Source organism: Streptomyces sp. MUSC 14 (assembly GCF_001866675.1).
Classification (GTDB): domain Bacteria; phylum Actinomycetota; class Actinomycetes; order Streptomycetales; family Streptomycetaceae; genus Streptomyces.
On sequence record NZ_MLYN01000046.1, the window covers coordinates 1 to 111051 of the forward strand.

110 protein-coding genes, 1 tRNA gene, 9 pseudogenes and 1 riboswitch (1 of these 121 only partly in view) are annotated in these 111051 nt (G+C 71.0%); of the genes and pseudogenes, 41 read left to right on the forward strand and 79 right to left on the reverse strand.

The features are described 5' to 3' along the window. The 19 genes and pseudogenes from BIV25_RS50470 to BIV25_RS27815 all read right to left on the reverse strand — a co-directional run. Positions 1–195, reverse strand: a pseudogene (locus tag BIV25_RS50470) (hypothetical protein); the annotation flags it as partial. Between the two features lie 186 nt (positions 196–381). Further along, a complete protein-coding gene (locus BIV25_RS27735) occupies positions 382–1314 on the reverse strand; it encodes an alpha/beta hydrolase (protein ID WP_071375177.1) in 933 nt (310 codons plus the stop codon). 144 nt (positions 1315–1458) lie between these two features. Then, positions 1459–2670: a kynureninase gene (kynU, locus tag BIV25_RS27740; protein WP_071375178.1), complete on the reverse strand. Its 1212-nt coding sequence runs from the start codon at positions 2668–2670 to the stop codon at positions 1459–1461. 7 nt (positions 2671–2677) lie between these two features. Then, a complete protein-coding gene (locus BIV25_RS27745; RefSeq protein ID WP_071375179.1) occupies positions 2678–3523 on the reverse strand; it encodes a tryptophan 2,3-dioxygenase family protein in 846 nt (281 codons plus the stop codon). A gap of 151 nt (positions 3524–3674) precedes the next feature. Then, positions 3675–4088 (reverse strand): DUF3151 domain-containing protein, encoded by a 414-nt coding sequence (locus BIV25_RS27750; RefSeq protein WP_071375180.1) that lies wholly within the window; start codon positions 4086–4088, stop codon positions 3675–3677. A 135-nt stretch (positions 4089–4223) separates the two neighbouring features. After that, the gene (locus tag BIV25_RS27755; protein ID WP_071375181.1) at positions 4224–5672 is read right to left on the reverse strand and encodes an MFS transporter; all 1449 of its coding nucleotides are present in this window, start codon (positions 5670–5672) and stop codon (positions 4224–4226) included. 63 nt (positions 5673–5735) lie between these two features. Then, entirely contained in the window at positions 5736–6758 is a 1023-nt protein-coding gene (gene fbaA, locus BIV25_RS27760; RefSeq protein WP_071375182.1) for a class II fructose-bisphosphate aldolase, read from the reverse strand. Between the two features lie 144 nt (positions 6759–6902). After that, positions 6903–7451, reverse strand: coding sequence for an orotate phosphoribosyltransferase (gene pyrE / locus BIV25_RS27765; RefSeq protein WP_053666167.1), 549 nt, complete (start codon positions 7449–7451; stop codon positions 6903–6905). A gap of 73 nt (positions 7452–7524) precedes the next feature. Continuing rightward, positions 7525–8331, reverse strand: coding sequence for an aldose epimerase (locus BIV25_RS27770; protein WP_071375183.1), 807 nt, complete (start codon positions 8329–8331; stop codon positions 7525–7527). 40 nt (positions 8332–8371) lie between these two features. Then, the gene (locus BIV25_RS27775; RefSeq protein ID WP_071375184.1) at positions 8372–9181 is read right to left on the reverse strand and encodes an SRPBCC domain-containing protein; all 810 of its coding nucleotides are present in this window, start codon (positions 9179–9181) and stop codon (positions 8372–8374) included. A gap of 67 nt (positions 9182–9248) precedes the next feature. Beyond that, entirely contained in the window at positions 9249–10892 is a 1644-nt protein-coding gene (locus BIV25_RS27780; protein ID WP_071375185.1) for a polyamine aminopropyltransferase, read from the reverse strand. An 88-nt stretch (positions 10893–10980) separates the two neighbouring features. Next, positions 10981–11502 carry a DUF2617 family protein gene (locus BIV25_RS27785; protein WP_071375186.1) on the reverse strand — a complete coding sequence of 174 codons (522 nt, stop codon included), beginning with the start codon at positions 11500–11502 and terminating at the stop codon, positions 10981–10983. Positions 11503–11892: 390 nt separating this feature from the next. Further along, positions 11893–12207, reverse strand: coding sequence for a hypothetical protein (locus BIV25_RS27790; RefSeq protein WP_071375187.1), 315 nt, complete (start codon positions 12205–12207; stop codon positions 11893–11895). A gap of 185 nt (positions 12208–12392) precedes the next feature. Beyond that, a complete protein-coding gene (locus BIV25_RS27795; protein WP_071375188.1) occupies positions 12393–13655 on the reverse strand; it encodes a site-specific integrase in 1263 nt (420 codons plus the stop codon). Between the two features lie 798 nt (positions 13656–14453). Continuing rightward, the gene (locus tag BIV25_RS27800; protein ID WP_071375189.1) at positions 14454–14699 is read right to left on the reverse strand and encodes an AlpA family transcriptional regulator; all 246 of its coding nucleotides are present in this window, start codon (positions 14697–14699) and stop codon (positions 14454–14456) included. Continuing rightward, on the reverse strand, positions 14696–16267 hold the full coding sequence (locus BIV25_RS27805; protein WP_071375190.1) for an AAA family ATPase: 1572 nt from the start codon (positions 16265–16267) through the stop codon (positions 14696–14698). Before BIV25_RS27805 ends, BIV25_RS27800 begins: the two co-directional genes overlap by 4 nt. Next, positions 16264–16785 (reverse strand): HNH endonuclease, encoded by a 522-nt coding sequence (locus tag BIV25_RS27810; protein WP_071375191.1) that lies wholly within the window; start codon positions 16783–16785, stop codon positions 16264–16266. The genes BIV25_RS27805 and BIV25_RS27810 overlap by 4 nt, the downstream gene beginning before the upstream one ends. Continuing rightward, positions 16782–16928 (reverse strand): hypothetical protein, encoded by a 147-nt coding sequence (locus BIV25_RS51325; RefSeq protein WP_177235434.1) that lies wholly within the window; start codon positions 16926–16928, stop codon positions 16782–16784. Before BIV25_RS51325 ends, BIV25_RS27810 begins: the two co-directional genes overlap by 4 nt. Further along, on the reverse strand, positions 16925–17782 hold the full coding sequence (locus BIV25_RS27815; RefSeq protein WP_071375192.1) for a sigma-70 family RNA polymerase sigma factor: 858 nt from the start codon (positions 17780–17782) through the stop codon (positions 16925–16927). The genes BIV25_RS51325 and BIV25_RS27815 overlap by 4 nt, the downstream gene beginning before the upstream one ends. 353 nt (positions 17783–18135) lie before the next feature. On the opposite strand from BIV25_RS27815, the gene BIV25_RS27820 reads away from it, so the two are divergent. Next, positions 18136–19272: a helix-turn-helix transcriptional regulator gene (locus BIV25_RS27820; protein ID WP_071375193.1), complete on the forward strand. Its 1137-nt coding sequence runs from the start codon at positions 18136–18138 to the stop codon at positions 19270–19272. Here the strand turns inward: BIV25_RS27820 and BIV25_RS27825 are convergent. Next, complete coding sequence (locus BIV25_RS27825) at positions 19256–20065, reverse strand: NUDIX domain-containing protein (RefSeq protein ID WP_079176927.1); 810 nt, start codon at positions 20063–20065, stop codon at positions 19256–19258. The two genes, BIV25_RS27820 and BIV25_RS27825, sit on opposite strands and share 17 nt — an antisense overlap. Positions 20066–21329: 1264 nt before the next feature. On the opposite strand from BIV25_RS27825, the gene BIV25_RS27830 reads away from it, so the two are divergent. Both BIV25_RS27830 and BIV25_RS27835 read left to right on the forward strand, forming a co-directional pair. Then, entirely contained in the window at positions 21330–22514 is a 1185-nt protein-coding gene (locus BIV25_RS27830; RefSeq protein ID WP_071375194.1) for a pyridoxal phosphate-dependent aminotransferase, read from the forward strand. 139 nt (positions 22515–22653) lie between these two features. Then, complete coding sequence (locus tag BIV25_RS27835) at positions 22654–23784, forward strand: hypothetical protein (RefSeq protein ID WP_071375313.1); 1131 nt, start codon at positions 22654–22656, stop codon at positions 23782–23784. 13 nt (positions 23785–23797) lie between these two features. Here the strand turns inward: BIV25_RS27835 and BIV25_RS27840 are convergent, their stop codons facing one another. Next, entirely contained in the window at positions 23798–24337 is a 540-nt protein-coding gene (locus BIV25_RS27840) for a YbjN domain-containing protein (RefSeq protein WP_071375195.1), read from the reverse strand. Between the two features lie 103 nt (positions 24338–24440). Beyond that, a complete protein-coding gene (gene clpB / locus BIV25_RS27845; protein ID WP_071375196.1) occupies positions 24441–27050 on the reverse strand; it encodes an ATP-dependent chaperone ClpB in 2610 nt (869 codons plus the stop codon). A 118-nt stretch (positions 27051–27168) separates the two neighbouring features. Here clpB and BIV25_RS27850 point away from each other — a divergent pair, with 118 nt between their 5' ends. Then, positions 27169–27561, forward strand: a complete 393-nt coding sequence (locus tag BIV25_RS27850; protein WP_071375197.1) for a pyridoxamine 5'-phosphate oxidase family protein — start codon at positions 27169–27171, stop codon at positions 27559–27561. 147 nt (positions 27562–27708) lie between these two features. On the opposite strand, the gene BIV25_RS27855 is transcribed toward BIV25_RS27850, so the two are convergent. After that, positions 27709–28044: a hypothetical protein gene (locus tag BIV25_RS27855; protein ID WP_079172852.1), complete on the reverse strand. Its 336-nt coding sequence runs from the start codon at positions 28042–28044 to the stop codon at positions 27709–27711. 71 nt (positions 28045–28115) lie between these two features. Here BIV25_RS27855 and BIV25_RS51330 point away from each other — a divergent pair, with 71 nt between their 5' ends. Then, a complete protein-coding gene (locus BIV25_RS51330; RefSeq protein WP_177235435.1) occupies positions 28116–28325 on the forward strand; it encodes a hypothetical protein in 210 nt (69 codons plus the stop codon). Between the two features lie 82 nt (positions 28326–28407). Continuing rightward, entirely contained in the window at positions 28408–29418 is a 1011-nt protein-coding gene (locus BIV25_RS27865) for a helix-turn-helix transcriptional regulator (protein ID WP_177235436.1), read from the forward strand. A gap of 28 nt (positions 29419–29446) precedes the next feature. On the opposite strand, the gene BIV25_RS27870 is transcribed toward BIV25_RS27865, so the two are convergent. The 7 genes from BIV25_RS27870 to BIV25_RS27900 form a co-directional block, all read right to left on the reverse strand. Then, complete coding sequence (locus BIV25_RS27870; protein WP_071375201.1) at positions 29447–30496, reverse strand: LuxR C-terminal-related transcriptional regulator; 1050 nt, start codon at positions 30494–30496, stop codon at positions 29447–29449. Between the two features lie 191 nt (positions 30497–30687). Beyond that, positions 30688–31794 carry a sugar ABC transporter substrate-binding protein gene (locus BIV25_RS27875; RefSeq protein WP_071375202.1) on the reverse strand — a complete coding sequence of 369 codons (1107 nt, stop codon included), beginning with the start codon at positions 31792–31794 and terminating at the stop codon, positions 30688–30690. A gap of 260 nt (positions 31795–32054) precedes the next feature. Continuing rightward, positions 32055–32504, reverse strand: coding sequence for a heat shock protein transcriptional repressor HspR (locus BIV25_RS27880; protein WP_071375203.1), 450 nt, complete (start codon positions 32502–32504; stop codon positions 32055–32057). Positions 32505–32509: 5 nt separating this feature from the next. Further along, positions 32510–33685, reverse strand: coding sequence for a molecular chaperone DnaJ (gene dnaJ, locus BIV25_RS27885; RefSeq protein WP_071375204.1), 1176 nt, complete (start codon positions 33683–33685; stop codon positions 32510–32512). Between the two features lie 36 nt (positions 33686–33721). Beyond that, on the reverse strand, positions 33722–34393 hold the full coding sequence (gene grpE, locus BIV25_RS27890) for a nucleotide exchange factor GrpE (RefSeq protein ID WP_071375205.1): 672 nt from the start codon (positions 34391–34393) through the stop codon (positions 33722–33724). Next, positions 34390–36231 carry a molecular chaperone DnaK gene (gene dnaK / locus BIV25_RS27895; RefSeq protein WP_071375206.1) on the reverse strand — a complete coding sequence of 614 codons (1842 nt, stop codon included), beginning with the start codon at positions 36229–36231 and terminating at the stop codon, positions 34390–34392. Before dnaK ends, grpE begins: the two co-directional genes overlap by 4 nt. A 94-nt stretch (positions 36232–36325) precedes the next feature. After that, complete coding sequence (locus tag BIV25_RS27900; protein ID WP_071375207.1) at positions 36326–37345, reverse strand: undecaprenyl-phosphate alpha-N-acetylglucosaminyl 1-phosphate transferase; 1020 nt, start codon at positions 37343–37345, stop codon at positions 36326–36328. A 185-nt stretch (positions 37346–37530) separates the two neighbouring features. Here BIV25_RS27900 and BIV25_RS27905 point away from each other — a divergent pair, with 185 nt between their 5' ends. Then, the gene (locus tag BIV25_RS27905) at positions 37531–39813 is read left to right on the forward strand and encodes a (Fe-S)-binding protein (RefSeq protein ID WP_071375208.1); all 2283 of its coding nucleotides are present in this window, start codon (positions 37531–37533) and stop codon (positions 39811–39813) included. Between the two features lie 56 nt (positions 39814–39869). Here BIV25_RS27905 and BIV25_RS27910 read toward each other — a convergent pair whose 3' ends face one another. Together BIV25_RS27910 and BIV25_RS27915 are read right to left on the reverse strand one after the other, a co-directional pair. Continuing rightward, positions 39870–40526: a response regulator transcription factor gene (locus BIV25_RS27910; RefSeq protein ID WP_071375209.1), complete on the reverse strand. Its 657-nt coding sequence runs from the start codon at positions 40524–40526 to the stop codon at positions 39870–39872. After that, complete coding sequence (locus tag BIV25_RS27915) at positions 40490–41806, reverse strand: sensor histidine kinase (protein ID WP_071375210.1); 1317 nt, start codon at positions 41804–41806, stop codon at positions 40490–40492. The genes BIV25_RS27910 and BIV25_RS27915 overlap by 37 nt, the downstream gene beginning before the upstream one ends. 172 nt (positions 41807–41978) lie before the next feature. Here BIV25_RS27915 and BIV25_RS27920 point away from each other — a divergent pair, with 172 nt between their 5' ends. Beyond that, positions 41979–42683, forward strand: coding sequence for a VC0807 family protein (locus BIV25_RS27920; RefSeq protein ID WP_071375211.1), 705 nt, complete (start codon positions 41979–41981; stop codon positions 42681–42683). A gap of 47 nt (positions 42684–42730) precedes the next feature. Continuing rightward, positions 42731–43474, forward strand: a complete 744-nt coding sequence (locus BIV25_RS27925; protein ID WP_107486358.1) for an SDR family NAD(P)-dependent oxidoreductase — start codon at positions 42731–42733, stop codon at positions 43472–43474. 29 nt (positions 43475–43503) lie between these two features. On the opposite strand, the gene BIV25_RS27930 is transcribed toward BIV25_RS27925, so the two are convergent. Beyond that, positions 43504–43827, reverse strand: coding sequence for an antibiotic biosynthesis monooxygenase (locus BIV25_RS27930; protein ID WP_071375212.1), 324 nt, complete (start codon positions 43825–43827; stop codon positions 43504–43506). Between the two features lie 171 nt (positions 43828–43998). Between BIV25_RS27930 and BIV25_RS27935 the strand changes: the two genes are divergently transcribed. Beyond that, the gene (locus BIV25_RS27935) at positions 43999–45039 is read left to right on the forward strand and encodes a Yip1 family protein (protein WP_107486359.1); all 1041 of its coding nucleotides are present in this window, start codon (positions 43999–44001) and stop codon (positions 45037–45039) included. An 84-nt stretch (positions 45040–45123) separates the two neighbouring features. Here BIV25_RS27935 and BIV25_RS27940 read toward each other — a convergent pair whose 3' ends face one another. The 3 genes from BIV25_RS27940 to BIV25_RS51335 form a co-directional block, all read right to left on the reverse strand. Continuing rightward, entirely contained in the window at positions 45124–45630 is a 507-nt protein-coding gene (locus BIV25_RS27940) for a phosphoribosyltransferase (protein ID WP_071375214.1), read from the reverse strand. Positions 45631–45643: 13 nt separating this feature from the next. Beyond that, positions 45644–46219, reverse strand: a complete 576-nt coding sequence (gene dcd / locus BIV25_RS27945) for a dCTP deaminase (RefSeq protein ID WP_071375215.1) — start codon at positions 46217–46219, stop codon at positions 45644–45646. Positions 46220–46336: 117 nt separating this feature from the next. Beyond that, positions 46337–46498, reverse strand: a complete 162-nt coding sequence (locus BIV25_RS51335; RefSeq protein WP_177235437.1) for a hypothetical protein — start codon at positions 46496–46498, stop codon at positions 46337–46339. A 282-nt stretch (positions 46499–46780) separates the two neighbouring features. Here BIV25_RS51335 and BIV25_RS27950 point away from each other — a divergent pair. After that, positions 46781–46854 (forward strand) — tRNA-Gly (locus BIV25_RS27950). A 79-nt stretch (positions 46855–46933) separates the two neighbouring features. On the opposite strand, the gene BIV25_RS27955 is transcribed toward BIV25_RS27950, so the two are convergent. The 10 genes from BIV25_RS27955 to BIV25_RS28000 all read right to left on the reverse strand — a co-directional run bounded on the left by BIV25_RS27955 (position 46934) and on the right by BIV25_RS28000 (position 53777). Continuing rightward, positions 46934–48100 carry a tyrosine-type recombinase/integrase gene (locus tag BIV25_RS27955; RefSeq protein WP_071375216.1) on the reverse strand — a complete coding sequence of 389 codons (1167 nt, stop codon included), beginning with the start codon at positions 48098–48100 and terminating at the stop codon, positions 46934–46936. Next, positions 48100–48315, reverse strand: coding sequence for an excisionase family DNA-binding protein (locus BIV25_RS27960; RefSeq protein WP_071375217.1), 216 nt, complete (start codon positions 48313–48315; stop codon positions 48100–48102). Before BIV25_RS27960 ends, BIV25_RS27955 begins: the two co-directional genes overlap by 1 nt. Beyond that, positions 48312–49610 (reverse strand): replication initiator, encoded by a 1299-nt coding sequence (locus BIV25_RS27965; RefSeq protein ID WP_079176930.1) that lies wholly within the window; start codon positions 49608–49610, stop codon positions 48312–48314. The genes BIV25_RS27960 and BIV25_RS27965 overlap by 4 nt, the downstream gene beginning before the upstream one ends. A 146-nt stretch (positions 49611–49756) precedes the next feature. Further along, positions 49757–50002 carry a SpdD protein gene (locus BIV25_RS27970; protein WP_071375219.1) on the reverse strand — a complete coding sequence of 82 codons (246 nt, stop codon included), beginning with the start codon at positions 50000–50002 and terminating at the stop codon, positions 49757–49759. A gap of 21 nt (positions 50003–50023) precedes the next feature. Further along, a complete protein-coding gene (locus BIV25_RS27975) occupies positions 50024–50218 on the reverse strand; it encodes a hypothetical protein (protein WP_071375220.1) in 195 nt (64 codons plus the stop codon). A 16-nt stretch (positions 50219–50234) separates the two neighbouring features. Beyond that, positions 50235–50426: a mobile element transfer protein gene (locus tag BIV25_RS27980; RefSeq protein WP_071375221.1), complete on the reverse strand. Its 192-nt coding sequence runs from the start codon at positions 50424–50426 to the stop codon at positions 50235–50237. A gap of 13 nt (positions 50427–50439) precedes the next feature. Next, complete coding sequence (locus BIV25_RS27985) at positions 50440–51051, reverse strand: DUF2637 domain-containing protein (protein ID WP_071375222.1); 612 nt, start codon at positions 51049–51051, stop codon at positions 50440–50442. Between the two features lie 34 nt (positions 51052–51085). Continuing rightward, on the reverse strand, positions 51086–52462 hold the full coding sequence (locus tag BIV25_RS27990; protein WP_071375223.1) for an FtsK/SpoIIIE domain-containing protein: 1377 nt from the start codon (positions 52460–52462) through the stop codon (positions 51086–51088). After that, positions 52462–52818 carry a hypothetical protein gene (locus BIV25_RS27995; protein WP_071375224.1) on the reverse strand — a complete coding sequence of 119 codons (357 nt, stop codon included), beginning with the start codon at positions 52816–52818 and terminating at the stop codon, positions 52462–52464. The genes BIV25_RS27990 and BIV25_RS27995 overlap by 1 nt, the downstream gene beginning before the upstream one ends. Before the next feature lie 170 nt (positions 52819–52988). Continuing rightward, positions 52989–53777, reverse strand: coding sequence for a GntR family transcriptional regulator (locus tag BIV25_RS28000; protein ID WP_071375225.1), 789 nt, complete (start codon positions 53775–53777; stop codon positions 52989–52991). Between the two features lie 111 nt (positions 53778–53888). Here BIV25_RS28000 and BIV25_RS28005 point away from each other — a divergent pair, with 111 nt between their 5' ends. The 3 genes from BIV25_RS28005 to BIV25_RS28020 all read left to right on the forward strand — a co-directional run bounded on the left by BIV25_RS28005 (position 53889) and on the right by BIV25_RS28020 (position 55486). Then, positions 53889–54296 carry an NUDIX hydrolase gene (locus BIV25_RS28005; RefSeq protein WP_071375315.1) on the forward strand — a complete coding sequence of 136 codons (408 nt, stop codon included), beginning with the start codon at positions 53889–53891 and terminating at the stop codon, positions 54294–54296. A gap of 46 nt (positions 54297–54342) precedes the next feature. Beyond that, positions 54343–54771, forward strand: coding sequence for an ATP-binding protein (locus tag BIV25_RS28010; RefSeq protein ID WP_071375226.1), 429 nt, complete (start codon positions 54343–54345; stop codon positions 54769–54771). Positions 54772–55108: 337 nt separating this feature from the next. Next, a complete protein-coding gene (locus tag BIV25_RS28020) occupies positions 55109–55486 on the forward strand; it encodes a hypothetical protein (RefSeq protein WP_107486361.1) in 378 nt (125 codons plus the stop codon). Positions 55487–57655: 2169 nt separating this feature from the next. Here BIV25_RS28020 and BIV25_RS28035 read toward each other — a convergent pair. The 5 genes from BIV25_RS28035 to BIV25_RS28055 form a co-directional block, all read right to left on the reverse strand. Then, positions 57656–58588 (reverse strand): L-tyrosine/L-tryptophan isonitrile synthase family protein, encoded by a 933-nt coding sequence (locus tag BIV25_RS28035; RefSeq protein ID WP_071375229.1) that lies wholly within the window; start codon positions 58586–58588, stop codon positions 57656–57658. A 149-nt stretch (positions 58589–58737) separates the two neighbouring features. Further along, complete coding sequence (locus tag BIV25_RS28040) at positions 58738–59988, reverse strand: cytochrome P450 (RefSeq protein ID WP_071375230.1); 1251 nt, start codon at positions 59986–59988, stop codon at positions 58738–58740. Positions 59989–60000: 12 nt separating this feature from the next. Next, on the reverse strand, positions 60001–61827 hold the full coding sequence (gene asnB, locus BIV25_RS28045; protein WP_071375231.1) for an asparagine synthase (glutamine-hydrolyzing): 1827 nt from the start codon (positions 61825–61827) through the stop codon (positions 60001–60003). A gap of 16 nt (positions 61828–61843) precedes the next feature. After that, positions 61844–63295 carry an MFS transporter gene (locus tag BIV25_RS28050; protein WP_071375232.1) on the reverse strand — a complete coding sequence of 484 codons (1452 nt, stop codon included), beginning with the start codon at positions 63293–63295 and terminating at the stop codon, positions 61844–61846. A gap of 132 nt (positions 63296–63427) precedes the next feature. Then, positions 63428–63721, reverse strand: coding sequence for a hypothetical protein (locus BIV25_RS28055; protein WP_071375233.1), 294 nt, complete (start codon positions 63719–63721; stop codon positions 63428–63430). A gap of 135 nt (positions 63722–63856) precedes the next feature. Between BIV25_RS28055 and BIV25_RS28060 the strand changes: the two genes are divergently transcribed. Beyond that, on the forward strand, positions 63857–64024 hold the full coding sequence (locus BIV25_RS28060) for a heavy-metal-associated domain-containing protein (RefSeq protein WP_071375234.1): 168 nt from the start codon (positions 63857–63859) through the stop codon (positions 64022–64024). Positions 64025–64078: 54 nt separating this feature from the next. Here BIV25_RS28060 and BIV25_RS28065 read toward each other — a convergent pair whose 3' ends face one another. The 10 genes from BIV25_RS28065 to BIV25_RS28110 form a co-directional block, all read right to left on the reverse strand. Next, positions 64079–64909, reverse strand: coding sequence for an ABC transporter ATP-binding protein (locus BIV25_RS28065; protein ID WP_071375235.1), 831 nt, complete (start codon positions 64907–64909; stop codon positions 64079–64081). After that, entirely contained in the window at positions 64906–65979 is a 1074-nt protein-coding gene (locus tag BIV25_RS28070; RefSeq protein ID WP_107486363.1) for an iron ABC transporter permease, read from the reverse strand. The genes BIV25_RS28065 and BIV25_RS28070 overlap by 4 nt, the downstream gene beginning before the upstream one ends. Before the next feature lie 2 nt (positions 65980–65981). Then, positions 65982–67067: an ABC transporter substrate-binding protein gene (locus tag BIV25_RS28075; protein WP_071375236.1), complete on the reverse strand. Its 1086-nt coding sequence runs from the start codon at positions 67065–67067 to the stop codon at positions 65982–65984. 184 nt (positions 67068–67251) lie between these two features. Then, positions 67252–67866, reverse strand: coding sequence for a sigma-70 family RNA polymerase sigma factor (locus BIV25_RS28080; protein WP_071375237.1), 615 nt, complete (start codon positions 67864–67866; stop codon positions 67252–67254). Positions 67867–68045: 179 nt separating this feature from the next. Then, complete coding sequence (locus BIV25_RS28085) at positions 68046–68687, reverse strand: hypothetical protein (RefSeq protein ID WP_079176931.1); 642 nt, start codon at positions 68685–68687, stop codon at positions 68046–68048. A 170-nt stretch (positions 68688–68857) separates the two neighbouring features. After that, complete coding sequence (locus BIV25_RS28090) at positions 68858–69379, reverse strand: copper chaperone PCu(A)C (protein WP_071375239.1); 522 nt, start codon at positions 69377–69379, stop codon at positions 68858–68860. Next, positions 69376–71649, reverse strand: a complete 2274-nt coding sequence (locus BIV25_RS28095) for a cation-translocating P-type ATPase (RefSeq protein WP_071375240.1) — start codon at positions 71647–71649, stop codon at positions 69376–69378. The genes BIV25_RS28090 and BIV25_RS28095 overlap by 4 nt, the downstream gene beginning before the upstream one ends. Further along, complete coding sequence (locus tag BIV25_RS28100; RefSeq protein WP_071375241.1) at positions 71649–71894, reverse strand: hypothetical protein; 246 nt, start codon at positions 71892–71894, stop codon at positions 71649–71651. The genes BIV25_RS28095 and BIV25_RS28100 overlap by 1 nt, the downstream gene beginning before the upstream one ends. 190 nt (positions 71895–72084) lie before the next feature. Further along, positions 72085–72825 carry a YcnI family protein gene (locus BIV25_RS28105; RefSeq protein WP_071375242.1) on the reverse strand — a complete coding sequence of 247 codons (741 nt, stop codon included), beginning with the start codon at positions 72823–72825 and terminating at the stop codon, positions 72085–72087. 40 nt (positions 72826–72865) lie between these two features. Then, complete coding sequence (locus BIV25_RS28110; RefSeq protein WP_256256128.1) at positions 72866–73453, reverse strand: hypothetical protein; 588 nt, start codon at positions 73451–73453, stop codon at positions 72866–72868. A gap of 346 nt (positions 73454–73799) precedes the next feature. On the opposite strand from BIV25_RS28110, the gene BIV25_RS28115 reads away from it, so the two are divergent. Together BIV25_RS28115 and BIV25_RS28120 are read left to right on the forward strand one after the other, a co-directional pair. Continuing rightward, positions 73800–74009 (forward strand): hypothetical protein, encoded by a 210-nt coding sequence (locus BIV25_RS28115; RefSeq protein WP_071375243.1) that lies wholly within the window; start codon positions 73800–73802, stop codon positions 74007–74009. 187 nt (positions 74010–74196) lie between these two features. Continuing rightward, complete coding sequence (locus tag BIV25_RS28120; RefSeq protein ID WP_079176932.1) at positions 74197–75639, forward strand: PepSY domain-containing protein; 1443 nt, start codon at positions 74197–74199, stop codon at positions 75637–75639. 70 nt (positions 75640–75709) lie between these two features. On the opposite strand, the gene BIV25_RS28125 is transcribed toward BIV25_RS28120, so the two are convergent. Further along, positions 75710–76069 carry a helix-turn-helix transcriptional regulator gene (locus BIV25_RS28125; RefSeq protein ID WP_071375244.1) on the reverse strand — a complete coding sequence of 120 codons (360 nt, stop codon included), beginning with the start codon at positions 76067–76069 and terminating at the stop codon, positions 75710–75712. 80 nt (positions 76070–76149) lie between these two features. Beyond that, a riboswitch (cobalamin riboswitch) is annotated at positions 76150–76339 on the forward strand. Positions 76340–76365: 26 nt separating this feature from the next. On the opposite strand from BIV25_RS28125, the gene BIV25_RS28130 reads away from it, so the two are divergent. Next, positions 76366–77475 carry a HoxN/HupN/NixA family nickel/cobalt transporter gene (locus BIV25_RS28130; protein ID WP_071375320.1) on the forward strand — a complete coding sequence of 370 codons (1110 nt, stop codon included), beginning with the start codon at positions 76366–76368 and terminating at the stop codon, positions 77473–77475. Positions 77476–78019: 544 nt separating this feature from the next. Here BIV25_RS28130 and BIV25_RS28135 read toward each other — a convergent pair. Together BIV25_RS28135 and BIV25_RS51340 are read right to left on the reverse strand one after the other, a co-directional pair. Further along, a pseudogene (locus tag BIV25_RS28135) lies at positions 78020–78293 on the reverse strand (VapC toxin family PIN domain ribonuclease); the annotation flags it as partial. 259 nt (positions 78294–78552) lie between these two features. Beyond that, positions 78553–78696, reverse strand: a complete 144-nt coding sequence (locus BIV25_RS51340; protein WP_177235438.1) for a hypothetical protein — start codon at positions 78694–78696, stop codon at positions 78553–78555. A gap of 219 nt (positions 78697–78915) precedes the next feature. Between BIV25_RS51340 and BIV25_RS28140 the strand changes: the two genes are divergently transcribed. The 5 genes from BIV25_RS28140 (at position 78916) to BIV25_RS28160 (ending at position 82225) form a co-directional block, all read left to right on the forward strand. Beyond that, positions 78916–79254 carry a MerR family transcriptional regulator gene (locus BIV25_RS28140; protein ID WP_071375245.1) on the forward strand — a complete coding sequence of 113 codons (339 nt, stop codon included), beginning with the start codon at positions 78916–78918 and terminating at the stop codon, positions 79252–79254. Between the two features lie 232 nt (positions 79255–79486). Continuing rightward, entirely contained in the window at positions 79487–79693 is a 207-nt protein-coding gene (locus BIV25_RS28145; RefSeq protein ID WP_020943091.1) for a cold-shock protein, read from the forward strand. Positions 79694–79910: 217 nt separating this feature from the next. After that, the gene (locus BIV25_RS28150) at positions 79911–81416 is read left to right on the forward strand and encodes a DEAD/DEAH box helicase (protein ID WP_079176942.1); all 1506 of its coding nucleotides are present in this window, start codon (positions 79911–79913) and stop codon (positions 81414–81416) included. A 151-nt stretch (positions 81417–81567) separates the two neighbouring features. Then, entirely contained in the window at positions 81568–81903 is a 336-nt protein-coding gene (locus BIV25_RS28155) for a CBS domain-containing protein (protein WP_107486368.1), read from the forward strand. 34 nt (positions 81904–81937) lie between these two features. Continuing rightward, complete coding sequence (locus BIV25_RS28160; protein ID WP_071375248.1) at positions 81938–82225, forward strand: SCO5918 family protein; 288 nt, start codon at positions 81938–81940, stop codon at positions 82223–82225. A 306-nt stretch (positions 82226–82531) separates the two neighbouring features. Here BIV25_RS28160 and BIV25_RS28165 read toward each other — a convergent pair. Continuing rightward, positions 82532–82723 (reverse strand): annotated as a pseudogene (locus BIV25_RS28165) (DNA-binding protein); the annotation flags it as partial. A gap of 327 nt (positions 82724–83050) precedes the next feature. On the opposite strand from BIV25_RS28165, the gene BIV25_RS54545 reads away from it, so the two are divergent. Beyond that, complete coding sequence (locus BIV25_RS54545; protein ID WP_371273069.1) at positions 83051–83272, forward strand: hypothetical protein; 222 nt, start codon at positions 83051–83053, stop codon at positions 83270–83272. Here the strand turns inward: BIV25_RS54545 and BIV25_RS28170 are convergent. Continuing rightward, the gene (locus BIV25_RS28170; protein WP_071375249.1) at positions 83232–84020 is read right to left on the reverse strand and encodes a DeoR/GlpR family DNA-binding transcription regulator; all 789 of its coding nucleotides are present in this window, start codon (positions 84018–84020) and stop codon (positions 83232–83234) included. The two genes, BIV25_RS54545 and BIV25_RS28170, sit on opposite strands and share 41 nt — an antisense overlap. Positions 84021–84109: 89 nt before the next feature. Here BIV25_RS28170 and BIV25_RS28175 point away from each other — a divergent pair, with 89 nt between their 5' ends. From BIV25_RS28175 to BIV25_RS28185, 3 genes and pseudogenes are all read left to right on the forward strand, one after another. After that, positions 84110–85309, forward strand: coding sequence for an MFS transporter (locus BIV25_RS28175; RefSeq protein ID WP_256256129.1), 1200 nt, complete (start codon positions 84110–84112; stop codon positions 85307–85309). A gap of 31 nt (positions 85310–85340) precedes the next feature. Then, positions 85341–85955 carry an HAD-IA family hydrolase gene (locus BIV25_RS28180; RefSeq protein ID WP_071375250.1) on the forward strand — a complete coding sequence of 205 codons (615 nt, stop codon included), beginning with the start codon at positions 85341–85343 and terminating at the stop codon, positions 85953–85955. Positions 85956–85981: 26 nt separating this feature from the next. Next, positions 85982–86477, forward strand: a pseudogene (locus tag BIV25_RS28185) (class I SAM-dependent methyltransferase). Positions 86478–86536: 59 nt separating this feature from the next. Here the strand turns inward: BIV25_RS28185 and BIV25_RS28190 are convergent. The 6 genes and pseudogenes from BIV25_RS28190 to BIV25_RS54555 all read right to left on the reverse strand — a co-directional run. Next, entirely contained in the window at positions 86537–87169 is a 633-nt protein-coding gene (locus BIV25_RS28190) for a M15 family metallopeptidase (protein ID WP_071375252.1), read from the reverse strand. A gap of 11 nt (positions 87170–87180) precedes the next feature. Beyond that, on the reverse strand, positions 87181–87840 hold the full coding sequence (locus BIV25_RS28195; protein ID WP_256256130.1) for a GNAT family N-acetyltransferase: 660 nt from the start codon (positions 87838–87840) through the stop codon (positions 87181–87183). Further along, positions 87837–88775 (reverse strand): MerR family transcriptional regulator, encoded by a 939-nt coding sequence (locus tag BIV25_RS28200; protein ID WP_071371982.1) that lies wholly within the window; start codon positions 88773–88775, stop codon positions 87837–87839. The genes BIV25_RS28195 and BIV25_RS28200 overlap by 4 nt, the downstream gene beginning before the upstream one ends. Positions 88776–88862: 87 nt before the next feature. Further along, positions 88863–89117, reverse strand: a complete 255-nt coding sequence (locus tag BIV25_RS28205; RefSeq protein WP_071375253.1) for an ABC transporter permease — start codon at positions 89115–89117, stop codon at positions 88863–88865. 164 nt (positions 89118–89281) lie between these two features. Beyond that, positions 89282–89866 carry an ATP-binding cassette domain-containing protein gene (locus BIV25_RS54550; protein ID WP_371273071.1) on the reverse strand — a complete coding sequence of 195 codons (585 nt, stop codon included), beginning with the start codon at positions 89864–89866 and terminating at the stop codon, positions 89282–89284. Positions 89867–89909: 43 nt separating this feature from the next. Beyond that, positions 89910–90338: pseudogene (locus BIV25_RS54555) on the reverse strand (ATP-binding cassette domain-containing protein); the annotation flags it as partial. A gap of 388 nt (positions 90339–90726) precedes the next feature. Here BIV25_RS54555 and BIV25_RS28215 point away from each other — a divergent pair. From BIV25_RS28215 to BIV25_RS54095, 3 genes and pseudogenes are all read left to right on the forward strand, one after another. Next, positions 90727–91647, forward strand: coding sequence for an undecaprenyl-diphosphate phosphatase (locus BIV25_RS28215; RefSeq protein ID WP_071375255.1), 921 nt, complete (start codon positions 90727–90729; stop codon positions 91645–91647). Positions 91648–91740: 93 nt separating this feature from the next. Next, positions 91741–92303 (forward strand): annotated as a pseudogene (locus BIV25_RS28220) (Chromate resistance protein ChrB). 38 nt (positions 92304–92341) lie between these two features. Beyond that, positions 92342–92630, forward strand: a pseudogene (locus BIV25_RS54095) (MFS transporter); the annotation flags it as partial. Between the two features lie 174 nt (positions 92631–92804). On the opposite strand, the gene BIV25_RS28225 reads toward BIV25_RS54095, so the two are convergent. From BIV25_RS28225 to BIV25_RS28235, 3 genes are all read right to left on the reverse strand, one after another. Beyond that, on the reverse strand, positions 92805–93197 hold the full coding sequence (locus BIV25_RS28225; protein WP_071375256.1) for a BlaI/MecI/CopY family transcriptional regulator: 393 nt from the start codon (positions 93195–93197) through the stop codon (positions 92805–92807). 127 nt (positions 93198–93324) lie between these two features. Then, a complete protein-coding gene (locus BIV25_RS28230) occupies positions 93325–93726 on the reverse strand; it encodes a (2Fe-2S) ferredoxin domain-containing protein (protein ID WP_071375257.1) in 402 nt (133 codons plus the stop codon). After that, positions 93723–95711: a heavy metal translocating P-type ATPase gene (locus BIV25_RS28235; RefSeq protein WP_071375258.1), complete on the reverse strand. Its 1989-nt coding sequence runs from the start codon at positions 95709–95711 to the stop codon at positions 93723–93725. Before BIV25_RS28235 ends, BIV25_RS28230 begins: the two co-directional genes overlap by 4 nt. A gap of 137 nt (positions 95712–95848) precedes the next feature. On the opposite strand from BIV25_RS28235, the gene BIV25_RS28240 reads away from it, so the two are divergent. The 3 genes from BIV25_RS28240 to BIV25_RS28255 all read left to right on the forward strand — a co-directional run bounded on the left by BIV25_RS28240 (position 95849) and on the right by BIV25_RS28255 (position 98297). Continuing rightward, entirely contained in the window at positions 95849–96235 is a 387-nt protein-coding gene (locus tag BIV25_RS28240; protein WP_071375259.1) for a helix-turn-helix transcriptional regulator, read from the forward strand. Positions 96236–96832: 597 nt separating this feature from the next. Further along, the gene (locus tag BIV25_RS28250; protein ID WP_256256133.1) at positions 96833–97282 is read left to right on the forward strand and encodes a hypothetical protein; all 450 of its coding nucleotides are present in this window, start codon (positions 96833–96835) and stop codon (positions 97280–97282) included. Positions 97283–97376: 94 nt separating this feature from the next. Further along, positions 97377–98297 (forward strand): hypothetical protein, encoded by a 921-nt coding sequence (locus BIV25_RS28255; RefSeq protein WP_071375262.1) that lies wholly within the window; start codon positions 97377–97379, stop codon positions 98295–98297. A 776-nt stretch (positions 98298–99073) separates the two neighbouring features. On the opposite strand, the gene BIV25_RS28265 is transcribed toward BIV25_RS28255, so the two are convergent. After that, positions 99074–99580, reverse strand: a complete 507-nt coding sequence (locus BIV25_RS28265; protein ID WP_079176945.1) for a F0F1 ATP synthase subunit B — start codon at positions 99578–99580, stop codon at positions 99074–99076. A gap of 739 nt (positions 99581–100319) precedes the next feature. On the opposite strand from BIV25_RS28265, the gene BIV25_RS28270 reads away from it, so the two are divergent. The 3 genes and pseudogenes from BIV25_RS28270 to BIV25_RS53205 all read left to right on the forward strand — a co-directional run. Then, positions 100320–100559: a hypothetical protein gene (locus tag BIV25_RS28270; RefSeq protein ID WP_071375265.1), complete on the forward strand. Its 240-nt coding sequence runs from the start codon at positions 100320–100322 to the stop codon at positions 100557–100559. Between the two features lie 69 nt (positions 100560–100628). After that, positions 100629–100931: pseudogene (locus BIV25_RS53200) on the forward strand (hypothetical protein); the annotation flags it as partial. 338 nt (positions 100932–101269) lie between these two features. Further along, positions 101270–101581 (forward strand): annotated as a pseudogene (locus BIV25_RS53205) (ATP-binding protein); the annotation flags it as partial. Here BIV25_RS53205 and BIV25_RS28280 read toward each other — a convergent pair. Further along, positions 101542–102099 (reverse strand): DUF4232 domain-containing protein, encoded by a 558-nt coding sequence (locus BIV25_RS28280; protein WP_071375267.1) that lies wholly within the window; start codon positions 102097–102099, stop codon positions 101542–101544. The pseudogene BIV25_RS53205 and the gene BIV25_RS28280 overlap by 40 nt on opposite strands. Positions 102100–102416: 317 nt before the next feature. Between BIV25_RS28280 and BIV25_RS28285 the strand changes: the two genes are divergently transcribed. From BIV25_RS28285 to BIV25_RS28300, 3 genes are all read left to right on the forward strand, one after another. After that, positions 102417–104546 (forward strand): serine/threonine-protein kinase, encoded by a 2130-nt coding sequence (locus BIV25_RS28285; RefSeq protein WP_071375268.1) that lies wholly within the window; start codon positions 102417–102419, stop codon positions 104544–104546. Positions 104547–105643: 1097 nt separating this feature from the next. After that, positions 105644–105925, forward strand: a complete 282-nt coding sequence (locus BIV25_RS51355; RefSeq protein WP_071375270.1) for a hypothetical protein — start codon at positions 105644–105646, stop codon at positions 105923–105925. A gap of 213 nt (positions 105926–106138) precedes the next feature. Beyond that, on the forward strand, positions 106139–107956 hold the full coding sequence (locus BIV25_RS28300) for a glycoside hydrolase family 15 protein (RefSeq protein ID WP_071375322.1): 1818 nt from the start codon (positions 106139–106141) through the stop codon (positions 107954–107956). Between the two features lie 210 nt (positions 107957–108166). Here the strand turns inward: BIV25_RS28300 and BIV25_RS51360 are convergent, their stop codons facing one another. Further along, positions 108167–108406 (reverse strand): hypothetical protein, encoded by a 240-nt coding sequence (locus BIV25_RS51360; protein ID WP_071375271.1) that lies wholly within the window; start codon positions 108404–108406, stop codon positions 108167–108169. Here BIV25_RS51360 and BIV25_RS28310 point away from each other — a divergent pair. Together BIV25_RS28310 and BIV25_RS28315 are read left to right on the forward strand one after the other, a co-directional pair. After that, a complete protein-coding gene (locus tag BIV25_RS28310; protein WP_071375272.1) occupies positions 108399–109340 on the forward strand; it encodes a M56 family metallopeptidase in 942 nt (313 codons plus the stop codon). The genes BIV25_RS51360 and BIV25_RS28310 overlap by 8 nt on opposite strands. A 69-nt stretch (positions 109341–109409) precedes the next feature. Next, a complete protein-coding gene (locus BIV25_RS28315; protein ID WP_071375273.1) occupies positions 109410–110351 on the forward strand; it encodes an amidohydrolase family protein in 942 nt (313 codons plus the stop codon). A 74-nt stretch (positions 110352–110425) separates the two neighbouring features. On the opposite strand, the gene BIV25_RS28320 is transcribed toward BIV25_RS28315, so the two are convergent. Continuing rightward, positions 110426–111051 carry the 3' portion of a TrmB family transcriptional regulator gene (locus BIV25_RS28320; protein ID WP_071375274.1) on the reverse strand. It continues 184 nt past the right edge of the window, so only the last 626 of its 810 coding nucleotides appear in the window; the start codon falls outside the window, past its right edge; it ends in the stop codon at positions 110426–110428.

Consider the following 111051-nt stretch of genomic DNA (forward strand, 5'->3'; position numbering starts at 1 on the left):
GGCCGGGATCCCGGGGTGGGTGGTCGCGGCGGAGAGGGGGGCGGCGATGGCCGTGGTGAGGAGGGCGGCGAGGAACGCGCGCCGCCAGTGCCTGCGGTGTCTCGGCGGGAACAGCCTCCGCCTCGGCTTCGCCGTCGGCGGCTGCGGGCCGGAGGAGAGGCGGGAGGCGGGGGTGTGCGGGAGGTGGTGCCCCATGGTCGGCTTCCTTTCAGAAAGCCCGGCCATCGGGCCTTTCTGACAAGGAAGTTATGGATCGGGGCGTGTCGTTGGCGTCCCGCCTGAGAGCGGTCCTTCGGGGTAGCTCTCAGGTATTACGGGTATGACCGGGGGCGACCCCCAAGGGGCGGGCGCCGGAGGTCGTCCAGGGCGCAACCACCGGCGTCACCAGGCCAGTTGGGCGATCTCCTCCGCCACCACCGCGCACGCGTCCGCCGCCGGGTCGATCAGCGGGAAGTGCCCCACGTCCTCCAGCAGGGTCAGGCCCACCACCTCGCCCGCCTTCGCCGCGGCGTCCGCGTACGACTCGGCCACCGCCTGCGGCACCACCAGGTCCGTACGGCCCTGGACGAGCGTCGTCGCGATGCCCGTCGGGAGGAGGAGCACGGGGTCGGCGTACGGACGGCGCCCGGCGAACGCGTCGTGGCCGCCGAGGAGTTGCAGGCTCGCGTTGCCGCAGACGTCCAGCTCCTCCGCCACCTCGAAGTCCGCGATCGGGGCGAGGGCGACGACGCCGCGGAGGAGGGCCGGACCCGCGGTGCGCCACGGGGCGTCCGCGGGCAGGACGTGCCGGGCCGCCGCCCACAGCGCCAGGTGGCCGCCCGCCGAGTGGCCCGTCAGCACCATCCGGCGCGGGTCGGCCTGCGGCAGCGCGGTGCGGACGAGGTCCGGCAGGGCGTCGAGGGCCGCCGCCACGTCGTCGAAGGTCTCCGGCCAGCGACCCGCCGAGGGGATGGCGCCGTCCCCGGTACCACCGTCCCCGGTGCCCGCGTCCGCCCCCGTGCTCTGCTCCGGGATCAGAGGAGGCTCCCCGCCCCGGCGGTACTCGACGTTCGCCACCGCGAAACCCCTACGGGCCAGGTGGTCCGCGAAGGGGGTGATGTGCGTGCGGTCGTAGCGGGCCCGCCAGGCGCCGCCGTGCAGGACCACCACCAGCGGGGCCGGGATGTCCGGGGCGGTGGACCGGGGGACGTAGAAGTCGATGACCTGGTCGGGGTGGTCGCCGTACGCGGAGCTGATGTCGGGGTCGACCGGGGGGTGCGAGAAGGCCGACTCCTCTTCGGCGGCGGCGCGGGCTGCTGCTGCGTCGTCCGGCATGCTCCAACCTCTCAGCGACGGAAGGTGTTTGGCGGGGACGGTATCAGGCCGGTGACGTGCGCGGACATGGGGTTGTCACGCAGGGTGAGGGGGAATGGTCCGGGTGGCCCGGAGGCGGCCCAGGGGCGGCCTCCGGGCCGTCGCCTACGCCAGCTCCTCCGCCAGGATCCGCGCCGCCCGCTCCGCGTCGGCGAAGCCGACGTACAGCGGGGTGAACCCGAAGCGGAGGATGTCAGGGTGCCGGAAGTCGCCCACGACACCCCTGTCGATCAGGCGTTTCATCACCTCACCGGCATCCGGGCAGCGCAGTGCGACCTGGCTGCCGCGCTCCTCGTGGCGCTCGGGCGTCACGGACTCGACGCGGCCCGGTTCCGTGTACGCCCGCACGCAGCGCAGGAAGAAGTCCGTCAGGGCGAGGGACTTCGCGCGGACCGCGGGGACGGGGACGCCGTCCCAGACCTCCAGGGCCGCCTCCAGCGCGAGCATGGAGAGGATGTCCGGGGTGCCCACCCGGCCGCGCAGCGCACCCGGCGCCGCTGTGTAGGACGGGCTCATGCCGAAGGGTTCGGCGTGGGAGTTCCAGCCGGGCAGCGGGGAGTCGAAGCGGGGCTGGTGCTCCCGGCGGACGTAGAGGTACGCCGGTGAACCCGGGCCGCCGTTCAGGTACTTGTACGTGCAGCCGACCGCCAGGTCGACGCCGTGCTCGTCCAGCCCCACCGGCAGCGCGCCCGCACTGTGGCACAGGTCCCAGACCGCGAGGGCGCCCACGGCGTGGCTCGCGGCCGTCAGACCGGGCAGGTCGTGCAGGCGGCCCGTGCGGTAGTCGACGTGGTTCAGCAGGACCGCCGCCGTACGGGTGCTCAACGCCCCCGGCACCTGGGCCGGGGTCACCGGGCGCAGGGTGCGGCCGGTCAGGCGGGCCGCCGACTCGGCGATGTAGCCGTCCGTGGGGAACGTCGTCGCATCGACGAGGATCTCGCTCCGGCCCGCGTCGGCCATCCGTACAGCGGCCACAAGCGCCTTGAAAACGTTGACGCTTGTGGAGTCGCCCACGACGATCTGACCGGGGGCCGCCCCGACCAGCGGGGCGATCCGGTCGCCGATCCGTTCGGGCGCGGTCCACCAGCCGCTCTCGTCCCAGGAGCGGATGCGCAGCTCGCCCCACTGCCGGCGCACGACGTCCGCCACCCGGTCGGGGACATGGGCGGGCAGCGCGCCGAGCGAGTTCCCGTCCAGGTACACCCCCGCGGCGTCAGCCGCATGACCAGACGCAGTGTCGAGGGCGAAGCGGTCCCGCAGCGGCGCCAGCTCGTCCGCCGCGTCCAGCTTCTCCGCTTCCAGAGTCAGGTCGGACATCACGGACTCAGACATGGGACCTCGCCGTCCACAGCTCCGGGAACACGTTCTTGCGGGCGCGCTTCTCCAGCCAGGCCACGCCGGCCGAGCCGCCCGTGCCGGGCTTGGCGCCCATCGCGCGGCGGGTGGCGACCAGGTGGTCGTTGCGCCAGCGCCACACCAGCTCGGCCACGTCGGTCAACGCCTCGCCCAGGCGCGCGAGTTCGGCGCCCGGATCGCCGGAGTAGACCGCTGCCCAAGCCTGTTCCACCTGGTCGGAGGGCTCGTAGCGCTGGGAGACGTCCCGGTGCAGGACAGTGGCGGGGACGGTGTGGCCGTGCCGGGCCAGCAGCCGCAGCACCTCGTCGTACAGGCTCGGCTCGTGCAGCGCCTTCTCCAGTTCCGCGTGGGCACGCGGGGCGCCGCGGTGCGGTACGAGCATGGACGCGGACTTCTCGCCGAGCAGGAACTCCATGCGCCGGTACATCGCAGACTGGAAGCCGGAGCCCTCGCCGAGGGCGGAGCGGTAGGAGTTGAACTGGGCGGGGGTGAGCTGGGCGAGCGGGGTCCAGGAGGCGTTCAGGGCCTCCAGTTCCCGCACGGAACGCTTCAGCGCGGCGATCGCGGTCGGGACGTCGTCCGCGCGCAGGGCGTCGGCGGCGGTCTCCCACTCGTGCACGATCACCGTGAACCACAACTCCATGACCTGGGTCGTGACCAGGAAGACCATCTCTCCGGGATCGTCGGAGAGGGTGTGCTGGAGGTGCGTCAGGACGTCCGCGCGGACGTAGTCCTCGTACGGCGTGGTGCCCTGGAAATCGAGATGCGGGGTCTCGGGCTCAGCGGCCTCGTGGGGGCGAGCCTGTTGGGACATCGCTGTCTCCTGTTGTACTCCGGGTAGCGGTCCGCCCCTGCCGATCCCGGCACGGGGGCCCCGGTCCCCACCGGCATCCTCTGTAATCGGCTCCTCTACGGCAAGGCCCGTCTGCTGCCAGACGGGCCACACCGGGAACTCCCCGTAGGGGTCAGCCCAGGGTCTGGGCGGCCGTCGGCGAGGAGTCCTTCAGGAACTGCGCGCAGCGCTCGTACTCCGCCTGCTCGCCGATGGCCTGCGCGGCGCGGGCGAGGGCGTGCAGGGCGCGCAGGAAGCCGCGGTTGGGCTCGTGCTCCCAGGGCACCGGGCCGTGCCCCTTCCAGCCGCTGCGGCGCAGGGCGTCCAGACCCCGGTGGTAGCCCGTACGGGCATAGGCGTACGACTCCACGACCGCGCCGCGCTCGAACGCCTCGTCGGCCAGCTGGGCCCAGGCGAGGGAGGAGGTGGGGTACTTGGCGGCGACGTCCGCGGGGGCAGCGCCGTTCGCGAGGAGTTCGCGCGGCTCCGGGTCGTCGGGGAGGTGGGTCGGGGGCGGGCCGCCGAGGAGGTTCTCGTGAATCGTCATGGAGTCCAGTCTGGCTCACTGATCGGTTCCCTGCGTCACAGCGGCTGGAAGGGGCGCGGGCCTGCGTCGATACGCGGCTCCGCCGCGCGGGCGCGAGCACCCCGGCCTCGACCCGCACCCGGAAGACCGGGCTGGTCACCGCTGCCCCTCCAGCGGCGGCACCGTCACACTCCCATAGGTCCGGCATTCCGGTCGCAAACACCCCGGACCGGGCCGGCGGACCAGCGCGAAGGCCAGCGCCGAACCCACCACCAGCACGCCCGCGCAGATCGGCATGGCGCGCCGGAACGCCGCGTCGAACGCCGACGGCAGCCGGTACGCCTCCGGGCCCATCCCCGCCAGCAGCGGCAGCGCCGCCACCGCGATCAGGCCGGCGGCCCGCGCCGCCGCGTTGTTGATGCCGCTGGCCAGGCCCGCGCGGGCGGTGTCCACCGAGGCGAGGACCGTCGCCGTCAGGGGGGCCACCAGGGTGACCATGCCGGCGCCCATCACCAGCAGGGCGGGCAGGACGTCCGTCAGGTAGTCGGCGTGCGGACCCACCCGCAGCATCAGCAGCATCGCCGCCGCGCACAGGAGCGGGCCGACCGTCAGGGGCAGCCGCGGGCCCGTGTGGTCCGCGAGGGCGCCCGAGCGGGCGGAGAAGAGCAGCATCAGGGCGGTCGTCGGGAGCATCGCCGTACCGGCCGCGAGCGGGGAGTAGCCCGCCACCACCTGGAGCTGGAGCGCCGTCAGGAAGAAGAACCCGCCGAACGCGGCGTACACGCACAGGGTGACCAGGTTGACGGCCGTGAACTGGCGCGAGGCGAAGATGTCCGGCGGCAGCATCGGGTCCGGGCGGTGCCGTTCGACGTACCCGAAGGCCACCGCCGCGGCCAGCCCGGCCGCCGCGCTCACCGCCACCACCGCCGAGCCGGCCCGCGCCTCGATCAGCGCGTACGTCAGCAGGGCCAGGGCCAGGGCGCCCAGCACCGCGCCGAGGACGTCGAAGCGGCCGTGCTCGGTGCTGTCCCGGGACTCCGGGACGTGCCGGAGGGCGACCGGTACGCACAGCAGGGCCAGCGGGACGTTGAGCAGGAACACCCAGCGCCAGCCGGGGCCGGTGACCAGCCAGCCGCCCAGGAACGGGCCGACCGCCGCGCCGATGCCGCCGAAGCCCGACCACAGCCCGACCGCCCGGCTGCGGTCGTCGGGGTGGAAGGAGGCCTGGATCAGCGCCAGGGAGCCGGGCGTGAGGAGCGCCCCGCCGATGCCCTGCAGGGCCCGGGAGGCGATCAGCACCGCGGAGTTCGGCGCCAGGCCGCACAGCAGGGACGCGGCGGCGAACCAGACCACGCCCAGCACGAAGATCTTCCGGCGCCCGTAGTGGTCGCCGAGCGAGCCGCCCAGCAGGATCAGGCCGGCCAGCGTGACCATGTACGCGTTGACCGTCCACTGGAGTGCGGCGAGGCTCGCGCCCAGGTCGCGGCCGATGCGCGGCAGCGCGACGTTGACGACGGTCGAGTCCAGCAGGGCCATGCTGGAGCCGAGGACCGTGGTGAGCAGGATCCACTTGCCGCGGGGCGAGGCCAGCCGGACATCGGGCATGTCCCCAGGTATACAGCGGGCCCGGCGCCATAGACAGCCGCCGGGCCCACCGGGAGGTGCCGCTTACTTGATCTTGTTGCCTGCCGAGCGCAGGTTCTTCGTCGCCTCGACGACACGCGCGGCCATCGACGCCTCGGCCAGCTTGCCCCAGGTGCGCGGGTCGTAGGCCTTCTTGTTGCCGACCTCGCCGTCGACCTTCAGGACGCCGTCGTAGTTGGCGAACATGTGACCCGCGACCGGACGGGTGAAGGCGTACTGGGTGTCCGTGTCGAGGTTCATCTTCACGACGCCGTTCTCCAGGGCGGTGGCGATCTCCTGCTCGGTGGAGCCGGAGCCGCCGTGGAAGACGAAGTCGAACGGGGACTGCTTGCCGAACTTGGCGGCGACGCCGTCGTTCAGCTCCTTCAGCAGCTCGGGGCGGAGCACGACGTTGCCCGGCTTGTAGACGCCGTGCACGTTGCCGAAGGACGCGGCCAGCAGGTAGCGGCCCTTCTCGCCGAGGCCGAGGGCCTCCACCGTGCGGATCGCGTCGTCGACCGTGGTGTAGAGCTCGTCGTTGATCTCGTGCGAGACGCCGTCCTCCTCACCGCCGGTCGGGGTGATCTCCACCTCCAGGATGATCTTGGCGGCCTGGGTGCGCGCCAGCAGTTCCTGGGCGATGGCGAGGTTGTCGGCGAGGGTCTCGGCCGAGCCGTCCCACATGTGCGACTGGAAGAGCGGGTTGCGGCCGGCCTTCACGCGCTCCTCGGAGACCGCGATCAGCGGACGTACGTACCCGTCGAGCTTGTCCTTCGGGCAGTGGTCCGTGTGCAGCGCGATGTTGACCGGGTACTTCTCGGCGAGGATGTGCGCGTACTCGGCGAGCGCGACGGCGCCGGTCACCATGTCCTTGCTGTACTGACCGCCGAGGAACTCGGCACCGCCGGTCGAGATCTGGACGATGCCGTCGCTCTCCGCCTCCGCGAAGCCGCGCAGCGCCGCGTTCAGGGTCTGGCTCGAGGTGACGTTGATGGCCGGGTAGGCGAACTTGCCTGCCTTCGCCCGGTCGAGCATCTCGTTGTAGACCTCGGGGGTTGCGATGGGCATCTGTCCGCTCCTTGTGTTGCGGGTTGGCGTTGTGCGTTAAGGCCCTGACCTAGACCTGGGGGGTTCGACGCCGTCGTCGGCCCCATCTTTCCAGACCTGGCGCCGTCGTCGGCGCACCGGCCAAGTCCAGGCCGAAGCGCCCGTTCAGTCCAGACCCAGTTCATCCTTCGAGAAGGCGAACCGGTACGGAACGCCCGCGCCGGCCTCGATCTTCTCGGCCGCGCCCGTCGCCCGGTCCACGATCGTGGCGACGGCGACGACCTCCGCGCCCGCCTCGCGCACGGCCTCGACGGCGGTGAGCGGGGAGCCACCGGTGGTGGAGGTGTCCTCGACCACGAGCACGCGGCGGCCCGCGATGTCCGGGCCCTCGACCCGGCGCTGCATGCCGTGCGCCTTGGCCGCCTTGCGGACGACGAAGGCGTCGAGCCGCTTCCCGCGCGCGGCGGCCGCGTGCAGCATGGCCGCCGCGACCGGGTCGGCGCCCATGGTCAGGCCGCCGACCGCGTCGAACTCCAGGTCGGCCGTCAGATCCAGCAGCACCTGCCCGACCAGCGGCGCGGCCTCGCCGTCGAGGGTGACGCGGCGCAGGTCGACGTAGTAGTCGGCCTCCAGCCCCGAGGAGAGCGTCACCTTGCCGTGCACCACGGCCTTGTCCTTGATCTGCTGCAGCAGCGCGCCGCGTACGTCCGTCATGCCGACCAGCCTAGGGCCTGTCCGGCGGGCCGCTCCGCGGTCGAGGGGTCCGGCATGATCCAAACGACACCCCCTAGAGGCGCCGCCAGCTCCAGGTCGTCGACGCCTCCAGCGGGTCCACGGGGGTGACCAGGCGTGCGGCGGTGTTCAGGCCGTTGGGCGGGCCGGTCTGCGGCTCCACGCACACGGCCTCGGCCTGCTCGTCGTAGACGACGACCCACTCCTCGCGGCTGGTCACCCTCAGCTCCAGCAGGCCGGGCCAGGTGAGGGTCACGTCGACGCCGCCGGGCATGCCGAAGCAGTCGTCCCAGGGGCCGGGCGTGCGGTCGACGCGCCTGCCGGTGGGCAGGTGGTCCGCGCCGCGTTCCTCCTGCCAGGCGGGCTCGAAGGCGAGGACCGCGTCCACGTCGGCCGCACCGTCCCCGCCCGCGAGGGTCCGGTTGAACCAGGGGTGCCAGCCGATCTGTGCCGGGAAGGAGTCCGCCGTCGCCTCGACGCCCGTCGTCAGGGTCAGGCTGTCCCCGGTGAGCTCCACGAGCTGGGTGACCCGGCCGGGGTAGGGCCAGGGGTCGACCAGGTCGTACGTGATCGCCGCCGTGTTCTCCGTGACCTTGGCGACACTCCAGGCACCGTCGCGGGCGGTGCCGTGGATGGCGTGCGGCGGGGAGTTGAGCGGCATCTGGTGGACGGTCCCGCCGTCCAGGAAGCGGCCCTCCCTGATCCGGCCGCACCAGGGGATCATCGGGAAGCAGCCGAAGCGGTCCCCCTGGCGGAGCAGTTCCGTGGAGCCGACCTTGAGGCCGCTGATACGGCCGCCGTTGGCAGGGCTGATGCGTACCTGTGCGTCGCCCGCTGTCAGCGTGATGTCTTCGTTACTCACGGGATGACAGTACTGGGCGCCGCCCCGGGGTCCGCCGGGCTCACCGGCGTCTGCGCAGCGCCCTGGTCACGACGATCGCCGACGCCACGGCCAGCGCCGCCGCCGGGGCCGCCCAGCGCAGGGCCTGGTTGCCCGCGACCGTCTGCGGGGCCGGGACCGGGGCGTAGCGGCCGCGCGGCGGTGCGTGGTCGACCTCCTCGGCGCTGCGGCCGATCATCGTGCGGCGGGCGTGCGCGGCCTCGGCGGGCGGTTCGCCGGTGTCGGCGAAGTCATCCGCCAGGCGGTCCGCGTCCTGCGCCAGTCCGTCCGCCTCGGGGTCCAGGGACGGCGGCGGCACCTCCGTGTCGAAGACCGAGGTGTGCGCCTCGGCCACCGGCTCCCCTGATTCCACCGGCTCCTGCTCCGGCTCCCCCGCGGAGACCTCTTCCGCCCGCTCCGCCCCCAGGTTCTCCACGAAGCGGCCGAGCAGGCGCGTGGCCGCCGAACTCACCGCGTCCGCGGGCAGTTCCGCGATCCGGCCGGCCGCGGCCGCCGTGCCCTCGGCCGTGACCGTCGTACCGCCCTCGGTGTCCGCGAGGCGCAGGGTGAGGGCGAGTTTCACGGTGCCGGTGCCGCGGGCCTCGGTGGCGTCGCCCGCCATGTCGTACCCGCCGTCCTCGCGGGGCGTGATCCGGACCGCCCCCCGGTAGGTGACGGAGTGTCCGCCGACGCGCAGTTTCAGACGGCCGGCGACGGGTTCGGCACCGGCGTCCTGCTGAAGGCCGGGGATCGCGCGGGCGACACGCGCGGGGTCGGCCAGCGCGGCCCGCAGTCGCTCGGCGGGGACCGGAACGAAGACCTGGTGCTCCATGTCGGCTGAGCCTACCCACGCATGGCCGGAACGTACCCTCGCAGCGCGATCCCGGCCCGCGCGGCCGTCAGTAGCGCGGATGCACCAGCGTCGACGCCGGCAGCCCGGGGATCCGGGTGCGCCGGGCCGCCGCCCCGTCCGCCGTGAGGCCCGCCTGGGTCAGGGTGCGCGGCGCGGCGCGGTCCAGACGCAGCGGCGGCGGGGCGGCGGGGGCCGGGGCGGCCAGCAGGAAGCCCCAGTCGTGCGGGGCGCGGGTGGCGCCGGCGGCCGAGCGGTCGGGGCCGGCCGCGAAGCCGGAGTCGTGGCCGAGGACCCGGTATGCGGAGGTGGCGAAGCCGGCCGCGCGGAGCGTCGCGGCGACCGTCCAGAAGACGCGGGGGCGGCTGGTGACCGCTCCGGCGTGGACGACGAGCCGGCCGCCGGGGGCGAGGACGCGGCGGGCGAGGCCGTAGAACTCCTGGGAGTACAGCTTGGTGCTGGCGGTGATGCCGGGGTCGGGCAGGTCGGCGATCACGACGTCGTACGCCGCCGTGGGCGCCCCGCGCAGCCAGTCGAAGACGTCGGCCGTGACGGCGTGGACACGCGGGTCGTCGTAGGCGTGACCGTTGGCCGCGGTGAGGCCGGGGTCGTGGCGGGCCAGCCGGATGAGGCCGGGGTCGATCTCGACGACGTCGACCCGGCGCACCCCGCGCTCGTCCAGCGCCTCGCGGGCGGCCATGCCGTCGCCGCCGCCGAGGATGAGCACGCGCGCGTGGGCGCCGCCGGACAGGGCGGGGTGGACGAGGGCCTCGTGGTAGCGGCGGGCGTCGCGGCCGCCGACGCGGAGCCGGCCGTCGAGGAAGAGGTCGAGGGGCCGGCCGTCGGTACCGCCGGCCAGGACGACCTCCTCGACACCGGTGCGCACGGCGACCCGGACGTCCTCGCCGTAGACCGCGTGCCGGGCGGCGCGGTCGAAGTCGCCGGTGAGGGCGGCGGCGGAGGCGAGGACGCCGAGGACGGTGAGGCCGACGAGGAGCAGGGTCCAGCGGGCCCGGCGGGACAGGTCGCGCCGGAAGAGGCCGAGGACCAGGGCGCCGCCCGCGACCACGTTGACCGTGCCGGTGACGAGCGCGCCGGTCAACTGGCCGAGGAACGGCAGGAGAAGGAAGGGGAAGGCCAGACCGCCGACCAGCGCGCCGACGTAGTCCGCGGCGAACAGGTCGGCGACCGCGCCGCCCGCGTCCTGGCGGCGGATGCGCTGGATCAGCTCCATCAGCAGCGGGACCTCGGCACCGATGAGCAGGCCGATGGCGAGCGAGAAGGCGACCAGGAGGAAGCGGGGGCCGTCGGCCCACATCCCGCCCCAGCCGCCGGTCCAGGCGAAGACGGCGTACAGCGTCATCGCGCTGCACCCGCCGACGAGCGCGAGGGCGATCTCGATCGCGCCGAAGCCGACGGCCGCGTGCCAGCGCAGCCGCTTGGCGGCGAGCGAGCCGATGCCCATCGCGAACACCATGACGGACAGCACGACGGAGGACTGGGTGACCGAGTCGCCGATCAAGTACGAGGCGAACGCGACGAGTTCGAGTTCGTACACGAGTCCGCAGGCCGCGCAGACGAAGACGCACACGAGAACCAGGAACCGCCCGGTCCCGGGCCGCACGGGCAGCCGGACGGGGCCTGTCCAGTGGGGCGGGGCGCCCGGGGGCGCGGGGGCGTGCGGTTCGATCACGGTGCGACGTTACGTCACGCGCTCGGCACGCTTGGTCACCCACACGTGTGGATCTGGGGCGAGTTGGGGCCGATCATGTTTATCTGCCTTACGCGGTCGGCGTCGTCACCCGCCCGCCCACGCGCGTGCGGGTGGCCACCAACTGGCCGTCCTGCGGGTAGGCGTGCCAGGTCCGCCAGTGCACCTGGCCCTCGTGCCGCTGCGCGAGCAGCGCGGTGAACGCGTTCGGGCTGCCCGGGAAGACGCCCGCGAGGCCGTGCGGATGGTCCGAGACGAGGGCGAGCAACTCCTGTGCGCGGCCCGCGAACGAGCCCGGCGTGAGCAGTTCGACGCGGGCGGCGAACTCATACTCCCAGTCGCCGACGCGTTTGGCGACACCGAGCGGCAGCGGGGTGCTGGAACCGGGGATGCACGCGACCGTCTCCGAGCAACTGCCGCGCTCCTCCTCCAGCAGCACTTGGTGGGACGCGCCGAGCAGTCTCAACTGGAGCTTCGCACCGGCCAGTTCGAGGTCGAGCGTGGCCAGGGCGGGCAGCGGCTCGCGCCCCAGGGCCCAGGCGAGATCGGCGGCGCGCGTATCGGTGTAGGAGGTGTTCAGGGTCGTGAGCATGGATCGGCTCCGCTAACACACGATGAGGGGGAGATCAGCCATGTCAGCCAGGTCGGCGTCCCGACCGGAGGAGGGGTTCTGCGGGACGTCCGAGGGGCTGCGTTGGCGATTTAGAGGGAATCATGAACAGAGCAGCCACCACAGCGTTTTTACCCAACTTCGTGGGGTTTCCATCCCTCAGAGGGCTCCACAGTTCAACTGTTCAACCATGGCGTACGCCTGGCGCGCGCGGACAACGGCCGGGCGCCCGCCGGCTGCCTTCGCCGACGGGCGCCCGTGGTGCGCCCCGGAGGGGATTCCCCCGTATCCCCTCCGGAATCCCCCGTATTCCCCCGTGATCCCCCCGGAACTACGTTCCCCCCGTCACCCGGGAAGCCCAGCTGCCCCGTGTCAGCTGCCTCCCCCGCATCCGCCCCCGCCGCAGGAGTGCCCGCCCCCGCAGGAGTGGTGGCCGCCGCCGCACGAGTGGTGGCCGCCGTGGTGTCCGCCGTGGTGTCCCGAGGACGACGAGCCCGAGTCACCGGCCCACCAGCTCGCGCCGCCGCCCGCGTAACCGGCCGAGGACGACGACGAGCCGATCGACCGGGACCGGCCGCCGCGCTTGCCGAACGACACCTGTGCCCGCCGGCTCCTGCCCCGGCTCCGCAGCGCCCCGACGGTCATGAACCCGACGACTGCCAGCACGACCACGATGACGATGCCCATGGGCGTCACCTGCTTTCCGTTCCCCCGAGTTTTCCGTTGCCCCGCACCGGCCCCCGTGGGCCGCGGTGAACGGGGGATGCCCGGCCGCCCGGGGGCTCAAAGCAGAGTTGAGGAACTTCAGAGGCTTCTCTCAGGGCAACGGCCCCTGACCTGCACAGAAGGGCAGTTCAGGGGCCGTCCGGGCGTCACTGGGCCGTCTGTGGGCCGTGATCTTCCTGGGAGAGACGCTGAAACACGGTGTCGATGGCACGCCGAGCACGGTCGCGGCTGTCGGGCATCAGGTGGGCGTACACCCGCAGCGTCAGCCCCGGGTCAGCATGTCCCATGTACTCGCTGACGGCCTTGATGTTCTCACCCGCGTCCAGCAAGGCGGAAGCGTAGAAGTGCCGCAGGGCGTGCATGCCATGCATGCGCGCCGACTCGTACTTGCCGTTCTCATCTGCTTCCGGGATGAGCCCAGCGACCGCGAGAGCGGGCTTCCACTCCAGGCCGTTGAAGTTGCTCCGCCACACCATGCCCCCTTGCTCAGCCGTGAAGATCAGCCGGGCGGATACCTTCGGCCCCTCCGGCACGTCCCACGGCAACGTGATCTCCACAGGCTTGAAGGCATCCATATGCACCCGGAGCGCTTCCGACACAGACCCTGGAAGCGGCACGTGCCGCTTCTTGCCACCCTTGGGGAGAGCGAACACCGGGTGTCCTTCCACGTGCTTGATCTGCCGGACCACGTGAAGCGTGCCTCCGTCGGCGTCGATGGCGTCCTCAGCGAGCCCGAACACCTCGCCCTGACGCAGACCGCATCCGGCGCCGACATCGACCATCGCTCGGTACCGATCCAGAAGGGCCGCGCGAACGGCGAACACCTGGTCGGGCACCCACGGGACGACGGGATGCGGGTCAGGCTTGGGACGCCGAACGGTCCGCGCACCGCACGGGTTGCGCGACAACAACGCGTCGTCGACAGCGGCAGACAGCACCGACTGAACGTCCGCGAAGATGTTCCGGGCGTAGGACGGACCGACGCCGGGCTTCGCTTCCAGGGCAGCAACGAACTCCCTGATGTGCTCCGGCCGGAACGTCCCGATCGGCCGCGAGCCGAGCACCGGGTAGGCGTGCAGGCGCAGGCGCCGGCCGAGTTCCTTCCGGGTCATGGCGCTGGGCGTCTTGGTGTCCAACCACTTGTCGGCGTACTGCCGGAACGTGATCTGCATGGACTTGGGGTCGGTGTACTGACCGCGCGTCATGTCCGTCTCGATGGCGCTGAGCCACTTCTCAGCGAGCCGCTTCTGTCGGTCGGGGAAGCTCTTGGACCTCTCGGTGCCGTCGGGGCCGACGTACCGGGCCCGGTAGCGCATGCCCGTGCCGTGCCGGTCCGTCTTGACGCGGACGGTCTTGCCATCGGCGCCGGTCTCGGTCTTGTACCAGCGGTCCTGGATGTGGCCAGCCATGTGAGGCTGACTCCCTTCTCGGTAGCAGGGCGCGGCGGGGCCGGTTGGCTCCCGTCGGGCCGGTTTCGGGGTGTGCTGGACCGGGCCCGCTACTTGCTATGGGCCTGATCACTGGGGGTTTGGGCTGCTAGCGGGGCTGCTACCGGTAGCGGGTGGCGGTGCTACCGGTAGCAGGGGCTCCGGCGGGTCTCAGGGAGGCAGAGGCAGGGGGTTTCGAGTGCCTTCAGGAGGGGGTTTTCGGGGGTGCCTGAGGTGTGCCTCCCTGCCTCCCTGAGAGGCCATTTGCGCTGATCAGGTGGAGGGAGGCGGGTCAGGGAGGCGGTGAGGGAGTTCTCCCTTCCTCCCTTGGCCGGCGGGCGGTGCCTCCCTGTCGCTCGCGGTGTCTGTCGGGGCCCGACGGGGAGGCGGAGACAGGGACCCTGAGGGGCGTTCAGAGGGCGTTTCCGGGAGAGGACCGGCGGCGCCTCCCCGCCTCCCCGAACGGCTGTTTTCGCTGATCAATGCGGGGGATGCGGGGTGGGGAGGCGGTTGGGGAGTTCTCCCCGCCTCCCCGGCGGGGAGGGTGTTGCCTCCCCATGGGCGGCGCCCTCCTTTACCCCCTCTACCGGGCAGGTCAGCGGCCTTTACCGGCCCCTCTACCGGGGTAGAGGGCTCCCCTTACCCGATGGCTGTGGATAGAGGCGGCCGGGCGGTCCGATAGAGGGGGCGGCCGGTGCCCGAGGTAGAGCCGGGGGGCTTTACCTCGGGGCCGTGACGGAACTCGCGCCAGCTGTGCCGGGTTTCGTCACGACCTCTCCGTCAGGCCGCGTCTTCGAGGGCGGTCCGTTCGGCCTCCCACGCTCGTACGGCGGCGGGGTTGAAGCGGAGGTATCGGCCGACACGGAACCCGGGCGGGCCGATGCGCTTGCGGCGCCACTGGTAGACGGTCTCGACGCTCGGGAGGCTGAACATGGTGACCAGGTCTTCGGGGGTCAGGTAGCGGTCCGGCAGACCGCCGCGCAGGGTCGCGCGGGGGTCGGTGGGCTCGGGTTTGGCGGTGCTCATGACGCTTCCCCTCGGGTGGACTGCGGGCGGGAAGGCAACAAGGCAACAACGGGCGCCGGAGGTGTTGCCTCGCGTTCGCGCTGGTCAGGGTCCTGGGGGCAACGAGGCAACAGAGGCAACACACCCTTGGGGGTCTGCTCGGGGTGGTGGTGTGCTGTTGCCTGTGTTGCCTTGTTGCCTGTCGGGGCGGTCTGGCTCGGGAGGGCGTAGGGTCCGCGTGCTCCGAGCTGGGTGAGGCGGCCCCGATCCCGCAGGCGCCCCATGAGGGTGCGTACGGTCTTCGGGTCCTGCCCTGTGGCGTCGGCGACCTGTTTGGGTGTGCTGGGTCCTTGCTCATGCAGATGAGCGAGGATCTTCGCGTTCGGCTCGGTGGCGGTCGCGATGTCGGCCGGGCCGTCGACCAGGTACCAGGTCATGGAGCCGTCGTTGCGCCGTAGCGCGTACTCGTTCTCTTCCACGTCGCGGCCGGTGAGGTTGAGCAGTCCCTCGGCTTCCCCGCGCGCCCTGGAGAAGAACAGGGTGGCGTCGGCGGCGCCGTTGATGCCGTTCGTGCCGCTGGTGGCGTCCATCCAGTCCGACGACTGCGCCTTGCGGATGTGGTGCACGACCACGAACGCCACCTGGTAGGCGTCCGCCAGGTGCTTCAGGGCGGTGATGGCGGCGTAGTCGGCCGCGTACGCACTCGTCTCGCGGCCGGACTCCGGGCGCACCTTCTGCAACACGTCGACCATGACCAGGCGGGCCCCGGGGTGCTGGTCAAGCCAGCGTCGGATGCCCCCGAGCCCAGCGGGCAGGTCCACATGGATGTGCAGGCCGGGCGGCGGCTCCCCGTCCCCGAGCATGCGATGCAAGCGGGACTGCATGCGCCGGGGCGTGTCCTCCAACGCCAGGTAGAGCGCTTCGCCCTGTTCCACGGGGATGGAGTCGAGGGCCTTGCCGCCGGTGGCGACCGCGAGACCGAGCCCCAGGCAGATCCAGGACTTGCCCACCTTGGGAGCTCCCGTGAGCACGGTGAGCCCTTCCGGGATCAGGTCCGGTACGGCCCAGCGGGCTTCGGGGAACTCCGCCCGATAGAGGGCGTCGGCGGTCCACGCGGCTTGCCGGTTGGCGGTCCCGGCGTCGTCGCTGCCCTCCAGGGTGGGCAGCACCTCGGAGACCAGGGCAGCCAGCTGCGGCGGCTCCGTGCCGGGGCCGTCGGTGGCCTGCAACAGCCGCAGCGCCAGCGTTCGGGCGGCCCGCAGCCGCGCGGTCTTCTTCACCTCCTGCGCGTGCCACGTGGCGTCAGGCACCTGACAGAGGGCGAGTTGGGAGACGTAGGCGCCCCCGCCGGCCGTCTGGAGTTGGCCCGCGCTCGCGAGCGCGGCCGTCAGCGCGGCCGGGTCGACCGGCTCACCGCGTCCGATCCGATCGGCGAGCGTCTGCCACACCGTGGCGTGCGCGGGCCGGTAGAAGTCGGCCGGGGCGAGGATCGCGGACAGGTCGGGGAAGCGGTCGGGTCGACTGATGGCGCAGCCGATGACCGCGCGCTCCAACTCGTCGTCGTGCGGCATCGTCAGCTCCGGGCTCACGCGAGCACCGCCTTTCCGGTGGGGCCTGCGCACGCCCGCACGGGGCGGGGCGTGCGCAGGCAGTCGGGCCGCACGATCGAGCGCGGCACCGGGGTGTGACGCCGGGTGTGACGCGGCTCGTCACGCAGGTCAGGGGTCGACTCTTCGCCGATCGGGTCGGCCGACCACACGGCCTCGTACGTCGGCCGGTGGGCGTGCGCGAGTCGGGCCAGCAGCGGCCACACGGTCGGGTCGACGGTCGGCCGACCCGACTCGGCCCACGACAGCAGCACCAGCGCCATGGACAGCGGGAAGCGGTCGGCCTTGCGGTCGTTGCACGATCGGCAGGCCAGCACCATGTGCCGGGCCGACCACGTGCGGAACAGGGAGATCGGTACGACGTGATCGAGGGTCGCTTCCCGCACGGAGGCGAACGGGATACGGCAGTAGGCGCACTGCTGCCCGTCGCGCTCGGCGAGCCGCGCCTTGCGGTTGCGGCGCACCTTGGAGTTGAGCTGGGGCTTGTCGTGCAGGCTCATGACTCGTCGCCCTCTTCCGAAGCCCGGAGGTGGGCCTCCATCAGCTCTGCCTCGACGTCGGTCACCTGGCCGTCAGCGATGCGCTGGTAGACGGCCTGTCCCTCCAGGAACAGGCGGTCTTGGAAGTTGATGCTGTCGCTCATGCCGCACGCTCCAGCTCACCCACGGTGGCCGGGATGTCCCACGTGATCGCGGCGTTGGTCCGCATGGTCGACAGGGCCTTGCGCAGGGTGGTGTAGGACTGGCTGCACGTCAGCCCCATGCGCTTCTGGATCGCGGTCATGGTCAGGCCGTCGAAGAACCGCAGCGCGATCAGCTCACGCTCGGTGGCGGTCAGTCCGGCCACCAGGTCCAGCACGCTCAGACCGCTGATCACGGTCTCCTCGGGGCGCGACAGCTCGTCGTCGGCCACGAAGTCCGGCAGTACGCCCTCTTCGTCCGCGCCCAACAGCCGCTCGTGCTTGGAGTAGTTCAGGCGCTGAGAGCGGTAGTAGTCCGACAGCACCCAACGCGCCTGCACGGCCAGCCACCGATGGGCGTTGTCCAGCTCGATGCCGCCCTCCGGCTCGCGGGCCAGCGCCTCACCGACTTTGATGAATGTCTCGCTCGTCAGGTCCTCGGCCAGGTGGAAGTCACGCCCCACACGCCGGTAGAGGTAGCCCCACACGAAGCCGCGGTACTTGGCGAACAGGTCGGCCAACTGCTCGTTGTCCATCGAGAACGTCTTGGGCTCCGGGAGCTCCAGCGCGGCGGCCGTCGTCTCGTACAGGGCCGTCAGCAGCTTCACGTAGACCGCGCGAGGGGTGCGCCGACCCAGCTCCCACGAGATCACCAGCGACTTGACCGAGCTCGGGTGCGTCCCGATCCGAACGTCCTGCCGTTCAGCCTCGGCCCACAGCTGCGTGACCAGCTGCCCGATGCTCCAGCCCCGCTCCAGCCTCGCCGCACGCAGCGCCGTGACCTGCTCGTTCGTCCGTTCCTTGACGGTTCCAGGCATGATGGATGTACCCCTTCGAGGGTCTGGGAGCGGCTGACTACTTGGCGGTGGGAAGCCGCTCCTTGCCGTGTCGGGCCATGGCGACGTATGTGCGTCATGGCCCGCTTTCGCGTTCCAATCTGGTGCGCACCAGTAGCTTGCATCTGGTGCGCACCAGATGCAAGAGGGTGCGCACCGAATCCGGAAGATTCGCGGTTACTGCATGCTTCGAGGAAACGCCTGTGAAGGGGGCGCCGGTAGCCAACAGGCCTTAATGCCGGGCCTGTTAAGGCAGGTGTTAACCCCTCACGACCTGCGGGATTGGTGCATGCTGGTGTGAGGTCCGAACGGTCTACCGACTGGGGGCGGTATGCATGAGTGAACGGCTGAGGGACGCTCGAACTGCTCGCGGCTGGTCTCAAGAGCGTCTTGTGCGGGAGATCGAGCGATACGCCCGGCAGCACGCGCTTGACGTCCCGACAACCGCCAGCCTCCGCGTCTACGTCTCCGAATGGGAGAACGGCAAGCGCAAGATCTCAGCGCGGTTCGCGGCGATCCTTAGGCCTCTCCTCGGCCTCACCGATGGGGAGTTGCTCGGAGAGGCGCAGACGGCCGGGCCGCCGCAGGTGGGGGGCTACGACGAACTGATCAGCCGAATTGATTCGGCTCGTAGTGTCGGCCTCAGCATGGTGAAGACCTTCACTGATCAGACCGAGCTGTTCCGCACGATGGACAGGCAAGCGGGTGCCGCCGCTCTTGTCGACCAGATGACGGGCCACCTGGCCAGACTGGAGGATGCGCTCACGTTCGCGGTCCTGCCCGACACCCGCCGGCCGGTCGCTCAGGCGCTGGCTGCCGCCGCGACGCTTGCGGCCTGGCAAGCCCTAGATGCAGGGGCTGTTGAACGAGCCTGGCGTAACTACGAGTTGGGCAAGAGGGCAGCTCAGGAAGCCGGGGAACCCATGTACCTCGCGCACGCCATGGCAGAACAGGCGTACGTGCTGAGTGAGGCGGGGCGGCCGGAACTGGCCGTGGCGCTCGTGCGCGACGCCCGACGGGCCGGAGGGGGGAGCATGTCACCCCGCCTTCAGGCGTGGCTGTACGCGGCCGAAGCGGAGCTGTGCGCCAAGGTCGGGCCCGAGCTGGCTAACGACTGCCGTCAGGCGCTGGACATGGCCGCGTCCGTACTGCCGCCCGGCGACGACGCCAGGGACCCCGACATGCTGAGCATCTTCCTGAACGGCTCACACCTGACTCGATGGCGCGGCAACGCCCTTGCGATGCTGGGGGACGACGACGCGGTGAGCAGTCTCTACCAGGCGCTTGACTCGCTCGACTCCACTTTCGTCCGCGCTGAATCCGGGCTCCGATGCGACCTGGCCCAAGCTCATTTGGCGCGCGGCGAGTACGACCAGGCGCAAGAGCACCTGCGGACCGCGCGCCTGTTGGCCAGCCGCACCGGATCGGCACGGCATCGCCGCCGCATAGATCAGCTCACACAGAGGCTGTAGACGCGTCCTTCCGCCGGTTCGCAAGGATGTGCAGGAGGCCAACGAGGGTGCCGCAACCCATGAGCTGACCACGCGCCATCAGGTCAGGGATGTCCGCGAGCGGCACCCACTCCACGCGGCCCGCTTCCTCGACGTCCGTCGGCTCGCCCACGTGCTCCGCGCCGTGGGCTACGAAGATCTCATGTGGCGAGTCCACCATGCCGACCACGGGTTGGAACGTGACCACGTGCTCAACGTTGGTGGGGCGCCAACCCGTCTCTTCCTCGACTTCCCGCGCAGCGCACGTACGGGCGTCCTCGCCGTCGTCCACGATGCCGCCTGGGAGCTCCCAGCCCCACTGGTCCGGCACGAAGCGGTAACGCCAAAGCATGAGGACGCGGTCTTGGTCGTCCAGCACGGCAGTGACCGCGACGTGCTGTAGCCGCACCACATGGTGTTCAAAGCGCTTCACACCCGGCGGCTCGACGTCGACCAACTCAAGCCGGACCCATCGGTTGTTGTACACCGGCCGCACACCGTAGATCTGCCACGGTTCCAGCTCTCCCGAGCTAGCGGCCCCCACTCGCCGTTGAGCCGGGGAGGCCGCCGGCACTCGATACGAGCTCCGGTCGTGCACCTCCAACACGCCCTCGGCTACGAGCCGGGCGAGCACCTGCCGCAGGGCTGTGCGGCCGATGTCGAGTTCCGTCGTCAGCGTGCGCTCAGACGGCATCTTGTCGCCAGGAGAGAGCTTCCCTCCTCCGACCCACTCGCGGATCGTGCGCTCCACCCGAGCCGTCTTGGTCTCTGCCATTCCCGCAGCACGCTCCCCATTCGTTGGCTGGTGCACACCAGCGTAGCCAGTCGGAATCATCCCCGGCAGGTGACGTTCTATGCGCTTCTCCGATCACAACGAGTAACCGGAGGTGGGTAACGCCTAGCGACAGCCAATCCTTCCCTGCCCTTGGAACGAAGGCGGATACGGGCCCCTCTCCGGACAGCCTGCTAGGTGCTAAGAACGTGATCAGAGCCCGCACAGATCGCTAGGCGCGCTGCTAGGTCTAGCGGGGCGGGTTGCTAGACCTAGCAGCAGTTCGGCCGCCCCCAGCAGCTACGGAGGGTGACAGAAGGTCATGCGCACCCTCAGGGGGTGTTGCCTCTGTTGCCTTGTTGCCTCCAGGGCTCTGACCAGCACGAACGCGAGGCAACACCTCCGGCGCCCGTTGTTGCCTTGTTGCCTTCCCGCACGCAGCCACCATCCAAAGGAGCGGCCCTACGGCCGCGTGTCCCTCGGCAGCTCGCTGCGCTCACGCGCGACGGCCCACAGGGCGAATGGCGGCTGTCGCGCCCTCCCGGCAGTACAGCGGACAAGCGGCTGAAACACACGGGTGGATCCCCCTGTGTGTTTCAGCCCTCCCGTGTCGGGTGCCAGCGGCAGGTGAAGAGGCCACCCTCCCCCGGGCGGGGTGGTCTCTTCGGCTCTTCAGAGGGGGCGTGATCGAGGTATGCCCTTCCGCCTCCCTAAAGAGCCGCGGAAGCGACCCGGAGCGAGGGGCCCGGCGGCATGCGCCCATGCCTCCCGTGCTCCTCTTGGAAGGCCCGCAGAACGCCTTCCAAGAGGAGCACGGCGCCCCACCCCGACGGCGCCCCCGCGCGAGCGCAGCGAGCCGCCAAGGGACGCGCGGCCGTAGGCCGCTCCTTACTTGTTCTTCCCTGCACGCCGGGCCGACGGCCCGGCACGGACGCCCGTCCCGATAGCGGCCCGTAGGCCCCTCTCGGAGGCGCCCTATGGGCGGATTCGCGGGCCTGCCCAGATAGCCCGCTATTCGCTAACGTGCTGGTCAGCAACGGTTTTGGCCGCTATGACTGCCGCTATCGTTAGCACCCCCTGCCGCTATCGGTAGCGGCAGATCGGGGCCCACGGCCGGGCCGTCTGTGGGCCGTCCGACAGCGACCAACGCCGACAGATGACGACAGTTGTCGACCGCTCTCCCCCTGCTCAGGGGCGGTGCGTTGGGTTCAGCCGCAGGCGCCCACCCCCGAACGTGAGTTGAGGAACTCCAGAGCTTGGGCGCAGGATGACCGGCATGACCTCCACCGCGCGCCCCCGCCTCAATCGCCGCCTCGCCGAGTTCGGGACGACGATCTTCGCCGAGATGTCCGCGCTCGCCACCGCGACCGGTGCGATCAACCTCGGCCAGGGCTTCCCCGACACGGACGGCCCCGAGGAGGTCCGCGAGGCCGCCGTACGGGCGCTGCGCGAGGGCCGGGGCAACCAGTACCCGCCGGGTCCGGGCATCCCCGAGCTGCGCGCCGCGATCTGCGCACACCAGCAGCGCCGCTACGGGCTGTCCTGCGACCCCGGCACCGAGGTGCTGGTCACGGCCGGCGCCACGGAGGCCATCGCGGCCTCGATGCTGGCCCTGCTGGAGCCGGGCGACGAGGTCGTGGCCCTGGAGCCGTACTACGACTCCTACGCGGCGTCCATCGCCATGGCGGGCGGCCGCCGCGTCCCGGTGACCCTGCGCCCGGACGACACCGGCTTCCGCCTGGACCTGGACGAGCTGCGCGCGGCGGTCACCGGCCGCACCCGCCTCCTGCTGATCAACACCCCGCACAACCCCACCGGCACGGTCCTCACGCGCGCGGAGCTGACCGCGATCGCCGAGCTGGCGGTCGAGCGGGATCTGCTGGTGGTGACCGACGAGGTCTACGAGCACCTGGTCTTCGACGACGCCGAGCACCTGCCGCTCGCCACGTTCCCGGGGATGCGCGAGCGCACGGTCACCATCGGCTCGGCCGGCAAGACGTTCTCCTTCACCGGCTGGAAGGTCGGCTGGGTGACGGGCTCGCCCGAACTGGTCGGCGCGGTGCGCTCGGTGAAGCAGTTCCTGACGTACGTCTCCTCGGGCCCCTTCCAGTACGCGGTCGCCGAGGCCCTCGCCCTCCCGGACTCTTACTTCGAGGACTTCCGGCGCTCCATGCAGACCCGCCGCGACCTGCTCGCCGAGGGCCTCACGGCGGCCGGCTTCCGGGTCTTCGCCCCGGCCGGGACGTACTTCATCACCACCGACATCCGCCCCCTCGGCGAGAAGGACGGCTTCGCCTTCTGCCGCACCCTGCCCGAACGGGCCGGCGTGGTGGCCATCCCGAACGCGGTCTTCTACGACGACCGGGAGGCCGGGGCACCGTTCGTACGGTTCGCGTTCTGCAAGAGGGAGGACGTCCTGCGGGAGGCGGCACAGCGCCTGCGCGCGATGTAGGAAGCCTGGGCGGGCCCGCAGACGGGCGACGGCGCACGACCCCTCGGCGCGTCACCGCACGGCCGAACGGCACTGTCGCGCAGGGTGCTCAGATGTGACCACCGCCAGTCCCGTCCGCACCGTCAGCACCGTTCTCGCCATGCCCAGGCAGGCGCAGCGTCTCGTCGCCGTAGGTCTCTTCCTCGGTGCCCGGCTGGTCGGCGCGGCCGTGCTCACGCTGGTCGCGCAGCACGCCGGCCGGCACCCGCTCGCGCTGCTCGGGCGGTCCTGGGACTCGGTCTGGTACCTGGGCATCGCCGGGCACGGCTACGGCCACGACCTGCCCTCCCCGGCGCCGGGCGTGCACAGCGACCGCGCGTTCTTCCCGCTGTACCCGGCGCTGGTGCGGGCGCTGACCGCGGTGCTGCCGCTGGGCGGGGGCGCCGCCGGGCTGGTGATCTCGTGGGCCGCGGCCATGGTGGCCGCCGCCGGGATCCACGCGGTCGGCGCACGGCTGTACGGCCGGGCGACCGGGATCACGCTGGTGCTGCTGTGGGGCCTGCTGCCGCACGCGGTGGTGCTGTCGATGGCGTACACCGAGCCGGTGCTGACCGCGCTCGCGGCCTGGGCGCTGTACGCGGTGCTGGCCGGGAACTGGCTGTGGGCGGGCGCCCTGGCGGCGCTCGCGGGGCTGGCCCGGCCGAACGGGTTCGCGGTCGCCGCCGCCGTACTGATCACGGCCGGCTGCCGGGTGTGGCGGCGGCGCGGCGACCTCTCCCGGGTTTCCCACAGGCTGTGGACGGGCGCGGCGCTCGCCCCGCTGGGCTGGACGGCTTACGTGCTGTGGGTCGGCCGGTGCGAGGGCGACCTGCCGGGCGGCTACTTCGCGGTGCAGCGGGCGTGGGGCTCGACGTTCGACTTCGGGCGGGGCTCGCTGCACTCCGTGCATGTGATGTTCGCGCACGGCGGCCGGTTCGAGTTCACGGTGGCGCTGCTGACCGTGGCGGCCGGGACGGTGCTGTACGCGCTGCTCCTGCTGGACCGTGCCCCGCTGCCGCTGCTCGTGCTCAGCGGGGCGCTGCTGCTGGTCGCGCTCGGCGGGTCCGGCTTCTTCGAGTCCAAGCCGCGGTTCCTGCTGCCGGCGTTCCCGCTGCTGCTGCCGCTCGCCCGGGGCCTGGCCCAGATGGCGAAAACCCGGCCCTGGCACGCGACCGTGCTGGTCGCGACCCTGGCCGGGTTCAGCTGTCTCTACGGCGCGTACCTGCTGGTGTACGCGGACGCGCCGCTGTAGGACCGCCGGCGGACTACTCCGCGTCGCCCTCGGGCGCCTCGCCCTGCTCGCCCTCGTCGGCGTCCGGCTCCAGGCCGAGCTGCTCGACGAGCCACTTGTCGAACTCGATCGCGGCCCGCACCCAGCTGACCGTCGAGGAGACGAAGTGGTTGATGTCGACGCCCGTGCCGATCAGCATCTGCGCCTCGCCGATGAGGCGGACGGTGCCGTCGTCGTGGGTGTGGGTGTAGACCTTGGGCCACAGGGTGCGGCGGTTCCAGTCGTCGACGGACTCCAGCAGCTGGGCCTTCTCGTCGATCTTGTGGGGGCGGTCGTAGAAGGTCCGCACCGAGAAGACGGCCTGGTCGGCCTCCCCGCGGAACATGAAGTACGTGCGGAACTGCTCCCACGGAGCCGCGAGGTCGCCCTCCTCGTCGACGACGTACTTCAGCTCCATCTGGTCGAGGAGCTGCTTCACGAGGTCCTGATCCGGGAGGACGGGGCCCGCCGGTCCCTGGGGCTGCGGTTCGGGCTGGCCCCCGAAGTTCGGAATCGAGGACGGGTCGATGCTCACCGTGAATTTCCCTTCATTGGATTCCGCCATCCTCCCCCATCCGGGGAGGGGGGAGGCAAGCCCCGGCGGCCCCGTGTCAGCCCAGGGCTGACAATCCTCCTCGCTAGAGCGTCTTGCCGGTCGCCGGGCCCACCAGCAGGCCCTCGCCGAAGCGGTCCACCCGTACCGTGTCGCCGTCCTTGACCTCGCCGGACAGGATCTCGCGGGCGAGCCGGTCGCCGATGGCGCTCTGCACCAGACGGCGCAGCGGCCGGGCGCCGTACGCCGGGTCGTTGCCCTCCTCCGCGAGCCAGGCCAGTGCCTCGGGCGTGACGTCCAGGGTGAGCCGGCGCTCGGCCAGCCGCCGGCCGAGGCGGTCGATCTGGAGCTGTGCGATCCGCTCCAGCTCGGAGGTGTCGAGCGCGGAGAAGACCACCAGGTCGTCCAGCCGGTTGAGGAACTCCGGCTTGAAGGAGGCCCGGACGGTCTCCAGGACCTGCTCCCTCTTCACCTGCTCGCTCGTCGTCGGCTCGACCAGGTACTGGCTGCCCAGGTTGGAGGTGAGCACCAGGATGGTGTTGCGGAAGTCGACCGTGCGGCCCTGCCCGTCGGTGAGCCGGCCGTCGTCCAGGACCTGCAGCAGGATGTCGAAGACCTCGGGGTGGGCCTTCTCCACCTCGTCCAGCAGCACGACGGTGTACGGGCGGCGGCGCACGGCCTCGGTGAGCTGGCCGCCCTCCTCGTAGCCGACGTAGCCGGGGGGCGCGCCGACCAGGCGGGCCACGCTGTGCTTCTCGCCGTACTCCGACATGTCGATGCGGACCATGGCCCGCTCGTCGTCGAAGAGGAAGTCGGCGAGTGCCTTGGCGAGTTCCGTCTTGCCCACGCCCGTCGGGCCGAGGAAGAGGAAGGAGCCGGTGGGCCGGTCCGGATCGGCGATGCCCGCGCGGGAGCGCCGTACGGCGTCGGAGACCGCGCGGACGGCCTCGCTCTGGCCGATGAGGCGCTTGCCGAGCTCGTCCTCCATGCGCAGCAGCTTCTGCGTCTCGCCCTCCATCAGGCGGCCGGCCGGGATGCCGGTCCAGGCGGCGACGACGTCCGCGATGTCGTCGGAGCCGACCTCCTCCTTGACCATCGTGTCCTTGGCGGCCTCCTCCTCGGCCTCGGAGGCCTCCTCCAGCTCCTTCTCCAGCGTCGGGATCTCGCCGTAGAGCAGCTTGGCCGCGCGGTCGAAGTCGCCGTCGCGCTGGGCGCGTTCGGCCTGGCCGCGCAGGTCGTCCAGCTTCTCCTTCAGCTCGCCGACCCGGTTGAGGGACTGCTTCTCCTTCTCCCAGCGGGCGGTCAGGCCGCGCAGTTCCTCCTCCTTGTCGGCGAGGTCGCGGCGCAGCTTGTCCAGGCGGGCGACGGAGGCCGGGTCGGTCTCCTTGGCGATCGCCAGCTCCTCCATCCTCAACCGGTCGACGGCGCGCTGGAGTTCGTCGATCTCGACGGGGGACGAGTCGATCTCCATGCGCAGGCGCGAGGCGGCCTCGTCGACGAGGTCGATGGCCTTGTCGGGCAGGAAGCGGGAGGTGATGTAGCGGTCGGAGAGGCCGGCCGCGGCCACCAGCGCGCTGTCCGCGATCTGCACCTTGTGGTGGGCCTCGTAACGGCCCTTCAGGCCACGGAGGATGGCGATGGTGTCCTCGACGGTCGGCTCCGCCACCAGCACCTGCTGGAAGCGGCGCTCCAGCGCCGGGTCCTTCTCGATCCGCTCGCGGTACTCGTCCAGCGTGGTGGCGCCGACCATGCGCAGCTCGCCCCGGGCGAGCATGGGCTTGAGCATGTTGCCCGCGTCCATGGCCGAATCGCCGCCGGCGCCCGCGCCCACCACCGTGTGCAGCTCGTCGATGAAGGTGATGATCTGGCCGTCGGAGTCCTTGATCTCGGCGAGCACGGACTTCAGCCGCTCCTCGAACTCGCCCCGGTACTTGGCGCCGGCCACCATCGCGCCGAGGTCGAGCGAGACCAGCCGCTTGTCCTTGAGGGACTCGGGCACGTCGCCCTTCACGATGCGCTGGGCGAGCCCCTCGACCACGGCGGTCTTGCCGACACCGGGCTCGCCGATGAGGACGGGGTTGTTCTTCGTACGGCGGCTGAGCACCTGAACGACCCGCCGGATCTCCTGGTCCCGGCCGATCACCGGGTCCAGCCGCCCCTCGCGGGCGGCGGCGGTGAAGTCGGTACCGAACTTCTCCAGGGCCTTGTACTGGCCCTCGGGATCGGCGGTGGTCACGCGGCGTCCTCCCCTGGCCTTCCTGAAGGCCTCCAGCAGCTTCTTCGCCTCGGCGCCCTGCGCCCGGAGCACCTCGGCGACCCGGCCGCCCCTGGCGGCGATGCCGATCAGCAGGTGCTCGGTGGACAGGTACTCGTCGCCGAGCTCCTTCGCCCGCTCGCCGGCGTCGGCGAGCACCGCCAGCAGTTCACGGTCCGGCTGCGGCGGCGCAACGGTGGATCCGGCCACGCTCGGCAGCGAGGCCAGGATCTTCTCGGTCCCGGAGCGCACGGCGGCCTGGTCGGCCTCGACGGCCGCGAGCAGGTCGGTGATGTTCGCATTGTCCTGCCGCTGGCCTTGGCCCTGGAGCAGCGCCAGCAGCAGGTGAGCGGCGGTGAGGTCCGGGTGTCCCTCGGTCACGGCCCGCTTGCTCGCCGCGTTGATCGCGTCCCGGCTCCGGTTGGTCAGCTCGGCGTCCACGTGTCCGTTCTCCTCCTGCGCGACTCTCTCTCCAGTGCTGACTTAATCAGCGTACACAAAGTTGAGTCTATTCCGCTCAAGGTAGGCGGGGGGCCTTACGGGGACTAGGTTGCGGGGCATGGCGAAGCACCCTGAGGAGTACCTGACGTTCTGGCGGGAACGCCACCTGTGCACCCTGACCACGCTCCGGCCCGACGGCAGCCCGCACGTGGTGCCGGTCGGCGTGACGTACGACGCGGAGGCCGGACTGGCCCGGATCATCACCAACGGGACCAGCAGGAAGGTGCGGCATGTGCGCGCGGCCGGCGCGGCGGGCGCCCGGGTGGCGGTGTGCCAGGTGGACGGCCCGCGCTGGGCCACCCTGGAGGGGCGGGCCCGGGTCCGGACGGAACCGGAGCGGGTCGCGGAGGCGGTGCGGCGCTACGCCGAGCGCTACGAGCGGACCCCGGGGCCGAATCCGGCGCGTGTGGTGATCGAGATCGAGATCGAGCGAGCGCTGGGGCGCGGGTGAGATGACCGAGCATTTTCAGCCACCGTGGAAGCGCGCCCATACCCCGAAATATCCCCACAAACTACAGCGGCGTCACCGTGTTCAGGTCACGGTGACGCCGCTGCGGGGGGAAGCACCTGAGCGATCTTTTACGACGGGGGAATCGCATCAGGCACTGCGGGGGGTGGCCGAGATGGTTCGCAGGTCGGGTTCCGCCGGCTCGGCAAGCCGGTGGTCCCGCTGGTCCAGATTCACAAAGATCATTCCGTACCGGATGGCACAGCGCACCGGCTGGGGCGCGCCACGCGGCTTGCGCAGGCATCGGTACGCCCGCAGATCCCCGTCCTCGTCCCGCGTCACGACCACCGGCTCTCCGAACACCGTCACCATCAACGAGTCGCCGCTGTGGGGGATGGCGGTGACCAGGTCGATGAAGTGCCAGCCGGAGCGGTAGGCCGTGGCCATCTCGCGGCGAAAGGATCGGTCGTCGGGTGGAGTGGTCACGTCAGCTCCCGGCTCCGTCGGCCGCGGAACCGGTACTGCCGGTCGCGGAGTTCGCGACCACCGCAGGCCACGTGCTGTTCGCCGGGCTCGCGGCCGCCACGGGCCACGTGCTGTTCGCGGGGCTCGCGACCACCGCGGGCCAGGTGCTGTTCGCTCGAACCTCGCTCTTTCCGGCGGCGGCGAAGCCACTCAGCACGCCGAGGGCTGCAACGGCGGAGAAGGCGGCGACAAGCACCGAGCGAAGCAGTCTGTTACGCATAATCGGCTTCGTCCTCACTTGAAGGTCCCCTTTTCCCCCGTCACGTACGACGATGGCTCATTCGGGCACGTCATGGCCACACAATCGGTGCATCATGTTCCTGCATGTTCAGGACCCTGGGGGGTGGAGATTTGACAACGAATCACTCAAAAGCGACACATCCCCACCCCGTGAACGAGCTGTGCGAAGAAGGCAGCCGCCTGTATGCGGCCGCACTGCGAGCGGGGCGGATCACACGCGCGGAAGCGGAACCCGCGCCCTGCCTGATGGACTTCGGCCTGCTGCACCCCGATCCGGACGATCCGGACCGGCTGCGCCCGGTGCCGCCGGCCCTCGCCCTCGCCCAGCGCCTCAACCCCCTCGAACGCGAGATCACCGAGCGCCGCCAGCTGGCCACCGACATCGCCACCGCCTTCGAGCCGTTCATGTCCATCAACGGCCAGTCGGCGCAGAGCGGCGGCTCGATCACGGTGCTGGAGGGCGGCGACCGCATCAACACCGCGCTCAACCTGGCCACGGCCCAGTGCCACGCGGAGATGCTGACCGTCCAGCCGAGCGACCGCGTCTCCGAACGCAGCGTGCTGCGCGGGCTGGAGCGCGACAGGCCGCTCATAGAGCGGGGCGTGCGGATCCGGACGCTGTACCAGCACACGGCCCGCTACAGCCCGGAGAAGCTGGCCTACGCGGCGGAGCTCTCCGACGGCAAGGTGGAGTACCGCTCCATCGACGAGCTGGTGGAACGCCTGATCATCTGCGACGAGACGGTCGCCTTCATCCCGACCCGGGACGACCAGCAGGTCGCCCTGGAACTGCGCCACCCGGGCCTGGTCCGCTACCTCATCAAGGTGTTCGAGTTCATGTGGGACCGGGCGGTCCCGCTGAGCGCGGGCGGTCGCTACGAGACGGCACCCGACGGCATCACCGAGATCCAGCACTCCATCGCCAAGCTCCTCGTGGAGGGCCACGTGGACGAGGCCATCGCCCGCCGCCTGGGCATGAACGTCCGCACCTGCCGCGCCCACATCGCCAAGCTGGCGCAGGCCCTCGGCAGCGGCAGCCGTGCCCAGCTCGGCTATCTCATCGCCCAGTCCGGCATCCTCGACCGGGAGCGGTGACGGCCGGAAAGACCGCGGCCCGGCCGCCTCAGCGCACCGTCGGGGATTCCTGGCCGTCAGTGGTGAAGGCCGCCGGAGCCGACGGCGGGCCGGGCCGGTGGACCTCCAGGCCCACCTGGGCGATACGGACGCCCAGTTGGGTACGGCTGGCCGCGCCCAGCGTCTCCGAGAGGCGGGCGATATGGGCGCGGCAGGTGCGGACGCTGATGCCGAGGCGTTCGGCGATCACCGCGTCCTGGTGCCCCTCCGCCAGCAGGGCCGCGATGGACTGCTCGCGGTGGGAGATGCCCTCGATGCCGGTGTCGGGGAGCGGGGCCGTCAGGGGGATCGCGAGGCGCCAGAGCCGTTCGAAGACCGTGACCAGGTATTCCACCAGCGCGGGATGGCGCAGCTCCAGGGCCATCGTGCGATCGGTGTTGGCGGGGATGAAGGCCACCGTGCGGTCGAAGAGGATCAGCCGGTCGATCACCTCGTCCAGGGTGCGGGCCTCCACCGTGTCGCCCATCAGCTCCAGGTAGTTGAGCAGGCCCTGGCCGTGGCGGGCCACGTGGGTGTAGAGGTCGCGCATGCGCACGCCCCGGCCGCGCAGGGCCAGGGCTCGGTGCAGGCCCTCCGTCAGTTCCGCCTCACGGCGGATGCCGCCGGGCTGCACGGTGAGCACCTCGGCCGTGCACGCCTCGGTCGCCTCGTCCATCGCGGCCTGGATCCGGGAGAGTCCGTCCAGGACGCGGATCGCGCTGCCCTCGGCGGGGCCCGTCAGGGCGTGCAGCTGGCGGCCCAGCCCGGCGTACCACTCGAACGCGGCCACCGCCGAGCCCATCCGGCGCTGGCTCGCGCTGACCTCGTCGTAGACCCCGCGCAGCAGCCGGGTCATGACCTCCTGCGGGGAGGTCGGCACCAGCCAGTCCATGTCGTCGGGGTCCGGGTGCAGCAGGGCCAGCTCCAGCAGGCAGGGCACCGTCTCGACGTCACCACGGGGCACCCGCCCGCGGCGTACAGCCCGGGAATACAACCGGTCGCCGGCCGCGCACAGTCGGTCGGCGCCGTGTGGATGCTCCTCCGCCCCGCGCCCGGCCATCGCCCATTTCACCCCCGGTGTGCTGCCACTTCCGCAGCGCAACTATGCGCGGCGCCGACCGGGTCCGCAACACGGCTCACCCCGACGGGGTTGCCACGAACGGCTGTTATGCCCGGATATCGACCGGGCTCCGGCTCTCGCCTGTGCAGGAAGATGAACGTCCGGAGGACGAACGGACGGGGCGGTGCCCGCTACTTCAGACCGATCGCCGTGCACGCCGCCTTGAACTTCACCGTGCAGATGTCGTCCACCGTGTAGATACCGTCCGCGACGACCGTGGACTTGATGTTGCTCTTGGTCAGCGCGATCGGCTGGATCAGCCTGGCCGGGATGTTCTTGGTGGTGGGGCTGTCGGCCTTGTCCTGGGTGAGGGCGTCGAACTGGATGTCCTTGCCCTGGACCTTGGCGACGGCCATCTGGGCCGCGGCCTGGGCCTCGTCCGGGTAGGACTTGTAGACGCTCATGTACTGCTCGCCCGCCACGACCCGCTGCACGCCCTCCAGCGAGGCGTCCTGGCCGGTGATCGGCGGCAGCTGGGTGACGCCGGCCGCCTCCAGGGCCTTGATGACGCCGCCGGCCATGTCGTCGTTGGCGGAGTAGACCCCGGCGATGTTGCTCTTGCCGATCTGGCCGATCGCCTTGGTCATGTTGGCCTCGGCGTTCTCCGGCTTCCAGTCGGTGGTGTCGTACGACGCCGCGATCGTCACCTTGCCGGTCAGCTCGGAGAGCGCGCCCTGCTTGAACTGCTTGGCGTTCGGGTCGGTGGGCGAGCCGTTCATCATGACGATCTTCTCGGAGGTGTCGGCGTGCGAGCCCAGCGCCTCCAGCAGGCTGCGGCCCTGCACCTCGCCGACCAGTTCGTTGTCGAAGGAGACGTACGCGTCGATCGGGCCCTCGGCGAGCCGGTCGTACGCGATGACGGGGATGCCCGCGTCCTTGGCCTTCTTCACCTCGGGAGCGATCGCGTGCGCGTCGACGGCGTCGAGCAGGATGACGTCGACCTTGTCGTCGATCATCGTCTGCAGCTGCTGGCCCTGCCGGGACGCGTCCGCGCCGGCGTTGGCGTACTCGACCTTGCCCTGCTTGTCGGTCAGCTCGGCGACCTGGGACTTGATGATGGGGTAGTCGAACTTGTCGTAGCGGGTGTTCGTCGTCTCCGGCAGCAGCAGGCCCACCGTCAGGTCGTTGCCCTTGCTCGGGCTCGCGCTCGCCCCGCTCCCCGTCGCGTTCAGCATGCCGCAGCCGGCAAGCGAGAGGGTCATCGTGGATGCGGCCACGGTTATGGCGATACGGCGCATGCGAGGGCTCACTTCGGGTGCGTTGCAGGTGTCTGAAAAGACAACGCGGAGGGCACACCCGGCGTCAAGAAGAACTACTTAACGAGTGCGCAACACCACGCTCCGCTGCACCTGTGAAGGAGGAGCGCAACCCTCTTCAAACACCCTTTACGGACTCTGCACCCAAGGGGAGTTCACGAGGAGGCAAAGAACGCGAAAGGGGCCGGGAGACGTCACCCGTCTCCCGGCCCCTGCGAACGCTCCGCTCAGTTTCGGCCAGTTCAGTCGTGCTGCTGGCGCTTCGGCCGCCACACCACCAGCGCGCTGGTCTGCTGCACCTCCTGGTACGGCACCAGGTCGCGGCGGTAGGAGGCGTGGACGGCGGCCTCGCGCTGTTGCATCGCGGCCGCCGCGCCGTCCAGGGCCGCCTCCAGCTCCGCGACGCGGGACTGGAGCGCGGCGACCTGGTTCTCCAGTTCGATGATGCGCTTGATTCCGGCCAGGTTGATGCCCTCGTCCTGCGACAACTGCTGGACGGTGCGCAGCAGTTCGATGTCGCGGGCCGAGTAGCGCCGGCCCCGGCCCGCGGTGCGGTCCGGGGAGACCAGGCCCAGGCGGTCGTACTGGCGCAGCGTCTGCGGGTGGAGTCCGGAGAGCTGGGCCGCCACCGAGATGACGTAGACCGGGGTCTCCTCGGTCAGTTCATACGGGTTACGTCGACGGCCGTCCATCTCTCTCAGTCTCCCTTCGCCGCCTCGAACAGCTCTGCCCGCGGATCCTCGCCCGCGGTCGCCTCGCGGTACGCCTCCAGCGCATCACGAGCCTTCCCCGACACGTCCTTCGGGACACGCACCTCGACGGTGACCAGCAGATCGCCGCGGGTGCCGTCCTTGCGGACCGCGCCCTTGCCGCGGGCACGCATCGTCCGGCCGTTGGGCGTGCCGGGCGGCAGCTTCAGGGTGACGGCCGGGCCGCCGAGGGTCGGCACCCGGACCTCGCCGCCGAGAGCGGCCTCGGCGAACGTGACCGGCACGGTGACCGTGAGGTTGTCGTCCTTACGGCCGAACACCGGGTGCTCGCCGACGTGCACGACCACGTACAGGTCGCCCGCCGGTCCGCCCCGCTCGCCGGGCGCGCCCTTGCCGCGCAGCCGGATCCGCTGCCCGTCGGTGACCCCCGCCGGGATGCGGACCTGCATCGTGCGCGAGGACTTCGCCCGCCCGCTGCCCTTGCACTCCGCACAGGGGTGCTCGGCGATCAGGCCGCGGCCCTTGCAGTCGGGGCAGGGGTCGGTGAGCGAGAAGCCGCCGCCCGAGCCCCGCGCGACCTGGCCGGTGCCGACGCAGGTCGGGCACACGCGCGGTGTGCCGTTCTTGTCGCCGGTGCCCGAACAGGCCTTGCAGGGCGCCTGGGAGGACATCCGCAGCGGCACCGTGGCGCCCTCGATGGCCTCCGTGAAGCTGAGCGTGACCTCGGTGTCGATGTCCTGGCCGCGGCGCGGCTGGGTGCGGGTCGCACCGGTGCCGCCGCGGTTGAACAGGCCCCCGAAGACGTCACCGAGCCCGCCGCCGAAGCCTCCGCCCTGGGTGGTGGTGTTGCCCGCGCCCCCGAAGAGGTCGCCCAGGTCGAAGTTGAAGGAGCCGCCGGCGCCCGGCCCGGGGCGGAAGCCGCCGTTGCCGAACAGGGCGCGCGCGTCGTCGTACTCCTTGCGCTTCTTGGGGTCGCCGAGCACGTCGTTCGCCTCGGAGATCTCCTTGAAGCGCTCCTCGGCCTTGGCGTTGCCCTTGTTGGCGTCCGGGTGGAACTCGCGGGCGAGCTTCCGGTACGCCTTCTTGATCTCGGCCTCGGTGGCGTCCTTGGGGACGCCGAGGACCTTGTAGAAGTCCTTCTCGATGAAGTCCTTGGTGCTCATCCCCGACGTCCCTCCTTCCTGTCTGCGGTGATTACGTCAGCCCTCCTCCGGGCCACCGTTCTCCTTGTCGTCGCCGGCACCGGCCTGCTTCGCCTCGGACGTGTCCTCGGCTCCGTCGGCCTTGACGGTCTGCGCACCGGGCTGCGGCTCGGCGACGGCCACCCGCGCGGGGCGGATGGTGCGCTCGCCGATGCGATACCCGGGCTGGAGAATCGCCACGCAGGTCGTCTCGGTGACGTCCGGCGCGTAGGAGTGCATCAGGGCCTCGTGGATCGTCGGGTCGAAGGGCTCGCCCTCCTTGCCGAACTGCTGGAGGCCCAGCTTGGCCGCCACGGTCTCCAGCGACTCGCCGACCGACTTGAAGCCGCCGACCAGTTCGCCGTGTTCCCGCGCGCGGCCGATGTCGTCGAGTACGGGCAGGAGCTCGGTCAGGAGGTTCGCGACGGCGATCTCCTTCACCGTGATCCGGTCCCGCTCGACCCGGCGGCGGTAGTTCTGGTACTCGGCCTGGAGGCGCTGGAGGTCCGCCGTGCGCTCGCCGAGCGCCGTGCGTACCTGGTCCAGCTGGGCCACCAGGCCCACGTCTGCGGTTCCGTCCCCGGCCGGGGCCGCCCCCTTCTCGGGGGCGGCCTTCGGCTCGGCGTCGTCGGGGGTCGCGCCGGAGGGGACGTCGGGCTTCTCCTCGAAGCCCGGGGTCTCCTCCGTCACGCGGCACCGTCCTTGCGCTCGTCGTCCACGATCTCGGCGTCGACGACATCGTCCTCGGCCTTGGCCTGCTGGGCACCCTCGGCACCCGCAGCACCCTGCGCGGCCTGGGCGTCGGCGTACATGGCCTGGCCCAGCTTCTGCGAGACGGCCGCGACCTTCTCGGTGGCCGTGCGGATCTCGGCGGTGTCCTCGCCCTTGAGCTTCTCCTTCAGCTCGGCGACGGCGGCCTCGACCTCGGTCTTGATCTCGCCCGGGACCTTGTCCTCGTTGTCCTTGAGGAACTTCTCCGTCTGGTAGACGAGCTGCTCGCCCTGGTTGCGGGACTCGGCGGCCTCGCGGCGGCGGTGGTCCTCCTCCGCGTACTGCTCGGCCTCCTGGCGCATCCGGTCGACCTCGTCCTTCGGCAGCGAGGAGCCGCCGGTGACGGTCATCTTCTGCTCCTTGCCCGTGCCCAGGTCCTTGGCGGTCACGTGCATGATGCCGTTGGCGTCGATGTCGAAGGAGACCTCGATCTGCGGGACGCCGCGCGGCGCCGGCGGCAGACCGGTCAGCTCGAACATGCCGAGCTTCTTGTTGTACGCCGCGATCTCGCGCTCGCCCTGGTAGACCTGGATCTGCACCGACGGCTGGTTGTCCTCGGCCGTCGTGAAGATCTCCGAACGCTTCGTCGGGATCGTGGTGTTGCGCTCGATCAGCTTGGTCATGATGCCGCCCTTGGTCTCGATGCCGAGGGACAGCGGGGTCACGTCGAGGAGCAGGACGTCCTTGACCTCACCCTTGAGGACACCGGCCTGGAGCGAGGCGCCGATGGCGACGACCTCGTCCGGGTTCACACCCTTGTTGGCCTCCTTGCCGCCGGTCAGCTCCTTGACGAGCTCGGCGACGGCGGGCATGCGGGTGGAGCCACCGACGAGGACGACGTGGTCGATCTCGTTGATGGAGATGCCGGCGTCCTTGATGACGTTGTGGAACGGCGTCTTGCAGCGCTCCAGCAGGTCGGCCGTCAGCTGCTGGAACTGGGCGCGGGTGAGCTTCTCGTCCAGGTGCAGCGGGCCCTCGGCGGACGCCGTGATGTAGGGCAGGTTGATCGAGGTCTCGGTGGACGAGGACAGCTCGATCTTGGCCTTCTCGGCGGCCTCGCGCAGCCGCTGGAGGGCCATCTTGTCCTTGGACAGGTCCACGCCGTGACCGGACTGGAACTGCTTGACCAGGTAGTCGACGACGCGCTGGTCCCAGTCGTCGCCACCGAGGTGGTTGTCGCCGTTGGTGGCCTTCACCTCGACGACGCCGTCGCCGATCTCCAGCAGGGACACGTCGAAGGTGCCGCCGCCGAGGTCGAAGACGAGGATCGTCTGGTCGTCCTTGTCGAGGCCGTACGCCAGCGCGGCGGCGGTCGGCTCGTTGACGATGCGCAGGACGTTCAGGCCCGCGATCTCGCCGGCCTCCTTGGTCGCCTGACGCTCCGAGTCGTTGAAGTACGCCGGGACGGTGATGACCGCGTCGGTCACCTTCTCGCCCAGGTAGGCCTCGGCGTCGCGCTTCAGCTTCTGCAGGATGAACGCGGAGATCTGCTGCGGGTTGAAGTCCTTCCCGTCCAGCCCGATCTTCCAGTCGGTGCCCATGTGGCGCTTCACCGAGCGGATGGTCCGGTCCACGTTCGTGACCGCCTGGCGCTTGGCGACCTCGCCGACGAGCACCTCACCGTTCTTGGCGAAGGCGACGACGGACGGCGTGGTCCTGGCGCCCTCGGCGTTGGTGATGACGGTGGGCTCGCCGCCCTCCAGAACGCTGACGACGGAGTTAGTCGTGCCCAGGTCGATGCCGACCGCACGTGCCATGGTTGATTCCTCCAGCTGACTTGAGTGGAACGGACTCAAGTGTGCACGACTCCCCGCGCCGGGTCAACAGACCTGAGTCGGCAGGGCTCAAGTCTTATCCGTTCCTTACACGCAACTGGCCGCTGACCTGCACAGTTTCCGTCCCTCGGGACCGCTGGACAGGGATACGAAGGAGTACACCGACGACGAGCAGCGCCCCTCCGGCCACCCACAGCGCGGCCTCCTTCCCCGTCCATCCGGTGTGCACGAGCACCCCCACGAGCACCGTGGAGAAGGAGCCGGCGCCCAGCAGCACGACGGAGCCCGCCGTGGTGAGCCCGAGCCGGCGCAGCCGGTGCGCGAGATGGTCGGGGCCGCGCCGCAGCAGCGGCCGCCGGGCCAGCAGCCGGGCGAACAGGACGAGCAGTGCGTCGGCTGCGGCGACGGCACCGAAGCACGCCGCCACGGCCGAGCTGGCCGAGAGGCCGTAGCCCGCGCGCGTGAGGACGAGCGACGACGCCAGCAGGAAGCCGGTGAACAGCGCGCCGCAGGAGCCGAGCCCGATCCGCGCGGGCGGCCAGTTGTGCATCAGGAAGCCGGTCAGGGCGGCGGCGAACACGCTCAGCAGCGCGGCGAGCCCGTCCAGCACCTCGGCGGCGGCGCAGGCCCCGGCGCCGAACGCGGTGATGACCCCGACGGTCCCCGCCAGCCCGTCCACGTGGTCGAGGCCCTTGAAGGCGAGGGAGGCGACGACGATCCAGGCGATGCCGAGGAGCCCGCCCGCCACGCCCGTCTCCTCGTACGGCACGACACAGGCCGCCGCCACGGCCGTACCGGCGACGAGCACGCGCGCGCGCAGCCGCCACACGTCGGCGACCAGGCCGAGCGCGGCGAGCGCGGCGGCGGCGACCAGCAGCCGGCCGACCCCGTTCCCGAGCGGAGCGATCCGGGTCGACTCCCCGACCCAGGCGACGAGACACGTGACGGTCACCACGGCGAGGCCGCCGAGCAGCGGCATACGGCGCTGCATGCGACGGTCGACAATGCCCGCCCGCAGTGCAACCCCCCGCAGCAGCGCCGTGAGCACGGCGGTGAGCAGGAGGGCGGCGGTGGCGGCGGCGATCCCGTAGAGCACTGCACCACGGTAGGGGCGAAAGTATCAAATCGGTATGAATAACACGATCCGATTGCGGCTCGGCGACCCAGATCACCCCGTGCTCTACTGCATCCCGGCGGAAGATGGAGGTAGTCTCGGACGGACTCCATAAGTTACCGCTTAGTAATGTTGCCCAGCTGACTCAGGCCGCCTCAGGAGCCCCAATGCAACTCGCCGCGATCATCGTGTCGCTGGTCCTGATCGTGGTCGGCGTGGCACTGTTCGGCCGCGCCCTCCTCCAGATCTACAACTTCATGCGGCTCGGCCAGTCGGTACCGGCCGGGACGCGGACCGACGACCCCGCCCAGCGCACCCTCACCGTGGCCAGGGAGTTCGTCGGCCACACCCGGATGAACCGCTGGGGCGTCATCGGTGTGGCGCACTGGTTCGTGGCGGTCGGCTTCTACACGCTGCTGCTGACGATCGTCAACGCCATCGGCCAGCTCTTCAAGGCCGACTGGATCCTGCCGGTCATCGGCGACTGGGCGCCGTACAACGTCTTCGTCGAGTTCGTCGGCACGACGACGATCCTCGGCATCGCGATCCTGGTCGTGGTCCGCCAGCTGAGCAAGGCGAACAAGCCGGGCCGCAAGTCCCGCTTCGCCGGCTCCAACGCCGGCCAGGCCTACTTCGTCGAGACCGTCATCCTCATCGTCGGCGTCTGCATCTTCATGCTGCACGCCCTCGAAGGCGCCCAGCACCACGTCGACGGCTACGAGGCCTCCTTCTTCATCTCGTACCCGGTCGTGGCGTGGCTGAAGGGCATGGACGTCTCCACGCTCCAGAACCTCACCTACTTCTTCGCCGGCCTGAAGATCGCGACCTCCTTCATCTGGATGATCGTGGTCGCGCTGAAGACCGACATGGGTGTGGCCTGGCACCGCTTCCTGGCCTTCCCGAACATCTGGTTCAAGCGCAACGCGACCGGTGAGACCTCGCTCGGCGCCCTGCTCCCGATGACCTCCGGCGGCAAGCCGATCGACTTCGAGGACCCGGGCGAGGACGACGTCTTCGGCGTCTCCCAGGTCGAGCAGTTCTCCTGGAAGGGCCTGCTCGACTTCTCCACCTGCACCGAGTGCGGCCGCTGCCAGTCGCAGTGCCCCGCCTGGAACACCGGCAAGCCGCTCTCCCCGAAGCTGCTGATCATGTCCCTGCGGGACCACGCCCACGCCAAGGCGCCGTACCTGCTGGCCGGCGGCGGCAAGAGCGCGGAGGGCGAGGAGAAGGCGTCCGAGGAGCAGCTGAAGGACGTTCCCGCCGCCGCGCTGGCCGAGGCCGAGCGCCCGCTGATCGGCACCGCCGAGGAGAACGGCGTCATCGACCCGGACGTCCTGTGGTCCTGCACCACCTGCGGCGCCTGCGTCGAGCAGTGCCCCGTCGACATCGAGCACATCGACCACATCGTCGACATGCGCCGCTACCAGGTCATGATCGAGTCCGCGTTCCCGTCCGAGGCGGGCACGATGCTCAAGAACCTGGAGAAGAAGGGCAACCCCTGGGGCCTGGCGAAGAAGCAGCGCCTGGAGTGGACCAAGGAGGTCGACTTCGAGATCCCGGTCGTCGGCAAGGACATCGAGGACCTCACCGAGGTCGAGTACCTGTACTGGGTCGGCTGCGCCGGCGCCCTGGAGGACCGCGCGAAGAAGACCACCAAGGCCTTCGCCGAGCTGCTGCACATCGCGGGCGTGAAGTTCGCGATCATGGGCGGCGACGAGAAGTGCACCGGTGACTCCGCCCGCCGCCTCGGCAACGAGCCCCTCTTCCAGGAGCTCGGCATGGAGAACGTGATGGCCCTCAACACCGCGTTCGGCGAGGAGCTGGACGACGACGGCAAGGTCACCGCCGAGTCCCGCAAGCCGAAGTCGGCCAAGAAGATCGTCGCCACCTGCCCGCACTGCCTGAACACCATCGGCAACGAGTACCCGCAGCTCGGCGGCGACTACGAGGTCATCCACCACACCCAGCTGCTCCAGCACCTGGTCGACGAGGGCAAGCTCGTCCCCGTCACCCCGGTCGAGGGCATCATCACCTACCACGACCCCTGCTACCTGGGCCGCCACAACAAGATCTACACGCCCCCGCGCGAGATCATCGGCAAGGTCCCGGGCCTGCGCAACGAGGAGATGCACCGCCACAAGGAGCGCGGCTTCTGCTGCGGCGCCGGTGGCGCCCGGATGTGGATGGAGGAGCGCATCGGCAAGCGCATCAACAACGAGCGCGTCGACGAGGCCCTCTCCCTCAACCCGGACATCGTCTCCACCGCCTGCCCGTTCTGCCTCGTCATGCTGACCGACTCGGTCAACGGCAAGAAGAACGAGGGCAAGGCCAAGGAGTCCATCCAGGTCGTGGACGTCGCCCAGCTCCTCCTCGACTCCGTCAGGACGCCGGTCGACCCGGCGGGCGAGACGGCCAGCGAGAACGAGCCGGAGCCCGAGCCGGTCAAGTGACAGCGGCTCGCTGACGTACGGCGCCCCCTGCCCGCACCGGCAGGGGGCGCTCTGTCTCACGCGCGCGGTGTGCCGTTCAGATACGCCAGGACGGCCAGCACCCGGCGGTTGGTCACGTCCGAGGCGGTGATGCCGAGCTTGGCGAAGATGCTCGCCGAGTGCTTGCCGACGGCGCTCTCGCTGACGAACAGCCGGGCGGCGACGGCCGCGTTGGAGTACCCCTCGGCCATCAGCGCCAGCACCTCCCGCTCGCGCGGGGTGAGCGTGGCGAGCGGATCGTCACGGCGCCGGCCGCCCAGCAGCTTGGACACGACCTCCGGGTCCATCGCCGTACCGCCGTCCGCCACGCGTCGTACGGCGTCCACGAACTCGGCGGCGCCGAGCACCCGGTCCTTGAGCAGATAGCCGACCCCGCCGGTGCCGTCCGCCAGCAACTCGCGCGCGTACAACTGCTCCACGTGCTGCGACAGCACGAGGACGGGCAGCCCCGGGCGGCTGCGCCGGGCCTCCAGCGCGGCCTGCAGCCCCTCGTCGGTGAAGGTGGGCGGCAGGCGTACGTCCACCACCGCGACGTCCAGCTCCTCCTCGGCCAGCGCCCGCCGCAGCTCCGGGCCGCTGGCCACGGCGGCGGCGACGGTGAACCCATGGGCCGTCAGAAGGGTGCAGAGCCCTTCCCTCAGGAGGAAGAGGTCTTCCGCGAGGACAACACGCACGGCAGCTCCATCGTCACCAGAGTGGGCCCTCCGTCCGGGCTGTCGATGCCGAGCGTACCGTCGAAGGCCGACAACCGGCGGCGGATGCCCCGCAGTCCGCTGCCGCCCGCCCCGAGCACCGGCCCGTCCTCCTCGCGCGCGCCCCCGCTCCCGTCGTCCCACACCGTGCAGCGCAACACCTCGCCGGTGTGGGCGAGTTCCACGCGCGCGTGCGTCGCGTCGCCGTGCCGGGCGGCATTGGTGAGCAGTTCGGCGACGGCGAAGTACAGCGCCGCCTCGATCGGCCCCTCCGGGCGGCCCGGCAGCCCGTCGGCGTCCACCTCGGCCGCCAGCGGGGCGTCCAGGGCGAGCGCCCGCAGCGCGTCGACCAGCCCGCGCTCGGCCAGCACCGGCGGGTGGATGCCCCGTACCAGCGCGCGGAGTTCTGTGAGGGCGCGCGCCGAACTCTCGCGCGTCTGCCGCACCAGCTCGCGCGCCCGCTCCGGATCGGTCTCCATCAGCGTCTCCAGCGCGCCGAGGGCAAGGCCCATGGCGACCAGCCGGGCCTGCGCGCCGTCGTGCAGGTCCCGCTCGATACGGCGCAGTTCGGCCTCCCGGCTGTCCACGGCGGCGAGCCGGGTCTCCGTCAGCTCCGCGACCCGCTCCGCCAGCCGGCGCCGTTCCGCCTCGGCGGCGACCTCGGCGGCGACGGAGGGGGCCGGGCCGAGCAGCACGGGCAGCCAGCGGTCCGCGTGCAGCCGGGAGGCCGGACCGGACAGCCGCAGTGCCGCGTAGTACAGCAGCAGGCCACCGGGGATCCCCACGGCCGGCCGGCTGGGCACGGGCCCGTCGAACAGGCCGCGATGGCTGTCGAAGAGCGCGGCGATGCCCGGGGCGAGCAGGCCGAACAGCCCGTACCAGGCCATCGCGGAGGGCACGAGCAGCAGCACCAGCGCGACCCAGGGCTCCAGCGCGACGAAGAGCAGGTCGCGGCGGTTCGCCGGGTCCTCGTGCGGCGGACGGTCGGGGAGATAGGGGCTCGGTATCGCCGTGCCGTCCCGACGTCCGGGCAGCCAGCGGTGGTTGACCCGGCGGTAGTTGGCGGCGAGCTTGCGCACGGCGCGCAGCGGCCCGCGCTCCGGGTCACCGCCGCCGAGGAACCGCACCGGCAGGGCGACGCAGGACACCGCGAGGGCCGCCAGGCCGCACCAGCCGATCGTCCAGCAGTACCCGAGCTCCCGGTGACGTCCGCCGAGGCGGCGCAGAGCGACGGCACCGACGCGTCCGGCGGGGGTGGTCATGGGCCCAGTGTGGCGCACCCGGCGGCCGGACGGGGTGTGGGCGGAGACAGCGGGGGGTGGGTCTGGCCCCACCCCCGTCCGGCAGCCGGGCACAAGGTCCGCGCGCCCCCTGCTCCGTAGCGTCGAAGACACCGGAAACGCGAACGAGGAACGTGCAGGAGAGGGGAAGGGCATGAGCGCGACGGACACGAACGCGGCGGCGACGGCGGTGAACGAGCACGCGGGTTCCACGGGGGCGGGGTCACCGAACAGGCTGCTGGTGCAGGGCCTGCTGCTGAACGTCGCCGCGCCGCTCGCCCTGTTCTACGGCCTGCGCGCGGCCGGCGTCGGCCTGTGGTGGGCGGTGGTGGCGAGCGCCGTACCGCCCACGGCGGAGGCGCTGCTGACGGTGGTGCGCGAGCGGCGCGTGGGGATGCTGGGCATCCTGGTGCTCAGCATGGTGGGCCTGGGCGCGGCGCTGTCGGCGGTGACGGGAAGCCCGCGGTTCATGTTCGCGAAGGACGGCTGGATGACGGGCGTCGTCGGGCTGGTGTTCCTGGGCACGCTGCTGCGCGGGCAGCCGGTCATCTTCCGGCTCCTGTCGTCGGTCGCCCGCGGCGACCGGCGCGCCGGGCTGGAGCGCAACTGGCGGACGTCACCGACCTTCCGCCGTCTGATGCGGCTGCTGACGGCGGTCTGGGGCGTGGGCCTGCTGATGGACTCCGTCGTCCGGGTGGCGCTCGCCTACACCCTGCCGATCGACTCGGTGATGCTGGTCACCACGCTCCAGTACGTGGCGCTGTTCGTGGGCCTGGAGGTCTTCAGCAGGCGCTACGGCCGCGCACCGGCCCGCATCGCCGCCATCCGCGACGAGGCCGCCGCGACGGCAGCGGCGTGAGCGACATGACAGACGTGAGCGACAACCGACGGGAGAGGTCCGCGGACATGGCACAGGTGGTGGTGGTCACCGGGGCGGCGAGCGGGATCGGCGCGGCGGTCGCCCGGCACTTCGGCGGGCTGGGCGCGCACGTGGTCGTCGCGGACGTCGACGAGGCGGGCGGCACGGCCGTGGCGCGGGAGGTGGACGGCCTGTTCGTCCGCACCGACGTCACGCGGGAGGCCGACAACCTCGCACTGATCACCACCGCCGTGGCGGCCTACGGCGGGCTGGACGTGGTGCACCTGAACGCCGGGATCGGCGACGGCGGCGGATTCGGCGAGGACGACTACGACAGTGCGCGCCAGCACCGCGTCCTGGCGGTCAACCTGCACGGGGTGATGTACGGCCTGCACGCCGCGCTGCCCGCGCTGGCCGCGCACGGCGGGGGCTCGCTGCTGGTGACCTCCAGCATGGCCGGCGTCGGCGCGGCCCCCTTCGACCCGGTCTACGCGGCGGCCAAGTACGGCGTGCTCGGACTGGTGCGCTCGCTCGCCCCGGCCTGGCAGGACAAGGGCGTGCGGATCAACGCGATCTGCCCGGGCATCGTCCGCACACCGATCCTGCGTCCCGAGGCCGTCGAGTACATCACCGCCCAGGGTCTCGCCCTGGCCGAGCCCGCCGAGATCGCGGCGTCGGTCGCCGGGATCACGGCGGGCGAGGAGACGGGACGGGCCTACGTCCTGCAAGCGGGCCGCTCCCCCGAGCCGGTGCCCTTCCCGGAACTGGAGCTGGCCCGGGCCGACGCCTGACCCGGGCGCTTACGGCTGGTCGCCTCCGGCTAGGCCTGCTTGGGCCCCGCCTGCTGCACCACCTCGAAGGACCACAGGGTGGAACCGGAAGCAGCCGGCCGGGGCCGCTCGGCGCCCTCGCCGCCCTGGTGCGCGGCCTTCATCGGCCCCTCCATCCAGGCCTGGAACGACTCCTCGTCCCGCCAGCGCGTGTACACGAGGTAAGTGTCGGTGCCCTCGACGGGCCGCAGCAGCTCGAACCACTCGAAGCCGTCGGAGTTCTCCACCGCGTGGGCACGCGAGGCGAACCGCTTCTCCAGCACCTCCCGCTGCTCGGCGGGCACGGTCAGGACGTTGATCTTCACTACGCTCATGGCACCATCCTGGCCCAGTCCGCCCCGCCCGGCCCGGCCGGGGCTCCCTTCCCGGCCTCCGCGGCGCCCGCTCCGCCCCCGCCGGCACACCTCTCGCGGTCCCGGGGCCGGGCAAAACCGGGGGAACCCCTGAGGGACCCCGGGGCCGCGCCGCTGACGGCCCCTTAGGGGATGTCACAGGTCGGCCGCAAAGGCGGGCCCGGACACCCGGGCCGGGCACGTCACTCTCCGGGACCAGGTACGTTCGATGACGTGGCTGGATTCAGGATCGGACGCGGGGGCCGGGACAACCGCACCCCCCAAGGACAGCAGGTACCGCAGGCACCGCAGGGGGCGCCGCACGGCCGCCCGGGACCGCGGTACGGGCAGCCGTCGGGGCCGTCGTACGGCTACCCGTCGGCGCCGCAGCCGCCGTACCCGCAGGCGCAGCAGCAGTACGGCCGCCCGGGCCCGTCCTACGGTTACCCCGGCCCGGGCGAGGACGGCCCGGAGTACTTCGGCGACGGCGGCTACCAGAACGCGCCCGGCGCCGGGCACGGAGCACCGCACGACCCGTACGCGGCCAACAGCCCGGGCCACACCCAGGCGTTCTCGGTCGACGAGGCCGCCGGCTACACCCAGGGCTCGACCTACCAGGCCGGCTCGACCGCCGCGCCCGCCGCCCCGCTCGGCCCGCCCCTGCACTGGAAGGAACTGCTGAAGGGGATCATCACCTCCCCCAACCAGACCTTCCTGCGCATGCGGGACTACACGATGTGGGCGCCCGCGCTCATCACGACGTTCCTCTACGGCCTGCTCGCCGTCTTCGGCTTCGACACCGCCCGCAAGGACGCGATCAGCTCCCCGTTCTCCACCACGGTGCCGATCGTCCTGATCACGGCGGTCGTGATGGTGCTGGGTCTGTTCGTCCTGGGCGTGGTCACCCACACCCTGGCCCGCCAGCTCGGCGGCGACGGGGCCTGGCAGCCGACGGTCGGCCTGTCCATGCTGATCACGGCCCTCACGGACGCGCCCCGCCTGATCGTGGCCATGTTCTTCGGCGGCGACGCGAGCTTCGTCCAGCTCCTCGGCTGGGCCACCTGGATCGGCGCGGGCGCCCTGCTGACCCTGATGGTCTCCCGCTCCCACGACCTGCCCTGGCCGAAGGCACTGGGCGCGTCGGCGATCCAGCTGATCGCCCTGCTGTCGATCGTGAAGCTCGGCACGTTCTAGTCCTCGCGCGCATGAGACGCGCATGAGAAAGGGCCCCGGCGTCATGGCCGGGGCCCTTTCCCCTGCTCCTGGTACCGCGCGGGCTCAGGCGTCGAGCACCTGCCCGGCCCGCTTCACGACGGGCGGCAGGACACTCCACGGGAAGTTGATCCAGTCATCGGTCCGCTTCCAGACGTACTCGCACTTCACGAGGGAGTGGGACTTCTCATAGATCACCGCGGAGCGCACCTCGGCGACGGTGTCGAGGCAGAAGTCGCGCACGAGCTTCAGCGTCTTGCCGGTGTCCGCGACGTCGTCGGTGATCAGCACCTTCTTGTCGGAGAAGTCGATCACGTTGGGGACGGGCGCGAGCATGACGGGCATTTCCAGGGTGGTGCCCACCCCGGTGTAGAACTCCACGTTCACGAGGTGGATGTTCTTGCAGTCCAGCGCGTAGGCCAGCCCACCGGCGACGAACACCCCGCCCCGGGCGATGCTGAGCACGACGTCGGGCTCGTACCCGTCGTCGGCGATGGTCTGCGCCAGCTCGCGCACGGCGTCGCCGAAGGCCTCGTACGTCAGGTTCTCCCGCACGCCCTGGGTCTCACTCATGCTTCTGCTGCCCTCACACCTGGGTCCGATGGAAATTGACGTAGGACCGCGAGGCGGTCGGCCCGCGCTGCCCCTGGTAGCGGGAGCCGTAGCGCTCGCTGCCGTACGGGAACTCGGCGGGCGAGGTCAGTCGGAACATGCACAGCTGGCCGATCTTCATCCCCGGCCAGAGCTTGATCGGCAGCGTGGCGAGGTTGGAGAGTTCGAGCGTGACGTGACCGCTGAAGCCGGGGTCGATGAACCCGGCGGTGGAGTGCGTGACCAGCCCGAGTCGCCCCAGCGAGGACTTCCCCTCAAGCCGCGACGCGAGATCGTCGGGCAGCGAGATGACCTCGTACGTCGAGGCCAGCACGAACTCCCCGGGGTGCAGGATGAACGGCTCGTCGCCCTCCGGCTCGACCAGCCGGGTCAGGTCGGGCTGCTCGACGGAGGGGTCGATGTGCGGGTACCGGTGGTTCTCGAACACCCGGAAGTACCGGTCCAGCCGCACGTCAACGCTCGACGGCTGCACCATGGATTGGTCGTAGGGATCGATCCGTACCCGCCCGGCGTCGATCTCGGCCCGGATGTCCTTGTCTGAGAGAAGCACGTAGCGAGGATACGCAAGGCGCGCGGAGCCGTGACAATCGTGACGACTCCGCGCGCCAGGGTTACTGCCCGCGCCGCCTCCGCGACGGCGCCCTGCCTCTTCTTTCGCTTCCCCTCGCTACCGCTGCTTCTCCAGAGCGACCGGCACCACACTGCGGAGCCGGCTGCACCGGGGACACCTCACGAGCCGACCGGGGCCGAGCCGCTCGGCCTGCTGCATCGGGAACGAAGCGGCGCTGAAGACGTGCCCGTCCGCACAGCGGACGACGGTGCGTTCCATCAAGTCCCTTAAGTCCCTTCCCCAAGAGCCTCGTCGGGCGTGACCGCCCCGACGACGAAAGGCACATTACGGGATCAAAGAGACGACTCTCCAGGCGGCACTCCGGCCCCGCCCTGGCCCTCCTCCAGGCCTCCACGGTACGCCCCAACTCCGGTCGCCCGCAGCCGGATCCCACCCCTGAAACAGACTCAGACCCCTGGGCCCGGGCACCAGGGGTCTGCGATGTTGTAGAGTGAGCACCGTCCGGACCTCGACTCCCCGAGCCGACCCGTCCGTACTTACGCGGGTGTAGTTTAATGGTAGAACATCAGCTTCCCAAGCTGAGAGCGCGAGTTCGATTCTCGTCACCCGCTCCACGCAAAACCCCCAGGTCAGAGACCCGGGGGTTCTTTGTTGTCTAGACCGGTGGGCGGGGGTTGCACCACTAGCGCACCATTAGCCCGCCGATGACTCCGGCTTGTGGTGCAGACCGTTGCTCTTGTGGTGCTTCGCACGTTCGGCGCGGACCATGTCGTCCAGGCCGGCGGCGACCTCACGCTGACGCTCGTCGTCGGAGTGCTGGTAGATCATCGCGGCTTTCTCGGAGGACTGGCCCGCGCGGACCATCGTGTCTTTCAGGGTGGCGCCCGATCGAGTCGAGAGCGTATGTCCGGTGTGACGAAGGTCGTAGAACCGGAAGCCGTCCGGCAGGCCGACGGCTAGACGCGCCCGCCGCCACTTCCGTCCGAAGGAGGTACGGCGGAAGGGCGCCCCCTGCTCACCGACGAACAGAAGGCCGTCGGGTCCCTTCTCAGCGAACCAGTCGAGGTGCCGCCTCACGTCCTTGTGGAGGAAGGCCGGGAGGACGACGGTACGCACGCCTGCATCGGACTTGGTCTCGCCAGGAGCCCGCTTGCCGTTGGTGCGTTCCGGCTCGGCGACGCGGACGCGCATCACCAGATTGTCGAGGTCGACATCCCGACGGCGGAGGCCCGCCAGTTCCTCCGGGCGCATCGGGCCGTACGCACCGAGGTAGACCATGAGCCGCCAGCGGATCCCGATCGCATCGGCGAGCGCATCGACCTGGGCGACGGTGGCGATACGGCGTTCGGTAGCCGACTCCTTGCCCGCGCCCTTGATCCGGCACGGGTTGCGGCTGATCAACTCGTCATCGACGGCCGTCTCCATGACGGCCTTGAGGAGCCGGTACGCCTTGGCGACGGTCGTCTTAGCCTTCGTGGTGCGGAGTCGCTCGGCACGCCATTCACGGACGCGGGGAGCAGTGATCTCGTCCAGGTCGAAGGCGCCGAGGGTCGGGAAGATATACAGGCGGAGGAGGTCTTCGTACAGGTCGACCGTACGGACGGACAACTCCCGCTCCTCGACCCACTTTTCGGCGTACACGCGAAAGTTGACGGCGCCCGCGTCGGGGGCGCGCCAGTCCCCACGAGTGAGATCCGCTTCGACCTGGGACAGCCAGATCTCGGCATCCTTCTTCGTCTCGAAAGTCTCGTCCGCGCGGATGCGTTCACCTTCGGGGCCGAGGTACGAAGCCGTCCAGCGGCCGGAGCGGTACTGCCGGACCGCACCGAAGCGGCGGCGGTTGCCCTTCTTGTTGGCCATCAGGCAGCCCTCCGCAATCCGGTGCGGTGGCGGACTCTGATCGGCTCGACAGTGCGAGCCTGGATGTACTCCTCGAAGGCGCTCTCCGGGATGCGCACGTGCCGGCCGACCTTCACGTACCGGATGCGCCGCTCCTCGATCAGCCGTCGAGGAAAGCGTGCGGTCGTGCCGAGCAGCTCGGCGACCTGGCCCACGGACAGGTAGCGGTCGGTCACTTGGTCGGTTCTCCTTCCGTTCCAGGGGCGGGTTCGAGAGATGCGGCGAGCCAGGCTTCGGCATCAGAGAGGCCGGTACCGGCGAAGACCCAGTGAGCGAGGACGTGCGTCGTCTCGGTCTCCGCTCCGTTGGCTGCTGCGGCTTGTGCTCGGCGCCATTCGGCACGGGCGTCGCGGAGGGCGCCGAGGGTGGTGGAGTAGCAGCGGGACTTGGTGGAGAAGTGGCCGCGGAATCCGAGCATGTGGGCCCAGGCGCGCAGGCGGAGGTGTTCCAGGTCCTTGCGGGCGCCGAGGGTCCAGGCGGTTCGGATGAGGCGGCGGGAATGGTCGCTGATGTCGAACTGGGCGAGTTCGGCCACGAACTTCAGCGGGCGATCGAGAGCGCCCGTCGCGGTCTCGGCACCCTTGGTGGCGTACTTGGCGACGTACGCCGCTACGGCTCGCTCGGTCAGCTCCTGGCCGTCGTTGAAGTCGGCCGACCGGATGGTGCGGACGTCGAGTTGGCGGCCGAAGGCGAAGGTGTGGGGTCGGCTGTCGATCACCGGGCCCTCGACGTGAACCTTGACGGCAGCGGCCTTGATGGCGTCGGTGAGCAGTCCAACAGTCGCCCAGGCCGGGGGCGGGGTCTCTCCGCCCCCAGGGCCGTCGATGCGGATGACCGCGTGGAAGTGAACCGCACCACGCTTCTGGTACTCAGCGACCTTCGCGAAGGAGACGCGGGCGTGTTGGCGGAAGCGGCGTTGTGACAGGCCCACACGCTTGGCGACCTCGCGGCGCAGGTAGATGGAGAAACGGCGCCAGAGCTGCCCGGCGTGAGCGTTCCACAGGACGGCTGCTTCGTAGTCGTACGTGTCTGGGTTGAGCGGGGTGCCAAGGACGTCGTCGTCTTGGTCGTGGCGGGTGCCGCAGCGGCAGGGGCGCCCGTCGGTGCGGCGGTTGTGGACCGGGCCGAAGCCGGGTGCGGTGAAGGTGGCAAAGACGCGTGGATGGGCGCCGACGCGTTCGGGGGTGCCCTTCCCACCGCGCAGTCCGGCGGTGATCAGGTGGAAGGTGTCGCGTCGGTAGACCTCTGCGCAGGCCGGGCAGCGGGTGGTGCGGCGGTTGTTGCAGCGGACGAGGAGTTGGCCGGCCGGGAGGGCGGTCGAGTCGAGGTGGTGCAGGACGCGGCCGATCTCACCGGTTGTGGTGTCGACGTCGTACTCGGTGCGGTGGCCGTCGAGGCGGATCGGGTTGGTGCAGCCGCCGAGCCCGGAGAGCTGCCGGAGGATGCCGGGCAGGGTGCCGTGTTCGGCCAGCCTTGCGAGTTCCGGGAGCGGGGGCGGCGTGGTGCGGGTGAAGATGGCGGTCTCCTTCTGACTGACTGGTTCGGTCGGGAGAGACGGACCCCGGGGCGGCGGATGCTTGGCGGTATCGGGCCGCCCCGGGTGTCGGGCGCTGTTCTTCAGCGCCGGTACTGCTCGCGGAGCAGAGAGCGCAGGACCACGGCGGCGACGGCTACCGAGATGGCCGTAACGGCGACGGCAGCCAGGAGCGCGGTGAGGACGACCCCGCCGACGATCACGGTCGCGATCGTCTTGTTGTCGATGGACACAGATGGGAGCGAGCGCCGGACGGGCGCCGGTTCGGCCGGGGTGTGGGTGTGCGCGGGCGGCGGAGTCGGGCTGTCGGGGTATTTGGGCAGGAACACGGGCTCTCCTTATCTACTCGTCTAGGTATGTGAGCCGTTTATGACGGTCACGCCGGAGCGCGTACCGGACTCGATGGCCGGGCCCATGAAGGTGTGCGAGAGCCAGAAGCCGAAGAGGGCGATCAGGACGACGATCCACGGGCGGACGCCGAGGAACTTGACCGCTCCCCAGGCGAAGAGACCGAGGACGAAGACCAGCGGCAGGCTGACGGTCACGGTGGGCAGTGTCCTTTCAGCGGATGGGACAGCGGTGCGTGCGGGCGGCCAACTCGGCGGCGGCGCGGCTGTCGTAGTCGGCGGAGAATCCGCAGCGCGGGGCGGTGCAGGCGGCCGTGTGCTTCTCGCGGCCCCGGTTGTCGTAGGAAGTGGCGACTTGGACGGGGCCGATGCGGGTGACATCGCGGAAGCGGCGGTTCGCGGTCATGCGGGTTCTCCTCTCAGAGGCGCGCGGCGATGGCTTCGGCGATGGGGGCCGGGACGCCGAGGCGGGCGCGGAGGGTCGGAGTGTCGATGGGGGCACCGGTGCGGGTCTGGTGGTCGGCGGCGACCTTGCGGGCGTGCTCGACCAGGGCGGCCGGGACGGGTACGGGCAGGGGTTCGGGCGGGGTCTCGACGGCGGGCTCCACAGCCGGTTCGTGTGCGGATTCGCGCTCGTCCTCCTGGTCCTCGATGTCGGCGTGCTTCTGTGGTGCCGAGTGTGCGAGGAGGGTCCCACCGAGAAAGGCGATCGCAGGCCAGCCAGCGACGAGGATGCGCAGCCAGGCCGGGACGTGGCCGAGGTCGAGGAGGCCAGCGGTGGCGACGTTGGCCCCGAGGGATGCCGTGAGCGCGATGACGAACCAGCACCAGGCCGCTGCTTTGGTCGTGCCTGAGCGCAGTCGGCGCCAAGCGGCTACGAGTAGCAGGTCGACGGAGACGGGGTAGGCCCAGGCTTTCCAGCCGTCTTGTCCGGCCGCCATGGCGACGTCGTGGAGGTGGGCGAAGGACAGCGCGGCGGCGATGAGCGCCTGGACGAGCACCGCGTCGACACGTGCCAGGCGGGCACGCATGATGTGGCTCCTTCCGGAGTTGGGCAGGAGAACGTCAGTCGGTCATGGGGCGTGGCTTGACCAGCGAGACCGGGGCTTCGAGCGGTCGTACGGGCACGTCGGGCCGGAAGCGCTTGAGCGCGGGCAGGTCGGGCACCAGGTGTGCCGACTCGCGGCAGGTCTCGGCGGCGTCGCCGAGGGAGAGATACGGCGTGCGGATGCGGGACCAGCCGCCGGAGGTGTCACCGGCCACGGCGAGGCCGGGCCGTTCGGGGGCGATGGCGCAGGCGGCGTAGACCGCTTCCGGTGCGATGTCGCCGAGCGCCATCTTTGCGGAGGCTTCGTCGTTGACGCGATGGCACACGCGGCCGGTGAGCTGGGCTCGGAGCATGGTCGCCCCCTTGCCAAGCTCGGCGCCGAAGCGCTGCCCGCACACCTCCAGGTAGATGCCGGCGGCGCGGCCGAGCTGGGCGAGGCGGATGAGCTGGGTGACCATCTCGTCCCTGCGTTCCTCGTCCTTCTTCGTGGCGACGAGGAAGAGTTCGGCCACCTCGTCAACGAACAGCACGACGGGAACCGGGCGTTGTTTCTCGGGCAGGCCCCAGATGTCGGAGGTGATCTCCTCGTCCGGTGTGTTCGGTGCGATCCCCTGTCGAGCCTTGATCAGGTCGTATCGGTCCTCCATTTCCTTGACCAGTACGGGCAGCAGTTCGGATGCCTGTTCCGGGTCGGTGGCCAGCGACGAGAGCCGAGCGGCGAAGGGTGCCAGTTCCACACCCCGCTTGCAGTCGATGCCGACCAGGGCGACGGGCTGAGGGGCGAGTCCGGCGATCAGGTGGCGCAAGTACATGGATTTGCCGGACAGCGTGGCGCCGAGGGTGAGTTGGTGCGGGATGGTGCGGTAGTCCCGGACGAACGGCATGGCGTCTTCCCGAAGCGCGACCGACACCTTGAGGAAGCCGTCCGGAACCTTGCGGGCCATCCGCACCCGCCGTAGCACGTCGTAGCCGACCAGCCGCAGCTCAACCACGCCCGGCTTGACGGTCGTGACGTACACGGCGTGCACGCCCCAGGCATGCCTCAGCCGTTCTGCCGAGGCGGCGACGTCGGCGGGTTCCTGTCCCGGCGCGAGCCGGAGCCGGATACGGAGACCGGTCGTGGTGGGCCGGATGAGTCCCCGGCGGGGCGGCACCGGCCGAACCTCACGGTTGGTGGTGGCCTTGACAGCGAGGATCCGGAGCCGGGAGGGAGCCACAGTCAGGCCGCACGCTTCCATGACCGAGCTGTACGAGCCGAGCAGCCGAGCCGTGGATATCGGCAGGCCGACCGTGGACCAGTACACCGCCGGGTGCTTGGCCCGGGTGTAGGCGGCCCCACCGCCAAGCGCGGCGAGGGGACCACCCACCTCCAGGAGCGTCGTCAGGTCGGTCATCAGGCAGCGGCCCCGGTGGCGACCGGGAAGGCGGCCGGGGTGACGGCGGCGGCCCGGTAGGCGATGCCGTGTCGCTGCTGGCCGTTGAACACGGACTCCCACGGCCGGGCGACCAGTCCCGGGAGCGAGACCGGCGCCCCGAGGGCCAGCCCCTCGGAAATGCCGCCTTCCGGGATGGTGACCTTGATCAGCGACGACTCGCCGTCCTCGATGTAGACGACTCCGATCGTCATCAGGGCCTCACCGCTGTTCGCGTCCTTGGCGATCTCGCCCGTCTGCCGGTCGCGGACCTTCGGCTCAGGGGCCTCGGTGAGGAGGATCGTCGCGGCGGTGGTCTCAACGCGGATGGTACGCAAGGAAGTTTCCCTATCTACTCGTCTATACATGTGTCGCTCTGCGAACCCGATCTCCCGGGTTCGTGCGGACCACTGTGCCACACAACTTGCCCACTCGTCTATACGAGTAAGCGTGTTGGGGTGTACGAGTTCGGGAAGGCGTCCCCGCGCACCACCGCAGACCACCCCGATCAGGTGGCCGGGAGCTGGTACGACAGGACGTACGCGTCCGCCGCCATCACCGTGTCGCAGACCTCGACGGCTCGCCCCTCGCTGTCAAAGGCGGTCCGGATCAGATGGATGACGGGCACGCCGGCCGCCAGGTGCAGCGTCTTGACCTCGGCGGGCGAGGGCATCCGGGCGCGGATCTCTTCCTCAAAGTGGTCGAGGTGGTGGCCCAGCTCTTCGAGGCGGGCGTAGATGCCACCGGGGCCGGGGTTGGGTTCGGCGATCGGCGTGCCCCGCGCGATGTCGAGCGGGAGGTAGGAAGTGGCGAACTCGACGGGCCGTCCGTCGAGGAGGTAGCGCCGCCGACGGGCAAGCACTCGCCGAACTGACCCGAGCCGTGTGGAGATGTCCTGGCTGGCCTTCTCCTCCTTGACCTCAAGGCTGTCGACCTGGGGGTGACTGCCAGCGGCATCGGCTTCGACGATGAAGGCGGACTTGCCCTGCTCCCGGTGTCGGCGGGCGAAGCGGTCGGAGGCGAGTCGGCGCACCGGGGGACGCGGCCGGACGAAGACGCCCTTGCCGTGCTCGGCGTGAACCAGGCCCTCGCCCGTAAGGATGGAGAAGGAGTTCCGGACGGTCATCCGGGACACCCCGTAGTGCTCGACAAGCTCAGCTTCGGAGGGCAGCTTTTCGCCCTCGCGGAATCGCCCACGATCAATGGCCTCGCGCAGTTGATCAGCGATCTGGCGGAAGACCGCACGATCGCTCGTGGGGTCGAGATCGCCGAGGAGGCCGGAAGGGAGAGGGCTCACGTTGAGTACTCCTTTAGGTATCTAGACGAGTGGGCGAGTGTTGTTGCTACGGTGGAGAGCCTAGCCAGCCGAGAGGGCCCGAGGATCGTGAGCATGGACCGCCCGCACTCTGTGAGCGTCGCCGGAGTCGTCGTCGACGACCACAGCCGTGCCCTCCTGATCCAGCGCCGTGACAACGGCAAGTGGGAACCCCCGGGCGGCGTCCTCGAACGCGAGGAGACCATCCCCGAGGCCCTGCAACGCGAAGTCCTCGAAGAGACCGGCATCAAGATCGCGCTTCCGGCGACCCTGACCGGCGTCTACAAGAACATGAAGGGCTTGATCGTCTCCCTGGTCTTCCGTTGCGAGGCCACCGACGGCACGCCCACCACCGGTGACGAGACCCGCGCGCTGCGCTGGGCCACCCGTGAAGAGGTCACCGAGCTTGCCGACGAGGCGTACGCGATCCGCGTCCTGGACGCACTCGACGCGGCGTCCCCGCCGGCCATCCGCGCCCACGACGGCGTGAAACTCGTATAGCCCGAACCCGCTGCACATGGCGGCCTACCAGCACGAAGGAACTTGTATGCACGAGTATACGAGTACAGCCCGGGTCTGGGGGCTGAGTTGCCCAGGATTCCCAGAAGAAGTGAGCCGGGCCCGTCGTTGGACCCGTGACATCCTGCGTGGATCGCCCTTAGCGGCGGATGCCGAGCTGATCGTGAGCGAGCTGAGCGCGAACGCGATCCTTCACACGGCCAGCGGTCTGGAGTCCGGCAGGTTCCACCTTGCCCTCGCAGTCTCCCCACAGGTGATCGCCCTGTCCGTCACAGACGACGGAGGCGCGGCGACGGCCCCGAAGGTCGAGGACCAGGCCGAGGAGGCCGAGCACGGCCGAGGTCTGAGCATGGTCAGCACGATCGCTCATCGGGTCGTGGTCCACGACAGCGACGGCGGCCACACGGTCACCGCGGAACTCTTCGCACAGCCGGGCCCAGAGGGACGGCCATGCTGACGTCAGCCCTTGCTGAGGACCTACATGCCGCCGGACAGTACGGCTCTTATCAGTGCTGGGCCGCCGCCTACCCCTTCCACGAAGTCCGCTCCATCACGCTGGGGACGCACGCTGCCACAAGTCCCCGTCTGGCGCTGCGTTGGCTTCAGGAGCGTACGGGTCACATCACGGACCAGCTCAACGCGGCACACGCACAGCCAGGCCGCCACTGGCTCACCGACGAGCCGGAGCACGAACGAGCCCTTGCGTATCTGGCCACAGGAACGGCCTACCAACTCACCTTGTACGACGAGAACACGCGCTACGTGCTCGTGGTCTACCCCAGAGGAGCGGCATCGTGACGGAACTCGTACTCGGCTACTGGTGCGAGTGCTGGACTGAAGACCTCAGCAGCGGCCAGCCACCGGCACTCCGGGCAGCCTTCGACGCGTACTCGGCACCCCAGGCAGACAGGTGGGTCGCGGTCACACTTCGCACGATCTCACCGGCGCTGGACTCCGACGCATCCGACGTTGCGTGGGCTTGGCTGTCTCAAGGCCGGATCGCAACCCGACGAGCCCTCTTGAACTTCGAGCCCTGCTCGGTCACGGTCACTCAGGACCACACCCGCGTCACGTGGACAATCCGGCCGGTGTTCTTCGTGCCACTCGCCCACCGCCAAGGGACCGAACTGCCCGCTTGTGCACACGACTTCAAGCCCCACGCGGCCGACTGAGTTACAACTTTCTCTACTGGTTCAAGGCGGCTCGCTCCGCTCACCGCGCGCGGCCCGGCCCCCGGCCGGGCCTGCGCTCCTGTCTCCGCCCCGCTCCAGCCCGGCCGGTGTCCGTGCCGCGCGGATAGCAGCGAGCCGAAGGCCACGAGTCGAGTGCCGCACGGGAGCGGTCACAGTCAGAACGATGCCTCCGGCGGGGGATCGGCCGGCACCGGGATGGAGGGGGCGCCGTTCCCGGCTGCGGGTTCATCGTGGCGTGCGCGGGGTGCTCCCATCCCGTCCGCCGTCGACCCAGGCGGAGCCGATCAGGCGTGGCCCCTGGCGTCCAGGTCGTTCGTACAGTGGCGCGCTCCACCTGGACGCCAGAAACCACGCCTGCTCCACGGTGTGTGGGTCGACGGCGGATGGGATGGGAGCCGGGGTGGGTGGTGGGCTTAGATTGCGCGAAGGCGGACCGCAACGAGGTTGACGACTCCCGTTGTGACGGCTAGAAGCCGCTAGATTCCCTTATTGGTAAAGCTAACTAGAGCTAACCGGGACTAGGGCAGTTACTGACTTCAGATGCTGGCGACGGTGGTGAATGTGTCGGCGAGACTCTGATCTTGGCGACACCGGTGGCTCTTGGCGCTGTTGCCTGAAACTCGGGGTGTGCGTGCGGGTCCGGGTGCCGGGCGCCACCGTTCATGCCGCGCAGTGATTGAATTGCGTCAGGTTCACGTCAGGGCTTGAGGGTGGCCCCGCTTCCGTGATCTTATGAACTCGACCGCACCGGTCATATGTTCGAGTGGCTGGTGGTAATGAACGGGAGGGTTTCAAGCGATGAGAATAAAGCGCGTCTTGGCGACGGTGGGTGTGGTTGTAGCAGCGGGGATCGCGCCCATCGTTACGGCTTCATCGGCATCGGCCACCGTCGCCCAGTGCACCGGTATTGTCCACACCTACGGGTACACCGTCGGTGCGAAGGTGACAACCGCTTGTGGCTACGGGGCCATCCATGGCCCGTTCGATGAGAAGATCGCCAACCCCGATTGCCTTTACCGGCTCCGTCAGTTGGGGATCTCGGACGACGTGTCAGAGACAGCCTGTTCGTGGGCCTGATTACAGTAACGCTAGTAGGCCGTCTCTCCGTGTAACGCCGACCTGGATGCATCCCTAGGCGTAGCCGACCGGGGCGACTGTCAAGCCGCCAGCTGATGTCTGACATCAGCTGCTGACACCAACAGCGACGAACCAGGCCGAACAAGAGCGTCCCCCAGCGGCCATCACTCCCTCGCCGAGCTAGGGCCCCTCCGAGCTTCCGGAGGTCCGTGATCGACCTGATAAGGATGAGGCCCTGATGTTGCGGTATAGCAGTGAAGTACAGCAACCCCAGCAACCCGCAGCGCCCCGCACAGGCCCTCATGGGCTTTCCGGCAGCCTGTAGACCCCTCAACGACCGATCTCTGTAGAGCTACGGATCAGAAGGTTGCACCAGATAGAGACGGCCTGGCTCCGTGCCAGGCCGTCTCAGTTTCCGTCTCATTCAGCCCCGTTCACGGCCGTTCAGGCGAGACCCCAAGCCGTCCTCACAAAGGCTGTCAGCCGACCATGAACGCAGGTGTACGCCCCTGCACGTGGCCCTGCGAGCCACCAACAGACTTGGAAAGCGTGCGTCTGCTCGGTGCGCGGCCGGCGCTGGCAGGTCTCTCCTTAGCCATCGACGAAGCCCGACCGTTGGTTAGGTCCCGGGTCGTGCCCGGGCCACCCCCAACAGAGCCGGGGATGCAGCTGCTCTACAGAGTTGGACACCTCGGAAGCCGACCGCGCGTCTGAGACCCTAGCCATGGGCACTGACAATGCGCCTCGCGAGCAGAGCCCCTGACGCCACGCGTCCGCACCACAAGCGCACCAGATCGAGCGGGGAACAGCGGGGAACCACGGTGAAAGCGGTCTGGCCCGGTAAGGCCTCACCGTGAATGTCCGCGCAGGTCAGTGCCCGAACCGGCCGCAAGTGACCGCAGCTTCCCAAGCTGAGAGCGCGAGTTCGATTCTCGTCACCCGCTCCAGAGAGAAACCCCAGGTCAGAGGCCTGGGGTTTATTGCTTATCTAGACCATTTTCGGGGTGCCGTGATCCCGGCACCGCACCAACCTGGGGCCACCACCGCCGGACCGCCCAGGACGAGCACTGATCAGCTCTGGTCGAAGTGGCTGTCCCTGCCGTCCCGCTGTACCAGTCGCCCCCTCCCGGCGGCTTCGGCCCTCGGCATGAGGGTCCAGCTGCCGTCGGTGCGGTGCAGCGCGGCGGAGTGCCAGGGAGTGGTCCACGCGTCCGGGGCGTCGAGGAGACGGATGCCGAATTTCGGGGAGCCGACGGGCTGGGGATGGATGGAGAGGCGTACCGCGCGGGGGTGGTGTTCGGCGACCAGGGCGCCCCAGGCGCGGCTGCGCTGGATGACTCCGTAAGCCCGTTGCCGACATGCGCGTTGGAGGGCGGAGCGGGTGCCGGTCCAGTCGGCGGTGTCCTCGACGAGGAAGCGGGTGATGCCCCGGTAGAGGGCCAGGGCCTGGTCGTCGGCGCGGGTCTCGGCGCGAAGGGCCTCCAGGGCGGGGGCGTAGCGCTCGTGGATGTGGGTGCGTTTCGTGTCGTGCGGGAGGTCGCTGAGGACGTCGCGGAGATCGAAGACGGACAGTCTGTGCAGGTCCATCCGGCCGATCTGTGTTCGCAGGTCGTCGGCGTAGGCGTCGATGTGGTCGTCGGGGACACCGATGAGGTCGCCGAAGACGTGGCCGTCGGAGCAGATGATCACGCGGGCGCCGGGCGGGTAGATCCGCTCGATCTCGCCGCACAGGGTGTTCAGGAAGGTCAGCGAGAGGCGTTCGCCCTCGTCAGGGAGGTGGCCGAGGACCTTGGCGGGGTTGGGGGACTTGCAGGGGAAGCCGGGCAGGGTGAAGACGACGGGGGCGCCGTCACGTACGAAGGCGGATATGCGGCGCAGCTGATGCGGGAACGCTTCCGCGGGAACGGGGACGCGGTCGGTCGTGCGGTGGTGGGGCAGGAGCAGGTTCAGGATCTCGGTGGCGATGCTCGTGGGGAGGGTGTCCGGTGCGGTCGTCAGTGGCATGTCGTTCCTCCTGGGGTACGAGGGCGTACGAGGGCACGTCGACATGGCGCCGTGGCGGGAGTGAAGCCAGGCGCCTGGGGTCAGTTGGCGTGGGTCAGCCGGGGCCGGGTCGGCTGGTGTGGCCGGACCCGGTCAGCGGTACGTCGGTGTCAGAGGCGGCGGTCGTAGCCGACGGGGAGGTGGTTGGTGCCGCGGCCGAGGACGGCCGGGATCCACTCGATGTCCTCGTCTCTGACGGCCAGATGGAGGCCGGGCAGGCGGGCGAGCAGGGTGCCGAGGGCGATCTGGAGTTCGGCGCGGGCCAGGGCGGCGCCGGGGCAGAAGTGGATGCCGTGGCCGAAGGCGAGGTGGGGGTTGGGGCTGCGGTCGAGGTCGAGGGTGTCGGGGTCGGGGAAGCGGCGGGGGTCGCGGTTGGCCGCGCAGAGGGAGACGATCACGGAGTCGCCGGCCGGGACCTCGGTGCCGTGCAGGTCGCTGTCCTTGTCGAAGAAGCGCCAGGTGGTCAGCTCGAAGGCGCTGTCGTAGCGGAGGAGTTCCTCGACGGCGTGGGGCAGCAGGTCCGGGTTGTCGCGTAGACGGGCGAGCTGGTCCGGGTTACGGAAGAGGGCGATCAGGGCGGTGGTGATCTGGTTGGTCACCGGCTCCTGGCCCGCGACGAGGAGCTGGAAGATCATCGAGTCCAGCTCCTCCTGGGACAGTTCGCGGCGGTCGCGGGCCACGACGAGGCGGCTGAGCAGGTCGTCCTCCCAGTGGTCGCGCTTGTGGGTGACGACGTCGGCGATGTAGCTCTGCAGGCCGTGCAGGCGGGCCTCGTAGAGGGGGCGGCCGGGGTCGGTGGGGCCGACCGGCTGGACGACCTTGCCCCAGTCGCGGTCGAAGCGGGCCGCGAGTTCCTTGGGGAGGCCGATGACGTCGGCGAGGACCTGGAAGGGGAAGTGCGCGGCGAAGCCGGTGACGAGGTCCGCGGGGCCGTGCTCCGGCAGCGCGTCGACGAGCGCGTCGGCCAGTTCCTGGAAGCGCGGGCGGAGCTGCTCGATGCGGCGCGGGGTGAAGGCGTCCGTCACGAAGCGGCGCATCCGGGTGTGCTTGGGCGGGTCCTGGTGGAGGAGGTGCACCTGGAGCTGGGAGTGCTGCGGCTCGGGCATGATCGAGGCGCGGGCGCGCCAGCGGTCGTTGCCGCGGTCGTGGTTCTTGCCGAGGCGGTCGTCGTTCAGCGCGGCGTGGGCGGCGTCGTAGCCGGTGACGAGCCAGGCTTGGACGCCGCTGGGGAAGAGGACCCGGTGGACGGGACCGGCCTCGCGCATCCGCTCGTACAGGGGGTAGGGGTTGGTCTTGTAGGGGCAGCCCATCAGCGGCACGGGGTCGGGTCCGGGCTCGGCCAGAGGCTCTTGGACGGTCATGAACGGGGCTCCTCAGAGGGCGAGTTCGGGCCGGTAGTGGTCCAGCCACAGGGCGAGGTCGACGACGCGTTCGAGGCGCAGGCGGTGACCCCACTCCAGTCGGTCCGGCGGGGTGTCGAGGCAGGGCTTGATGCGGGTCTCGTCGGTGAGGGTGCGGACCTGTTCGGTGGCGAGGGCGTCACGGGCCAGGGTCTGGAGGCCGCGGTTGTAGTCGGGGTGGTGGGTGGCCGGGTAGTGGTTCTTGGGGCGGTGCAGCACCGACTCCGGAGCGAGGCCGGCGCCCATCGCGCGCAGCAGGCTCTTCTCCCGTCCGTCGAAGCTCTTCAGCGCCCAGGGGGTGGTGAAGGCGTACTCGACGAGCCGGTGGTCGCAGTACGGGACGCGGACCTCCAGGCCCTGCGCCATGCTGAGGCGGTCCTTGCGGTGCAGGAGCTGACGCAGCCAGCGGGTCAGGGACAGGTGCTGCATCTCACGTCGGCGGTGTTCGGCGGGGCTCTCGCCGTCCGTGTGCGGTACGGCGGCCAGGGCGGTGCGGTAGGTGTCGTCGCGGAACTCGGCGATGCGCAGGTCGAGTTCCGGGTTCAGGGGCATGGCGGCCTCGTCGCCCGTCACCAGCAGCCACGGGAAGGTCTCCGCTGCCAGGGCCTTCGGGTTGTGGAACCAGGGGTAGCCGCCGAAGACCTCGTCGGCCGCCTCGCCGGAGAGGGCGACGGTGGAGTGCCGGCGGATCTCGCCGAACAGCAGGTACAGCGAGGTGTCCATGTCGCCGACGCCGATGGGTGAGTCGCGGGCCACGACGACGGCCTTGCGGTGCTCGGGGTCGAGCAGGGCGTGCGGGTCGAGGACGACGGTGCTGTGGTCGGTGCCGATGAAGGCGCCGGCCTCGATGGCGTAGGGGGTGTCGTGGCCGGTGCGCAGGACGTCGCCGGTGAACTGTTCCGCCTGGTCGCTGTAGTCGACGGCGTAGGAGCGGATGCGGGCGTCCGGGCCTTCGCGCAGGCGGAGTTCGTCGGCGAGCAGGGCGGTCAGGACGGTGGAGTCGATGCCGCCGGAGAGCAGGCTGCACAGCGGGACGTCCGCTTCGAGCCGGCTGCGGGCCGCGCCTCCGACCAGGGTGCGGATCCGCTCGACGGCCGTGTCCTGGTCATCGGTGTGGTCGGTGGCCTCCAGCTGCCAGTAGCGGCGTTCCCGGATGCCGCCCCGGTCCAGGACGAGCACGCCGCCCGGCTCGACCTCCCTGACTCCGGACCACATGGTCGGGCCGGTGTTGAACAGCAGGCTGTACGCCTCCCGCAGCCCGTCCGCGTCCACCCGGGGCCGGATCTCCGGATGGGCGAACAGGGCCTTGGGCTCGGAGGCGAAGGCGAGGCCGCCGTCGACGCGGGCCCAGAACAAGGGCTTCACCCCGAGCCGGTCGCGGACCAGGAGCAGTCGCCGAGCGCGTTCGTCCCAGACGGCGAAGGCGAACATGCCCTCCAGGTGCTCGGCCACCGCCTCGCCCCACTCGGCGTACGCCCGCAGCACCACCTCGGTGTCACTGCGCGTGTGGAACGCATGCCCTCGGGCGCGCAACTCGGTCCGCAGCTCATGGTGGTTGTAGATCTCGCCGCTGTAGGTGAGCACGTTGGCCGGCTCGTCGGGCCGGTCGGTCATCGGCTGTACGCCGCCTTCGAGGTCGATGACGGCCAGGCGGCGGTGGCCGATCGCGGCCCGCTCGCCGAGCCAGACACCTCCGGCGTCGGGGCCGCGCGGGGTGAGGGTGGCGGTCATGGCCTCGATGACCGGGGCCTGGGTGCGGGCGTCGCTGTGGAAGGACGCCCAGCCGGTGATTCCGCACATGGGAACGACTCCTCGGTCAGGGGTGGTGGGCGGCGGCAGCCGCGTCGGTGGACATCTCTTGAACGGGCGTCGGCCTGCGTTCTTGCAGTGCGAGCAGGGGTACGGCGATACAGGCGGCGACTGCCGCCAGAGCCAGCCCGGCCGTCACGCCGTCGTCGCCTCCGGCCAGGCCCCAGGCGGCGGTGGCCAGGGCCGGGCCGAGGGTGAAGCCGAGGCTGCGGGCGAGCTGTAGGGAGGAGCCCACGGTCGCCGTGCGGTCCGCCGGGGCGGCGCCCATGACGAGAGCCTGGGTCGGGCCGCCGTTCAAGCCCATGCCGAGGCCGGCCAGCGCCAGCCGCCAGGCCACGTCCACCGGCGACCAGTCACCCCCCAGCGGAACGAGGAGGAGCAGACCGGCGGCGGTGAGGGCGGCACCGACGGCCGCCACTGGCCGAGCCCCGGTGGGGGTCCCCCCGCGCGAGCGGAGCCGAGCGTGGGGGAGGTCGGCGAGGCGTCCGCCGACCGGCCCGGCTAGCCCCATGCCGAGCGGGAAGGCGAGCAGGGTCAGACCGGTCGTGGTGGCGCTGACACCGTCGTCGCGCTGGAGGTGCAGGGCGACGACGTAGTGCATCGCCGCGAACCCGGCCGCCAGCGCCAGCACCGCCGTATGCGCCCGGAACAGCCCCGTCGCCCGCAGTGTGCCCACGACCGGGCGGCCGCCCGGTCCCCGCAGCCACCACCACAACGGCGGTACGGCGGCCAGCGCGAGTACCAGCCACCCCGGGCTTCCCGACGCCAGGGTCAACGCCAGCAGCAGGGCGGCCACCCCGGAACCCACCAGCAGCACATCCGCCGCCGACCGCCGGTCGGGCAGGCGCAGCCCGCCGTCCCTGGGCATCGCCCTCCACGCCACGACCAGGGCGAGCAGGCAGAAAGGGATCTTGACCAGGAAGACGGCGCGCCAGCCCAGGTGGTCCAGCAGCAGTCCGCCCACCGCCGGACCGGTGACCGCGCCCAGCGGGCCCAGCGTCGCGGGCACGCTCATGGCCCGCCCGCGCAGTTCCGGCCCTACCGAACGCAGGGCGAGAACCGGCATCAGCACGAAGAGCACGGCACCGAACGTGCCCTGTGCGAGGCGGGCGGCGATCAGCCAGGCCGCCCAGGGCGCGGCGGCGGCCAGCGCGCTGCACAGGCCGAAGCCCGCGGTCGCGGCTAGCACGGCGGTGCGCATCCCGATCCCGTCCAGCCACCGGCCGGCAGGCAACAGCAGGGCGACCACGGGCAGTTGATAACCCAGGACCGCCCACTGGGCGGTCGCGGCGGAGACGTGCAGACCGTCGGCGATGTCCGCCAGGGCCACGTTGACGATGTTCATGTCGAGCATCGCCACGAACGACAGCAGGCCGGCCACCGCGACGAGGAGCCAGCGGTCCTGGCCGCCGACGGGTATGCGGCCGGACTGTTCCGGACCGGGACTGTGGCCTGTCACCGTTGCCGCCCCTCACGGTCGTGGGTGGGCTGCCGGACGGCAGCCTCGTCCCACAAGTCGGGAGGGATCGCACACGAGTTCCCGAACGCGTCCAAAAAATCATGGCGGGCAGGCTGAAACTGCCCGCGCCGGTCAGCCGCGGCGGCCGCCTCGTGCCGGCTTGCCCGACACGGCCGACTCCACCAGCAGGTACAGCAGCGCGCAGAGGACCAGCCCGGCGGCACAGCCGACAGCCGCGCCGAACGCTCCGTCGACGACGGATCCCAGCCAGCCGTACCCGGCCACGAGAACGGCCACGGTGGCCGCGAGCAGCGGCCAGGACCCCCGGTTGATCCGCGCCCAGCCGCGCCGGATCGTCCTGGGCTCAGGATCCCAAGGCCATACCGCGTGGGAACCGCCGTGCACGTCGCGCCGGAGCCGCGCCATCCGACCGCCCTCCCCCCACAGCGCTGGACACGCCTGCTGCCCGGTGCGTGCCGCGGAGGGTTCCTTCCCTCCCGCCGGACGTCGAATCGGCGTGCCCACGGCGGAACTCCGGGCTCCGCTCAGCCGACTGCTGAGGTGACGGCGCTCAGGGAAGAGGTCTCCGAGGTACCCGGAGTGAGCAAGGTCGTGGTCGACCTCGCCGCCAACACCGTCACCGTGCACGGCACGGACCTTGAAGACGAGCGGCTGCGCGCGGCGATCGTCGAGGCCGGGTACGGCACCGCCGACTCGATCGCCGCCTGATCCCGGCATACGGCCGAGCGGGCAGGACGCGGCCGTCGCCCTGCCCGAGCCCGTTCATCCGCCCGTTCGCCCCCGGGTGGGCGTCTTTAGCGGCACAGCCGTCGGCGCCTCGTCCGCCGGCGTCCGGTGGTCGAAGGCGATGAGCGGGTCACCGGTCAGGGGATGGTCGACGACCGCCGCCCGTACCCCGAACACCTCCGCCATCAGCGCGGGCGTGAGGACTTCTCGCGGCGGGCCGGAGGCGACGACCGCTCCGTCGTGCAGGACGTGGAGGCGGTCGCAGATGGAAGCCGCGGCATTCAGGTCGTGCAGCGACACCAGGGTCGTACGGCGCTGGGCACGCAGGAGGGCGAGCAGGTCGACCTGGTGGCGGATGTCGAGGTGGTTGGTCGGTTCGTCCAGCACCAGGATGTCCGGGTTCTGGGCGAACGCTCTTGCCAGCAGGACGCGTTGGCGCTCCCCGCCGGACAGGGCCGTGAAGCGGCGTCCGGCCGCCTCCGCCATGCCGACGTCGGCGAGGGCCCGCGTGACGATGTCCCGGTCGGTGGCGTCGTCCCCCGCGAAGGCCCGCTTGTAGGGCGTACGGCCCATCGCGACGACCTCGCGGACACTCAACTCGAAGTCGCTCCCGCGCTCCTGCGGCAGGGCCGCCACGTGCCGCGCCGACTGGAGCGGGGTCATCTCCCGCAGGTCGGTGCCGGCCAGCAGGACCCGCCCGGCGGCGGGCTTCAGGTGCCGGTAGACGGTGCGCAGGAGCGTGGACTTGCCGCTGCCGTTCGGGCCGACCAAGCCGGTGATCTCGCCCTCGGCGGCGACAAGACGGGCGCCCGCGACCACCGTACGGCCGGCGTAGGCGACGTGCAGGTCCTCGATGTCGATCCTCAACTACCGCTCCCCAGACGCCGGTCCAGCAGGTACAGCAGGGCCGGTGCCCCGAGCAGCGAGGTGACCACGCCCACCGGCAGCTCCTGCGTGTCCATCGCCGTACGGCACACGATGTCGACCACGACCAGCAGCAGAGCGCCGAACAACGCGGAGATGGGCAGGAGGCGTCGGTGGTCACCCCCCACGACCAGGCGGCACACATGCGGCACCATCAACGCGACGAACGCGATCGCGCCGGAGACCGCCACCAGGACACCGGTCAGCACACTGGTGACGGTGAACAGCTCGCGGCGCAGCCGGGTGACGTCGACGCCGAGTCCGGCGGCCGTCTCGTCGCCCATCAGCAGAGCGTTCAGGCCCCGGGCGCGTGCCTGGAGCCACAGCAGCGCGGCGGGTACGGCGACGGCGGGTACCGCGAGCAGTTCCCACGTCGCTCCGCTGAGGCTGCCCATGAGCCAGAACAGGACGCTGTGGGTCTGCTGCTCGTCCCCGGCCTGCAACACCAGGTAGCTGGTGAACCCGGACAGGAACTGGCCGATCGCGACCCCGGCCAGCACCAGCCGCAGCGGCGCGAAGCCCCCACCTCTGCGTGCCACCGCCCATACCAGCGCGAACGTCGCCAGCGCGCCGGCAAAAGCCGCCCCGGACAGCCCCAGACCCAGTGCGCCGCCCGCGCCGAGGCCGAGGACGATCGCGGCGACCGCGCCGAGGGAGGCGCCGTTGGAGATGCCCAGCAGGTAGGGGTCGGCCAGCGGGTTGCGCACCAGCGCCTGGACGGCCGTACCGACGAGCCCGAGGCCGGCGCCGACGAGGGCGGCGAGCAGGGCACGGGGAAATCGGAGCTGCCAGACGATGAGGTCGTCCGTGCCGGGGCGCTGAGCCTCGCCGGACAGCCTCCGCCACACCACGCTCCACACCTCGCCGGGCGGGATCGACGTCGAGCCCCAGGCCACGGCGGCCGTCAGCGCGGCCAGCAGCGCCACGGCCAGAACCACCGCCAGCGGACCGGCGGGCAGGCTGCCACGCTCCTCCGCAGTCGCGGCTTTCCGGCGCACCAGGGTGAAGGCCACGATCAGGCGACCTTGCCCGGGTAGAGGATCTTGGCGATGGCCTCGACCGTGTCGGCGTTCTCGACTCCCGCGATGGTGGTCTGCTCGGAGCCGATGCGCAGGAAGTGGCCCTCCTTGACCGCCTTCAGGCCCTTGGTGGCGGGGTTCGACTTCAGCCACTGCTCGGCCTCGTCGAACGCCTTCTTGTTCGCCGCCTCGCTGCCGCGGTTGCGGACGCCGAGCTGGATCCAGTCGGGGTTCTTGGCGATGACGTCCTCCCAGCCGACCTGCTTGTAGTCGCCGTCGCAGTCGGCGAAGACGTTGCGGGCTCCGGCCAGGGTGATCACGGCGTTGGCGATCTGGCGGTTGCAGGTGACGGAGGGCTGCTTGGTGCCGGCGTCGTAGTCGAAGAAGAAGTAGGTCGGCCGGTTGCTCTGCGCCGTACCGCTGACCGCTTTCTGGACGGCGGCCGCCTTCTCCTTCATCCCGGCGACGAGTTTCTGCGCCTGAGCGCTCGTGCCGGTGACCGCGCCGAGGGAGGTGATGTCGGCCTCGACAGCTGACAGATCGGTCACCGGGCTCTTGCTCCGGGCAGCGCAGGCGGTGGACTTCAGGTAGATGTGCTTGATCCCGGCCGCCTTGAACTCCTCCGCCGTCGGCGCGTCTCCCATCCCTCCGCCTCCCATGCTTCCCATGGAGGCGAAGGTGTCGATGTAGAGGTCGGCGCCGGAGCCGAGCAGCTTCTCCTTCGGGATCACGGTCTGGCTGAGCGCCTTGACCTTCTGCGCCTGCGCGTCGAGGGTGCCGGGCAGCGTGCCCTTGCCGGGCGGGAAACCGGTGCCGATCACGTGGTCGCCGGCGCCGAGGCGGAGCAGCAGCTCCAGGCTGGAGGCGTTGCTGGTGACGATTCTCTTCGGGGCGCCGGAGAAGGTGGTCCTGGCGCCCGTGCAGTCGGTGACGGACACCGGGTAGCCGCCGGAAGCCGCCTTCCCGGCCTGCCCCGCGTTCCCGTCCGCCGTGTCCTTCCCCCCGCCGCCGCAGCCCGCCAGCAGCAAGCCGCCGAGCACGACGGCCGTGGTACCGCCCCACACACGAGAACGAGAACGCATCGAACAACTCCCGGATCCACTCGGTACACGGGCGAGCCTGCGCCACCCGCTCCAGTAGTCGGAGCGAAGGCGCTCCGAGTTCCCGGCCGGTTGGCGATCCGGTTCAGGTGAACCGCTCCCGGTGTTCAGGCGGCGAGGGTGCCGGTGCCGTTCTTCCAGTCGGCACCGGCACCCTCCCGGAACGTCAGGCCGCCAGCGCAGCGGGCTGATCCGCCTCGTCCAGCAAGTCCATCAGCGTTGCGCGGGCGCGGGCCACGCGGGAGCGGACCGTGCCGATCGGGCAGTCGCTCACCTCGGCGGCCTCCGCATACGGCAGGCCGAGCAGCTGCGTGAGAGTGAACGCTTCCCGACGGTCGTCGGGAAGCGACGCCAGCAGATCGAGCAGGGCGATGCCGTCGTCGAAGCCGGGCAGGTCGCACGGCTGGGCCAGTTCGGCGGCCAGCTGCCAGTCCGGCAAGTGCGCCAGCCGGGGCCGGGCGGCGGCGTGCCGGTAGCTGTCGATCACCGCGCGGCGGGCGATGGACAACAGCCAGGCCCGGGCCGAGGAACGCCCCTCGAAGCGGTGCAGGCTGCCGAGCGCGCGCAGGAACGTGTCCTGCGCCAGGTCGTCCACAGCCTGGGGATCGCCGCACAGATGGGCGACGTAGCGCTGGACGTCCCGGTGCAGGGCGCCCACGAACTGTTCGACCGCGTCCGTGTCACCGCCGCGGGCGGCCAGCGCCCATGCGGTGATCGATTCGTCGAGCGCTGCCGGGGTGTCACTCCGGGTGCGCGAGGTGGGCAGGGCAGAGGTAATCACCTGGTGTCCTTCTCGGGTCAACCATGATCCGGACCAGGGCACGCCACAGCGCGCGGTCCGGTGAAAGTGGGAGAAACGGCCCTACGGCGTCGCTGTGGCGCTACAGCGCCTGTGCGGTCGTACGGCCGTGGCCCGAGGCACACACGGGCAGCCGGGCAGCCTCGGGAAACCAGCTGTCTTCAGACGACAGCCGTTCCCACGGGCGGACCCCGAGAAGTGATCGCGTGGACGAGAAGGAGGAGACGCGGCGACCGGTCCGAGCGGCGGCGCCGCAGGTGGACGTGGGGGCGATCGGGGGTATCGGGCAGGGCGAGCAGCAACCGCAGCGGCGCCGCCAGCCATCCGGCCGTCGCCCGCAGGATACGGAAGGCGGCCTTCTCGCCGTACGCCAGCCACAGGCCGCTCAGCACCGCGGCGAGCAGGTGGGCGGCGAGCATGCCGAACGACGACGAACCGCCGTCCATGGAATGCCCCATGTGATCCATGGGGCTCATGCCCGTGTGGTCCATATGCATGGAGCCCATGCCGCACAGGCCCATGGAGGAGGAGCCGTCGGACGTGCCGGATGTCGACTGGGCGTAGGAGAACGCCTCGTGCAGCACCGTCTGGGCGGCGACCACGACCGACACGATCAACGGCAGACCGCGCTCACGCCCCGCCAGGCACCAGCCCACGGCACCGGTCACGGCCGCGCCGGCGGCCAGCGCCCACGCGGGCACGTCGGCACCGGACATCAGGACGTGGCCCAGGGCAGCGAGCAGCACGCACATGGCCGCGAACACCGCGGCCCGTGTCGCGCGAGCACACCACCCTGCTGTCATGGCGCCTCATCCTCGCATCCGGGCTTCGGTCGTCATGCGTGGGTACGGACATCCACGGGGGACCGTACTCAATCCGCGAGGCGTGATCCAGCCCACGTCAATCGGCTGGAACTCGACGACACTTTGCCCCGACCTCTAGGAGAGGACTCCTCCGCCCCCAGGGCGGGCGATCACCGACCGGCGCCGCTCGGGCGCATCACGACCACGATCGTCTCGACCGGCGTGCTGCGCTCGAAGTGCAGCGTGAACGGCACGAGGTCACCCGCCCGCCAGCCGGCCCCGGCCCGCAGCGTCACGTCCACACCGCGCGGCGACATGGACAGCACGCCGCCCGCAGGGACGCCGGCCGAGGTCACGTCCGCCTTGTAGGCGGCCCGGCCGCCCAGCATGCGGTGCCCGCTGAGGGTGATCCGGCCGCGCGTGGCGGTGGACGTCACGTTCACCAGCCGGTCGTCCGCGCCGCCGACGTTGGCGATGTCGAAGAGCGCCGCGGTGTCCGTGCTGTCCCCGTACGGCAGGAGGACCCGTCCGTTCGAGACGGTGATCCGGGGCGGGCTGCCCGCCTTCCCGGCCCCGGCCCAGGTCGTCAGCCCTCCCAGGGCGAGGCTGCACGCGGCCACGGGCGCGAGCGCGGCGAGGAGGGTGTCGGTCAGCCGACGGCGAGTGGGTCGCCAGAGGTTCTGCTCGGTCATCGGGTACGCCTCCGGGCGGGAGCGGGCGAGGGCTGCCAGGCGCGCAGCCGCAGGCTGTTGCCCACGACCAGCAGCGAACTCACCGACATCGCCGCCGCGGCGAGCATGGGATCGAGCAGGCCGACCATGGCGAGCGGCACGGTCACGACGTTGTAGCCGAAGGCCCAGACGAGGTTGGCCCGGATCGTGCCCAGCGTGCGCCGGGCGAGCCGGACCGCGTCCGTCAACGCCTCGATGTCCCCGCGTACCAACGTCACGTCGGCTGCCCCGATGGCCACGTCCGTGCCGCTGCCCATGGCGATGCCCAGGTCGGCGCCGGCCAGGGCTGCGGCGTCGTTCACTCCGTCGCCGATGACCGCGACGCGGTAGCCCTGCTCCTGCAGGTCCCGTACGAGGTCGGCCTTGGCCTCGGGGGTGCAGCGGGCGTGCACCTCGTCGATGCCCAGGTCTGCGGCCACGGCCTGCGCGGGTGCCGCACGGTCACCGGTGGCGAGCACCGGCCGCACGCCGAGGCGCCGCAGCCGGTCCACGGCCCGGTAGCTGCCGGGCCGTACCACGTCCCCGACCTCGATCAGGGCCTCGGCCACACCGTCCACCCGGACCAGGACGGGCGTGTGGGCGGCGGCCTCGGCCGCCGACAACGCGTCTGCCAGGGCGGTGGGCAACTCGCCGTCCGGGGCGAGGACTTCCGCCGGCCGGCCCTCGACCAGACCGCGCACGCCCCGCCCCGGCACGGCGGCGAACTCACTCACGTCCGGCAGCGGCCCCTCGGGGAGTTCCCGCCGGGCGCAGGAAGCGATCGCCCGGCCCAGGGGATGCTCCGAGCCGTGCTCGACGGCACCGGCCAGCCGCAGCACCGCTTCCCTGCCGAGCCCGCCCGGTACGGAGGTGACCCGGGCGACGGTCATGTGACCGGAGGTGAGCGTGCCGGTCTTGTCCAGGACGACCGTGTCGATGTGCTGGAGCCCCTCCAGCGCCTGGGGTCCGCTGACCAGGACGCCCAGTTGGGCACCGCGGCCGGTCGCGGCCATCAGCGCGGTCGGCGTGGCCAGGCCGAGCGCGCACGGGCAGGCCACGACGAGCACGGCCACGCACGCGGTGAGGGCGGCCTGCGGGTCGGCCCCGGCACCGAGCCAGAAGCCGAGACAGGTGACGGCCAGCGTCAGCACGACGGGGACGAAGACGCCTGCCACCGTGTCGGCCAGCCGCTGGGCCCGCGCCTTGCCTGCCTGGGCCTCGGTCACCAGCCGGGTGATCCGGGCGAGCCGGGTGTCGGCACCGACGGTCGTGGCCCTCACCAGAAGCAGCCCGCCGGCGTTGACGGCACCGCCGACCACCGCCGAACCCGGCCCGACCTCGACGGGCTCGCTCTCCCCGGTGACCAGGGACAGATCCACTGCGGAACTGCCCTCCGCCACCTGCCCGTCGGTGGCCACGCGCTGCCCCGGCCGTACGACGAAGACCTGCCCCGGCCTCAACCGCTCGATGGGAACGAGCCGTTCGTCGTCGCCTTCGCGGATCGTCACCTCTTTGGCGGCCAGTTGGGCCAGTGAGCTGAGCGCGGCCCCGGTCCCGCGCCTGGCCCGCGCCTCCAGGAACCGCCCCGCCAGGACGAACAGCGGCACACCGACGGCCGCTTCGAGATAGAGGTGCGCCGCGCCGTCCGAAGCCGAGGGCACCAGAGTGAAAGGCATCCGCATGCCGGGCTCCCCTGCGCCGCCGAGGAAGAGCGCGTAGGTGGACCAGGAGAAGGACGCCACCACACCCAGCGACACCAGGGTGTCCATGGTCGCCGCCGCATGCCGGAGCCCACGCGCCGCACGCACATGGAAGGGCGACGCACCCCACACCGCGACCGGCGCGGCCAGCGCGAAGCACAGCCACTGCCAGTTACGGAACTGCAGCGCGGGCACCATCGACAGCACGAGCACGGGCACCGCGAGCAGCGCGGTGATCAGCAGCCGGTCCCGCTCCTGGCGAGCTTCCCCGGACCCACCCGCGTCCTTGCCCTCGCGGGTCTCGGGCTGCTCGGGCGGTTCGGGCAGGGCAGCCGTGTAGCCGGCCTTCTCGACAGCGGCGACGAGTTCCTCGGGGCTGATCCGCGGCGGGTGGCTCACCCGCGCCCGCCCGGTGGCCAGATTGACGGTCGCCGTGACCCCGTCCAGCTTGCCGAGCTTCTTCTCGACACGCCTCACACAGGCCGCGCAGGTCATGCCGCCGACGGTCAGGTCGGTCGTCACCCGGTCGACGGCCACCGGTTCCCCGCCCATCAGTGGCCACCCCCGTGCATGTCCCCCATGCCGTCCGTGCCGCCGCCCCCGCCGGGCTCGCCGTCCCCCCGGCTCGTGCCGGTACCGTGCATACCGGGCGCGACGGGCCCGGCGGCGGCGCCGACGGCGTACGACACCGCGAACACCAGCGCCAGCAGGAGAAGGAATCCGCACAGGGCGGGCGGAGGCACGAGCTTCCGCAACACCGCACCCGCGCCGGAGGAGATTTGCCGGGACTCGTCCATCAACCGCGTCTCCAGATCACGTCGTACGGCGTCGGTCGGATCGCGCCGTACTGCATCAGGAGTCGGGGCCGCCGAGGGTCGAGTTCCGGAGCGACGTTGTGGTCCGCGTCACGTAAGGGACAACTGTGCCCGAAGGCCACGGCGACGGAACGCTGCCCTGCCGACGGCTACCGTCGGCAGGGCAAGTGTGCTATTCCGCCCGGGAACCGGCGGAACGGCCGCGCACGACGGCAAAGCCCGCCGCCGCGAGGCCCAGCACCCCGACGACCAGCCCGGCGATGCCGAGACCGCGGGCGGTCGAGTCACTGGCCGACGCGGTCGACTTGGTGTTGTCCGAGCCCTTCGAACTCGCCGGCGAGGCGGTCGAGGTGCCGCCACCGTCCTCGGTGCCCTTGGCGGTGAGCTTGAGCACGGGTGCCGGGTTCTCCGGCTCCTGGCCGCCCTGGGCCTCCTCGATCCAGCGGACGATCTTGCCGTCGGAGTACGTCTGGAGTGTCTTGAAGGCCAGCTGGCCGGTGTCGTCGGGCAGTTGGCCGAAGGCGACGTTGAAGTCCTCGTACTGGCCCGGCGCGATCTTGCCGCCGGTGAAGGTGATCTCGGAGGCGGCGTCGGTGATGGTGCCGTCGTCGGTCTTGACGGGCGTCTTGAGCTTGGTGTTGGTGACCTGGGCGGTCCAGCCGTCCTGGGGGTGGACCAGCACGCCGAGGACGGGGTGGTCGGTGGGCAGGAAGACCTGGACCTTGGTGGTGGAGGCGTTGTCCTCCTCGTTGGGGACGCGGAAGGTCAGCACGCCGTCGGTGGCGCCCTTGGCGTAGCTGTCGGGGTGGACGGTGACGTGCGCCGAGGCCACGCCCGCGGCGGCGAGAAGTCCGGCGGCGGTCAGGGCCGTGACGGCGCCGGCACGGCGCAGGGTGGTGCGGGTCCTGGACATGAGGTGAGGGATCTCCGTACGGAAGAAGGGATGTCGGGGGTCAGATCGCGTACGACATCCCCTTCGGCGGCCCCCGTCGGTGAACGGCGTACCTCAGCCGTACCTGCCGCAACGCCCACGGCTCACCGGCGGGCCGACGCACCGGCCCTGGCCCGGTCGGTGCGCTCCGCACCCCGCCGGCCAGCTGCCACCAGGCGGCAAGACCCGGCACGAACGCGACCGCCCACCGCAGCAGCGACCACAACGCGGCCTCACCGCGCCGCAGCCACCAGGTCAGCAGCAGAGCCGCCCCGGCATGCGCGGCGGTGGCGTGCGGTGTCAGTGCATGGGGCGACTGGACCATCCGCATGCCGTGCATGACCATCGCGGCGTGACGGGGCTCGGCGGCGTGGAAGACAAGGTGCAGCCCGCCCTGGGAGGCCAGGGTCCCCGTGCCGATGGCGGCCAGCGATCGCTCACGGCCACCCAGCAGACAGCCGGCCGCGAAGACCGGCACGAACCCAGCGGCCTGCACCCACACCGACGGCGCCATGCCCGTGGTCATGGCATGCCCTCCGGCAGCGAGCAGCACGCACAGCACGGCGAACACCGCCGCGCGCACGCTCCGCACCGTCAGGGACACACTCACAGCACCTGATGCTGCCACGCGTCCAAAGGATCTCTCCCCCGGCCCAGGCACACGCATCACCGCCCACGGACTCACACCTCGCCGACCTGCTCCCTCCTTACGAGTCGGACGCGAATGCCGTTCAGTTCCCAGCCACCCTGGCGAAATCGAAGCACCGGCAGCACTCCGAGGAGCACGGGCGCACACCCGCCGTCTCCGCGCCCCCTGCATACGACGGGGTCGCGCGTCCGCCGCATCCGCGCCGGGTATCCCCGGGACAGTCCCCCGCGGCCACCGGCCCGTCCGTTCCATCGTTCCGTCCGGACACCGGAGTGCCGCAAACCCCATGACACGGAGGTGGATCGGCATGACCGACACCAGCGGACTGGAACCCGTCGCCACGTTCTGCGGCGAGTGCGACTGCGGCTGTCCCCAGCTGTTCGTCGACCCGGCCGCCCCGACCGGCCGCCGCATCGTGCTGACCGACGACTTCGGCCAGCGGATACAGATGAGCGCCGACCAGTTCTCATCGATCGTCGCCAACGCCAAGGAGGGCAAGCTGGACGGCATCGCCTGACCGACCGCCGCAGGGCACCGCGAAGGCGGTCCGCACAGGCGACTCCCTGTTCCAGTCGCTGCACGACGCCGGGCCGCCCGACCCTCGCGACCGACCGGGTGTTCCACATCACACCAGCGGCGCGGAACTCACCGTTCCACTCAGCCGACAGCTGACGTGACACCCGTACGCCGCAGGAGCAGCCCCCATGTCCGTCGAACCGCCCCCCACCGCTCCACCCCGCACGGCCGGCGATGCCGGTGAGCCGGCCCTGGACCCTGCTTCGACCGCAACTCCCTCGGCTCTTCGCGCGCTGCGCCCGCTGGTGCTGCGTCTGCACTTCTACGCGGGCGTGTTCGTCGCGCCGTTCCTGCTCGTCGCGGCGGTCACCGGGCTGCTGTACGCGGGCTCGTTCCAGGCCGAGAAGATCGTGTACGCCCACGAACTGACCGTCCCGGTCGGCGGCCACGAGCTGCCGATCTCCCAGCAGGTGGCCGCCGCCCGCAAGGCCCACCCCGAGGGCACCATCTCCGCCGTGCGGCCGTCACCGCAGCCGGACGCGACCACACGCGTACTGCTGTCCGGCGTCAAGGGCGTAGCCGCCGACCACACACTCGCCGTGTTCGTGGACCCTTACACCGGCAAGGTGCGCGGCGCCCTGGAGCAGTACGGCTCCACCGGCGCCCTGCCGCTGCGCACCTGGATCGACATGCTCCACCGCGACCTGCACCTGGGCGACACCGGCCGCCTGTACAGCGAGTTCGCCGCCAGCTGGCTGTGGGTGATCACGGGCGGCGGACTGGTGCTGTGGTTCGGCCGACGCCGCGCCCGCCGCACGGTGCGCGGCACCACGGGACGGCGGCGCTCCCTGACCCTGCACGGCACCGTGGGCGTGTGGGCGGCCGGCGGCCTGTTCTTCCTGTCGGCGACCGGCCTGACCTGGTCCACCTACGCCGGAGCGAACATCGGCGACCTTCGCCAGGCCCTCGGCCAGTCCACGCCGTCCGTCACCGCGACCGTGAGCACCGGGCACGAGGGGCACGGCTCCATGGCGGGCATGGACATGAACGGCATGGACATGGGCTCGCACTCCGGCGCACGGTCCGACGTGGGTCTCGACGCCGTCCTGAAGACGGCCCGCGCCGAGGGCCTGTCCGACCCGGTCGAGATCGTGCCGCCCACGGACTCCTCCTCCGCCTACGTCGTACGGCAGATCCAGCGCAGCTGGCCGGAGAAGCAGGACTCGATCGCCGTCGACCCGGCCACCGGCAAGGTCACCGACGTCCTGCGCTTCTCCGACTACCCGCTGCTCGCCAAGCTGACCCGGTGGGGCATCGACGCCCACACGGGCACACTGTTCGGCCTCGTGAACCAGATCGCGCTGGCAGGCCTCGCCCTGGCGTTGATCCTCCTCATCCTCTGGGGCTACCGCATGTGGTGGCAGCGCGGCCGCGGCTCCGCCTTCGGCCGCCCGATCCCCCGCAGTGCCTGGCGGCAGGTGCCGGTGTACGTGCTGGTGCCCTGCGTCGCGGTGGTCGCCGTCGTCGGCTACTACGTCCCGCTGCTCGGGATCCCGCTCGGCGGCTTCCTCGCGGTGGACATCGTCCTCGGCTGGTTCGCACGCCGTCGTACCGGGCACGCACACGCCTGAACCGGTCGGCCGCGCCTGCGCGGGAGCGTCGCGCGACGCTTGCCGCGATCGCGTGCGGCCGCGGATCTGGTCATGCTTCCTGGGACACGCAGTGTTCGAGCAACGCGGCCATCGGGCCCTCGACGAGCCGGTAGCGCACGATTCGGCCGTCCTTCTCGCCGTGGACGATGCCTGCGGTTCGCAGCAGGCGCAGGGCCTGGGACACGGCCGTGTCCTTCATGCCGGTGGCAACGGCGAGGTCGGAGACGGCGATGGGGCCGGCCTCGTGGAGGGCGAGCAGCAGGGCCAGGCGTCCGGGATCGGAGAGCAGGGAGAAGCGGTCGGCCCAGGCGCGTACGCGTTCGGGTTCGCCGACGGCGGCGATGGCGTCGCAGACCCGATGGCCGTCGATGGTGCGCTGCCCGGCGCGTTCCGCGGGGACGAGATGCATGGACCCATCATCGCAGTCCGCGAAATCCCGCCTCAATACCTGCTCATCTATGCAGTCTTGCAGCCTCGGGTTCCGGCCTTCTAGGGTGAGCGGGCCGTGGTGTTCGGGAAGACCGGTGACAGCCCCTCAGGGGCTCAGTCCGGAGCGGCCCTCGCCACTGTGATCGGGGAGTTCCCGCCCCATGCATTGCCACTGCCTCGCGGCCGGGAAGGCAGGGGCGGGCGCGCAGACCCGTCAGCCAGGAGACCGGCCACGGCAGCACGAAGCTGATCCACGAGGTGCTGGAGCGTGACCGTATGACCCTGTCCCCAGGCGTGCCCGAAACCGCCGCCTCGCCTTCCTTCCGCTGGCGACGCGAGGACACCGTCCGAACCGCCGGCCTCCTGGCCGTTATCGTCGCCCTGCACGTGGTCGCCTTCGGGATCCTCTTCCTGCTCGTGGTGCCACGCCACTACGAGGTCGGCACCAAGGCGTTCGGGGTGGGCCTCGGCATCACGGCCTACACCCTCGGCATGCGGCACGCGTTCGACGCCGACCACATCGCCGCCATCGACAACACCACCCGCAAGCTGATGGCCGACGGCAAACGGCCGGTGTCGGTGGGCTTCTGGTTCGCGCTCGGCCACTCCAGCGTGGTGGTCGTCATGGCGGCGCTGGTCGCGGGCGGCGCGAAGCTCGCGGGCACCCTGATGAACGACGGCTCCCGCACCCACCAGGTACTCGGCACCGTGGGCACCACGGTCTCCGGCGGCTTCCTGTACCTCATCGCCGCCCTCAACCTCGTCGCCCTGGTCGGCATCGCCCGCGTCTTCAAAGCGATGCGGGCCGGGCACTACGACGAGACGGAGCTGGAGGCCCACCTCGACTCGCGCGGTTTCATGAACCGCATTCTCGGCCGCCTCACCAAGTCCATCCGGCGCCCCGGCCAGATGTTCCCGCTCGGCTTCCTCTTCGGCATCGGCTTCGACACCACCACCGAGGTCCTGCTGCTCGCCCTGGCCGGCAACGGCGCCGCCGCCGGCCTCCCCTGGTACGCGATCCTCTGCCTGCCCCTCCTCTTCGCCGCCGGCATGAGCCTCTTCGACACCCTCGACGGCACCTTCATGAACTTCGCCTACCAGTGGGCCTTCTCCAACCCCGTCCGCAAGGTGTTCTACAACCTCACCATCACCGGCCTGTCCATCGCCGTCGCCTTCTTCGTCGGCACCATCGAACTGGTCGGCGTCCTGCACGACAAGCTCGGGCTGAGCGATGGCATCACCGGCTGGATCGCCGGACTGAACCTCGACAACGTCGGCTACGTCATCGTCGGCCTGTTCGTGGTGGTCTGGGCCTTCGCCATCGGCTACTGGCGCCTGGCCAAGGTCGAGGAACGCTGGAGCACCCGCACCGCAGACACCGGCTGACGGCACGCCGTACCGCCGGTAGCCGCCATCAGACCAGCCGCATCCCCGGCCGACATCCCCGTGCGGGGTCGTGCCCAAAGCGTGCCCATAAGACCGGGCAACCGCGGTGAACAGCGGTGCGAAACCAGCCCTCCAGACTGCCGCCCAGGCAGCGTATCCCCAGGTCAGGAGCGGTGTCGCCACTCAAGCGCCGCCGCTTCCCAAGCTGAGAGCGCAAGTTCGATTCTCGTCACCCGCTCCAGAGAGAAACCCCAGGTCAGCGGCCTGGGGTTTCTCTATTGCCGGAGAATCCACCCGGACGCCGACCCGTCGAGCACACGAAGATCGGGCACGGGAAGGGCACGGGCACCACGCAGGCACCGATCGCGTTTGCCGACACGCGCCTCTGGCCTGCGGTTTCGCAGCCTCCACAGCGTGCGTTCACGCATCCGAGCCCTCAGCCTGCCGTTCCCTCGGTCAAGCCGAGTCACGTGCCGCTCCGCCTGAAGGCTTCGGCTGCCCAAGTCCCTTCTACGGCTGCGACTTCAGCGCCCGAACGTTCGCGTCAGAGCGGCAGACCGTCGAGCAGTACCCGGAACGCCTTGCAGCGGCCCATCGGGCGCACGGCCCGGAAGTCGCGCTCGTCGAGGGTGAGGACCGCATCGGTGTCGTAGCCGGCGGCGAGGTCCAGGTCACGATCGCCGTATCGGACACAGACGAACTGCGCGGCGCCCAGACGTCCGTGATCTCCGGCATGGCGACGCGCCGCCGACTCATCCGGCGCCGGAGGTCGTCGATCGCGCCGAGGGCGACTTGCCCCGTCCGAGTTCACGCGTAGCTCCCCCGGCAGCACCGACGACATCGCCCTCCTCGCCCTGCGCCTGCCCGAAACCGAAGCCGAAGCCGAAGCCGAAGCGACGAGTACGGTGCTCACCTCCCCGGAGCCGGCACCAGAACGCGGAACGGGCCGGGCGGCAGGGTCGTAAGGATGTCGTCCCCGGCGCTCCGCCACCCCCAGGACCGCAACGTCTCAACCGCCCTGTGGTCCCGGGCGTCCACCAGCGTGACGACGAGTGCGGCGCCGTGGTCGGCGAGCAGTCACCCCTGCAGGCGCCGGGCCAGGTTCCAGGCACGGTCCGGGTGCACCCGGCGCACGCGGGGCGGGACGACGATCCCGGAGACGACGAAGAGCCGCCCGGCGGCGGCTCGGCGGAGCAGGCAACGGGCCGCCGTATCGCTCATGTCCGCAGCTGGGCTGACAGCGGAGCAGCGCGACTTCGCGAGCTGAGTACGCCGGCTGGAGAGGGGATATCTGCCACGGCGAGACCACATGTCCGTGCCCGCCGGAGTTAGGGTTGTCGCACGAGGCGGATGACGCGAAGGCGGATGGCGCCGAATCCTTCGCAGCACGGGTGCCACGCACACCCGGGTCCCCCGCCGCGCCCCCGAAACGAAGGTGCCATGCCCGCTGAGAACACCCCTGTCGCCGGCAACCTCGACGACGACAACTATCCCGCCTACACCATGGGGCGGGCCGCCGATGTTCTCGGCACCACCCCCGCCTTCCTCCGGGCCGTCGGCGAAGCCGGGCTGATCACCCCGCTGCGTTCGGAGGGCGGCCACCGACGGTATTCCCGCCGCCAGTTGCGCATCGCCGCCCGCGCCCGGGAACTGGTCGACCAGGGCACCCCCGTCGAGGCCGCGTGCCGCATCATCACCCTGGAGGACCAGCTCGACGACGCCCTCCGGCTGAACCGGGAAATGCGCCGGAAACTGGACGAGCCCGGTGCGGATACCTAGTCCCGCCGATACAGAAATACACACTCCAGCGGGATGACAATTACCGGGCCGGTCCGAAAACTCATGACTGCCGCCACCCGCCCTGTGTTAACGTGATAGCTGTTGCGGTTTTGGTTGCCAGAGATTTTTTCTTTGCAGAGCTTTCCGGGATCTTTCCGGAGGTGTGATCATCGCGGCGACTCGGCTCCGCAAAGTGCGGAGTCCGACACTGCCCCTCCAAGGGAGATTCAATATGGCATCTGGCACCGTGAAGTGGTTCAACGCGGAAAAGGGCTTCGGCTTCATCGAGCAGGAGGGTGGCGGCGCTGACGTGTTCGCCCACTACTCGAACATCATCAGCAACGGTGGCTTCCGCGAGCTTCAGGAAGGCCAGAAGGTTAGCTTCGACGTCACGCAGGGCCAGAAGGGCCCGCAGGCCGAGAACATCGTTCCCGCCTGACGCTGACGCGAACCGTCGCGAGCCACTGGTTCGCGCATCATGCGACTGGGGCCCGCACTCTTGGGGTGCGGGCCCCAGTCCATTTTTTTCTACTCCCGCAAGGCCGTAAGGAACGTAAGGAACGTCAACCCAGGGTCTTCGGATTTCACTCGGCTCAGTCCTGTGATTCCTCCTCAAGGAATTCCTCGATACGTGCCGCATCGAGGAAGGCCCCGTGGTGGACCGCACCCGTTCCGTTCGTTCCAGTAGCTCCAGCAGTTCCAGCCGATTCCGGGCGCAGGAACCGCACCGTCGAAATTCCGGTCCGGGCCCCCGGCGCAAGAGCGGTCAACGAACACGCCCCACCGCACGCCGACAGGAGTTCGCCCTGCCGGTCACCCTCACCGAGCCGCTCCCCGCGGTCGAGACGTTCGCCGAACTGGACATGCCCGCACGGCTGCTGGCCGCACTCCGCACCGAGGGCGTGACCGTTCCCTTCCCGATCCAGGCCGCCACCCTGCCGAACGCGCTGGCGGGCCGGGACGTCCTGGGCCGGGGCCGGACGGGCTCGGGCAAGACGCTCGCCTTCGGCCTGCCGGTACTGGCCCGCCTCGACGGGCAGCGGGCCCAGCCCAAACAGCCGCTCGCCCTCGTCCTCGTCCCCACCCGGGAACTCGCCCAGCAGGTCACCGACGCGCTCACCCCGTACGCCCGCGCCCTGCGCCTGCGGCTCGCCACCGTGGTGGGCGGCATGTCGATCGGCCGGCAGGCGAGTGCGCTGCGCGGCGGCGCCGAGGTCGTCGTCGCCACGCCCGGCCGTCTCAAGGACCTCATCGAGCGAGGAGCCTGCCGGCTGGACCAGGTCGCCGTCACCGTCCTGGACGAGGCCGACCAGATGGCCGACATGGGCTTCATGCCGCAGGTGACCGAGCTGCTCGGCCAAGTCCCCGCCCGCGGCCAGCGGTTGCTGTTCTCGGCCACTCTGGACCGCAACATCGACCTCCTGGTGCGCCGGTACCTCCACGACCCCGTCGTGCACTCGGTCGACCCGTCCGCGGGAGCGGTCACCACCATGGAGCACCATCTGCTGCACGTGCGCGATGCCGACAAGGACACCGCCGCGACCGAGATCGCCGCCCGCGACGGGCGCGTGATCATGTTCCTGGACACCAAGCACGCGGTGGACCGGCTTGCCACGCACCTGCTGTCCGTCGGAGTGCGCGCATCGGCCCTCCACGGCGGCAAGTCCCAGCAGCAACGCAACCGGACGCTCGCCCAGTTCAAGGACGGCCATGTCACGGCCCTGGTGGCCACCAACGTCGCCGCCCGCGGCATCCACGTCGCGGGCCTCGACCTCGTCGTGAACGTCGACCCTCCCGGCGACCACAAGGACTACCTGCACCGCGGCGGCCGTACGGCACGCGCCGGCGAGTCCGGCACCGTCGTCACCCTCGTCCTGCCGCACCAGCGCCGCGCCGTGGACCGTCTGATGGCCGACGCCGGTATCGATCCGGGCACCGCTCGGATCCGTCCCGGCGAGGCCGAACTGCAGCGCATCACCGGCGCCCGGACCCCCTCCGGCGTGCCCGTCACCCTCACCGCGCCGGTCGACGGACGAACCGAGGGCGGGCGCGAGGGCAAGGGATCCGCCGGCCGGAATCGCAGGGGGCGGGCCGCCGGCCACGGCGGGAGCGGCCGGGCCGCCGCCCGCACCCGTCGCTCCGCCCGGGGGAACACCCCGTAGCCCCCGTACGGGGACGCACTCCCAGCAGTCAGGCAGATCCGTCGCCCGTCCCGCCCGCCCCGACGAAGAGGAGAAGCCCTTGACGCAGTATCCGTCCCGGACACAGCAGGCCGGCAGTACCGACGGCATCGGTCTGACCGCCCGCGACGCCATGCACGCTCCGGGGCCCCAGGTCGACGACCACATGACGGTCGACGTCGCCCTGTCCGTGCTCATCGGTGCCCGAGTCCCGCACCTGCTCCTCCGGGACGAGGACGGGCGGTGCGCGGGACTGGTCACCCGGGCCCAGCTCGCCGCGCACCGCGGTGGCTCGTGGTACATCGACCGGACCCGGCTGCGGGACATCCCGCTCGACCGCGGACCGTTCACCTCGTCCGGCGCCGCACTCGACGAGGCGGAGGCCGCCATGCGGGACCGGACCCTGGACGTGTCCCCCGTGATCGACGAACACGGCTACGCCCTGGGCATCCTCGCCCTCACGTCCTGAGCCATCACTCCCTGACCGCCCTGTGGAGGCATCCATGCGTTGTGTCATCGCCCGGTTCCCCTTCGACCTGACCAAGTTCGAGGTCGAGCAGTCGATGAGCGGCATCACGCCCGAACCCGCCATCGGCGTGTGCGTCACGATCGAACGCCGCGTCTACCCCGTGATGCAGGTCGGGGAAGTGATCACCAGACAGAACCGCCGCGACTTCACCTCGGTCGAGATGCGCCGCGCACTGACCCGCCTCGGTTTCACCTGCCACGACGCGCGCCCGGTCACACCGGGCTGGGACGCGCGAGCCGACGAGGACGCACTCGGTTGGTGATGCTTTCCGGGGCGACGGCAGGTCATGCGCCATTCGCGGGTTGGAGGACCAAGGATGTGGCACCCGGCCTGTGAGCGGACCGGACGCGCGAACCGCGTCCCGGAGGGGCCGGCGGTTCGGCAATGAGCCGCAAGCCGCACGAGACCGGTATGGCCCGCTCCGCCCGGTTGTCGCCACCAGGCTGCCCGGCGACAACCGGTGCGGCCTGTCCGAGTCACACCCACAGCGCTGCGCATGTGCACGCGCAGCTTGCAGTCCGCGGCGGCAGATCGCCGACCGCGCCGGCTGGTGACGCGGCGCTGCTCCTCATACCTTCTCGGCCAGCACGCGTGGATGCCCGGCGGTGAGCAGACCGATGTCCTCGGCACCGGAGGTCAGGATCGTCACCCGGCCGGGATGCTGCAGGGCGGTCGCACACAGCATGGCATCGATCGCGTACTTGTGGCCGTGCAGCCCCGCAGCCCGCAGCAGCGAAGCGGCGGACCGCGCAACCGTCTGGGGCACCTCGCCGAGCCGGCTGCGCCGGCACCGCCGCTTCCGATCACTGCCGGTCAAGCCAGGACGCCACCTCGCTACTCGACCTTGCGGCCTGAGAACGCATCAGCGTCGGGCCAAGAAAGGCACCCTGATCCCTCGGTATGTGATTCTCCGTGGCCACGGCAGCGCCGCGCTGGTCACTGTCTGTTCTCGTTCAACAACCTCGCCCCCCTTTTCCGACATGATCCGGGGTCATGACCGTCCCCGAAGACAAGAGGTCCGGCAAGAACGCGCTCCGCCCGGAACTGTAAGGAGTGCCACGCCTTCCTCGACCCGGGCGACATCCTCGTGGTCCCCTCGCCCGACCGCTACGGCCGCAGCCTTCAGGACCTCGTCAACATGGTCGCCGAACTCCTCGGAGTCTCCCCGGGCACCCTGCGCGCCGACGCCGTCCCCCGTCAGCTCGAAGCTCCTACGAGGCAGGCGAATCCCAACAAGATCGTTCTCACCGGGATTTCCTGCACCCCAACTACCCACACCCGGAGTCGTGGAGATACTCCACGGCCTTGACCACGGTGCCGGTGCCTTCGAGCGCGGTCACCTCGTCGGCGGGTGCTGTGGTGTCGGTGACGAGCGTGTGCAGGAGTGTGGAGGGGCCGACGTACGCGTAGGCGGTGTGGCCGAGCTTGCTGCCGTCGGCTGCGACGATGACGCGGCGCGCGGAGGCGATGCCGGCCTTCTTCACGGCTGCGTCATCGAGGTCGTAGGCGGTCAGCCCCTCGGCTGCGCTCAGACCACAGCAGCCCATGACGGCAGTGTCGAAGCGCAGTGCCGCCAGGGAAGCGAGGGTGAGGGGGCCGGTGAGGGCTCCCTCGGCGGCCCGAGGCTGCCCGCCGGGCACCATCAGCGTGGCCCGGCCCTGGCCCTCGCCGAGTACATGGATGGCCTGCAATGACAGGGGCATCACCGTGACCGGCCGCCGGCGCAGCAGGTGGGCGATCTCCAGGCAGGTGGTGCCGCTGTCGAGGAGGACGGTCTCGCCGTCGGCGATGAGCGAGGACACCTCGGCCGCGATGCGGCGCTTGGCGTCGACGGCCTCGCGAGCACGTAGCGCGAAGGGCGGCTCCTCGCCCCGCAGCAGCAGGGTGCGCGCCCCGCCACGGACGCGCTCGAGAACGCCTTGTGCGGCCAGCACGTCGAGGTCGCGCCGGATCGTCATCTCGGACGCGCCGGTCAGTTCGGCGAGTTCCAGGACCGTGGTCCTTCCCGACTCCCTGACGGCCTGCACGATCATCCCGTGTCGGTCTGCGTTGCTCATACCGCGATTGAACACCCCTCGAAACGAACAATCAATGTGTGCGAAGTGACAGTGTTCAACCATTAATGATGTTCGTTACGGTGGCGGCCATGAATGATCCGCTGCGATCCGCCCGAGTGGCGACCTTTGTCTACTTCATCCTGTGCGGCACCACGATGGGCACCTGGGTGGTGCACATCCCCGGTATCGAGGAGCGCGTCGGCATCAGCCACGCGACGCTCGGGGGACTGCTGGTGCTGCTGGGCGTGGGGGCCTTCACCGGCATGCAGGCGGCCGGGCGTCTGACGGACCGGCTCGGAGCGCGCATCGTCGTCCCCGCCACCGGCGTACTGTGCAGCGCGGCCCTTGCACTGCCCGGTCTTGCCCGGGACCCGTGGACGCTGGCAGGTGCCCTGCTGGTCTTCGGGTTCTGCAACGGCTGCCTGGACGTGAGCATGAACGCCCACGCCGTACACGTGGAGAAGGCGTACGGCCGTCCCGTCATGTCGGCCTTCCACGCCACGTTCTCGGTCGGCGGTGTCCTTGCCTCTCTCCTCGGAGCAGCCACGGCGAGCGTCGGCCTGAACCCGGCCGCAGGCATGGCCGCGGTGGGAGCCCTGGGCATCGTGGTCGCCCTGGTACCGGCGGGTGCCCTGCTGCCGGCCGCACCCGCCGCCGACCCGGACCCGGTGGAGGAGGCCGAGCGTGCGCCGGCCGCCGGGCGCCGCAGAACCAGCGGGCGCATCCGGCTCCTCGCCACCCTGGCTCTGATGGTCATGCTGTGCGAAGGAGCCGCCAACGACTGGAGCACGCTGCACCTGAAGGACGTCCTCGGTGCATCCGCGAGCACCGCCGCCTTCGCGTACGGCACCTTCGCGGCGACCATGACGATCGGCCGACTGCTCGCCGACCGCCTCGTCGCCCGGTTCGGGTCCATGGCCATCCTGCGCCACGGCGGGACCACGGCCGCCGTCGGCATCACGTTCGTGGCCCTCTGCCCGTGGATGTGGGCCGCGTTCGCGGGCTGGGCGCTGTTCGGTCTCGGGCTGTCCGGCTGTGTCCCGCAGTTGTTCAGTGCAGCCGGGCACGCCGACCCCTGTGCTGCCGGGGCCAACGTCTCCCGCGTCGCCGGGCTCGGCTACGTCGGCATGCTCGCCGGCCCCGCCGTCATCGGCTGGCTGACCCACCTCGTCGCCCTGAACCACGCCTTCGTACTGCTGACCCTGCTGAGTGCGATCACCGCAGCGGCCGCCGGGATCCTGCGTACCGGATCCGACCACACGCGCGAGGCGGCAGCGAGCAGCCGCTGAACGCCTCTCGGGATCCGGAGGAACCACCACCATGTCCACCGACCGGAACATCGTGCTGTTCGACCTCTTCGGGGTCATCGCACGCCACCAACGCCCGGGCGCCCTGGGAAAGATGGCCGCCCGCTGTCACACGGACACCGACGCCTTCACCACGGCCTACTGGGCCTGCCGCCCGCCCTACGACGCCGGCCGGCAGTCCGCACCCGAGTACTGGACCGCCGTACTGCGCCGGCTGTCCCTGCCCGTCGACGCCGACTCGGTCGAGGAACTGCGCCTCACCGACATCGACAGCTGGTCGCGTGTCGACGACCGGATGGTCGCCTACGTCCAGTCCCTGTGCGACGTCGCCGAGGTCGCCGTGCTGTCCAATATCCCCTCGGACCATGCGGACGCCTTCCTCACCGCGCAGCCCTGGCTGCACGATCTGAACCACGTTGCTCTCTCCGGGAAGATCAAAGTGGCGAAGCCGACCCCTGCGGCCTTCCATCACTGCGTCGTCGCCATGCGGGCCGCCCCGGCCGACTTCCTCTTCGTCGACGACCGCGAAGAGAACGTACGCGCCGCACAGGCCACCGGCATGAACGGACACGTCTTCACCAACCGCGACGAACTGGCAGCCGTCATCGACACCTGGTTGCCGACATGACGCCCCACGAGGAAACGGCACCTGACATGAGACGTCACGGACCTGTCGAGCCCGGACAGGGCCTGTCGCTCGCCCGACCTGCGGATCCGGCCCTGGCGAATGACTACGACAGCTTCGCCGGGGCGTACTCGGCGGAAACCGAGAACAACCTCGTGCACGCCTACTACGCGCGGCCCGCGATGCCGGCGCTGGCCAGGCGGCGGCTCGGTGACGACGTAGCCCTGCACAGGGTCGACCTGAGCGACCGTCTGCCGTTCGCCGACGGTGCGTTCGATGACGTGGCCGCGTCGCTGGTGCTGCACCACCTGGAGGACTGGGGGCCGACGCCGGCCGAGATACGGCGAGTGCTCGGGCCCGGCGGTCGGCTGATCGCGTCGGTGGACCACCCTTTCGTGACCTACACGATCCAGGATTCACGGCCCGACTACTTTGCGACCACCGGCTACACGCGAGCCGCAGCCCGACCCGGCCACCCGTGAGCTGTTCCCCGACGGCTTCCCGGCTGCGGGCTCGGACGACTAGATGATCGATCCCAAAGGGTGCCGGTGACTGTCTGCTGACGTGCCTGCGGTCCGCGTCAGTCAGGCTGGTCCGTAGATGGCACTGCCGGCCTTGCTGATCAGTGCCCAGTAGCGGTCGCCGTACGACCAGTGCCACCACTCGGTGGGGTAGTTGACGAAGCCGACGCCGCTCATGGCCCGGGCCAGGATGTCGCGATGGCGACGCGCTTGGTCCGACAGCCCCGAGGCGTCCAGCGGACAGTGCTTCTCGTCTCCGGTGCGGTGGCCGTTCACAGCACCACCCATGTCCAGCTCGACGCCATCGGCATCGACGAGCGTCAGATCGAGGGCCGCGCCGGCACAGTGTGGCGCCACCTCGACCGGGGAGACGAAGGCGCTTGCCTGGCGCCGCAGTTCGACGGGGTCGGTGATGCCGGAGCGGCGCAGGCGGTCCTCGTAGAGGGCAAACCGCCGCGCCTGCTCGGTGCTGCTGCGATGCCCTTCTATGACGAGGAACCTGACGCCGTCGGGAAGCATCTCCGATGCCGAGCGCAAACGCTCGAGCACGCCCGTCCGGACCCGGCCGTACGCCCCTGCCTCGTCTCGCTCCCGGGGGTCCAGCACGATCACCGGGACCGAGGCGATCTCTGCGAGAGGTTCGCCGCAGTCCCGCACCGGGACATCGAGCACCTTGGGATCACTCAGCAAGATCATGGATCCTGAATCTAGAGGTTGCGGGCCGGCGACGTATCCCGCCCCGCGTGCTGCCGTGAACCGGGCCTGCTCAGGCAGCCGGCCTGCCGCCCACCTGCCAGCGAGGTCACATGAAGGTGACCGTTGAGGGGATACGCGGGCGGTGCCGCGGGCAGGAGCTCGGTCAGTTCGTACCGGCACTTCTGCGCGACACGGCATGACGCGGGGTTGTCCACTTGGTGCAGGAGTTCCAGGCGTGTCAGCCCGTCACCGGCGAAGGTGGTGAAGGCCCAGTCGGTGAGCGTCCGCAGCGCGCGGGAGGCGACTCCTCGGCCGCGCGCGTACGCCGCGGTCCAGTAGCCGACCTGGGCGGTCGGGGTGCCTGGGGCAAGGCCCTTGAGGACGATGTGGCCCGTCAATTGCCCCTCGCCGCCGGCGGCTTCGGGCTCTGCGACGGCGAACGCGAAGCGGTCACCGGTCTCCCACCCCCGTTGTTGCTCGCGCACCCACCGTGCCGCGCCGGCCTCGTCGTCGATGCCGGAACTCGTATGGCGGCGCGGGGAGTCATCCCGGTGCAGCTCGGCCAGGCCGGCCGTGTCCGCCGCCCGCCAGGGACGCAGCAGGAGAGCGGTCGACGACTGTGCGGCGTCCGTCTCCAGCCGGACGACGATCCTGTTCGTCGGCTGCGTCATCGGGCCGCTCGCGCGCTCAGGGCCTGGACGGACCAGTCGATCAGTGGCGCCAGTGGTTCCGGGGCAGGCCAGCCGTTGATCACGGCGAGCAGTTCGAAGTACCGGTCCTTGCGTGGACTGTTCGCGGCTTCCAGCCGGTGCAACAGCCAGCCGTGCAGCTGGGCGTCGTCGGGGCGGCCGACCGCGAGCGCGCACTCCGCGGTGAGCGTCGCGATCACGGGACCGGCCTGCGGTGAGTCGGGGTTGACTCCGGATCTCACGGCCGCTTCCACGTGTTCGCGGGCGACGGCGACGACGTCCGGACGAGGTGGCGTGCCGTCGCCGTCAGGCAGATCGGCCAGGTGGTCGTCGACCAGGTTTCGCATGGCGTCACGGAACCCGGGGTCCAGGGACAGCTCCGCCAGCTCCACCCATGCCTCGACCTGTTCCTGTGTGGGGCTGTCGGGCAGCTCGGGGGTCATGGAACGCAGTACGGCCGCTCGGCCGGACACGGCGTGCCGGCCGTCGGAGACGACGTCGAGGAATTCGCCGGTCAAGCGGTGTCTCTCGGCTTCGGACAGCGTGGCGAGCTGCTGCATGCGCTCCATCTCCTCGAAGGTGGGCTCGCGTCCGGCCGCGGCGGTCAGCACCGCTTGTCGCAGACGCAGGATGCTGATCTGCACGTTCAGGGCGGCGGCATGCTCGGCGGCGACTTGGGCGAGCGTAAGTTCCTGGTTCGTGACACGCCGGATCACGTCGAGGCCGAGGCCGAGTTCGCGCAGTGTCCGGACCAGGGCCAGGCGAGCGACGGCGTCCGGGCCGTAGCGGCGGTATCCGGCAGGGGTGCGATCGGCCGGCGTCACGATGCCGCGGTCGGAATAGAACCGGATCGTCTTGACCGTCAGCCCGGTGCGCCGAGCCAGTTCACCGATCGAGTAAAGGGTGCCGCCGTCCATGACCCCACCTTCATGTCTCCCTCCGCGGGAGAGTCAAGTCGTTCTTCTCATCCCGTGATCCGCGCAGGCCGGGGGCACGGTGGTGGTTCACCGTCGGAACGGGTGCCAGCCGTAGACGGCAACGCCGGCGAGCAGGCCGGCCGTCAGCACACACAGGGTGGCGATCGCGGTCACCACGGCCAGGGCTGCGAGCTTGGCCGCCAGCAGACGTGCTCGGCTCACGGGCGCGACGTACAGGTAGCGCAGGGTTCCCCACTCCCGGTCGGACGAGGCGATCGCGGCGGCCGGCAGAGCCACCATGATCGGCAGGGGCAGCGGTTCGATGAACGCCGTGCTCGCCATGGCGTGGTTGAGCGCGGAGTAGGGGGGAGGCGCCGAACAGGCCGGCCTGACGGCCGTTGCGATGCCCTGCCTCGGATGCGTACGAAAAGCCGGACAGCACGGGGACGGCGGCCAGGCAGGCGAGCACGACGAGCGTGCGGATCCGCGGTAGTTGGGTGGTCGGTTCAACGCGCAGCATGCTCGCCGGCTCCTTCGGTCATGGTCAGGAAGGCTTCTTCCAGGGACCTGCCCTCCTGCTGCACGGAGGTGGCGCCGATGCCCTCCGTGACCGGCGCGCGTACCAGGTCGCGGGAGGACACACCGGGGGCGGTGACGACGGTCTCGTCCCGCTGTGTCGTGGCCGACGCGACGCCGGGCAGTGCGCGCAGCACGGCGGCCCCCTTCTCGGAGTCGTCCACCCGGAGGCGGTAGGTGCCGCCGGCGCCGAGCAGTTCGTCCATCGGACCCGCGGCGATCAGCCGGCCGTGGTTCATCACGACGACGTGGGTCGCCGGCTGCCGCACCTCGGCGAGCTGGTGACTGGAGACGAGCACGGCGCCCCCTCGCCGGGACGGCTCCCCCAGGTACTCGCGCAGGGCCCGGACCTCGCCGGGGTCCAGTCCGTTGGCCGGCTCGTCCAGGATCAGCACGTCCGGCTCGCGCATCAGGGCCTGGGCCAGCATCAGCCGCTGCTTCATCCCCGTCGAACAGCCCTTGACCTTGCGGTCGAGCGCCTCGCCGAGCCCGGCGAGGTCCAGGGCGTCGTCCAGAGCGGGGGGGCGGCCATGCCTGTCGTGTCGCCGGCCACAGGAGCCGCAGGTTGGCCCGGCCGGTGCGGTGCGGCACGAACGCCGGGCCGTCGATGAGCACGCCGACCCCGCGCAGTACGTCCGTGCCCAGGCCGACCGGCTCGCCCAGGATGCTCGCGCTGCCGGTGTCCGGGGACGACAGACCGGCCAGCATCCGCATCGTGGAGGTCTTGCCCGCCCCGTTCGGGCCGAGCAGCGCGCAGATCTGGCCGGCTTCCACGGCGAAGCCGGGGACCGGGAGCAGGGGCAGGTGCGGCCCGCTGCGGGCGGTGGAGGCGCACAACAGTCCGGCCGGCACCAGCAACGTGTCGCCCGGCGGGAAGAAGCCGACCACCAGCAGCCCGGTCTCGGCGAAGACGCGGACCAGCACCCCGAACGCGCCGAACGTGGACAGCGCCAGGCGGCGTTCACGGCGGAGACCAGGCGCAGCCACCGGGACACAGCGTCCTCAGAGACATGGGTTTCGGCTTCCTTCCCCGCTTCTCACCGCACCGGTCACCGCACCGTCCGTGGGCGGGCGAGGCCGAAGGTCCACGTATCCGCGAGGAGCCGCCGCCCTCCTGGCGCTCGGACCGACCGCCGCCCGTGTGACGTACCGGCTCATCGCCCTCACCGGGCGAGCCGGCCGACCGGAACCCCGGAGCGCGGACCGAACGCCCAGACGCCCCCCGCCAGGGGTGGTGAACCTTAGGGGGTGCCGAGATGAACACCTCTCGCCCCGGACCCCGAGTTCTACATGATGTAGTAATTTCCTGGCTGGCCGGAGCCGCCACGAGCGTCGCCCCAAGCCCCAGCCCTGCAATCCGAGCCAAAGGCGATCCATGTCCGTCCTGACCTACCCCGAAGCCGTAGGCGTCGGCCTGCTGCAAGGCGTCACGGAGCTGTTCCCGGTCTCCAGCCTGGGACACAGCATCCTGATACCCGCGCTCCTCGGCGGGCACTGGAAGCACGACCTGGACGTCTCCGCCGACGGGTCCCTGTACCTCAATGAACTGGTGGGCCTCCACCTGGCGACCGCGCTCGCACTGGTGGTGTTCTTCTGGCGCGACTGGGTCCGGATCATCCGCGGACTGACGACGTCGATCACACAACGCCGCATCCAGACCGTGGACCAGCGCCTCGCCTGGCTGATCATCACGGCCTGCATCCCGGTGGGGATCGCCGGCGTCGCGCTCGACAAGGTCTTCCGCACGACGCTCGGGCGGCCCGTGCCGACCGCGATCTTCCTGGCGCTCAACGGCATCGTGCTCTTCGTCACCGAAAAGCTGCGCCGCGGCGGCTCGGGCCGCAGGCGGGCGGAGGGCGCCGTCGCACCGGACGAGCAGCACCTGAGCCCGGACGAACTGTCGGACCTGCGGATCAGCCGGATGACGGTCCGCCAGGCCGTGACGATCGGCGCGGCCCAGATCCTCGCCCTGCTCCCCGGCATCAGCCGCTCCGGTTCCACGATCAGCGCGGGCATCTTCAAGGGACTCAACCACGAGGACTCCGCCCGCTTCGCTTTCCTGCTCGCCACTCCCGTGATCGGCGGCGCCGCCCTGCTCAAGCTGCCCCCGCTCCTCGGCTCCCAGGGCAACGGCCTGCGCGGCCCCCTGCTGGCGGGCAGTGTCGCCGCCTTCATCGCGGCCTACCTCGCCACCCGCTTCCTGGTGAAGTACTTCGAGAACCGCACCCTCATCCCCTTCGCCGTCTACTGCACCCTGGCCGGCCTCGGCAGCCTGGCCTACTTCACCATCGGCTGACCGCATCTCCGCCTCGACCGGTGCGCGCCTTCAGCCTGCACCACCGATACTCCACCGGATGTAACGCCTGCTGCATTTCCCGATGTGCCGAACATGGAACCGGTGAGCCGCTGGCTCGTCCTCGTGGCCAAACTGCCTGCCCAGCCGTCACGGCACCGTGTGGGCGTCTGGCGGGAGCTGCGCAGGATCGGTGTGCTCTCGCTCGGCCAGGGCATCTGGGCCGTGCCGGACGTGCCGGTCTTCGCGGACGGCATCGCCCGGGCGGTCGCGCTGACCGAGCAGGCCGACGGCCAGGTCGTGACCTTGACCGCCTCAGGGCGTGGGCCCCAGGACGCCGACCGTCTCCGGGAGATGTTCGGCGCGGCCCGGTCGGCGGACTGGGCTGAATTCCTCGCCGACTGCGACACGTTCGAGGCGGAGTCGCCAAGGAGATCCGCATCGCCAAGCTCACCCTGGCCGAGCTGGAGGAAGAGGAACAGTCGCTGGAGCGGCTGCGGCGTTGGCACCGGGACCTGACGGCCCGCGACGTGTTCGGGACCTCGGAGGCGGCCGAGGCCGGCGAGCGGCTCAAGCAGTGCGTGGTCACCTGCGAGGACTACGCGGAGCGCGTCTTCGCCGCCCTGCACCAGGCGCCGGAGACGGAGCCGGGACGGTGAGCACGGCACCGGCGAGCCAGTCGGCTCCGGCCAAGCACATGTGGCCGTTGAACCGCCGCCGGCTTCACCACCGCCTTCGGCGCGCACGGCATCGCGGCCAACCTCGGCGGGCACGGCCGGGGCGCGGTCACCTCGCTGCTCGTGCTCGGCGGCCTGCTCGCCCTCTACGACGGTGCCGAGGTGCTGCTCAAGCCGGTGTTCTGCACCCTCGCCGACCGGATCGGCGCCCGGCCCGTGCTGCTCGGCGGGCTCGTCGCCTCCGCCGCCGCCTCCGCGCTGTACGTCGTCGCCGACCGCCCCGGCAGGCTGTGGGCCGCCCGGCCCGGCGCTCGCCGCGGTACGGCGCCGCACCGCAGGAGTGAACCCCGCACAGCGGACGGCGCCGATGACCGCGGCGGGTGTCAGCGGCCGCTGACGGCGACGCCCCACCCGCGGTGCGACCAGCGCCAGCACCGTGCTCACCAGCAACGGCAGATACATCGGCACCGGCCAGAACACGACCTACCCCCGGTCAGGGAACTCGCCGTGCAACAACTGCTCCAGCAGCTGCTCGTCGTCCGACGACAGATCCGAGACGAACCGGGCCAGCACCGCCGCGCGGTCCCCGCCCTCGTCGAGCAGCGAGTGCATCCCCGCCGCCGCATGCCCGGCCTGGTCGTCCACGGGCGCGTAGACATAGCTGCGCCCTTCCCGCCGCCGGGTCGCCATCCCCTTGTCGCACAGCCGCGTCAGGATCGTCAGCAGTGTCGTGTACGCGGCATCGGGCACCTGTTCCTGGACCGCTGTCGCCGGCACCGGGCCACCGGCCGCCCACAAGGCAGCCAGCACCTCGCCTTCCAGCTCACCCCGCGCACGCCGCCGGCCCTCCCCCCGGCCGTCCTTTCCGCCTGCCACCTGGCACCTCCCTCACTGTCCGGCCAGGTCGTCCTCGACCGGTCAAGCTACTACGAGACGTAGAACCGCGGCCATCTCGATCGTGAGGACGTCTCGCACGGCCGCCCCCGCCCGCGCCAGACCCGGCTCAGTCCTCGACCGCCCGCCGCACGCGCCGGGACGGGCTGAACTCGTAGAGGCCGAGGAGCTCCGGCGGGTCACTCAGGCCCGGACCGCCCGCCCGGACCCAGGTGGTGATGTCGGTGGTCGCGTCGGGGTCGTTGACCAGCCCGAGCCAGACCGGCCGTCCGCCTGCCGCCCGCCCTGCCGAGGAAGGCTGTACGACGATGACGTTCGCCTGCTCGCACGCATCCAGGCAGTTCACCGCCCGCACCTGGGCGACGGGCCCCAACTCGGCTTTGAGCGCGGCGAGTTGGGACGCATGGCCGACGCCCGGAATCTTGGCCGTACCGCAGCAGCAGCCCCGGCACACGGTGACCGTGCACCGGGGCGCCGGCCGCACGTCGTGCCCCTTGTCGCGGCGGCTCATGCGGCGGACCTCTTCCAGGCGGCCTCGCGCAGCAGCCGTAGTCCGTTGAGACCGACGATGACGGTGGAGCCCTCGTGGCCCGCCACGCCCAACGGCAGCGGCAGGTGCCCGGCCAGATCCCACACGACCAGGCCGGTGATGAACACTCCCGCGATCACGAGGTTCTGGACGACGAGCCTCCTGGCCCGGCGGGACAGCGAGATCACCGCGGGGACAGTGACGAGCTCGTCGCGGACGATCACCGCGTCAGCCGTCTCCAGCGCCAGGTCGGAGCCCGCCCGGCCCATCGCCACGCCGGTGTGGGCGGCGGCCAGCGCCGGGGCGTCGTTGACACCGTCGCCGACGACCATCACCCTGCGCCCGGCCTCCGCCAGCTCCCTGACCGCGCTCACCTTGTGCTCGGGCAGCAGCCCGGCCCGTACGTCCTCGATACCGACCTCGGCGGCCAGGCGGGCGGCGGCACGCGGGTTGTCACCGGTCACCAGCAGGGGTGCCGTCCCGGTCAGGCGTGTCAGGGCGGAGACCGTCGCGGCGGCCTCCGCGCGCAGACGGTCGGCGATACCGAGCAGTCCGACGGGCCTGCCGTCCACCGTGACCAGCACGGCGGTCCGCCCGCTGTCCTCCAGTTCACCGGCGAGGACCCTCGCACGCGCCGAGGCGGTGTCGCCGGTACCGGCGAGCAGCCGGGCGGGAGCCCCGACCTCGACCGCGCGGCCTTCGACGTCCGCCCTCACGCCGACACCGGGCGTGGACGCGAAGTCCTCCGCCACCGGAAGGACGAGTCCCCTCGCACGGGCCGCGTCCACCACGGCGCGGGCCAGCGGGTGCTCACTGGGGTGCTCGGCCGCGGCGGCCGACGTGAGCAGTCCGGCCTCGTCCAGGCCGGAACCCGTGAACGGCCGGACATCGGTGACGCGCGGGGTGCCCTCGGTCAGCGTGCCGGTCTTGTCGAGCGCGACCGCGTCGACTTCGCCGAGCCGCTCCATGACCACCGCGGACTTGACCAGCACGCCGTGCCGTCCGGCATTGGCGATGGCCGAGAGCAGCGGCGGCATGGTGGCCAGCACGACCGCGCACGGCGAGGCCACGATCATGAAGGTCATGGCCCGCAGCAGCGAGCCGGTGAGGGCTGCGCCGAAGGCGAGCGGCACGAGGAACACACCGAGGGTCGCCGCCACCATGCCCAGCGAGTAACGCTGTTCGACCTTCTCGATGAACAGCTGCGTGGGCGCCTTGGTCTCCGACGCCTCCTCGACCATGTGGACGATCCGGGCGATCACGGAGTCGGAGGCGTCACGCTCGACACGCAGCCGCAGCGCGCCGGTGCCGTTCAGGGTGCCGGCGAAGACCTCGTCGCCCTTCTCCTTCGCGACCGGCAGCGGCTCACCGGTGATGGTGGCCTGGTCGACCTCGCTCGCCCCGTCCAGCACGCGGCCGTCGGCGCCGATGCGCTCACCGGGCCGTACGAGGACCGTGTCGCCGACCGCCAACTCCTCGACCGCGACGGTCTCTTCGCCGCCGCCTCCGCCTTCCGTCAGCCGCGTGGCGGTGGCCGGGGCCAGGTCGAGCAGGCCGCGCACGGAGTCGGCGGTGCGGGCGGTGGCCAAGGCCTCCAGCGCGCCCGAGGTGGCGAAGATGACGATCAGCAGAGCCCCGTCCATCACCTGCCCGACCGCCGCCGCCCCGAGCGCGGCGACCACCATCAGCAGATCCACGTCCAGGGTCTTCTCCCGCAGCGCCCGGAGTCCGGCCCAGCCCGGCTCCCAGCCGCCGGCCGCGTAGGTCAGCGCGTACAGCGGACCCCATGCCCACGCCGGGGCGCCCGTCAGCTGCAAGGGCAGCGCGATCAGGAAGAGGACGACGGCGGCTGCCGCCCAGCGGGCCTCGGGCAGGGCGAGGACGCGCGTACGGCGCCGGGGCGCACCGCTGTCGCGCGTGGGCGCGGCAGCCCCTTCGGCCGTGGTCGCGGTGAGGGTGGAAGTCATGGGAGCCGGAGAGTCCTTCACGACGGCATGGCGGGACGGCGGACAGCCGGGCAGGACGGCGTCTCTCCCTCCACCGTACAGGACTAAATGAAGAACCATTCATGCATTCATCTGTCGTGCTCCGTAGGATGAAGGCCATGGGCCATGGAGACGAGGGCAAGACCACCGGCAGCGCGCGCCAGCGCCTCGAAACCGTCGGCGCCGCCGATGTGGCCGCCACACTCCAGGCGCTGGCCACCCCGTCACGGCTGCGGATCCTGGCCCGCCTCCAGGAAGGCCCGTGCGCCGCGACCGAACTCGCCGACGCCGTCGGCATGGAACAGTCCGCCTGCTCCCACCAGCTGCGTCTGCTGCGCAACCTCGGCCTGGTCACCGGCGAGCGCCGCGGCCGCTCCGTCATCTACGCGCTCTACGACAACCACGTGGCCGAACTCCTGGAACAGGCCCTGTACCACGTCGAGCACCTGCGCCTCGGCCTGCGCGACGCCCCGGCCACGGCGGCGGTCTCAGCCGAGGCGCACTGAGCAGACCTCCCGATCACCTCACCCCCGGGCCGTGACCCGCGCCGCAGTCAGACGCCCGGACCAGCACAGCCGGGCACCGGCACCCCGTACGTAAGCGCGCACGACCCCTGGCCCCCGACCACGGTGACCCGGTCGGCCAGGACCGCCCGCTCGGCAGCGGCACGTGCGAAGTCCGGGACCTCGACGACCGCTGCGCGGGTCTGCCGCCGTAAGGCGGCCGTGCTCCGCACCATACGAACCGTGGCCACCGCGCCGACAGCCGCTCCGGCCGCGGTGACGGCGACGGTGACCGTGGCAGGCAGGGCACTCGGGCGCCCTGACCACGTATGGACTCACGCGCCGTTCCCGCCGAGGGCCCGAAGATCGAGAAACCCTCGGCGGGTTGAGCAGACCGGCCGCGGCGAGCGGCAGCGCGGCGGCGGCGCGGGCGAACGCCCGGAACAGGTTGGAACGAATGGCGCCCAGCGTCTTGCGGACGAGCCGGATGGCAGCGCCGCGACCCTCAGGCCCCCTCGCGCGGGTGAGATCACCGGCCCCGATCGCTCCTGTGGCCTCACTCACCATGTTCCGCTTCGTCGGGCCCCGTAGAGTGCAACCGTGCTCGCCACACAGTCCGCGCCAAGCACGGCCGCAGCCGGCCACCGTCGAGTGGTGCGGCCGGCCGTGCTGGTCGCAGTGCTGCTCGGACTGTTTCTCATGCACGGAGGCCCGGCCGCAGCCGACGGCGGCTGCCACGGGGCCGTGCCCGGCACAGCGGTCATGAAACACGCACCTGCCTCCATGGCCGCGCACATGCCTGCCCACTCCGCAGCGGCAGGAGCCGACAAGGCCACCGCACAAGCGGACGAGGCCATGCGAGGTTCCCTGTGTGTGGCCACCACGCCCCGCTCCGAGATCCCGCTGCCCCCGCTCACCGCGGCCGTCCTGGTGCTCCCGGCCGCTGCCCAGGCGCCGGGGGCCCGGCGAACTCCCGGTGACGCCTACCGCCGAGGACCACCGGCCGGCGGACGCGACCTCCTGCTCCAGGTGTGCATCGCGCGGACGTGACGAGCCCTCCGGGACCCGGCTCGGCGCCGCGGTCCCGCACGGCCCTCACGTTCTCCCGCGCCCGCTCACGGCGCCCACCTGGAAAGACACACCCATGTCCCCGCGTTTCCGCACGTCCCGCCGCGCCCTCTCGGCCGCCGCCGCTGCGGCACTCACCCTGGCCCTCGCCGCCTGCGGCTCCGGCTCCAGCTCCGACAAGGGCCACGATTCCGGCATGGCCGGCACGAACCACAGCGCCATGCCCTCACCCTCGGGCTCCGGCGACGGCATGGCGTCGATGCCCGGCATGGACAGCACGTCCACCGGCAACGGCCTGGCCGCGGCCAAGGACGGCTACAAGATGACCGCCACGGCCGCCACCCTCCCCGCCAAGGCGACCGACTACCGCTTCACCGTCACAGGCCCGGACGGCAAGCCGGTCACCGACTTCGCCGTCGACCAGACCAAGCGGCTGCACTTCTACGCCATCCGCTCCGACCTCACCGGCTTCCAGCACGTGCACCCCACCATGGCCGGCGACGGCACCTGGACCGCGCCGCTGGCCGCGCTGCAGCCGGGCACCTGGCGGTTGTACGCCTCCTTCACCCCGGACAGCGGCGCCGGCAAGGGCAAGGACTTCGTCCTCAGCCGCACCGCGCAGGTGTCCGGCATGGCGATGGCCTCGCCCCTGCCGAAGCCGTCCGGCACCGCTACCGTCGACGGCTACACCGTGGCGGTGAAGGGCGATCCGATGGCGGGCATGGCGCACCAGCTGACCGTCACCGTCGCCAAGGACGGCAAGCCGGTCACCGACCTCCAGCCGTATCTCGACACCTACGCCCACCTGACCGCCTTCCACCAGGGCGACCTCGCCTTCGCCCACCTCCACCCGGAGACGAAGGTCGACGGCGACCACGGCGGGCCGACCCTGACCTTCCACGCCGAGTTCGCCCAGTCCGGCAACTGGCGGCTCTTCCTCCAGTTCCAGACCGGCGGCAAGCTGCACACCGCGCCCCTCACCCTGCACGTCGGCTGACCGCCTCATCCCGGTGACGCCCGGCACCCGCCAGGTTCTCAAGGGGTCCGCCAGGGCGTGTGCCGGAAGTGCTCAGTGACCGGAGTCTGAAGTTCGGAAGTACTTACGGCAGTTCGCCCGGCTTTCGAGCGCTGCGGTCGGCGAGGTCGGGACGAGCCGCACCGCGGCCGGTGCCGACTCATCTGGAACCGCCCCTCGGCATCGTGCCGAGGGGCGGTTGGCGGGCGAGGGGTCTCGTCTGCGGGCCGGCTCACACCGATGGCTTCCACCCACTTGCCGCTGTCACAGACGCTGTGGTTCCGGGAGGAGTCGTAGAGGCCGACGAAGCGGGCGGAGCCGTGGGCGCCCGCCGCACTGTCGATGGTCTTGTCGAGGGGCTCCAGGACGATCTCCGCGTACGGGGCGCGCTCGTGGAGCACGGTGAGCATCTCGTCGTGGTCCCTGCTCACCTTGTTCAGCCGGGCGGGGATGCCGGCGGCCAGGTCGTCCTTGCACGCACCGGCTGCCGGAGGAGACCTCGTTCAGACCGCCCTCGGCCCTGGGCATGCCGCCGCTGTTGCAGGTGGCGTTGCACGCGAACTCGTCACAGGAAGGCCGGCATTCGGGCATTGCGCATCCGCGATATCCGGCTGCTTTGGATGTCAGTCGCGGTATGCGCGCTCGCGTGTACTTACAACAGGTCGGACAATCGCGTGAATACGAAGAAGGCCCAGACCGTGCCGGTCTGGGCCTCAAGGGAGAATATCCCTGCGATTGCGATCGCGATCGTAGCTGGATTACGCCTTAGCCGTGTCGGCGTCAAGCTCGGCGAAGAAGTCGTCGGCGATTTCCCGGGCCCTCCGCTGGTCCGCGAGCGGCTCGCCGACGATGCGCTCGGCAAGCTGAGTCGCTGTCCTGAACACGTCCTCGCGAAGCGCCGCCTCGGCAACAATCCGATCGGCTTCCAGCTGGGTTCGGGCGGACGCGACGAGTTCGTCGCGCTGTCGCTGGCCTTCTGCTCGAAGCTCCTCAAGGAGGAGGCTTCCCTCCTCGGCCGCAGACTGCCGGACGCGGGCTGCCTCGTGGCGCGCCTCGGCCAGCTCGGCCTGGTACTCGGCGTGAATGCTGCGCGCCTCCGCGGAGAGGGCCTCGGACCGCTCGATGGTTCCCTCGATAGCGTCTTGCCGGGCTTCGAGTACCTTCGTGATTCGCGGCACCAGGAGTCTCGCGAAAGCGAAGAAAACTACCGCGAAGCAGATCACCGCGATGATCAGTTCGTTTACCTTTGGCTCCAGGGGTCCCATGGCGCCATGGTGCCATCCCATTGATGCGGACGACAGCAATCCGGGCTTCGATCCTGGAATTGGGCAACAAAAATTGCACAGTTAAGGCATTGTTGTCAGGATTTGTCCGCCTTCCCTCCCCTGGACGACATTCGATTTGCGAAGACGCCGAGGACGTCGACGTTGGAGAAACGGGTCGCCGCGCCCTTGCTGCAGGCGGTTGGTACACCGCTCGACGGTGTTGCGCTGCTTGTAGGCCTCGCGGTCGAAGTCTGGTGGCCACGCCCGGCGGCACGGGCGAGGTTTGGTTCAATCCGGTGCTGGTCCCGTCGATCCCGGTCGGTGGAAAGCTGGCTCTCACGTGGCTCGGGGGAACCATGGGGCTGAACTCCGGGCTGGGAGCCAGCTACAGGACGTCGAGCGCTACTTCTACACCACCAAATGCGGGGATGACGTTTCATTGTTCTTCATCGGCCTGCATCTTCCACGCTGGCCGCTTCTGAAGCTGCACGGGACCAAAGCCGTCAAGACGTGGTGGGGCGTGGAAGATCTCTCCGGCCCTCCATGGTCGTCTGTCGCCCCTGAACACGTCAGGCGGCGCTGGTGGCTGTCCCAGCGCTTCGGGATCTCGCGTCGCCTCGGCGGATGGGCCGACCCGGTGCTCGCGTACCGACCCGATGAGTGAGTGCCGAGTACGAGATGCTCAGGTATGACCCCGGAACCGAACGGCGCTCCGTCGACAAGCACTCGGGTAAGTGCAGTGACCGATGGAACCACCAGAGTCTTCACGTGGGAGGAAGGCGCACACATCGAGGTCCGCAACCTGGGCGGAGAGATCGTCATCGAGGCCAACGCTGCCGGGCTCAGAACCCTGGCCGGCCACCTCCTCGTACTCGCCCAGGACGGGACACCGGACGGCGCTCATCTCCACCTGGAGGAGAACAACGGACTCGAAGAGGGGTCCGCGAGCCTGGTCCTGGAGCGATGCGACGACGAATGACCCGTGCCAGCCGCGTGCCGGGCCGTCCGCGGCTCAGGCCGGGATCTGCTCAGATCCTGTGCCCCGCGAGTGAGGCTGTGGCCCTGCCTCCCCGTTGAGCCTGCTGGATCCGTTCCGCCTGGAGCCGCGCCAGGGCAAGCATGTCCTGCGGGTCGGCGTGCACAGCTCCTGGAGTTGCTGCTGCCGCCGTCGGGCAACAACGTGGCGCGCCTGCCGGCCCGTTGGGACGCGGGCGGTCAGGAGGCGTTCGTGGCCCAGATGAACGACGCTGCCAAGGACCTCGGGACGACCCGCACGACCTACACCGGTGCGAGCGGGGTCAAGCCCACCACCAGGAGCACCGCCGACGATCAACTCCGGGTCGCCGGGCAGGCCATGAAGGAGCCGGTGCTGCGCGCGGTGGTCGGGCTGTGGAGCACCTGTCCGCTGCACGACGTACGGCCGGTCGGGATCATGCCGTGGACCCGCGCCCTGCGGGCCACCGTCGCCCCTCCGAAGGGACCGCTCGCCGCCGCGGTACGGGCCGAGAGGGAATGTGAGCGCGAGAGGGAACGTGAGCGAGAGATGGACCGTACGACCGCGACCGGCGGCACCGGCCGCTCCCCGTGGCGCTTCGCCGACCCGAGATCCCTGCGCTGGAAGATCGCCGCAGGGGTCGCCGCCGCGGCCTGCGCGATGGCCCTGGGCATCGGCATCCTGGTCCACCGCACCACCGCCACGGCGGCCCGCCCGTCGAGATCACCGTCGACGGCACCTCGATCGTCGTACGCGACCACGGCCCGGGTTTTCCACCCGGCCTGCTCGCCGAAGGTCCGCAGCGCCTCCGCACCGGCGCCGCCGGACGCGGCCCGGGCCACGGTCTGGGCCTGACCATCGCGGCCGGCCAGGCCCAGGTCATCCGGGCCCGCCTCACCTTCGCGAACAGTGCGCCGCACGGCGCGTCGCCGCGCTCGAACTCCCCGCTGATCCGCACCAGGGGCGGCTACCAGGAGAGGGCGTCCTTCGCGTTGTCCTGCCAGTAGGTGACGGTGGCGGTGCTGTTGAAGAAGACACCGCCCTTCGGCAGTTGCAGGGTCTTCTCCTTGTCGATCGCGTCGCCCTTCCGGTCGGCGAAGACCACACCCAAGGTCGTCTCCTTGGCGCCGCCTTCGCCCTCGGGGGTGGACGTCGTGATGCCCGCGTACGCGGACCGGCCGGGCTCAAGGGTCACCACGGCCTGCGGCGTGGTCTCCTCGGCCCACGCGAGCGGGGCCTGGGCGTCGGCGCCGGCCCTCAGGTAGGGGGCGATGTAGGCGTAGCAGGGCCTGGTACCGGTGTTGGTGGCCGTGAGCAGCAGGTGGTTGACCGGGCGGGACACCTCGGTGACGGTCAGCCTGGTGTTCGCCGTGGTGCAGGTGACGACCGAAGGCGCCTTCCCGGTGGCGGCGGAGGCGGTCTGCCCGGTGGCCTGGAAGCCGACGAGCGCGAGGGCGGCGACGGCCATGGAGGAAGCGACCGTGCGGGAGACGGAACGAGCGGCGGTACGCGTGGTGATACGCATGAGTGGACTGCTTTCTCTGGAAGTGCGGGCCCTCGAAGCGGAGTTGCGCGGGCTGTCCGATCACCGTCCGGCGAGGCGCCGAGTCCGGCTGACCGAAGCCTGTGGCCTGCGCCGTTCCGTCCGCCATTCCGCCCGGGAGTTTCGGGATGCTGGAACGTTCGTACCGGCTCTGACCTGCACAAACGCATCTTTCCTGGGACGCCGGACGGAATGGCGGTGGGTGGGGCGGCCGACGGGAGCGCCGCCTGTGGCCCCTCGCCCGGAGGCCCTACGCTGATCCCCGTGAGGCAGGCAGTCGCTGGGAAGGACGATCGGTGATGACGCCCCTGAGCACCGGGGACCCGGAGTCCATAGGCGGGTACACCCTTCTCCGCCGACTCGGGACGGGCGGCATGGGAGTCGTCTATCTGGGAGTCTCCGCCTCGGGACGGCAGGTCGCGGTCAAGCTCGCGCACGGGCCGTACGCCGAGGAAGAGGAGTTCCGCACGCGCTTCCGGCAGGAGGTCGCGGCAGCGCGCAGAGTGAGCGGCGCCTTCACCGCGCCCGTCGTGGACGCCGACCCGGACGCCGACCGGCCATGGATGGCGACGCTCTACGTGCCGGGGCGCAACCTCGCCGAAGTCGTCGAACAGGACGGCCCGTTGAGCCAGGGGGAACTGCGCGCGCTGGGGCTGGGGCTCACCGAGGCGCTGCGCGACATCCACCGGGCGGGCCTGGTGCACCGGGACCTCAAGCCGCGCAACGTCCTGATGACCGAGGACGGTCCGCGCGTCATCGACTTCGGCATATCGCGCGCCGCCGACAACCAGAGCCTCACCACGACCGGGCGGATGATCGGCACTCCGCCCTTCATGTCGCCGGAACAACTGGCCGCTCCCCGGGACGTCACCCCCTCCTCGGACGTGTTCTCGCTGGGGTCGCTGCTGGTGTTCGCGGCCGTCGGCACGGGGCCGTTCGATGCCGACAGCCCGTACATAACCGGCTATCAGGTGGTGCACGGGACCCCCGCCCTCGACGGGGTGCCCGAAGCGCTCCTGGGCATCGTCGAGCGCTGTCTGGACAAGGACCCGGCCGCACGGCCGGACCTGACGGACATCCACCGCATGCTCCAGGCACTGCCGGAGTCCGACGTCACCGTGCCCCCGAAGACCGGTCGGCCCGCGTCCCCCAGAGCCGGGCAGTCCACGTCCCCGAGAGCCGGGCAACCCGCGAAAACCCGGCGCCGCCGGATGCGGATGCTGCTCACCGGCCTCGGCGCAGCGCTGGCCGTCACGGGGCTGTGCGTCGGGGCGGGTGTCCTCCTGTCCGGTCCGGACACCACCACCGCCTCCGGGGCCGCCGCCACGGCCACCGCCCGCACCGCGGCACTGCCCGCCGGCTGGCGGCCGTGGCGCACGGAGCTGCGGTACGACGTGAAGGGTGTCCCCCTCGACTACGACAGCCCCGGCTGCCTGGCGGAGGGAACCGCCCTGTTCTGCGGCGGTACGGGTTTCACGGTCGCCAGGGTCGACGCGGCCTCCGGCCGCACCCTGTGGCGGACCGGCACCCGCCCTCAGGGCGCGCAGCCGATCGGCGTGCGCGACGGGCTGGTCTACGTGTACGAGGATCCGGACGACACGACCAGGCGCGTGGTGGCCCTCGACGCCGCCACCGGGCACCGGCGGTGGCAACGCGACATCGACAAGGCCGCGGACGCGGTCCTGTACGACGGCGGGTTGCTGACCCTGTCCCCCGACGCCTCGTCGTTCGTGGCCTACGGGCCTTCCGGCAAGGAACTGTGGCGGGCGCCCTCGCCGGCCGAGTACTGCACTCCGTCGGCGCTGGGAGGCGGCCCCTATGCGCTGTGCTCGAAGGGCACCGAGCCCGGCCAGGCCCCGGTCGAGCTGATGAGGCCCGGACCCGGCGTCCCGACCGCGGCCGCCACACTGCCCAGGAAGGCGGAAGCGCTCGGCACCGTGGACGGGCAACCCCTGTTCCTCGCCCCCCAGACCGCGAAGGACGTGTACGAAGCCGGGTACGAACGGCCGTACAACGCGCTGCTGCGGGTGGCCTCGACCGGGCAGGTCACACGGATACCGCTGGCACGTCCGCTGACCGGCGCGGCCACCCTGGTGGACGGCGTCGTCTACTTCGTCCGGTCCGACGGATCGGTCACCGCGGTGTCGGCGGACAGCGGCAGACAGCTGTGGCAGAAGGTGACGGACGTGGAGAGCCTGTCCGCACCGGCGGTGTCGGCGACGTACCAGCGGGTCTACTTCGCCAACCGCTTCGGGCGTCTGCTGGCGCTGGACAGCCGCACCGGAGCCGAGGTCTGGCGCACCTCCGCACTGGCCGACCCCGGCGACAGGACGCAGGACTATCCGCCGCGCGTGCTGCTGGTCCAGGACGCGCTCGTGGCGACGGCCGGCGACACGGCCTTCTCCCGAAGCCCGCAGGGGCCCAACTGAACGAGCGGCGTGGTCGGTTCCCCGGGCGCACGCGGGTGTGCCGGCGAGGGCGGTCAGCGCGGTGGCGGCGGCGCAAATGCCACGAATTGATCATGAATGTCACCGAAGACCGGCCCCTCGGCACCACGGAGAGCCGCCCGGCCCCGAACCGGCCGTGCAGGCCGTGTTCCTGCTGCGGTTCACGGTGGCGTTCCTGATGGGGACGGGCACGGCTGCCCCGGACCCGCGCACCTTCGTCACCGGGGCGACCGCCCGGACCCTGGCCACGGTCTACGTGTACGCGATCAACGGCGTACACGACGCCCCCGAGGACCGGCTGAACGGCACGGGCCGCCCCATCGGCAGGGGCGAACCGCCGCCCCACCGCGCGAGGACCGTCGCCCACGCCTGCGCCGCCCCCGCCGTGGCGCTCAAATGGCGCACGTCCACCACTGTCGCCGCCGTCCTGCTGCTCGGCGGGCTGACCTCCGCCGGCTGGACGGCCGCGGGTGGCCGGACGGGCGCCCTGGAAGTGATCGTCTTCGGCGGTGCGCTGACCCCGTGGATGGGCATGGCCGGAGCCCTGGTCCAGGATCTGTCCGACGTACGGGGAGACACCGCGGCCGGGCGGCGTACGGCGCTGGTCCTCCGAGGCGAGCGACGGGCGAGACTCGTCTGCGCGCTCAACCCCGTGGCGCTCGCGCTCGCCTTCCTGACGACCTCCGTCGCCGTCGCGCCGTCGCTGCTCCCCTCCGCCGCCGCGGCCGCCTGCCCTACCGGGCGTTCAGCTGACCCAGTACACCGCCTGCCTGGTCCAGCTCACCACCGAGCTGAGCCGAGGCCGCGACGGGTCCCCCGAACAGAGGCCTCCCGTCGTTACCGAAGCGAGGGGGCCGTTCGGGGGAGTTCGCGGCAGTGGCGCCACCAAGAACGTGACGGATGGCCCATACAAGGGAGAGTTACGGAAATATGCGTGCTTTGTAACGTGAATCCTTTCGTCGATCCGGTCTCGTGTCGGCGGGCCACAGTGTGGGGCCTCGGCGCAGAGCCGGGAACTTCGGATGGCACGCCCGGCCCCGGCCAGGGGTCGGTGTGCACGAGCGTGAGGTGACAGATTCATGTCTGTTTCTCGTACGACGATCCGCCTGATCGCCACCTGTCTGGCGTCGGGCGCCCTCATCGGCGCGGCCGCCATGCCGGCCCTGGCCGCCGGGGGCGGCCACGACCGCGACCACGGAAGGAACTACTCGCACAGTCACAGGGGCGGCCACGACCACGGCGGCCGCTTCGGCGACCGGGGCCGGGGCTGGGACCGGGGCCGGCACCACGGCCGGTACGACGACCGGTACCGGGACCACGACCGGTACCGGGGTCACGAACGCCACCTCGGCCGCCGCTAGCCCACCTCGCCGGAGGGCCGAAGACCGATCCACGCGGTCTTCGGCCCTCCGGCCGTTTTCCGCGCCGTACGGCGGTCACGCGCCCGCGTCCGTCCCGCATGCCGTGCGTGGCAGCCTCGTCGCACAGGGCGGACAGTGGAGTCAGGAGCGTCACGGAATCGAAGGGGTCAGGGGCGTCTGAGGCGTCAGGGGCATCAGGGAATCGAGATGATCATGGATCGCTACCCGCCCATCGCCGATCACGGCCTCGTCGGTGACCTCCAGACCGCTGCTCTGGTGTCGTCCCAGGGGGTCGTCGACTGGTTCGCGGCTCCCCGGTTCGACTCGCCCAGTGTCTTCGCCTCCCTGCTCGACCACGACCGCGGCGGCTACTTCCTGTTCGCCCCGGAGAGCCGGAACACCACCTGCAAGCAGCTCTACTACCCCGACACCGCGGTCCTGGTGACGCGGTTCATGTCGCCCGACGGAGTCGGCGAGGTCTTCGACTGCATGCCGCCGGACCGCACCGGCACCCCCACCGGCCGGCATGTGCTGATACGCGGAGTGCGGGCGGTCCGCGGCACCGTCCGCTTCACCTTGGAGTGCCGTCCGCGCTTCGACTACGGCAGGGCCGCCCACCGTCTCGACCTGCGGGACGGCACCGCCACGTTCCGGGCACCGCACACCGGCGCCTGGCTGCAGAGCACCTTCCCGCTGCGCCGGGACGGCACGGACGTGCGGGGTGAGGTGACGCTGCGGACGGACGAGGTGGCCGCGGCGGTGTTCACCGTCGGCGGGCCCGATGACGATCCCCCGCCGCCGGTCACCGCGGACCGGGCGATGGAGCGGTTCTGGGAGGTGGTGGACTTCTGGCAGGACTGGGTGCGCTCCTCGCGGTACCGCGGCCGGTGGCCCGGGGTGGTGCACCGCTCGGCCATCACGCTCAAGCTGCTCACCTACGCGCCCACCGGTGCGCCCGTCGCCGCCGCGACCATGGGGCTGCCCGAGCAGATCGGGGGTGAACGCAACTGGGACTACCGCTACACCTGGGTCCGCGACGGCTCCCTGTCCGTGCGCGCCCTGCTCGACCTGGGGTTCGCCGAGGAGGCGGCGCGGTTCACACGCTGGCTGGGGGACCGCCTCCAGGCCCGGGAGGGCGCCGACGGCGAGCCGCTGCAGATCATGTACCGCGTCGACGGGGACCCCGAGGTGCCGGAGGAGGTGCTCTCGCACTTCGAGGGCTATCGGGGCTCGTATCCGGTACGGCTGGGGAACGCGGCGGCCGACCAGTTGCAGCTGGACATCTACGGCGAGGCGCTCTACGCCCTGTCGGAGGGGCGCGAGGTCACGATGGGAGGCAGCTACCACGGCTGGAAGAACGTCGCGCGCACGCTGGACTGGCTCGCCGACTCCTGGGACCGCCCCGACGAGGGCATCTGGGAGACCCGCGGCGGGCGCCGGGACTTCACCTTCAGCCGGGTGATGGCGTGGGTGGCCCTCGACCGGGGGCTGCGTATGGCGCGGGAGCACAGCCGCCCGGCGGACGCCCCCCGGTGGACCGCGGCCCGCGACGCGATCCTCGAACAGGTGATGGAGCGTGGCTGGAACGCGCGGGAGCAGGCCCTTGTCCAGCACTACGGCAGCGACGTCCTCGACGCCTCACTGCTGCTGATCCCGCGCGTCGGGTTCCTGGCACCCAGGACGCTGAGCTGGCTGTCGACCCTGGACGCGATGGAGCGCACGCTGGTGTCGGACAGCCTCGTCTACCGCTACGACCCCGCGGCCTCGCCGGACGGTCTGCGGGGCTCCGAAGGCACCTTCAGCCTCTGCACCTTCCTCTACGTGGACGCCCTCGCCCGCGCCGGGCGGATCCGTCCCGCGCGCTACGCCTTCGAGAAGATGCAGACCTACGCCAACCACGTCGGCCTGTTCGCCGAGGAGATCGGCCCCAGCGGCGAGCAGTTGGGCAACTTCCCGCAGGCGTTCACCCATCTGTCGCTGATCATGGCCGCCACCACCCTGGACGACGCCCTCGACCAGCAGGGCGCCTGAGCACCGCGACCCGTTCCGCGGCGAGCGCAGGGCCGAGGGCAGGGCGGCGTAGCCGCCGTCGCGACGAGCAACGGCCCGCCCGCGTCGCCGAGTTCGCGGCCGAGTTCGACGGCGCCCATGCCGAGAGGGCTGCCGGACCGGGGCGTCGGGCAGCCGTCGTCCAGGGCCCGTCCGGCCGCATCTGCCGCACAGACGCGTTCCGCGTCGTCCTCACAGCCGGCGGGGCACATGGCACACTCGGACGACGGCGGCACGGACGCGGCCGTGGAAGTGGAAGTGGAAGTAGAAGCCGAACGGGAGGACGGTGGATCCATGAGTGCCCCTGCACGCGGACGTGGCCCCCGGCGGGCCGGCGCGGTGCGCGAGGCCGTCCTCGGCGTCCGGCACCCCGACCGGCACCCCGTCCGGTAGGACCGGCAGGAACCGGAAGAGGCCGCCCGGAATGCACATCGCCGTCTATGTGCCGCTGCTGCTCTCGCTCGTCGCCCCGCTCGGCGCGCGCCCGCTGGCCGAGCGCTGCGAGCCCCGCCTCGCCACCTGGCTGCTCACGGCCTCGGCCCTCGTCCTCGGCACCGCGAGCACGATATCCCTGGGCCTGCTGGCCGTGACCGGTCTGATCCGCGTCCCGCGCCTCGCGGCCCTGGGCCACTGGTCGGCCGCGACCGCGCAGCACGACGACCCCGCCGCGCTGTCCGTCGCGCTGCTCGCCGGCCTGCTGCTGGGCGGCTCCGTGCTCATGGCCGTCCGGATGCTGTGGCGACGGACCCGGTCGCTGGCCTCCGCCGCGTGGGACGCCGCCTGCATGCCCGCGCGCGACGGCCTGGTCGTCCTGCCCGACGACGCCCCCGACGCCTTCGCCCTGCCCGGACTGCCCGGCCGGGTCGTCGTCTCCACGGGCATGCTGCGCACCCTGAACGAGACCGAACACGACATCCTGCTCGCCCACGAACGCGCCCATCTGGCCGCCCACCACTACGCGTTCGTCACCCTCGCCCAGTTCGGCGCCGCCGCCAACCCGTTCCTGCGCCCGTTCGCGACGGCCGTCAGCTACACGATCGAGCGCTGGGCCGACGAGAGCGCGGCCGCCCAGGCCGGCGACCGCAGGCGGGTCGCCCGTACGGTCGGCAAGGCGGCCCTCGCCGCCCGGCGCACCCCGGCTCCGGCCCGCGCCGCCGGTTCGGCCCTCGGCATCCTCGGCCGCCGCGGCCCGCTCTCCTCCGCGGGCCCGGTCCCCCGCCGCGTCGCCGCCCTCCTGGCCCCGCCGCTACGACGCCACCCGGCCCTCACCGCGGCCACCGCGTCCGTCCTGGCCGCCACGGCCCTCGCCACCGCCGAGGCCACCCACGACCTCCACCTCCTCCTCCACACGGTCGGCGCCTGGTAGAGGCCCGTAAGCCGGCGGCCGGCCGAAAAAGGTGGACCCGCCCGGCCGCCGCGGCCGATCGTGAGCGGTATGGACGATCACCGCGACGCACCCACCACCCCCGCCGGGGCCGTTGAAGCCTCCCAAGCCTCGCAAGCCGCCGAATCCGCCGAAGTCCGCCGTTTCTGGGCCGGGCTCGGTCTTCCCGGGCTGGTCGACGTGCACACGCACTTCATGCCCGAGCGTGTCCTGCACAAGGTCTGGGAGTACTTCGACACGAACGGACCGCTGATCGGCGGGCTGGAGTGGCCCATCACCTACCGGACGCAGGAGCTGGAACGCGCCGCTCTGCTGCGGGAGTTCGGCCTCCGTGCCTTCACCGCGATGCTCTACCCGCACAAGCCCGGCATGGCCCGGTGGCTGAACGGCTGGGCCGCCGACTTCGCCCGCCGCACCCCCGGCTGTCTGCACACCGCGACCCTCTACCCCGAGCCGGGTGTCGAGACGTACGTCCGCGAGGCCGTCGAGGCGGGGGCGCGCGTGTTCAAGGCGCATGTGCAGGTGGGTGGTTACGACCCCGCCGACGAGCTGCTCCGGCCGGCCTGGGGGCTGCTGGCCGAGGCGCGGATCCCGGTGGTCGTCCACTGCGGCTCCGGACCCGCGCCCGGCAAGCACACCGGTCCCGGGCCGATCGCCCGGGTACTGGCGCGGCACCCGGGGCTGCGGCTGGTCGTCGCGCATCTGGGGATGCCCGAGTACGAGGAGTTCCTCGGCCTCGCCGAGCGGTACCACCAGGTGCGGCTGGACACGACGATGGCGTTCACCGACTTCACCGAGGGATTCATGCCGTTTCCCCGCCGCGCGCTGCCCCGGCTCGCCGCACTCGGCGACCGCGTCCTGCTCGGCTCCGACTTCCCGAACCTCCCCTACCCCTACGTCCACCAGCTCCACGCCCTGGAACGCCTGGACCTGGGACGGCAGTGGCTGCGGGCGGTGTGCCACGACAACGCGGCACGGCTCTTCGGACTGTGAACCGGACGCGGCACCGCCACGCACACCACCGCCGTACGCACCCCGCGCTCACAGGGCCCGCACACCCCGCCCGGTCAAGCGGGGGTGTCGCCGGGCGCGCCGTCCTCCCACACCGTGTGGAAGGCCAGGCGCAGGCAGGTCGCGAGGGCTGGGTGCTCGATGAACAGGGTGGTGGTGGATCCGGCGGCCACCGGGTCGGGCATGTCGCACAGGACGAGGGAGGCGTCGGCGATGACGAGCTTCAGCGGCAGGTCGGGGGCGAAGCGGGCCTCTTCCCCGGCGGCGGCGAAGCGCCGCACGTGCTCCATGGTCTCGGGGTCGTCCCGGGCCTCGTCGAGGTAGAGGGCGCGCACGGTGCCGCCCGCCCGGTGGAGCCGGCGCACCACCGCGATGCCCTCCGCGTTCTCGGCGGGGGCGACGAACGGCGGTTTGCAGAAGGTGAGCAGCTCGTGCCGGGCCTGCCGCTGGATGTCGGCGAAGCGTTCGGCGATCGCCTTCGGATCGCGCAGGATCTCGATGTAGTCCAGCGGGTCGGTGAGCTCGCGGCCCTGGGTCCACAGCGGCTGCAGGACCCCGGCCAGCCCCTGCGAGACCCGTTCCAGCCGGTCGACGGACTCGCGCTGCACGGCCATCAGCCGGGCGACGGCCAGTTCGGGCGTGACGGCTGAGTACGTGGCCACGCGCCCGGGACGGGCGGTCA

What these genes read in the sequence shown, in the direction of transcription:
- BIV25_RS27735 (WP_071375177.1), bottom strand. Translation starts at nt 1,314, where the DNA reads ATGCCGGACGACGCAGCAGCAGCCCGCGCCGCCGCCGAAGAGGAGTCG.
- kynU (WP_071375178.1), bottom strand. Translation starts at nt 2,670, where the DNA reads ATGTCCGACCTGACTCTGGAAGCGGAGAAGCTGGACGCGGCGGACGAG.
- BIV25_RS27745 (WP_071375179.1), bottom strand. Translation starts at nt 3,523, where the DNA reads ATGTCCCAACAGGCTCGCCCCCACGAGGCCGCTGAGCCCGAGACCCCG.
- BIV25_RS27750 (WP_071375180.1), bottom strand. Translation starts at nt 4,088, where the DNA reads ATGACGATTCACGAGAACCTCCTCGGCGGCCCGCCCCCGACCCACCTC.
- BIV25_RS27755 (WP_071375181.1), bottom strand. Translation starts at nt 5,672, where the DNA reads ATGCCCGATGTCCGGCTGGCCTCGCCCCGCGGCAAGTGGATCCTGCTC.
- fbaA (WP_071375182.1), bottom strand. Translation starts at nt 6,758, where the DNA reads ATGCCCATCGCAACCCCCGAGGTCTACAACGAGATGCTCGACCGGGCG.
- pyrE (WP_053666167.1), bottom strand. Translation starts at nt 7,451, where the DNA reads ATGACGGACGTACGCGGCGCGCTGCTGCAGCAGATCAAGGACAAGGCC.
- BIV25_RS27775 (WP_071375184.1), bottom strand. Translation starts at nt 9,181, where the DNA reads ATGGAGCACCAGGTCTTCGTTCCGGTCCCCGCCGAGCGACTGCGGGCC.
- BIV25_RS27785 (WP_071375186.1), bottom strand. Translation starts at nt 11,502, where the DNA reads ATGCTCACGACCCTGAACACCTCCTACACCGATACGCGCGCCGCCGAT.
- BIV25_RS27790 (WP_071375187.1), bottom strand. Translation starts at nt 12,207, where the DNA reads ATGGGCATCGTCATCGTGGTCGTGCTGGCAGTCGTCGGGTTCATGACC.
- BIV25_RS27795 (WP_071375188.1), bottom strand. Translation starts at nt 13,655, where the DNA reads ATGGCTGGCCACATCCAGGACCGCTGGTACAAGACCGAGACCGGCGCC.
- BIV25_RS27800 (WP_071375189.1), bottom strand. Translation starts at nt 14,699, where the DNA reads ATGAGCACCGCCAAACCCGAGCCCACCGACCCCCGCGCGACCCTGCGC.
- BIV25_RS27810 (WP_071375191.1), bottom strand. Translation starts at nt 16,785, where the DNA reads ATGAGCCTGCACGACAAGCCCCAGCTCAACTCCAAGGTGCGCCGCAAC.
- BIV25_RS51325 (WP_177235434.1), bottom strand. Translation starts at nt 16,928, where the DNA reads ATGAGCGACAGCATCAACTTCCAAGACCGCCTGTTCCTGGAGGGACAG.
- BIV25_RS27815 (WP_071375192.1), bottom strand. Translation starts at nt 17,782, where the DNA reads ATGCCTGGAACCGTCAAGGAACGGACGAACGAGCAGGTCACGGCGCTG.
- BIV25_RS27820 (WP_071375193.1), top strand. Translation starts at nt 18,136, where the DNA reads ATGAGTGAACGGCTGAGGGACGCTCGAACTGCTCGCGGCTGGTCTCAA.
- BIV25_RS27825 (WP_079176927.1), bottom strand. Translation starts at nt 20,065, where the DNA reads ATGGCAGAGACCAAGACGGCTCGGGTGGAGCGCACGATCCGCGAGTGG.
- BIV25_RS27830 (WP_071375194.1), top strand. Translation starts at nt 21,330, where the DNA reads ATGACCGGCATGACCTCCACCGCGCGCCCCCGCCTCAATCGCCGCCTC.
- BIV25_RS27835 (WP_071375313.1), top strand. Translation starts at nt 22,654, where the DNA reads ATGCCCAGGCAGGCGCAGCGTCTCGTCGCCGTAGGTCTCTTCCTCGGT.
- BIV25_RS27850 (WP_071375197.1), top strand. Translation starts at nt 27,169, where the DNA reads ATGGCGAAGCACCCTGAGGAGTACCTGACGTTCTGGCGGGAACGCCAC.
- BIV25_RS27865 (WP_177235436.1), top strand. Translation starts at nt 28,408, where the DNA reads ATGTTCAGGACCCTGGGGGGTGGAGATTTGACAACGAATCACTCAAAA.
- BIV25_RS27870 (WP_071375201.1), bottom strand. Translation starts at nt 30,496, where the DNA reads ATGGCCGGGCGCGGGGCGGAGGAGCATCCACACGGCGCCGACCGACTG.
- BIV25_RS27875 (WP_071375202.1), bottom strand. Translation starts at nt 31,794, where the DNA reads ATGCGCCGTATCGCCATAACCGTGGCCGCATCCACGATGACCCTCTCG.
- BIV25_RS27880 (WP_071375203.1), bottom strand. Translation starts at nt 32,504, where the DNA reads ATGGACGGCCGTCGACGTAACCCGTATGAACTGACCGAGGAGACCCCG.
- dnaJ (WP_071375204.1), bottom strand. Translation starts at nt 33,685, where the DNA reads ATGAGCACCAAGGACTTCATCGAGAAGGACTTCTACAAGGTCCTCGGC.
- dnaK (WP_071375206.1), bottom strand. Translation starts at nt 36,231, where the DNA reads ATGGCACGTGCGGTCGGCATCGACCTGGGCACGACTAACTCCGTCGTC.
- BIV25_RS27905 (WP_071375208.1), top strand. Translation starts at nt 37,531, where the DNA reads ATGCAACTCGCCGCGATCATCGTGTCGCTGGTCCTGATCGTGGTCGGC.
- BIV25_RS27915 (WP_071375210.1), bottom strand. Translation starts at nt 41,806, where the DNA reads ATGACCACCCCCGCCGGACGCGTCGGTGCCGTCGCTCTGCGCCGCCTC.
- BIV25_RS27920 (WP_071375211.1), top strand. Translation starts at nt 41,979, where the DNA reads ATGAGCGCGACGGACACGAACGCGGCGGCGACGGCGGTGAACGAGCAC.
- BIV25_RS27925 (WP_107486358.1), top strand. Translation starts at nt 42,731, where the DNA reads ATGGCACAGGTGGTGGTGGTCACCGGGGCGGCGAGCGGGATCGGCGCG.
- BIV25_RS27930 (WP_071375212.1), bottom strand. Translation starts at nt 43,827, where the DNA reads ATGAGCGTAGTGAAGATCAACGTCCTGACCGTGCCCGCCGAGCAGCGG.
- BIV25_RS27935 (WP_107486359.1), top strand. Translation starts at nt 43,999, where the DNA reads ATGTCACAGGTCGGCCGCAAAGGCGGGCCCGGACACCCGGGCCGGGCA.
- BIV25_RS27940 (WP_071375214.1), bottom strand. Translation starts at nt 45,630, where the DNA reads ATGAGTGAGACCCAGGGCGTGCGGGAGAACCTGACGTACGAGGCCTTC.
- BIV25_RS51335 (WP_177235437.1), bottom strand. Translation starts at nt 46,498, where the DNA reads ATGGAACGCACCGTCGTCCGCTGTGCGGACGGGCACGTCTTCAGCGCC.
- BIV25_RS27955 (WP_071375216.1), bottom strand. Translation starts at nt 48,100, where the DNA reads ATGGCCAACAAGAAGGGCAACCGCCGCCGCTTCGGTGCGGTCCGGCAG.
- BIV25_RS27980 (WP_071375221.1), bottom strand. Translation starts at nt 50,426, where the DNA reads ATGACCGCGAACCGCCGCTTCCGCGATGTCACCCGCATCGGCCCCGTC.
- BIV25_RS27985 (WP_071375222.1), bottom strand. Translation starts at nt 51,051, where the DNA reads ATGCGTGCCCGCCTGGCACGTGTCGACGCGGTGCTCGTCCAGGCGCTC.
- BIV25_RS27990 (WP_071375223.1), bottom strand. Translation starts at nt 52,462, where the DNA reads ATGACCGACCTGACGACGCTCCTGGAGGTGGGTGGTCCCCTCGCCGCG.
- BIV25_RS28010 (WP_071375226.1), top strand. Translation starts at nt 54,343, where the DNA reads ATGCACGAGTATACGAGTACAGCCCGGGTCTGGGGGCTGAGTTGCCCA.
- BIV25_RS28035 (WP_071375229.1), bottom strand. Translation starts at nt 58,588, where the DNA reads ATGCCACTGACGACCGCACCGGACACCCTCCCCACGAGCATCGCCACC.
- BIV25_RS28040 (WP_071375230.1), bottom strand. Translation starts at nt 59,988, where the DNA reads ATGACCGTCCAAGAGCCTCTGGCCGAGCCCGGACCCGACCCCGTGCCG.
- asnB (WP_071375231.1), bottom strand. Translation starts at nt 61,827, where the DNA reads ATGTGCGGAATCACCGGCTGGGCGTCCTTCCACAGCGACGCCCGCACC.
- BIV25_RS28055 (WP_071375233.1), bottom strand. Translation starts at nt 63,721, where the DNA reads ATGGCGCGGCTCCGGCGCGACGTGCACGGCGGTTCCCACGCGGTATGG.
- BIV25_RS28075 (WP_071375236.1), bottom strand. Translation starts at nt 67,067, where the DNA reads ATGCGTTCTCGTTCTCGTGTGTGGGGCGGTACCACGGCCGTCGTGCTC.
- BIV25_RS28085 (WP_079176931.1), bottom strand. Translation starts at nt 68,687, where the DNA reads ATGACAGCAGGGTGGTGTGCTCGCGCGACACGGGCCGCGGTGTTCGCG.
- BIV25_RS28090 (WP_071375239.1), bottom strand. Translation starts at nt 69,379, where the DNA reads ATGACCGAGCAGAACCTCTGGCGACCCACTCGCCGTCGGCTGACCGAC.
- BIV25_RS28095 (WP_071375240.1), bottom strand. Translation starts at nt 71,649, where the DNA reads ATGGGCGGGGAACCGGTGGCCGTCGACCGGGTGACGACCGACCTGACC.
- BIV25_RS28100 (WP_071375241.1), bottom strand. Translation starts at nt 71,894, where the DNA reads ATGGACGAGTCCCGGCAAATCTCCTCCGGCGCGGGTGCGGTGTTGCGG.
- BIV25_RS28105 (WP_071375242.1), bottom strand. Translation starts at nt 72,825, where the DNA reads ATGTCCAGGACCCGCACCACCCTGCGCCGTGCCGGCGCCGTCACGGCC.
- BIV25_RS28115 (WP_071375243.1), top strand. Translation starts at nt 73,800, where the DNA reads ATGACCGACACCAGCGGACTGGAACCCGTCGCCACGTTCTGCGGCGAG.
- BIV25_RS28120 (WP_079176932.1), top strand. Translation starts at nt 74,197, where the DNA reads ATGTCCGTCGAACCGCCCCCCACCGCTCCACCCCGCACGGCCGGCGAT.
- BIV25_RS28125 (WP_071375244.1), bottom strand. Translation starts at nt 76,069, where the DNA reads ATGCATCTCGTCCCCGCGGAACGCGCCGGGCAGCGCACCATCGACGGC.
- BIV25_RS28130 (WP_071375320.1), top strand. Translation starts at nt 76,366, where the DNA reads ATGACCCTGTCCCCAGGCGTGCCCGAAACCGCCGCCTCGCCTTCCTTC.
- BIV25_RS51340 (WP_177235438.1), bottom strand. Translation starts at nt 78,696, where the DNA reads ATGAGCGATACGGCGGCCCGTTGCCTGCTCCGCCGAGCCGCCGCCGGG.
- BIV25_RS28140 (WP_071375245.1), top strand. Translation starts at nt 78,916, where the DNA reads ATGCCCGCTGAGAACACCCCTGTCGCCGGCAACCTCGACGACGACAAC.
- BIV25_RS28145 (WP_020943091.1), top strand. Translation starts at nt 79,487, where the DNA reads ATGGCATCTGGCACCGTGAAGTGGTTCAACGCGGAAAAGGGCTTCGGC.
- BIV25_RS28155 (WP_107486368.1), top strand. Translation starts at nt 81,568, where the DNA reads ATGCACGCTCCGGGGCCCCAGGTCGACGACCACATGACGGTCGACGTC.
- BIV25_RS28160 (WP_071375248.1), top strand. Translation starts at nt 81,938, where the DNA reads ATGCGTTGTGTCATCGCCCGGTTCCCCTTCGACCTGACCAAGTTCGAG.
- BIV25_RS28170 (WP_071375249.1), bottom strand. Translation starts at nt 84,020, where the DNA reads ATGAGCAACGCAGACCGACACGGGATGATCGTGCAGGCCGTCAGGGAG.
- BIV25_RS28175 (WP_256256129.1), top strand. Translation starts at nt 84,110, where the DNA reads ATGAATGATCCGCTGCGATCCGCCCGAGTGGCGACCTTTGTCTACTTC.
- BIV25_RS28180 (WP_071375250.1), top strand. Translation starts at nt 85,341, where the DNA reads ATGTCCACCGACCGGAACATCGTGCTGTTCGACCTCTTCGGGGTCATC.
- BIV25_RS28190 (WP_071375252.1), bottom strand. Translation starts at nt 87,169, where the DNA reads ATGATCTTGCTGAGTGATCCCAAGGTGCTCGATGTCCCGGTGCGGGAC.
- BIV25_RS28195 (WP_256256130.1), bottom strand. Translation starts at nt 87,840, where the DNA reads ATGACGCAGCCGACGAACAGGATCGTCGTCCGGCTGGAGACGGACGCC.
- BIV25_RS28200 (WP_071371982.1), bottom strand. Translation starts at nt 88,775, where the DNA reads ATGGACGGCGGCACCCTTTACTCGATCGGTGAACTGGCTCGGCGCACC.
- BIV25_RS28205 (WP_071375253.1), bottom strand. Translation starts at nt 89,117, where the DNA reads ATGGCGAGCACGGCGTTCATCGAACCGCTGCCCCTGCCGATCATGGTG.
- BIV25_RS28215 (WP_071375255.1), top strand. Translation starts at nt 90,727, where the DNA reads ATGTCCGTCCTGACCTACCCCGAAGCCGTAGGCGTCGGCCTGCTGCAA.
- BIV25_RS28230 (WP_071375257.1), bottom strand. Translation starts at nt 93,726, where the DNA reads ATGAGCCGCCGCGACAAGGGGCACGACGTGCGGCCGGCGCCCCGGTGC.
- BIV25_RS28235 (WP_071375258.1), bottom strand. Translation starts at nt 95,711, where the DNA reads ATGACTTCCACCCTCACCGCGACCACGGCCGAAGGGGCTGCCGCGCCC.
- BIV25_RS28240 (WP_071375259.1), top strand. Translation starts at nt 95,849, where the DNA reads ATGGGCCATGGAGACGAGGGCAAGACCACCGGCAGCGCGCGCCAGCGC.
- BIV25_RS28255 (WP_071375262.1), top strand. Translation starts at nt 97,377, where the DNA reads ATGTCCCCGCGTTTCCGCACGTCCCGCCGCGCCCTCTCGGCCGCCGCC.
- BIV25_RS28265 (WP_079176945.1), bottom strand. Translation starts at nt 99,580, where the DNA reads ATGGGACCCCTGGAGCCAAAGGTAAACGAACTGATCATCGCGGTGATC.
- BIV25_RS28280 (WP_071375267.1), bottom strand. Translation starts at nt 102,099, where the DNA reads ATGCGTATCACCACGCGTACCGCCGCTCGTTCCGTCTCCCGCACGGTC.
- BIV25_RS28285 (WP_071375268.1), top strand. Translation starts at nt 102,417, where the DNA reads ATGACGCCCCTGAGCACCGGGGACCCGGAGTCCATAGGCGGGTACACC.
- BIV25_RS51355 (WP_071375270.1), top strand. Translation starts at nt 105,644, where the DNA reads ATGTCTGTTTCTCGTACGACGATCCGCCTGATCGCCACCTGTCTGGCG.
- BIV25_RS28300 (WP_071375322.1), top strand. Translation starts at nt 106,139, where the DNA reads ATGGATCGCTACCCGCCCATCGCCGATCACGGCCTCGTCGGTGACCTC.
- BIV25_RS28310 (WP_071375272.1), top strand. Translation starts at nt 108,399, where the DNA reads ATGCACATCGCCGTCTATGTGCCGCTGCTGCTCTCGCTCGTCGCCCCG.
- BIV25_RS51360 (WP_071375271.1), bottom strand. Translation starts at nt 108,406, where the DNA reads ATGTGCATTCCGGGCGGCCTCTTCCGGTTCCTGCCGGTCCTACCGGAC.
- BIV25_RS28315 (WP_071375273.1), top strand. Translation starts at nt 109,410, where the DNA reads ATGGACGATCACCGCGACGCACCCACCACCCCCGCCGGGGCCGTTGAA.